A 115,343-nucleotide genomic window follows, 5' to 3' on the forward strand; every position below is an offset into this window, starting at 1 on the left:
ACGCATTGTAGGTAAGCGTATTGCCGCCTCCTTGCAATAAATTGCCGTTCGCATCATAACTGTAAAAGGCCAGGCTGCTATCGGGTTTTACAATGCTACGAACCGCATTGGGCCCCGCATTGGCATCGCTGCGACTGGCATCGCCATAAACATAAAGTGAGGCGAAATCGGATTTACTGGTAAGGTTCCCAACCGCATCATAACTGTAAGTAATAGCGGGCTCACTGTGACTTATTCCATTAAAGCTACGGGTGCTTTGAGTGAGACGATGCAGCGCATCATAGCTGTACGTCTCGATGGATGACTTCGCCCCATTATCATAGGTCACGGTTTGTTGCGCGAGATTACCAAAGTTACCATACGTGTAGGCAATATCATGCACATTCACTCCGGCTTGAGTGACCACCCCAATCATATCCAGCTGACCAGATGTTCCGTCATAGCTTCTCGTTTCCGTCAAAGTGCCATTGTTCTTGAGCGTTGTGACGGCATGACCGAATGCATCCGTTGCGGTGACCTGCTCGTAGATATAGCCGGTGGCCGCATTTTTAATCTGTGTTTGATACCCAAAATCGTCATAGCTGTAAGCAAGGGTAAGTCCATTGGGATAGCTCAACGACTTCAGCCGACTATAGTTACTGTCATAAGCCATATTCAGCGAATAACTTTGACCATCGATAACATGCGTTGACTGAGTGGGACGTCCTAACCCATCATATTGATAGGACTTACTCAAGCCGCCACTCGATTCAAATACGAGCCGCCCATGGCGGTGGCGTCGATAACGAATAAGCAGATGTCGTAAAAAATAAGGCGATAAGCGCAGCGCTTAATACACGTCCATGTCGCATGAAATTCATCCTAGATTGATTTTATGAAAATACGTTAACTTCTTAAATGATATAAATCAACATTTTTTAAATTTTCTGTATGCTTATTCGCATTTTCTTGCCGACAAACAACTCATGCACTTCGCGGTGAGATGTGGCAAAGTAATGGGGTTATTTAAGGAGACGTTATGGCTGCTGCAACAACAATTAAATTTACGGCATTGACGCTTGTTTGTGCGAGTTTTTTGAGTGCCTGTGTTCAGGTCGATGATGAACCCCGCTTTGCGTTTTTTGAACGCTTTCAACCCTATTGCGGTCAGGCTTTTGCAGCCACAGTGGTGGAAGATAACCAACCGAGTGCTGCTTGGCAGCAGCCATTGGTAGTGCATATTCGGGACTGTGAAGCGAATACGATTCGGATGCCACTACATGTCGGTGATGATCGTTCGCGAACTTGGGTATTGAACCAAACGGCTGATTACCTCGATTTCCAACATATCCATTTGCATGAAGATGGCAGCCCTGATGCGGTCTCGCCTTACGGTGGACACACGGTTGCAATGGGGTCAGCTGATATTCAGGCGTTTCCGGTTGATGATGCCAGTAAAGCGCTGTTTAAAGCGAATGGCTTAGATGTCTCTATGCAGAACACGTGGACCTTCGAGTTTGTCGATGCGCAAACCCTCGAATATCAATTGAGTCGACCCAACCGGATTTTCCGTGTGCAGATCGATTTAAGCCAGCCAGTCGATATCCCACCTCCTGCATGGGGCTATCAGCCATGAGCTGGATCGACTTACGCAGTGATACGGTAACTCAACCAACCGCAGCGATGCGCGAGGCGATGGCGGCGGCAGTCGTTGGCGACGATGTTTATGGTGATGATCCAACCGTTAATGCGTTGCAGCAGCGGGTCGCGCAGCTGGCCGGTAAAGAGGCGGCATTAATCGCTGCAAGCGGGACGCAGACCAACTTATTGGCATTACTCAGCCACTGTCAGCGGGGCGAAGAATACTTAGTTGGGCAGGAATATCACACCTACCGCTATGAAGCCGGTGGCGCGGCGGTACTTGGTGGGATCGTTCCGCAACCTTTTGAGATTGAAGCCGATGGCACGCTCGATTTAGCTGCTGTTGCGAAACGTATCAAACCTAATGATCCGCACTTCCCGATAACTCGTCTGTTATCACTGGAAAATACCCATCAAGGCCGGGTGATACCGCAAGCCTATATGCAGCAAGCTCGAGCGTTAGTGGATGCCCATGGGCTCAAGTTGCATTTAGACGGCGCACGAATTTTTAATGCGGTCGTGGCCAGTCAAACATCCCTCGCCGAGCTTGCCGCTCCGTTTGATAGCGTCTCGATTTGTTTTTCAAAAGGCCTTGGCACACCGATTGGTTCGGTGCTGGTTGGCTCGAAAAGCTTTATTGCCAGAGCGCACCGGTGGCGCAAAATGGTGGGGGGCGGTATGCGCCAAGCAGGTATTATTGCAGCTGCTATGGACTACGCACTGGATCATCATGTCGAGCGTTTGACAGACGACCATCAACATGCCCAGCAGTTACAGGCAGGGCTCAGCAAACTCGCAGGAATTCAGGTGGATCCGGCCCAAACCAATATGGTTTATGTGCATTTCGAATCTGCCACTGCGGCTGAGCAGGTTCATCAGCAACTCAAACAGCAAGGCATTTTAGTTGCGAATAGCCCCAAGATGCGTCTCGTCACACACCTTGGGATCACAACTGAAGATGTTCAGCGGGTGCTCGCAGCGTTTCAGCAGGCGCTCGCTTAGTCACTGTCCTTTTTCCGAGTGAGCTTATCGAGGTAGCCCATAGCGAACGCCGAACCGACGAAGGTTAAATGCATAATGACATACCATTTAATCCGACTTTCATCGATATTTTCGGCGTTCATAAACACCTTTAATAAGTGAATCGACGAGATCGCGACAATTGAAGCGGCGACCTTATTTTTAAGCCCACCTGAATCAATTTTACCCAGCCAAGCGAGCTTCTCGGTGCTTTGATTAATATCGAGGGTAGAGACAAAATTCTCATAGCCGCTCAACATCACCATCACCAACAAGCCGCCCACTAGGGCAATATCTATGAGTGCCAAGACCAATAGAATCAAGTCGACTTCTGGGGTGCTAAAAATAACCGGAAAAGCATGAAAGACTTCTTGAAAGAACTTTAATGCCAGCATCAATACCGCCAAGCTCAAGCCCAAGTAAATTGGCGCCAATAACCAGCGCAAATTGTACATTAAGTTTTCAATCCATTTTTCCATCAACTTTTACCCTCGCTGTAAACTAGGCGCTTAGTATAGCAAGTGTTGCGCACGGCACTAGAGCTTTTGTAATTGCTGCAATAAACGGTCGAGGGCACGGTAACTGAGGGCTTCGGCAATGTGCTCGCGCTCGATCTTGGGAGATTCAACTAAATCGGCGATGGTTCGGCTTAAGCGCAAGATGCGGTGATAAGCCCGATGCGATAGACCAAACTTTTCAATTGCGGCAACTAAGAATTGATGTTCATGTGCTGCTAAGTGGCAATGGGTGGATAAACTTGCTCCGCTTAATTCATGATTCAAACAGCCTTGCCGCTCAAGCTGGCGTGTCCGCGATTGCTTGACCCAAGCCCGCCATGTTGGCGTAATTGGCTCCGGGGCTTCAGTCAGCTGCTGTTGCAATAGCTCAGGTTGGCGCGGCACAGTAACTTGCATATCAATCCGATCCAGCAAAGGTCCAGATATTCGATTGAGGTATTTCATGATCTGATCGGGGGTCGCCCGCGCACTTTGCAAATCGCCATCGAAATGGCCGCAGGGGGACGGGTTTAACGCAACCAACAGCTGAAAGCGGGCCGGAAAGGTCAACTGATGCCCGGCTCGGCTAATACTGACCCAGCCCGACTCCAGCGGCTCACGCAAGCTATCGAGGACATGCCGCGAAAACTCTGGCAATTCATCTAAGAATAGTAAGCCATGGTGCGCCAGCGAAATCTCACCGGGGCGCGGCGGATTGCCGCCACCGACTAGCGCTGCTGCCGAGCACGAATGATGCGGTGCGCGCACTTGTCGCTGCCACCAAGTCTCGGTTTGCGTTGCAGTTTGACCATGCCCTATCGCTGCAATTGAGCGAATCGCGGCAACTTCGATTCCTTCTTGCTCTGATAAGGCCGGCAATAAACCGATTAACCGCTGCGCCAACATGGTTTTGCCGGTACCTGGAGGTCCAACGAATAACAAATGATGCCCACCTGCGGCGGCCAGGAGTAAGGCTCGTTTGGCTTGCTCTTGCCCTACCACATCGGCAATATCCAATGGGTTCTCACTCGAACTATCTGCTGGAGTGGTTAAGCTGGGCTCGAGCAAGGGTAATGGATGTGGCCCTGTTAAATGCTCAACCACATCACGCAGGGATACGGCGGCGACTGCTTGTTGCTGTCGTAACAGTCGCGCTTCATGGGCATTTTCAAGTGGGATGACGGCCTCGCGACCATCGCTTCGACAAGCAATTAAGGCGGGCAACACTCCCGCCACTGCCGCGAGTTCGCCAGTTAAGGTCAGCTCGCCATAAAATTCGCGGCTGATCACCTTGCCTTCGCTAACTGTGCCTGCTGCGGCTAAAATACCAATCGCAATGGCGAGATCATAACGGGCACCGTGCTTCGGTAAATCGGCGGGAGCTAAATTGACGGTAATTTTTTTGCCGCGCGGAAAGTCATAGCCGCTGGCGAGTAGGGCCGATCGCACTCGGTCACGCGCCTCGCGCACACCCGCTTGCGGCAAGCCGACCATTGAAAAGGCGGGTAACCCCTTGGCAAGGCACACTTCGACTGTCACTTGCGGGGCATCTACACCATTAATTGCCCGCGTATAAACCCGCGCGATCGCCAAATCCGTTGGCATAAGCTCATCCTTGCTTAGTAAAACTCTTTAGTTAGTCTAAAACGGCCGAACAGGATACTCCATCCGTTAAGCAGGACATATTGCGTAGGCTAAATACCACCCAAACAAAGATATTTAATGTCGAGATAATCATCCAAACCATACTTTGAGCCTTCGCGACCATAGCCGGATTGTTTTACCCCACCGAATGGGGCTGCAGCATTCGAGATCAGCCCCTCATTGATACCCACCATGCCAAACTGCAAGGCTTCGGCGACACGCCAAATGCGACCGATATCACGACTGTAAAAGTACGCGGCCAGGCCATAGTCAGTGTCATTCGCCATGGCAATGGCCTCTGCTTCATCGTTGAAGGTTAAGACCGGCGCAACGGGACCGAAAATTTCCGTTTGTGCCAAAGCCATGGTTGGGGTGACATCAGCCACCACAGTCGGGAGATAGAAACTGTTCTCGGCTTTGCCGCCAGTGACTACTTTAGCGCCAGCAGCAACAGCCCGCTGGACCAACTGTTCAACATCAGCAAGTGCATCCGCCGTAATCATGGGGCCAATCTCAACGCCCGGCTCAAGGCCATTTCCCACTTTGAGCTGTTGCACTGCAGCTGAGAATTTCTCAATGAACGCCGGTGCCATATTTTGCTGAACGAGAATGCGATTACTGCACACACACGTTTGCCCAGTGTTACGGTATTTTGAGGCGACAGCGCCCGCTACAGCGGCATCAAGATCAGCATCATCGAATACAATAAAGGGTGCATTGCCGCCAAGCTCCAAACTCACCCGCTTGACGGTGCTGGCACACTGTTCGGCAAGCTGCTTACCAACAGCTGTCGAGCCGGTAAAAGTAAACTTCGCCACCTGCGGATGCTGAGTAAAAACCTGACCAATCGCTTTTGAATCAGTGCCTACCACCACATTAAAAACGCCCGCTGGGATGCCGGCTTGCTCGGCAAGCTCCGCTAACGCAAGTGCTGATAATGGCGTTTGCGCTGCCGGTTTGACCACAAAGGTGCATCCTGCCGCAAGTGCAGCAGCGGCTTTACGAGCGATCATGGCATTGGGAAAGTTCCACGGGGTAATCGCCGCAACAACCCCAACTGGTTGCTTGATCACTGTGATTCGTTTATCTGCTGTTGGCGCCGGAATGGTGTCGCCATAAACTCGCTTGGCTTCTTCCGCGAACCATTCAATAAAGGATGCGCCATACGCAATTTCGCCTTTCGCTTCGGTTAACGACTTGCCTTGCTCAAGGGTTAACAACTCACCTAGCTCATCCTGCCGCGCCATAATCAAGTCGTACCAACGCCGCAAGATGCTACTGCGCTCGGCGGCTGAATGGTTGGCCCAATCCGGAAAAGCCTGCTGGGCGGCAGTGATGGCTTGCTCAGCTTCAGTAGCACCCGCATCAGCAACACGCGCTAGCACCTCCCCATTGAACGGGTTGGCCACCTCAAAACGGTTTGCAGCAGAGCACCAGGTGCCGTTGATATAAGATTCGGCTCGCAATAACTCTGATTGACTAAAGTCGGTCATAGCGTTGTCCTCCTCGGCAGTGTATGGCTTACCAGTAATGCTCTACCGTCACATTACCTGGCTTACGACGCAGGTTCTTGGGTAGCCCCATATCCGCGAGTAAGGCTCGAGCATCTCGGATCATTTCTGGATTTCCACACAACATGACTTGGGCTGAGGCATCCAGCGGGCAGTCAAGGGCACGTTGCAATTGGCCCTCTGCAATTAAGGCTGGGATTCGGCCTTGCAATGCTCCGGCGCACGGTTCGCGCGAAACAATAGGCTGAAAACGAAACTGCTGAGGGTATTTTTGTTGGAAAGATTGAATCAGTGGTAAGTACGCTAAATCAGCTTCATAGCGCACCGCATACACAAGATTAATACGGGCAAAACGCTGCCATGGTTCTGGGGTCTCGAGCATGGAAAAATACGGCCCAATCCCCGTCCCTGTGGCCATTAACCACAAACTGTCGCCAGCAGGCACTTCGGCAAGAGTGAAAAAACCACTGGCTGGCTGTGAAACCTGAATGACACTGCCAGGTTGCAACGCATGTAGACGTGGTGAAAACTCACCGTCGTGGACTCGGTTGACTAAAAAGTCTAATAATTCTGTATGTGGGGCATTAACTAACGAATAAGCCCGCTGCAAACGGCGGCCATCATGTTCTAATCCCAGTCGGACAAATTGTCCCGCAGTGAATTCGAACGGCTCAGTGCGCACGCGCAAGCTAAACAATTCATTATTCCATGCATGGTTTTCAACAACCTCACCGTGCAACCAGGTCGCCATAGCTCCCCCTCGTTTAATACTAAGATTCGTCGTCTAAGTCACGCTCGAGGCTTGCCACATGCTTTTCGAGCGCTTCGACGCGCTGCCGCAAGCGCAATAACAATTGCTGCTGTACATCCATTTCTTCGCGCGTCACCACATCTAATTTGCCCAGCTGTTGCTGTAGAATTTGTTTGATTCGACTTTCCATTGAACCGGCAAATTCCTTCACCCCAGCAGGAATGCTATCGTTGATTTGGCGGGCAATGTCTTCAATTTTTTTGGCATCCATGAGCTTCTCCTCGTTTCTCATTTAGCTTAACAGGAGTTTACGGTAAAATCCGCCTTCGAGTTTAATTTCAAGGGTGATCATGCAACTTAATCCACGCCAACAAGAGGCTGTGCACGCAATCCAAGGTCCCGTTTTGGTCCTTGCTGGAGCCGGCAGTGGCAAAACTCGAGTGATCACCGAGAAAATTGCACATCTTGTCACCCGCTGCGGTATTCCAGCGCGACACATCGCCGCCGTGACCTTTACCAATAAAGCCGCCCGAGAGATGAAGGAACGGGTGAGCCAGACCCTCTCGCGTGAGCAAACGCGCGGCTTAACCGTCTCAACCTTCCATACCTTAGGGCTGAATCTGATTCGCAAAGAAGTGCGCAACCTGGGATTAAAATCAGGTTTTTCGTTATTTGATGAACAAGATAGTTTTGCCTTATTGAAAGCACTGACAGAAGAAGAACTCGATGGCGATAAAGCGATTTTGAAGATGCTGCAAAGCCAGATCAGTAATTGGAAGAACGCGATGCTGAGTCCAGAGCAAGCAGCGGTGCAAGCTGGTCAACCCGACCAACAAATGTTTGCGGAGTTTTATCGGCGCTACCAACAAAATATGCGGGCCTGCAACGCGCTCGATTTTGATGATCTGATTTTACTTCCCACTCAACTGCTCGCCAGTAACCCTGAAAGTCGCGAACGTTGGCAGAAAAAATTCAAATACTTACTGGTGGATGAGTACCAAGACACCAATACCAGCCAATACCAATTCGTTCGTCTGTTAGTCGGCGATGACCCGCATTTTACTGTGGTCGGAGATGATGACCAGTCGATTTATTCTTGGCGAGGGGCGCAGCCACAAAACTTAGCTTTACTGCAAACGGATTTCCCTCAATTAAAAGTGATTAAACTTGAACAGAACTATCGTTCACACGGACGGATCTTAAAAGCGGCGAATATTCTCATTGAAAATAATCCACACGTATTCGAGAAAAAGCTTTTCTCGGAAATGGAGTATGGCGAGCCGCTGCGAATTATTTACGGTCGCAATGAAGAGCATGAGGCTGAACGCGTGGTCGCCGAAATTGTTCGTCAGCGTTTTTTAGCACGCACCCCTTACCATCATTTTGCAATTTTATATCGCGGTAACCACCAATCACGAGTTTTCGAAAAAGCGCTATTGAACCAGCGAATTCCATACAAAATGACTGGTGGACAGAGCTTTTTCGCCCGCGCAGAAGTGAAAGATATCATGGCCTATTTACGGTTACTGGTGAACCCGACCGATGATACGGCTTTTATTCGCATCATTAACTTACCCAAACGCGGTATCGGTCCACAGACCGTTGAGCGGATCGGCGAGCTGGCACATGCTCTGCACATTAGTCTACTCCAGGCTGCTGAGCACCCTGATCTGCAAACACGGCTCGGTGCCCGTGAATATGCGCAAGTGCAAGAGTTTACCCAATTGATCGCGCATACCGCGCGGCATTGTCAGCATCCACCTGAAATTGTCTCTGCGCTTTATGCACTGCTCAAAACAATCGGCTATGAAGAGTGGCTTTATGAAGCCAGCCCCAGCCTTTCTGCGGCCGAAATGCGCTATAAAAATGTCAGCGAACTGCTACGCTGGGTGAGCGAAATGGTGAAAGGCGATGACGACAATCCACCGCTGGATTTTGAACAAGTTGTAGCCAAACTATGTTTACGCGATATGCTCTCACGCAACGAAGAGGAAGAACTCGCTGACCAAGTGCAACTGATGACGCTGCACGCCTCGAAAGGTTTGGAGTTTCCATTTGTGTTCTTAGTCGGTATGGAAGAGGGCTTGCTTCCTCACCAGTCCAGTATCGATGATAACATGGTGGAAGAAGAGCGGCGCTTGGCCTATGTCGGCATTACCCGTGCGCAACAACGCTTGGTCTTTACCATGGCAAAAGAGCGTCGCCAATACGGCGATGTGATTCGCCCCGAACCCAGCCGTTTCTTATTCGAACTCCCGCAAGATGATTTAGAGTGGGAAGAGCAGCACCAAGCAAATGAGCAAGCGCAAGAACAGCAACGGCAGTCGGGACTGGATTTACTGCGCAAAGCGTTAGAGTAAATCGTTCCGTTTTAGATGACGGGCTTCGCCAAAGTGCGCACCTTGTTGATACATTACGCCCAACTGCGCGAGCTGGTCACTCAATTCTGGGCTTTTTACGCCCGCCGCAATCAAAGCGATCTGCAAGTCGCCGCACAGCTTCACGACATGCTCAATCATTTTTTGACTGCGCTCGGAATCCGTCGCATGTTCGACAAATTGAGGATCCAAAATGACAAAGTCAAATGGATGATTGAGGATAAATTGAAGCGCACCGGCATTGCGACCAAAATGGTTTAGCGCCAATTTCACGCCAAACTCCGAGAGCTTTTTCAACGCGGTCAGTTGACGTTTCGAGTTATAATTTAAATCTGCCTCGCTAAAGGTCATGACAATCCGCTCTGGGGCAACATGTGCCTCGCGTATCATTTGTTCTAACTTATGCACATCAGCGAGCTTGTAGAGGTGCTTACTCGATAACGAAACGAATAGCGCTGGGGTATCCGGTTGCGCATGGGCGATTTCACAAGAGCGCTGCAGTAGCCAATGATCCAATGACACCAGCATCCCAGTCTTCTCGGCCAGTGCAAATAACCGCTCTGCCGAAATTTTAGCGCCATCTCGGTGCCACCGGGTGACTAATTCGGTTCCCACCGGTTGCTGATTTGCATAGTCATGAATGGTTTCGGCCCGAATAGTGAAATCTTGATCAAGCTCAGCGTGACGTAATTCGGTTTCAGAATGGAGTGACGCGACTAGATCGCGATGAATCTGCTCATCGAATACCACATAACGGCCCCGCCCCATGCTTTTCGCTTGATACATGGCTGCGTCGGCATCCCGCAGCAAGCGCTCAGCGGTATCCCCGTCACCGCGACACTCAGCAATACCGACGCTGGCACCAGAAAAATGCGAGCTTTCGCCGTGTTCAAAAGGTTTCTGCATTTGTTGAATAATCCGCGCTGCAACTTCACGCGCGTCATCAATATGCTGCATCATATCGAGTAAAATAACGAATTCATCGCCGCCTAAACGCGCGACCGTGTCGTTTTCACGAACGCAAGAACAAATCCGCTTACTCGCCTCGAGTAAGAAGGTGTCACCTGCCGAGTGACCCAGGCTATCATTAATGTCTTTAAACCGATCCAAGTCGACAAATAGCACCGCGAAGTGGTGATGAGGGAAGCGTTGCTTATGCTTCAATACCCGTTCAAGACGCTCGGTAAATAAGGCTCGGTTAGGAAGCCCAGTCAGCGCATCATGATGCGCATCATAATAAAGCTTCTCTTCGATTTTCTTACGTCGCTCGATTTCATCAACCAGTTCTTCCGTCCGCTCAGCGACTTTACGTTCGAGGTACGCATTCATGCGCTTGACCTCTTCACTATTGCGACGCCGCTCAATGGCAACAGCAACATGCTGAGAAACGAAGTTTAGGAGGTCCAAGTCATCTTGTTTATAACTCACGTCCTTGCGGTAGGTTTGCACCGATAAAACGCCAATAACTTCGTCATCAACAATCAGGGGGGAGCCTAGCCATTGCAATGGTTGCGTTCCATAGTCAGAAGTCGCTTCAATCTCATCTTTCGCGGTGAGTCGTTGGAACGTTTCTTGATTAATAAATACCGGGCGCTGATGGCGAATGACGTATTCGGTCATGCCACGGCCAAGTGGACGGCTTTTCTGCACTTGCGTATCAAATTCATCGACATAATACGGAAAGCTCAGTTCACGGCGTTCTTCGTCTACCAAAGCAACGAAAAAATTGTCGTTATTAATTAACTGTCCAATTTGCTCATGGAGGGCGCGGTAAAAGCTCGACATACTGTCTGAGGTATTGGTCATTTCGGCAATACTGAACAGCACCGACGACACCTGCTCGGCCCTTTTTCGCTCGGCAATTTCAATGGTAAGGTTACGGTTGATATCGCGTAATTCAGCGGTTTGCCGCGCAATCTCGGCTTGCAAGAATTCACGCTGACGCAAGCGGTCGAGGGCATTGACGATATGTTGCGAGACGAATACCAGCAAATCTTGGTCGGCCTGACTATAAGTTTGGTCATCCGTATAACTTTGGATCACCATCGCACCAATGACCCGACCATTCGATTTTAACGGCACGCCTAGCCAGTCGACTGGGGCTGCGCCAAGATCTTTAATTTCACCCGCTGCAACCAACTCTTGGAAATTACCTGTTGCATACCAAAATGGTTGGCCCGTGCGCATGACGTAACCGGTCATACCCCGCCGCAATACTTCCATGGGGAAACTGTCTATGGTCGAAGCATCATCATACTCATCGACGAAATACACAAACTGAACCGTATCATCGACGTCGTCATATAAGCAGATAAAGAAGTTCTTAGCGAACATCAACTCGCCAATAATGCTGTGACAGCTGCTATAGAATTGGTTGATATCTTGGACCGCTGACGCAAGCTCTGAGATACGGAACAGTGCTTTTTGAATCAGTTCCGCTTGTTGATACTTGACCGTCAGTTTTTTCAGGCGCGCGACTACCTTACGCAGACGCGCAATTTCGGAGGCTTCACTCTGTGGCTCAACAACTCGACTCACAGTCTTCCCAATGCGTATAAAGAGGTCGGATAACTATCGCTTAAAGCAATGCGAACGGACTAAATATAACGTGTTGTTAACAGTATACCTAGACACAAAGCGCAAAAAAAGCACAGAGTGCAAATTTTAGGCATAAAAAAACCGCCCGAAGGCGGTTTTCGAATGTTCGCTTGGATAAATTCTTACAGCTCAGCAATCATGTAATCGATAGCCGCTTGAATTTCTTCGTCCGAGCAGTTTGAACACGTACCACGCGCTGGCATTGCATTGAAACCTTCAATCGCATGCTTCAGAACGGTATCCATGCCCTGTGCGAGGCGAGCTTCCCAATCTGCTGCATTATTGATTTTTGGCGCGCCTAATACACCAGAAGTGTGACATGCCATGCAAAACTGGTTGTACACTGCTTCGCCTGAACGCGCAGCAGCAGCGCCACCTGCTTGCGCAGCAGCAGCTGCACCAGCAATTTTAACCTGACCAATCGGAGCGATGCGATCTTTCAGCGCATCATTTGCACTCTGCGGCATCATGGCAGCACTTGCGCCACCGACGAATAATGCCAAAGTTGCCGCGATGACTCGGCTAGATTTAAAAATATTACGTACGTTCACGGTAGACTCCTGTATGCGCTATCGAGCTTGTTGACTGTTGTCATTGATGCGATTATAGCCAGATTCCATCCATTAAGAAACACCTCCATTGCATGTCTGAAAATACGCGCAAAATCGCCCTTTTGGATCTCGACGCTTTCTTTGCAAGTGCCGAAGCCGCTCGCGATCCGAGTCTTAAAGGACGGCCCTTTGCGGTAGGCGGTGGCGGGGCGCGTGGGGTTGTCGCGACCTGTAACTATGCGGCGCGCCAATACGGCGTGCGCAGCGCCATGCCTGGCTCGCACGCGGTACGACTCTGTCCGCAGCTACATTTTGTCGCACCTGACCACGCCTACTACCGTCAAATTTCAAACCAAGTTCTTGATATTATTAAACAATATACAAGCACTATCGAACCGGCTTCGATCGATGAATTTTATCTAGAGCTGACCGCTTGCGCGCTTTTTCAGGGCAGTGCCACGCGCATTATGGAGGCGGTTCGAGCGGATATTCGCTCACTTGGGATAACCGGCTCAGCGGGGATTTCGAATCAAAAAATGGTGGCCAAGATAGCGAGTGACGAGCGCAAACCTGATGGCCAATTTGTGGTGCCACCGGAGCAAGTGTACAGCTACATTGCCAAGTTACCCCTTGCAAGAATTCCTGGGGTGGGTCCCAAAAGCCAAGCTCGACTCAAAGATGCCGGGTTAACTTTCGGCGCAGATATCCAAGCGGTCGAGTTAAGCTACTTACAGCAGATACTCGGTGAGAAGAGCGGCTGGGTTTTGCATCAACGCTGTTTGGGCCACGACCCGCGACCCATCGTGACGGAACGGGTGCGCAAAAGTGTGGGCGTGGAAGAGACCTTGCGTCAAGATTTTTCACATTTACGTCAGGTTGAACAATTTCTTGAGCAAGCGCTCTTTCCGCAGTTGCTGAAACGGCTCAAAGTGCAACGTTGGCAGGATGCACCGATTAAGAGCCAAACCGTCAAGCTGAAATTTTCTGACTTTCAACAAACCACGGCATCACGGGTTAAAGCCAAGGCATCGCCAAGCCTTTTTTATCAGCTAACCCGTGAAGCATGGGATCGACGCCAGGGGCGCTCGGTCCGCTTAATCGGCATAAGCGTTGCCCTGCCCGATCCAGATGATCAACTGCAGCTTGAATTAGAACTTGATTAACGCCGGTCTGGATAACTGCCTAAAGTGACCACTTGGGTGCGAAGTCGAATCAGGGTTAACGCCGCTTGCAAGGCACTATCTTCGAGCCTACCCTCGCACTCGAGATAAAAGTGATACTGACCAAATTGACGCCCTGTTGGACGCGAAACCAAAGCCATCAAATTCACTTTATATGCGGCCAACACTTGTAAGTGTTCCACCAGTAAGCCCGGCTGATCGGCATCATCCAAAATTAAAAACGAGGTCTTGTAACGCGTTACAGCGTCGTAAGGAGAGGCTTTTTGCGCTGCAGAAGTGACCGCAATAAATCGCGTCGCGTTGTCTGGGCTATCACTCGCCTCGTCTTCAACCCAGGCCAGACGCTGGCGCAATTCAGTATCGACCAAGTGGCTTGGAACCAAAGCCGCGGCGGGGGTTTCGCACGCGAGCAGTTGCTTGAGGGATTCACTGTTACTCGCGGTTGTCGTTAAGGGCACGGCCAAGCGCTCCAAAGCATCGCTGCACTGCCCTTGTGCAACAAACTGAGCAAAAACTTGTTGTGGGTTAGGCTGATTGGCAATCAGACTAAAAGCGATGGGTACCGTCACTTCATCGATAATTTGCAAGGGCCGCTTTACAAAGGCATCGATGACTGGTGACACCACCCCCTCAAGAATATTCTCAATCGGCACCACTCCAATTTCAGCAGCCTCACCCACAGCGTTTAGCGTCTTCGTAAGTGTTGGGTAAAAGCTTAACCGCTTCTGTGACGGTAAAGAGCGCATCCGATCAGCTGCAAGCTGCGAGAAGGTTCCGGCTGGGCCTAGAGTGACGATATCGATCATGGTGTACAACTACTTTTTTGACTCTTAAACCTCCAAATTACTGCCTTTTGCTTCATCTTGCTAGTCGCAATTAACATTGAATCAGCGGGCATTGCTTGGCACACTACGCCAATTGTTATTAACGAGGCATACCTATGAGTTGGCTCTCCATTTTGCCGCCACTGGTTGCGATTATTGTGGTGTTTTGGCGCAAAGAAGTCATCGGCGCACTGCTGCTGGCAGTGTTTACCTCAGAATTACTGCTCGTCGCGCAATCACAGCAACCGCTCGCAATGAGCTTTATCGGTACCATTGAAGAGATTGTTGGGGTATTCAGCTCCAGTGGCAACACCCGAATTTTGGTGTTTAGTTTGCTGGTTGGTGCGCTACTTGCCTATATCCGCGAATCTGGTGGTGTTGCCGCCCTCGTCCAAAAGCTGCTGAATTGGGGGCTTGGCAAAACCAAGCGTGGAGCCAGCTTGCTGACGGTATTCACTGGCGTCTTTATTTTCATCGAGTCGAACTTAAGCGTTTTGACCTCGGGCATTTTATCTCGTGGGCTATTTGAAAAACTCAATATGAGTCGGGCCCGTTTGGCTTACTTAATCGATAGTACCAGCGCACCGATTTGTATTTTAATTTTACTCAACGGTTGGGGAGCCTATGTGCTCGGCTTGATTGAGCAACAAGGTCTTCCCGGTGCATCAGTGGTGACACTTTGGAGTACGATTCCTTATAACTTTTACGCGCTATTAACCCTTGTCTTAGTGTTTTACACCGCGTTATCCACTAAAGTGCATGGACCGTTAGCGCGAGTTGAAGCGCAGCCGCAACCCGCGCAAGATATTCCTGAGCAGATCCCGCAAGGTAGTAAAGCCCGCTTTATGGTCGTGCCTTTACTCGTGATGGTGCTGGGGATGATCGGCTTTATGGTATGGACCGGGAATGGCGATTTAACTGCGGGAAGTGGTTCTAAATCGGTGCTTTATGCCACCGCGCTCGCCTGTGTAGTGGCTTATTTTATGCTGCTATTTTCGCGTCGCAACAGCCATCATGAGTTGGTCAAAATTGGCTTTAAGGGGATGGGTGAATTACTGCCTTTGGTAAGCATAGTATTGCTCTCATTAGCGCTTGGTTCATCGCTCAAAGAGCTCGGCACTGGCGCATTTTTGGCAGGTATCGTAGGCGATTATCTGGCCCCGATTTGGATCGCACCTATGCTCTTTATTGCCGGTGCTTTGATCGCGTTCACCACAGGTACGTCGTGGGGCACCTTTGCGATTTTAATCCCGATCGCCGCACCTTTGATTCTTGCGCTCGATTTACCCGCGCCGTTGTTGCTCGCAGCAGTTTTAGGGGGTGGGGTATTCGGTGACCACTGTTCACCCATATCGGATACCACTGCGGTATCGGCCCTAGCATCGGGCTGTGACCTGCTCGAGCACGTTCGAACCCAATTACCGTATGCCCTTGTAGCTGGGGTGGGCAGTATTATCCTGTATCTACTTGCAGGCTTTTTCATGTTATAACCTTTGTTAAATCGTTTAAGGACGCCTACTGAACATGGCCAACGGCATTCATTTTCGTAGTACTCGAGCTGAAATTAATCGCGATGCACTGGTGCACAATGCTCGCGAAATTAAAACTCAGGCGGGTGATCATCGTGTGCTCGGCGTGATCAAAGCTGATGCTTATGGTCATGGCCTCATTACCGCTGCACAAGCGCTTGATAGTGAGCTTGATGCATTTGGTGTTGCCTTTATTGACGAAGCCTTACGGTTGCGTGAAGCCGGTATCATCAAGCCGGTGGTCTTGCTCGAGGGGATTCTTTCGGGCGAGGAATTACCTATTTGTGCGCATTACAACCTGCAACCGGTGATTCATCAGCAGAGCCAATTAGACGCCTTATTAACCGCGCGGTTAGTGCGCCCAGTTGCAGTCTGGCTGAAAGTCGATACCGGATTACATCGACTCGGTTGGCCGCCAGAGCAAGTCAAATCGGTCTACCAGCAATTACGCCAATGCCCGAACGTTGGCGCAATTACCTTAATGTCGCATTACGCCAATTCTGGGGATCATGGTCATCCGCTTACGCAAGCGCAACAAAAGCTTTTTGAAGATATCTGTGCAATGACCGAAATCACGGTGAATGTCAGCATGGCCAATTCTGCTGCCTTGTTAACGACTGCAGTTGAATTGAGCAGCATGAATGGTGAGTGGATGCGCACCGGTATTACCATTTATGGGCTGCCACCGAGCGAAGATTTTGCAAGCCAACTCTCTATACAACCAGTAATGCGGTTGATAGCACCTGTGATCGCTTTAAGAACCATACCTGCCGGTGAAAGTGTTGGTTACGGGAGCACGTGGACAGCGACACGAGAGAGTCGCATTGCCACCATTGCCATCGGCTATGGCGATGGGTACCCACGCCATTGTAAAAATGGCACACCGGTCTTTATCAATGGTCAACGTGCACCACTTGCTGGAACCGTCTCGATGGATATGATTACCGTAGATGTAACCGACCTCGACAAGGTCGAGGAAGGCGATGAAGTTGAATTATGGGGGCCCAACTTAAGCGTGAATGAAATCGCGAAGTGGGCCGACACCATTGGTTATGAGCTTCTCACCCGAGTTTCGCCACGCGTCCCTCGGGTTGCAGTTTAACCCTTACTGATTTTTCAGATAGCGCTTAAACCACGCCACAGTATGCTCGACTTTTGCAATGATTCGCGAAGGTCGGGCAGTGACGCCATGATACGCGTCTGGTACCCGCACCATGGCCGTATCAACCTGTTTCAACTGGAGCGCCTGATAGAACTGTTCCGTTTCAGAAATCGGCGTGCGACGGTCCTTTTCACCAGTGAATAGCAAGGTCGGAGTGGTTACATTTTCTACCACCGAAAGCGGCGAACGATTCCAGTAATGCTCAAGCTGCTGCCACGGCATTCCAGGGAATTGATTACGGATTTGGCCTAAATAGCTGTCTGCAGTTAAGGTTTTGCTGATCCAATTGATGACCGGATTGGTTGCTGCAGCGGCGTTAAAACGATCGGTCAAACCAACCGCAAATGCGGTGGCAATCCCCCCTGCCGAGCCGCCAGCAATAAACAAATTATCTGGATCAGCAATGCCCATTTCGATGAGTTGATCGAGACCACTCATGTGGTCAGCGAAGTCACGCTCAGAAGAATAGAAGCCATCGAGCAACATGGCGAAATCTTTGCCATACGAGGTACTGCCGCGATAGTTGTTATAGAACACCACGAACCCTTCGGCCGCATAGCGCTGATGCTCAGCTGCAAACACTGGGCCATAAGCAAGGTGCGGTCCACCATGGATTTCGACCATGGTTGGGTAGCGCTTATTCGGGTCGTAGTTCGGCGGCAACATGTACCAACCTTCAATTTCGGTGCCATCAAAGCTTGAGCGATAGCGAATTGGATTCACCGAGGCCAACTCTCGGTAGTCCAACACATCCGCATTTAAATCGGTCAAAACGCGCGCTTGTGCATTTGCTTCAGCCGTAATGACCGCAACATCAGCTGGACGATACGCTGTTGCATGAGTGAAGGCGATTTGTCCGCTGGTGGGCGCGACCGAATACATGCCGCTTAAGTAAGGTCGACTGATATAGGTACCACCCAAACTATCAGTGACATCATAAAAATCATCATTGAGGCCGACCACAGCGACTTTAGTGTGAGCACGATCAGTATATTGCACCGTTAACTGGCTCTCATTGAGCCACTTGGGTTGCTCTAAAGAGCGATCGAGCTGAGCCTGCAAAGTGCGCGATTGCGCCGTTCTAAAGTTATGAATTTGCAGTTTGTTGTTGTGGTATGGCTCAGGCTCACTCGAACGCCACAAGTAGGCGAGATTATTGCCATCAAGTGACATCGCCGGAGCAAACTCGGCGCCAGCGCGGTCGGTGAGCTGGGTCAATTCTGCACTTTGCAGCTGCACCTCCCACAAGTCCGACTCACCCGTTTGATATTCCCAATTATCATTGCGATTGGCACTGAAAATAAGCGCTGAGCTATCACGGCGCCACGCTAACGGACCATTGTGATTGTAGGCGCCCGTTGTCAATTGGCGGGCATTACCGCCATCACTCGGCACCACGAAAACTTGCCGATATTGGGAAGGAAGTACACCCTGACCATCGCGCTGGTAGTATGTCCGTTCAACAATGATCGGTGCTGCCGCCCAAGTTGCCCCTTTTGGTTTTTTCGGGGTGTACACACTTTTAGCAAAATCGGTCTTCGGTGCATCTTGATTCATGGTAAACGCGATATAGCGACCATCGGGCGACCAACTGAGCTGCGATGGGCTTGCGTTCACTGCAGTGACTGCTGCCAGAGTCTGAGTGGCCAACCAGTACACATGAATTTGATTTTTCCCACCCCGGTTAGAGGTAAAGGCTAACCGCGTACTATCACCGGACCAGGTTGGATTGCCATAACTGGCGTTATCGGCGAACAGCGGCGTATGTTGGCCACTGGCCACATCAATCAACCAGAGCGAGCGCTTCGTACTATCCGTCATTTCGTCAAACTGCTGACGAACGTAAACAATATGCTTACCGTTTGGAGCAATGCTGACGTCGTTGGCATATTCCAACGCAAACACGTCCTCAGCGCTAAACTTACTTTTGCTTGATTCGGCTTGTGCGAAAGCTGGGGGTGCTGAGAGCAGCAAGGCTGTGGCAACCATAGTTGCAGTTAATGTTCGTAGCATACTTCACTCCTTAACGAGAAATCATCGAAACTGCTATCAAGCAAACCAAAGGCGGGCGCGTTGCGCAAGCCTATTTGGGATTGATGCGCACAAATCACCGACCAATGGTATGATGCAAATAGGTCTTGTTGAGGAAATTCGCCATGTTCAATTTAACTTCATCGAAATTATTCTCTGCTGTCGCGGCTCTTAGCTTGCTTGGGTTAAGCGCCTGCTCACCGGAGCCGGTTACACCACCTGAGGGTGTCACGGTCGACTACACCGTCGAAAATGTTCATATCGTTGATTTTGTCGATGGCCAGCCTGTGCTGCTGGAAAACCAAACCATTGCTGTTAATGGTGGCGTCATCAGTGCTATTTACGATGCAGATTCAACTCATATTCCGGCCGCCACCGAAGTGATTGCAGGCAACAATGGTTATGTGCTTGCCGGCTTTACTGAAATGCATGGGCATGTTCCCCCTGCTACAGGATTCGGTCGCTTTCCTGATCGCTATGTCGATGACATGCTCTTTCTTTATGTGGCCAACGGCGTAACAACGGTACGCGGGATGCTTGGTTATCCACATCAACTGGATTTGAAGAAAGCTATCGCGAGTGGCGAGAAAATTGGGCCAACTTTGTATCTGGCCGGGCCAAGCTTTAATGGCAATAGTATCGAATCTCCTGAACAGGCAACCCAGCGGGTCATTGATCAACGTGATGAAGGTTGGGACTTATTGAAAATCCACCCAGGGCTTACCCTAGCCGAGTACCAAGCACTGGCCGCCACTGCCAATCAAAATAAGATGGAATTCGCTGGGCATGTGCCAGCCGATGTCGGGTTGGAAAACGCCCTTAAAGCAGGCCAAGTGACCATCGATCATCTGGATGGTTATCTCGAGGCAGTGGACGCACTCGATCGCCCGATTACGGCCGATGAACTAACGTATTTGGTTGAGTTGAGCTTGCAATATCAAGTCGCCGTGGTGCCAACGCAAGCACTCTGGGCCACCTTGATCGGTGCTGGCGATAACGATTATTTACGCAGCTTTCCTGAACTTGGTCTGGTTCCCGAAGTCGTGCGCCAAGGCTGGCTCGACTACATCGCCTCACCGGCCTCAGCATACTTTGCGGGCGACTCTGCCGCAGTACAGCAAGCCAACCGGCAGGCGCTTTTAAAGGCTCTTTATCTAGGTGGAGTGCCGATTATTTTTGGCACTGACGCGCCGCAATTATTCAGTGTCCCGGGCTTTTCAATTCATCGAGAAATCCCTTATCTGCAAGCAGCAGGAATGACCAATGCCGATATTATTTATAGTGCGACGGTCGCGGCCGGGGACTATTTTGCAGAAGAGAGTGTGACGCCGTTTGGACGCATAGCTCCGGGACAGCGGGCCGACTTTTTACTGGTGCCCGAGAATCCACTCATGCAGTTAGAGACACTCACAAGCCACCAAGGAGTTATGGTTCGTGGGAGTTGGTTAAGTCGCGCCGCCATCGAGGCAAAAATCGCCGACATACGAGCAGCCTACCAGATCAATAATTAATTTAGACGAGCGTCCTGCAGCCTGTGCCACGCCGATGAATGACGGTATCCATAATCATCACGATATCGCGATGGCGGGCATCTTGTTTTATTTTTTCATAAAGGGGGTAGATGACCTCACTTCCCCCCTCCAAAACTTGGAAAAATGCTTCGCCGTTACTGTGTCTTTTCGGCGTAGCGCTTCGCCCATTCAGCCAACAACCGCACCCCGTAACCATTCCCGCCAGCTGGGTGAATACCTTTAGCGCTGGTGGCGTAGGCGTTACCTGCAATATCAAGGTGAATCCATGGTGTATCTTTGGCGAAATGCTGCAGTAACCGCGCACCAGCTTGAGCACCCGGTGAACCCACGTTTTGAATATCCGCAAGCCAACTGTCAATGATGCCTTTGTACGGTCCAAGCGGCAGCTGCCAGACTAACTCGCCGGTCTCATCTCCGGCCGCTTTCATGGCCTCGAGCAACTCCGGATGATCACTAAATACCGCCGCGTAGTCGGTGCCAAGGGCACGAACTTTTGAGCCAGTTAAGGTAGCGATATCGGCAATCGCACGCGCATTTAATTTATCGCGCGCATACCAAATGCCATCAGCCAAAATCAAACGCCCCTCGGCATCTGTGTTGACCACTTCAATCCGCGTGCCATCACCGGCAACAAGCACATCACCTGGCAGGGTTGCTGTACCTGAAATCAAGTTGTGCGATAACGGCACCACACCGACCACGTTAAAATCAACTTGCTCGCCCGCCAAGGCCATCATGGCGCCAATCACTGCACCCCCACCAGCTTTATCGGTTTGCATGCGAACAATCGAGTCACCACTGGTTTTCAGGTTATAGCCACCGGTATCAAAGGTGTTGCCTTTACCGACAAAAGCAATGGGCTGCTCACCTTTATCCCCGCCATGCCACTCAAGCACCAGTAAATGTGCCTTGTGTTGGCTACCTTGGCTCACTCCATAAAGTGCGCCCATTCCCATCGCCTTAACTTGCTCTGGACCATAGACCCTAGCCTTGATGCCATAGGGTGCAACAGCTCGCTCGGCAAGCTCAGCAATGGCCGCTGGATAGCCGTCACTGCCTGGAAGGTTGATAATGTCACGCGCAACAAAGACACCATGCGCGAGAGGTTTAGTGGCAAGATAAGCGGCTTCTGCTGCTTCACCATCTTGGCCATGCCAATGGGTGACATAACTTGGCCGCGCCTTTGGTGTTTGCTTGTAGCGATCAAAACGGTAATTGCGCAAATCCATACCGTGGGCCATCGCCGCGATTTGAGACGGACTCAAAGCACGCGCATGAACCACGACTGTGCTCATTTTATCGGTTACTTTAGCGGCGATGGTTGCACCAAGCTGCTCGGCGTCGAAGCGGTTAAGTTCGCTGCCCATACCAACGACCCATAAGCGTTTAGCATAGAACCCCGGCGGTGCGAGTAGCTCAACCATCTGACCTTGCTTGCCGCTAAATTCAGCAACTTCGAGGGCTGCACTCACAGCGTTTTTGGTTTCGTCTTGCCACATCTTCGGGAGCATGATGGCACCGCTGGTTTCAGGGACAACCATGACAATTACATCTGCGCCATCAATATGGCGATGTTCAAACCGATGTTCAGTGTTTAAGTAATCACTCCACTGGCTCACTGCCTGAGCGCTTTGCGCCCAAATCAGGGCAAGCATTAACATGCCTAAAGTGGCCATTTCCATAATCCATGCAGACCCGTTCTGTGCCTGTACTTTCATCCTGCTTTCCTCTATTAATTGGATGGTTACAACGATTCTAAAGCGGTGCAGCGATAATCAGTGCGGAGCCGTTGATTTAATTCTACACAACGGTTTAAAGCGCCATCCCGATCACCGGTGCGGTATAAAACTCGAACTAAACCTATGGTTGCTTGCTCGTGCAACGGAGCAATACTCAGCACCTCGCGATACCAACTTTCTGCTTCACTTAACTGCTCGGCGTGGTAATAACTGTCGCCAATGCGCAGCCCTACACTTGCCAGCCAGGGCCGGATTTGTACTGGCTGCTTTGCATACTCTTGTTGCATCACTTGGTAGCCTTGCTGATAGGCCTCGCGCGCTTGAGTAAGGTCACCCGATGCGCCAAAAAGTTCCGCTAAATTGAGCCAAATCGGCCACACTGATGCATCGTGTTCTAAAGCCTGTTGATAGAGTCGAATCGCCGCCGCATAATCGCCCTGCGCCGAGCGCACGAACCCTTTCGCCTTCAGCGCAATCGTACTATTGGGTTGCAACGCCAGCGCCTTATCTGCCATAACCGCTGCGCGCTGCAATAACGCTCGATTCGCATCCGTCGCCAACGCCCCGCTGGCAACCTGCTCAGTGATACTGGCTTGACTCGGATCGCCCGGTGACGACTCAGAATAGCGCAATGCTTTTTGCACCAGCGCATTGGCAAGCCCTGCATAAGCCGCAACGGTATCGGGTTTTAATTCAAGTTGCTGCTGATATAAGCTGATCGCCCGTTCATTGTCGGCAAGCCGCATTTGATGGTAATAGTCATCCGCTTGGCTCAACAAATCCGAACGCTGACGGCCATCTTCAACAGTTAGCATCAGTACGACTAAAGCAGTGACTGCAACGGCAAACATAGCGCCAATAAAAATAAGCGGTTTAGGAACTTTACGCACTGAAAACGAGGCGGCGTTAAACTCTTCAGGTGTGATTAAAAGGCGATAACCGCGCTTCGGAACGGTCTCGATATAGCGCGGTGCGCGAGCACTATCTCCAAGCGCTGAACGCAAGCGCGAGACGGTGCGCAACAGCGTATCCTCGCTTGGGCACGTTTCAGGCCAAACCCGCTCAAGCAAGTCTTTTTTACTCACTAGTTGCTCTGGGGTTTCGAGTAAACAAGTTAAAAGCGCGGCACTCTTCGGCTCGAGCCGCACTTGCTCGTCTGCTGCGTTGGTCAACACGCCAGTGCTGGACTCAAAGCGCCAGTCACCAAGTTGTATGGGTGCGCTCATGGCACTCTCCCTTACCTGATATTGCGGTATGTCCGATAAATGTCCGACTAAATTCGGGTTAATGTCAGGACTCTGTTCGCATTCTACCCTAACCTGCGCCAGCCTACCTTAAGTTATGCCCAGCAAAGCAGTGGCGAGGCTCCCAAAGCCGTTGAGCTACCGCGCGACTATCGCATCGCGGCCGGCGCGATTGGTTATCTGAAACCGGGTCCGTTTAGTAATATTTATGCCGAAGACAGCAGCCAAACGTGGAATACCGAAGAGTTTTTTGGTTTGATTGACGAGGCCTTTAGCGCCTTTAAAGCGGCACAAATCGAAAAGCTCGTGATTGATTTGCGCAATAATCCCGGTGGCACGAATAGTTTTAGCGACTACATGCTGGGCTATTTCGTCGACCAACCGTTTCGCTTTGCCGCCGACTTTAGAGTCAAAGTGTCATCCTTTGCTGAGGCGGCGAACCAAGCTCGACTCGCAGCTGATGAGCCAGCGGATTCAATCAACGCGCAACTTGCCGCGATTTATACGAGCCACGATGAGGGGGAGATCGTCTCATTCCCATTACAGGATAGCCAGCCGTTACCGTTAGCACAGCGCTTAGCCATCGACCCTGCGAAGGTTTTTGTCATCGTCGATCGTTATTCCTATAGCAATGCCGTAAGTGTGGCGGCGATTGTGCAAGATTATGGTTTTGGAATGATCATAGGCGAGCCGACCGCTGATCTGGCAACGACCTACGCCTCGATGGAGAGTTTTACTTTGTCGCGAACTGGAATTGAAGTTGGCTTCCCCAAGGCGCACATTATTCGTCCAAACGGTGATGAAGAGGCTGCAGGAGTAACCCCTGATCATGTCCTCGGTTGTTTTGCTGAGACCAGCAACGCCGCTCAACGCCTCGCCTGTGCGCTCGAGTTTGTCGCGAAGCAACCTTGAGTTAACCCTGTAATCAAGTGGATTTGAACTGGACAAGGCCTACGCTTTTCTCTAGAATTCGCCTCGTCGTTAAACGACGCCTTCCAATCCACGCACCCGTAGCTCAGCTGGATAGAGCGCTGCCCTCCGGAGGCAGAGGCCACAGGTTCGACTCCTGTCGGGTGCGCCATATCTGCAGGAGCTTCACGGTTTGTGAACACTAACACAAAAATTTTTGTGCCAAATCTGTGCCAAATTTATTCCTGCTTATAATATTGTCGCCCTTCAGCGCCGCTGATGCAGGCGATTTCCAGCCACTTTTTACTTTTGTTGAGACCAGTATTTAAGTGTAATAAGTCCAACACACCTTTCTAAGACGGTTGAATTCGATAAAAGAGAAAAAGCCGGTGATTGAGCCCATGAGATACATGTGGTAGCCTATTTCTTATTTTGAAATGGTTTTTTCATCTGCAGGTTGTTCGTTTGCCAAAAATTATTTGGTCGTTGATCGTAGTCATTTTACTTCACAGTTTTTTTACCTGTGCGGTTGCCGCTGGGCATGTGGAGGATAGTAATCACACTTTCGATTATGCCTATCAACATCATACGCACAATGATCACGAGACGAAGTCACCCGACAACCTCGATCCAAACCACGAACATCAATTTCACGCACACATAAGCTGTATCACTGGTTATTCAATCTGTGCTGCGGCAACACCATGTCCGAATCTTGCAATCCCACATCGATTACTTCCTTTCGATAGTAACGACCATCAACCACCAACCCCACCACCAAATGCCTAAACTTCACGTCTAAAATTTGTGCATTAGCACGCCATTTTACTGTGGAGATAATCATGAAATTACTTTATTTCGTGATTGCTGTACTTGTGGGGTTACTTGCAACCTCATATTCAGCAATCGCAAATGAGTTATCATTGCGAGAGGCATTTGAGAACGTCTTGCGAGATAACCCAATCTTAAAGAAGTACCCGTATCAGCAACGTATGGCTGAAGCTGAAAAACTGCAGGCATCGCTGCGTCCAAATCCAGTTATCGGGTTCGAACTGGAGAATTTTGCTGGTAATGGTGAAAGCCAAGGATTCGACAGCGCTCAAGCAACATTGTCGTTCAGTCAGCTTATTGAGCTTGGTGGAAAACGCGAGCAACGAGTTGAGTATGCGAACGCGCGACAACGTCAGCGGGCCGCTGAGTTTAATTACGAAAAGATCGAAATCCTAGCGGAGACGGCTTATCGTTTTTACGAAGTTGTTCGGTTGCAGCAGTTGGCCGAGTGGAATAGCCATCAGCAGCAACGGCTCGATAGTGCAATGCAAATAGTCAAGGAGCGGGTCCGGTCCGGAGCTGTGCCACCATCGGAAGCAACTAAAGTTTCATTGCAACAACGCCAAGTAAGTGTCCAATCCGAAGAGATTGTTGGAAAGCTTGACCAAGCACGAGCGAACTTAAGTGCAATGTGGGCCGCAGAGCCAAGCTTTACTGGTGTGACCGGGGACTTTTATCAATCTTTCGATATTCCTTCACAAGCTGATATTGAACAAGCGGTTAATCAAGCGCCAGAGTTTCTTCGTTTACTCGATTCAGAACGACTACTTGCGGCAAAAGTTGATGCTGTGAAGGCAGATGCTTCTGTCGATCTCAATATTGGAGTGGGTGTTCGTTACAACAATCAGCTAAATGACACTGGTCTTGTTCTCCAGGCGTCGATGCCTCTTCAACTTTCGAACCCAAATCAGGGAACTCTTGAGGCTACTAAAGCTGAGCGTACGTTAGTTTTTGAACAGCAGCGTTTAATTCGAGACCAGTTGCGCGTTCGCGCAAGATCTCTATTAGGACGCATACAAACAAATTATCGCTACTTAGAGAGCATTCAAACAGATTTATTACCCCTCGCCAAGCGACTAGAGAATGAAACGACCGATGGCTATCGCCGAGGTATTCATAGTCTTTTAGTTGTTCTTGATGCGCAAGATGAGCTAGCACAGCTTGAACACCAAGCCCTTGAGCGTCGCAGTGCTATTCACAAAGACATTCTCGAACTAGAGCGAATGACGGGTCAATCATTTTTAGGATCGAAATCATGAATTTTATGAAAACAGTTTTTACATTGCTCGCTCTATGCTTAGGGCTAAGCTTATCTGCATTAAGTCATGCTTCAACGGAGCATGGCCATACGGAGACTGAGGCGAAGGGGCCAAATGGTGGAATATTATTAAGCGACGGCGATTTGTCAGTCGAGATCACGATCTACGAGTCAGGAATCCCTCCAGAAATGAGAGTCTACACCTATCTAAATGGAGAGCTGATGTCCCCCAAAAAGGTTGAAGTTTCGGTAACCCTACATCGGCTTGGTAACGTCAATGATAACTTGAGTTTCACTCCAGAGAATAATTACCAAGTCAGTAATGAGATCGTCACCGAGCCACACTCGTATGAGGTCTCGGTTTCAGTGAATACAAAAACACAGCGTGCTGAATGGCACTATGAAAGCTATGAGGGAAGAGCAACATTGTCTGACCGAATTATTGAAAAGGCAGATATTGTGGTTGAACCTGCAGGTCCTCAGACACTTAATTTTAGTGAAACTTTGTTTGGTGTCGTTGCGCCCATAACTGAAAAAATCATCTCAATTACTCCAATTTATAAAGGTAAGGTAACTGGCGTTAAGGTTTCAATTGGTGATCAAGTTTTCGCGGGTCAAACGCTTGCGAAAGTTACCAATGCTGCAAGTGGAGTCAGTTACGATGTTGTTAGCCCTATAGATGGTGAGGTTACTGAACGATTTGTCTCCGTCGGTGAGGTCGTCAACGACGAAACAATGTTCGAAATTGCCGACTTATCCTCGGTCTGGGTCGAGCTCTCGGCGTTCCCTGAAAACATTGAGAAGCTTCAAGTTGGGCAAACAGCAGAGGTTTATGATTTACATCAACATGAGCGCACTCGTGGTGAAGTGATTTACATTGCACCAGTAATGACCGGTGGACACATAGCTCGAGCCCGAGTGCTTATTGATAACTCTGAAGGTCATTGGCGGCCGGGAATGCACGTAAAATCTGACGTGAAAACGCGTGAACGCGCTGTGCCTCTGGCTGTGCAAGTTGATGCAATTCAGTCTTTTCGGGACATGCCGGTGGTGTTTGCTAAGTACGGAAACACTTTTGAAGTTCGCATGATAGAACTTGGCGAGAGTGATGGAGAATATGCCGAAGTTACTGGCGGTCTAGCTCTAGATACTCCTTATGTGATCGGAAACAGCTACATACTCAAAGCCGATGTTCTCAAAGACGGCGCGAGCCATGACCACTAGGAGGGCGAACTTATGATTGATTTACTGATTCGTTTCGCCGTTCAACGTCGATGGTTGATCATGGCGGCAACTATATTGATAGCAGGTGTTGGCGTATTTAGTGCGCTTAAACTGCCCATTGATGCGGTACCGGATATTACCAATGTGCAGGTGCAAATCAACACAGAAGCCTCCGGCTATTCTCCGCTAGAAACAGAGCAGCGTATTACTTATCTGGTTGAGAATGCGATGGCGGGTATACCAGACCTTGACTACACACGATCAATTTCTCGGTACGGTTTATCGCAAGTAACCGTGGTGTTTGAGGAGGGAACTGATATTTATTGGGCTCGCCAACAAATCAGCGAACGTTTGCAGATGGTCAGAGGTGAACTGCCTGTCGATGTTGAGCCAGCGCTTGGACCAATAGCGAGCGGTTTAGGTGAGATCTTTACATACATCGTCAGCGCCGATGCTGATGCGCGAGATGAGAATGGTCAACCCTACACAGCAGAATCGCTTCGTACCTTGCAAGACTGGGTAATCCGTCCTCAATTGGTCAAAGTTCCGGGTGTGACCGAAATCAATACTGTTGGTGGCTATGAGCGCGAGTACCAAGTCTCTCCGCACCCCGGAAAGTTGCTCGCTTATAAAATCTCGGTAGACGATGTTTTTCGAGCATTGCAGCTCAACAATACCAACGCTGGTGCGGGCTATATTGAGCGTAACGGCGAACAATGGCTAGTTCGCTCTCCCGGTCAACTACAATCCTTAGTGGATATTCGTAATGTGGTTGTTACCAAACGTGATGACGCACCAGTGAGGGTGAAAGATGTTGCGGATGTGTCGTTTGGTGAAGAGCTACGAACAGGAGCTGCTACGGCTGACGGTGAGGAGGTGGTGCTTGGGACCGCAATGATGTTGATTGGCGAGAACAGTCGTATTGTGTCTGAAGCGGTTGCTAAGCGTCTGGAGGAGGTGCAGCTCAGCTTACCCGATGGTGTAACGGTCGAGTCCGTTTATAATCGTACAACTCTGGTTGAGAAAACCATTGCGACCGTCGAAAAGAACCTGTTCGAAGGAGCAGTTCTTGTTATTGTGGTGCTGTTTCTTTTGCTTGGAAATGTCAAAGCTGCACTCATTACGGCACTGGTTATTCCATTGAGCATGTTATTCGCTATCACGGGTATGGCGGCTAATCGTGTGTCCGGTAACTTAATGAGTCTAGGTGCAATAGATTTCGGCATTATCGTCGATGGCGCCGTCATTGTTGTCGAAAATGCCTTACGTCGGCTCGGATCAGCACAACAAAGGCTAGGGCGTTTATTGACGACCAAAGAGCGCTTACAGGAAGTGTTTGAGAGCACACGTGAAGTGTTTAATCCTGCGGTATTTGGTGTGTTGATCATTATGTTGGTTTACTTACCAATATTTGCACTTAGTGGCGTTGAGGGAAAAATGTTTCATCCTATGGCATTCACCGTTGTGTTTGCATTGCTGGGTGCGCTTATTTTTTCTATGACGTTTGTACCAGCCGCGCTTGCGATTTTCGTGAAAGGCAAAGTTTCACATGGTGAAAATCGTCTTATGCGCGGGGCTAGACGACTTTATGAGCCGCTTTTGAATACGTCTCTGAAACGACCCATTGTGATTGTCTTGGTCGGTTTGAGTCTGTTTATGGGATCAATCTATCAAGCCTCGAAAATGGGAACAGAATTCCTGCCACAATTGGATGAAGGCGACTTAGCGCTGCACGCATTGCGTATTCCCGGTACGGGCCTCCAACAATCGGTCGATATGCAATTGCAACTTGAGGAAGTGATTGCTGAATTCGACGAAGTAAAACGGGTATTTTCAAAAATCGGAACCCCCGATGTTGCGACTGATCCCATGCCCCCGAGTGTTGCAGATACGTTTGTTATTCTGAAGCCAAAGAGTGAATGGGCGGATGCAGAAAAAACAAAAGATGAGTTTGTTGCTGAGTTGAGGGAAGCTGTCGAGCAAATACCCGGTAACAAATATGAGTTCACGCAACCCATCGAGATGCGGTTTAATGAGCTGATCGCGGGTGTTCGTGCAGATGTCGCTGTGCGTATCTACGGTGACGACCTCGACCAGTTGAAAGCGCTCGGTGATGAGGCTGTAGAGATCATTGCTGGCGTTGACGGTGCGGCAGATGTTCGAGCAGAACAAATGACCGGCTTACCAACATTGTCAGTGACACCGCAACGTGATCATCTCGCGCTACTTGGATTATCCGTTCAGGACGTTCAACGTGCAGTTCAAAGCGCTGTCGGCGGTTTAGTTGCCGGAACAATTTATGAAGGAGATAAACGGTTTCGGTTGATGGTTCGTCTGGATGAATCTTGGCGCACAGATATCGAAGCGTTAAGGCAGCTGCCTGTTACCGTGCCCCAAGCGAGCAACCCGGAGCTTCAGTACGTCCCATTGGGGGAAATCGCAGACGTTGAACTGACGGTTGGGCCCAATCAGATCAACCGGGAAAGTGGTAAACGCAATGTCATTGTAAGCGCCAATGTTGTCGATCGTGATTTGGGGTCATTTGTTGAGGACATTCGGCAACAGTTACAAAGCGATATATCACTACCAACTGGATATTGGATCGATTATGGCGGCACGTTTGAGCAACTTCAATCAGCGTCTCAGCGTTTAGCAATCGTGGTACCGTTGACGTTATTACTTATCTTTGGACTGTTGTACAGCGCATTCAACTCACTGACAAATGCCTTAATTATATTCACCGGTGTGCCGCTCGCGCTCACAGGCGGTATTTTGGCTCTCTCATTACGCGGTATGCCTCTGTCAATCTCTGCGGCTGTTGGATTTATTGCGTTGTCTGGAGTTGCCGTGTTAAACGGTGTGGTGATGTTATCGTTCATTCAACAGTTACGAGATGAGGGCAAAGCTATCATTGAGGCTGTGTACGAGGGTGCTCGTCAACGATTGAGGCCTGTGCTTATGACGGCACTAGTGGCGAGCTTTGGGTTCATCCCAATGGCGTTTAACACAGGCACGGGCGCTGAGGTTCAACGGCCTTTAGCAACGGTTGTCATTGGCGGAATTGTTTCGTCGACATTGTTGACGCTGGTTGTTCTGCCGGCGCTTTACCTGCTGATAAGCAGACTCAGAATAAGATCGTCTCATTCGTAATCTTGCTGTTTTGGAAGTTGGGTCGAAAGATCCAACTTCCATTCAAATACCCCCGAGCCATCATTACTAATGGCGAAGATACACCTATCGTTTTCAATCGTTTATTTTGGTCATGTCGCGAGCGAGAAGTTTAGCGACAATAGGTGAAGTAATCATTTGAATGACGGCAAAAAATGCAGCGGGAATTGCAATTTCAGGGGGAAGCCCAGATGCAGCAACAAAAGCAGCGGCAATGCTAAACTCCTTTTTACTGACTGTAAAAAGATAAGTGATCATTTTGTAATCCCCCCGAAAAATCGGAGTAATTATAAATAGAATGCTCAACTCTTTAACAAGGCGGCAAGCTGTTCTAACTGCAGTTGATAGGCCTCAGCGCTCTCCTTTTTAAACTTCGCCAAATTCATCAACTTCCATTTTACCGATGGAAATTGATGATAATTATAAACAGACCAGTCCGGTTCTAAGCCGTTAAAACTAAGCAGAAATTGCTTATCCGCCTCGTTCAAACTCCGACGTACAGTCTCTATCAGCTTGAGTCGTGTTGTTTCAAAATCAGTATAACTAAATACAACATTACTCATGCCTTCAAACTGGTTCTCGAAAGCTGCCCTTTGGTCAAATAAGTTAGGGGCAAGCATTTCATGTGTTGGTCGATTGCTACTAATCAGTGCGAACATGAAGCCCCGTTTGATTTCATCGATAAACCCTATGTTTTCCAACAATAGTTTTGTGTCGAAAAGGTCTCGCGGATGCTGTCTATCCAGCGCGGCGCAGATTTTCCCACCGTAAAGCTGACCCAATGGCACCACCGGCATCGCACAGAACACGTTGTATTGCTCTTGTGCAGCTGAACAAAGTGGTAGCTTTTTTGCAGGGCCAAGTAAGCCACACCCAACCATGTTCACTTCGACTTTTATTTGAATGCCGTGCTCACTCATTTGAAGCTTACACACATTCGGCTTGTGCTGAACCCTTATCGTTGCTCGCAACTTATCAACTCGATCTTTTATTCGCAGTAGCGCAGCATTGATTACTGCGAGTGCTTCCGCGCGCACTTCTAACCCAACATATGTTAAGTCAATATCTACAGAAAGCCTTGGCATGTCCTGCAAGAATAAATTGATAGCGGTACCGCCATGCATTGCAAAGCAATCCTCTTTCGCGATTTCCGGCAACACATCGAGTAGCAGCTTTACCTGTCTTTTATAAGCTTCGTTCATTCCATTGATTCCAGTTCCTTTGGTACAGTGATTTGGTATTTCGGGATGTAAACACCGTTGGCTACTATCGCACGCTTACCCGAGCCTAGGTTTACACTGCTTAAATCAAGATATTGCATCCAGTCGTGATTTGCTTTCTCGGCCAGATAAAGAAATAAGCGTTTCACTTTTATTGAGTTACAGGCTTCTAACAACTTTTGCACGGAGGTGGGCCGCAAGTTATTGAGGCCCTCCATGAGCTCATAAGCTTCCAGTAACGATTGTGACTTGGGTGCAAGATACAGACACTCCATGATGGCTCGCGCTGGCTCTGATACTTTAACCGTGAACTGTTTATGCGGTATTTCGGTTATACCGATTTCGGGCGGCAGAAAGTTGGATAACGTGTACTTGACGTTAACGCTCCAGTCTTGTTTTTTAAACCACAAAGGCACATGCTCGCCATGAGCGCCAAATAGCTGCACGTGCTTTGGGGAAAGCTCTAAATAATGCGCCTTGCCTTGCAACCCTAGGGCAGTCTTTCCGCCAGGATGTAACGATAAGCCGAGCTGAGTTTGCATGGCGTACACCCCGCCGAGGTAATCCACGTGGTCGCCATAGCGTATTAATGCACCAGCCCCGATGCTCTCAAACCACTGGCTTTTTTTATAGCGCTGCTGCAAGTCGAGGCTGTAGCCATTTTCAACAAGCCAAGAAGAGCAGAGCACGACGCCCGATGGCTGGGAGCTCAGCAGCCGGTTTAATTTTGATGATATATCCGTACTCATGGTACTAACCTGTTAATCATTTCAAACTACAGATTAGTTTATATTTTCAATCATGTCAGTACTAATGGTGCTAATTTTTATGAAATTTCAAACCCAAAAGCCTACCGGGGATTCAAGAAAACTGTCACCCTACTAAATATTTCCTGTTCCTTCTGGCCTAAAACAAAATCAAAATGGTGGAATTTTTTCCACCTAAAAACTCAGGTTTTTCCCGAGGTTCAGAATTTTTTGTCGCGAGGCAAAGGTCAAAAATTGAAATTTCTACTTCGGTTTCCTGTGACCAATTTTGTCATTAAACGGTCTCAAAAGTGTCGATTTCGACGCCCAACAAAAAGTCACAACACCGTTTAAGCCCTCACCACGCCTAGCTTTAACGATTTACCACCGAACCCATGACTGCCCTCCGGAGGCAGAGGCCGCAGGTTCGACTCCTGCCGGGTGCGCCATTTTTACTGACTTGCAGCGCACCCTCTTGTCCTTATAGTGCCGATAAATCAAAAGTCCCAATGTAATCCCCCCGAAAAGTCGGAGTAGTTATGAGTAGAATTTTCAATTCGCGAGTAATATAGCAAGATTATCCAACTGTCGCTGATAATCGGCCGGGCTCTCCTTTTTAAAGTTAGCCAAATTCAACAATTTCCATTTAACCGACGGGAAGTGTTGATAATCATAAACCGACCAATCTGGCTCTAATTTATTGAAATTCAGCAGAAATTGCTTATCCGCCTCGGTCAAACTGCGACGTATGATGTCGATAAGCGTGTCTCGTGTTGCCGCAAAATCAGCATAACTAAATGCGATATTACTCATGCCTTCAAACTGGCTTTCAAAAGCAGCTCTCTGATCGAGCAAATTCGGGGCAAGCATTTCATGTGTAGGCCGATTACCACTCATGAGAGCAAATAGAAAACCATGCTTTATTTCGTCAATAAAACCGATCTTTTCTAACAACAATTTTGTGTCAAAAAGATCGCGAGGATGCTGTCTATCCAAAGCTGCGCAGATCTTCCCACCGTATAGTTGCCCCACCGGCACTACCGGCATCGCACAAAACACGTTGTATTTTTCTTGTGCTGCAGAACAAAGCGGTAACTTTTTCGCTGGGGCAAGCAAGCCGCGCCCAACCATGTTTACTTCAACTTTAATTTGAACGCCCTGTTCACTTATTTGAAGCTTGCACACATTCGGCTTGTGCTGAACTCTAATCGTTGCTCGCAACTTATCAACACGATCTTTTATTCTCAGTAACGCAGCATTTATCTCGGCAAGCGCTTGTGCGCGCGCTTCTAACCCTGCGTAAGTTAAATCAATATCCACAGACAGTCTTGGCATATTCTGCAGAAACAAATTTATAGCTGTACCACCATGCATAGCAAAGCATTCTTCTTTAGCGATTTCGGGTAACACATCGAGAAGCAGCTTCACCTGCTTTTTATAGGATTCATTCATTCCATTGACTCCAGTTCCTTTGGTACGGTTATTTGATATTTCGTGATGTAAACACCGTTGGATACTATCGCACGCTTGCCCGAGCCTAGGTTTACTCTGTTTAAATCAAGATATTGCACCCAGTCGTGATTCGCTTTATCGGCCATATAAAGAAATAAGCGTTTCACTTTTATTGAGCTGCAGACCTCTAAGAGCTGTTGCACGGAAGCAGGTCGCAAGTTATTCAGGCCCTCCATGAGCTCATACACTTCCAGTAGCGATTGTGATTTTGGCGCTAGATACAAGCACTCCATGATAGCGCGCGCAGGGTTCGATACTTTGACCGTAAACTGCTTGTACGATAGTTCGGTTAAACCAACTTCGGGTGGCAAAAAGTTAGAAAGCGTACACTTGACGTTAACGCTCCAATCTTGTTTTTTAAACCACAGCGGCACGTGTTCGCCTTGGGCGCCAAATAGCTGCGCGTGCTTTGGGGAAAGCTCTAAATAATGCGCCTTCCCTTGCAACCCCAGTGCGGTTTTTCCTCCAGGATGAAGCGATAGCTCGAGCTGGGTTTGCATGGCGTATACACCACCTAGATAATCGACTTGGTCGCCATAGCGTATTAATGCACCTGCACCTATACTTTCAAACCACTGGCTCTTTTTATAGCGTTGCTGCAAGTCGAGGCTATAGCCATGTTCAACAAGCCAAGATGAGCAGAGCACCACGCCCGATGGTTGGCTGCTAAGTAGGCGGTTTAATTTTGATGATTTATTCGCACTCATGGTACTAACCTATTAACCATTTCAAACTATAGGTTAGTTTATATTTTTATTCATGTCATTACTAATAGTACATAAATTTATATTTTTTTAAACCTGCGGGTCTATCGGGGATTTTCGAAAATTGTGATTCCACCAGATTTTCTGTAACTACCCCGTAAAATAATACAGCTCACTCGTAGAATTTCTTTTAAACTAAAACAAAGGAGTTTTACAATTCGACTTGTTACGCTACGCCGAAAATTTGCGTATTTTACGATATAGCGTATACTATTTAAATATACTCTCTGGCGTAAATTTAGGTTTGTTGCAGCATGAATATCACACGACCCCAACAGCTCAGTACGTTCATAAAAGAACACCGCAAAAAGCATGGCATCACTCAAGCCGAGATTGCTAAACTTGTGGGTATTCGTGTCGCAACCATTTCCGATTTTGAAAACAAACCGGAGTCATGCAAGTTAGAAACTTTCTTTAAAATTCTAGCAGCGCTTAATTTACAAATAGGCGTTACTACTCGCGATCACGCGTCGAATGACCAGCAAAACCAATGGACTGAAGAGTGGTAATACATGGATACGCTTGATGTTTACATGAACGGCATAAAAACGGGCGAATACACTCGCACACGCAGCGGTGCCAGCACATTTATCTACGACAAGGATTGGCTCGAGTCGCCGGGGCGACGCAGTCTATCACTTTCATTGCCTCTTAGCACCACGAAATACAAAGGCCTTGAAGTCTATAACTACTTTGACAATCTCATCCCTGACTCTCGCGAAATTCGTGAGCGTATTGTAGCTCGCTTTAATGCTAACTCTACCGATCCATTCGATATTTTGTCGCAAATTGGTCGAGATTGCGTCGGCGCTATTCAGCTTGTTCCACACGGTTCTAAAACACCAAATGTGCACACTATCGATGCAACGCCACTAAGCGAAGACAATGTAGCAAAAATTTTAAAGGGCTATCAGTCGAATACACCACTGGGCATGTTAGACGCTGAAGCCGACTTTCGTATTTCGCTTGCCGGTGCCCAAGAAAAAACGGCCTTACTGTTTCATAATGGGCAGTGGTGTTTGCCGCACGGAGCAACCCCTACCACGCATATTATTAAGCTACCTATTGGCGAAATACGTTCACATGATCGCGTCATCGATATGACACATAGTGTTGAAAATGAGTATTTATGTCTGAAAATTGCGAAGGCTTATGGGTTTGATACTGCAGAGTGCGACATCATTACACCCGATGGCGTCAAAGCGCTCTCTGTAGAGCGTTTTGACAGGAAATTTGCATCTGACAGATCATGGATTATGCGCCTACCCCAAGAAGACTTTTGTCAAGTGACAGGCGCATCTCCCGCAAGAAAATACGAGGTAGATGGAGGGCCTGCAATATCGCGGATCATGAAAGAACTAGTTGGTGCACAATATCCTATTCATGATCGGGAAATTTTGATGCGCACACAAGTCTTGTTTTGGATTCTAGGCGCTACGGACGGTCACGCAAAAAACTTTTCCATTTTTATTGATAAAGGAGACCAGTATCGGCTCACTCCTCTCTACGATATTTTATCAGCGTTCCCCACAGTTAATAAGAAAAGCTTACACGAAAAGGATTTGAAGCTGGCAATGTCACTGAAAGGGAGTAGGGGCAGAAAATATGAATGCCGAATGATCAGCCGCCGGCATTTTTTGGCAACTGCGAACGAAGTTGGCTTTAGTGGTGAAACGATGAACAAGATACTGGATGACATGGCGGCCCGAACTGAGCAGGTTATTGAGGAAGTTGCGGCCAAGTTACCGCATTCATTTCCTACATTTATTTCAGAGCCAATTTTTGAAGGTATGCGTAAGCATAGCCAGCGCCTAGTTAGGTGAATCAAGCCCTAATTTATAAATCACGCTAGCGATGGCTTTACATTATTTTATATTTCGGTGCTATTAGTACGTAACAAAATCAAATTTTAAACTGTGGTGCTGGTTGTGCCCACTTTAGTGGTCAACAAACCCCAGACACCTTGTTAGTTAAATTCTCGTCTTATGAGACCGATTCCGCAGTCCAACGATCCAACCTTAACGCCTCCCCAATCCGCCCTGCTTAGCACGCGGCTGGTTGGCTGGAGGCCCCTTTTTACGGCGACTGCGATGCCCCTCTGGGGCGAGACCGCTCGAGTGTTCGATAGACTTCATTAAGGTTTGGAGCTCTTCCTTATTAAGATTACGCCATTGACCAAGTTGTAGCGCCCCCAACCGGACATGCATAATGCGTGTCCGTTCAAGCTTACGCACCCTGTAGCCAAAGTATTCGCACATTCGGCGGATTTGGCGGTTCATCCCTTCAACTAAGATAATTTTAAAGGCATGGCTACCGAACGCATGAACCTTACAGCGCTTGGACCGCGTGCCAAGAATCGGTACACCACTCGCCATGCCTTGAATGAAGTCTGGTGTCACTGGCCGGTCGACGGTGACGACATATTCCTTTTCGTGCTTATTTCCAGCACGCAGGATTTTGTTGACCAAATCGCCATTGCTAGTAAGAAAAATCAGACCTTGGGAGTCTTTATCGAGTCGACCGATGGGAAAGATCCGTTGCTTATGACCGACGAAATCAGTGATGTTGTTGCGCTCAGCAGGGTCGGTCGTGCAAACCACGCCGACGGGCTTATTCAAGACGATAAACACAAACTCTTCTTTATTTTGTGGCGCAATAAGACGCCCTTGCAAACGCACCTCATCGCCCGCCACAACTTGCGCGCCGACCTCTGCCCGCCTGCCATTGATGGTGACTTGCCCTTGCTCTATAAATCGATCGGCTTGGCGGCGCGAACAGGCCCCGCTCTCGCTGATGAATTTATTTAATCGAACTGATGTGCGCTCTTCCATATCACCTCAGAGTGAGTCTTTGCTGCGCATTATACGCAATATTCGCCAGTTTACAGAAACTATCCGCCGTAAAGTGAGTAAATTTCATATTGCTTATTGCAATTAAGAATGATTCGCATTAACATCACCGCCACTCATAAAGTAATGACGTCTTTTTGATTAATTTAATTGGAGATCTGCACGTGAAATTTCGACTTTCATTGATTGCCTCGGCCATTTTAATGAGCCAAACCGCACTAGCGCAGGACACTGAAGAAGTTGAGCGCATCGAAGTGAAAGGCAAATATTTGTCGGTCAGTGAGTCGAATTCAATCAAGACTCCAACGCCAATTATTGATGTGCCGCAAAGCTTAACCATTATGACGGCAGAAGAGATTTCTGAGCGCGGCATTCGCAGTGTCGGCGAGATTATTAATTACACCCCAGGGGTGAACACCAGTCAGGGTGAAGGTCATCGTGACTCAATCGTGTTCCGTGGCATCCGCTCTACCGCTGACTTTTATCTTGATGGCAATCGCGATGACGTGCAGTACTACCGCCCCCTGTATAACGTTGAGCAGGTTGAAATTTTGCGTGGCCCGAACGCCCTCCTGTTTGGACGCGGCGGCACCGGTGGTATTTTGAATCGAGTTTCGAAGAAGGCCGACATCGGTGGTGAGTTCACCGACTACACCGTATCGTTTAACTCTTTTGGTGGTTTATATACCGCGATTGATACCAATGTCACCACGGACTACGACTCAGCAGTGCGGATCAACTTGATGTACGAAAGCTTGGATAATCACCGCGACTTTTTCGACGGTGAGCGCTACGGTTTCAACCCAACGGCACGGTTTGAGTTAAGCGACAACACCACGCTTGATCTGTCGTATGAGTACGTCAATCACCACCGCTTTATCGATCGTGGAATTCCGACCGGAGCCGACGGTCGACCAGTTGAAGCGTTCGAAGATATCGTCTTTGCCGATCCACAAGACAATTACAGCGATCTTGAAGCGCACCTCTTTCGTGCAGCTGCAACCCACCAGTTTAGCGACAATCTAAAAGGTAACTTTAGCGCCTTTTATGGTGACTATGACAAAGTCTACGCGAACCTTTATGCCAGTGGTTATGATCCTGAAACTCAGATTGTCGAACTCGATGGTTATATCGATTACACGGTTCGCGATAACTTGATTCTCTCAGGTAATCTCGTCGGACAATTTGAAACCGGTTCGATTGGTCACACCTTAATTATCGGTACAGAATTTATTTCAACTGACTCAGACCAAAGTCGTTTTAACCCAGTATTTAGCACCAACGGCTCGGACCGTGAGACCTTCACTGTGCAGCGTCCGATTAGTGTCAATGGCTATGCCGGTGTGAATGCAAATGGTCAGAACTTCACCTATAGCTATAGTGACTTTAATGATGATACCCGGGTTAACTTAGAAGTCTTCTCGCTATATGTGCAAGATGAAATTGCGTTGTCAGAGCACCTCGACCTTGTTCTAGGTGCACGTTTTGATCAGTTTGATATCGAAGTGTTTAACGCCGATCCGGCAGTATTAGAAACGCGCAGTCGGACTGATAATGAGGTATCGCCACGGGCGGGTATCATCTACAAGCCAATGGAAAACATCTCGCTTTATGCAAGTTACAGCCGTTCATTTTTACCGCGCAGCGGCGAGCAGTACGCTGACATCAATGGCAACAATGACCAACTCGATCCAGATACTTACAGCAATCGTGAGATTGGTATTAAGTGGGACTTTGCACCACGGGTAAGCTTTACTGCCGCAATTTTCGAGAATGAGCAAAGCTCACCGCAAGTTGCCGATAACGACCCAGCAACATTGGATGTTATCGATTCGGATATCAGTGGTTTCGAACTGCAATTTAAAGGCGAAGTAACCCGTGACTGGCACCTGACAGTAAACTATAGCAATCTCGATGGTGAAATCATGAGCCGCACCGGCCCAACCGGTCGGGTACCGCGTGAAGTGCCAGAGCAAACCTTCTCGATCTGGAACACCTATCAGTTTAGCCATGACTTTGGCGTGGCATTGGGTGCAACCTATCAAGATGAGAGCTTTATCGATAACGGTAATACCGCAGTGTTACCAAGTTACACCCGTATCGATGCATCAGCGTTTTATCAGATTTCTGACACCCTGCGCCTGCAGTTGAACATTGAGAACCTGACCGATGAGCTTTATTTCCCGAACGCTCACGCGACGCATCAGGCGACTGTTGGTGCTCCGCTCAATGCAACGGTTTCGTTGGTTGGGACTTTTTAAGGCTGTTATATCCCCTTACACTTTATCTTCGCATAAAGATAAAGTGTAAGGTACACTCCCTGTCATCTTTGCACAAACGATTAATGTAGGATGAAAGATGACTCGGATGATGATTATGGCGCTGCTGTTACTGGCGCCTCTCACTTCGACTGTGAAAGCAGATGAGCAGTCAACAAACTATCAGCAACGACTGGACACCCTCGCCCAAGCTTATGCTGAGGTGTATGGTTTTTCGGGGACAATTAAAGTAGTCAAAGGCGGGCAACCACTGCTCGAAAAAAGTTATGGTCTCGCTGATCGTAGCTTCGCGATCCCTAACCAAGTCGATTATCGCTTTTCGATTAATTCGATTTCTAAGGTGTTTACTGCAGCAGCGGTGTTACAGCTTGTGGATGCCGGAAAGATTAACCTTGAGCAAAGTATTGGCAGCTACCTTCCTGAGCTTAGTGCGAGCTGGAAAGATGAGGTGACTATTCATCACTTACTGACGCACTCAAGCGGCTTACCACGCGAGTCTGGGGTGCAGTGGCATGATGAGCTTACACTTGAGCAACAAGTCACGCAGCTCATCAATCAACAGGAATTATTATTTACCCCAGGTGCTCGTTATGAGTACTCAAATGCGGGGATTACCCTACTCGGCCGCTTAATCGAGGTCGCCTCTGGGCAGTCCTATGCAAGTTATATTCAGCATCATATTATTGCGCCATTAAACCTAGCGAATACTGGAGTCTATGAAGGGCTCAAGGTCGTAAAAAATCAGGCCACACCTTATCGCATGACCACCAATGGTATAGCCAGCGCCCAACGGGCCAAACATCTAGGTGAGAACGCCGGCGGTGGTCTTTATTCGACGGTAGGGGATCTATATCGCTTCGTACTTGCACTCGAAAATAACGAGCTGTTAGCGAAAGACACCCTGCAATTGATGCTGGAACCTCAATTTGATATCGAAGGCGGGGATGCCGCAAGTTATGGCTGGACCCTAAAGCCATTCGGAGCGCAAACTCTTATGTTCGCCTCTGGGAGCGGTTACGGCACCAAAAGCGTGTTAATTCGAGCTCCAGAATCTGATGATTTTATCGCGATTACTTCGAACTGGGGCAATACCCCTATTCTGCCGATGATGGCCGGTATTTTTATGTTGATTAACGATTTAGATTACGCCATCCCTGACCATGGCATACTGGCGAAACCAGAACAATATCAAGCCTTTCTAGGAAGTTATCTATTTGACCCCGAGCAACTCAAACAACACATGATGACGGATGCACACAAGATGGTGTTGCAGGAAGTAGATGGCCGCTTGTTTATGAACGAAGAGCTGCTCGCAGAAAAAGGTGAAGGAATACTGGGGCTGACCTATACCGATGAAGTCACTCTTGAATTTGAGGGGGAGCACATGATCATCACGATTAATGGCAACCGGATAATCGGTACCAAACAATAGTTTTCAGACGGCCTCTCGCAAGTATTTAAAGCGTGGCACGCTTTGCCCTGCCACGCTCACCTTTTCTATAAACATAGCTAACGGACGTACCCAGAGTTTCCCCTCACCATATAGTGGGCGATATAGTACCAACTGCTCTTCTGTTTCCGAGTGTGTCACGATATCCAGTACTTGATACTCAGGACCTTTGTAGTGTTGATAAATGCCGGGCTTAACGATGTGATGCATCGAATTTCTCTCCGTTCACGTAGTGGATCTGATAAAAGTCTTGGTAGAATCATATAATGAATAGTGAAACACCCGAACAAGCTGCACAAATTCTCGCTAAATTATTGACCGCTAGCACTCCAATAACCGTGTTGACGGGCGCCGGCATCAGCACTGATTCAGGCATTCCGGCTTATCGTGATCATAATGGGGTGTGGCAAAACCCGCCACCGGTCCAACATCAACAGTTTATGCAAAGCCACAAAACGCGCCAGCGCTATTGGGCACGGAGTCTGCATGGCTGGCCTCGGCTTTATCATGCCAAGCCCAATCTCAGCCACCAAGTTTTAGCGCAACTGCAACAGCGCGGGTTGATTGGAACGATTATCACCCAAAATGTTGATCAACTGCATCAGCGCGCGGGTGCTATTGACGTCATTGACTTACATGGGGATGCCAATACCATGCGCTGCATGTCATGTGACACGCTTTCGCCTCGGTTAGAAATGCATCAACAATGCCTTGCTTTGAATCCTCACTATGCCGCCCTCAACCCTGAAGTAGGCCCAGATGGCGATGCCAGATTAGAGGGAGATTTTAGTGATTTTGAGGTGCCCAGTTGCCAGCACTGCGATGGGATTCTCAAGCCAGACGTCGTTTACTTTGGCGACAATGTGCCGCGAGCACGTGTTGAGCGGGCCCAAACACTTATCGCCGAAAGTGCTGGGTTGTTGGTGATCGGCTCGTCATTAACGGTTTTTTCCGGGTTCCGTTTTGCTCGGCAGGCGTATCAATTAAATAAACCTCTGATACTTCTTAACTTAGGTGTGACCCGAGCTGATGATATCGCGACTCATAAACTAAGTGTTGATATCAAAGAAACGCTAGAAAGAGTTCTCTCACAACTGTGAGAGAACTCTTATTTGTCAGCCCATAAATTAACGTGCTTTCACAGCAGCGATATATTCATCGATAAACTGCTCGAGAATATTCAACGGTACGGGGCCATTGGCAAGCACGACATCGTGGAACTCGCGAATATCGAAGCTCTCACCGAGCGCTTGCTTAGCTTTCTCGCGCAACTCGAGAATCTTAATCATACCAATCTTGTAAGCGGTCGCTTGGCTTGGCATAACGATATGGCGCTCAACCATTTTCACTGCGTCTGCGCGTGCATTCGGAGTATTCTCAACATAATACTCAATGCCTTCTTCACGGGTCCATTTCATCGCATGAATCCCAGTATCAACGACCAAACGACAGGCGCGCCAAAGTTCCATCGCTAAGCGACCAAAATCTGAGTATGGGTCTTGATACAAGCCAATCTCTTTTGGCACAAGCTCACTGTAAAGTCCCCAACCTTCGGTATACGCCGTATAGCGACCAAATTTACGGAAGGTTGGAATTCCTTCCAGCTCTTGTGAGATCGCGATCTGCATATGGTGCCCTGGAATACCTTCATGATACGCCAAAGCTTCCATTTGGTAAGTCGGCATTGAGGCCATATCGTATAAGTTGGCGTAGTAGGTTCCTGGGCGCGTGCCATCCATCGAAGGTTGTTGATAGAAGGCCTTACCTGCTGACTTTTCGCGGAAAGGTTCAACCCGCTTCACCACCAAGTCTGCTTTTGGTTTGGTAATAAAGAGCTCGTCTAAACGCTCACGCATGTTATCGATTAATGCGGTCGCTTCATCCATATAACGCTGACGCCCCACATCCGTAGCCGGATAAATGAAGTCTTCGTTATTACGCATATAGACGAAGAATTCTTGCAAGGTCCCGTCAAAGCCGACTTTGTTCATGATTTCGCGCATTTCATCATGGATTCGAGCGACTTCATCTAGCCCAATCTGATGAATTTCAGCCGCGGTAAGATCGGTCGTGGTGGTGCGTTTCAGCGCATTATTATAAAAGGCTTCACCATCAGGGAATTTCCACGCACCGTCATCGGTATTAGCAAGCGCCGCAATTTCTTCAACGGTGCCAATGAGGTCTTCATAAGCCGGTTTAACTGACTCTAGCATCGCCGTCTCAGCTGCGGTTAAGAGCGCCTCTGACTGGCTATCATCGATATCAAGGTTGCTTACTTTGCCAGTAAAATCCGCCCACAAAGTACTGGGTTCACCGTCATCAAATGGCGCACCCGAGATAATATTGCGGCTATCGCTGATGACATATGGATACACGAACTGCGGTGCAATGATGCCCTTCTCGGCCCGCAGTTTAAGGTTTTCATTCAGCTGCTCAAATAACTCAGGCAGGCCATTCAAACGAGCGATATAGGCCTCTGCATCAGCGACATCGTTAATCCGGTGCTGATTGATCAAAAGTGACGCGACGCTCGAATGCATGCCGAACATCTGGTTCACTGGGTAGTTATAATGACGCCACTTGAAGTCTTCGATATTTTCTTCAAGGCCCTGCTTCATCAAGGTCCAACTCAGCTTAGTCTGGTCATCGAGTAGCTCTGGATTAATCGCCATAACGCGCGCTAACTGCTCTTTTTGTAAGGCGAGTTCTTCTTGTGCTGCAGCCTCAGACATGTCATCCCATTTATCCTGGTCTTGCTTGATGCCAAGGTAGGATTGGTACATTGGGCTGCGCATGACATTTTCCATGAAAATGTCTTCGAAAAGTTGATTCGCCTTTTCTGATTCAGTTTGCTGAGTTGCGCTATCGACGGTTGCAGTGACGCTTTCAGTCGCGGAATTTGTAGGGGTAGCTTGTTGTGCTTGCTCTGAGCAGGCGCTCGCAAAAAGTGCGAGCGAAACCGCTAAGGCAACGCGTTTTAATTCGATCATGGGAAGCTCCTTTGATGTTGTTCTGCTTTGTATTGTTCCCCTAATCAGCTGCGATCGCAAGTCACCGCAACGCTACGATGCAGCAGAGTTTTAACGACTGCCTCAGGACCAAGTGAGGGAAGTTAGGATACTTTACACGTATTGACGCCAATCAATTTGTACAAGCCACAGAAGCGAAACACTCCTGTTGCTAAGATCACTGCCCCTAAAATCCACCACAAATTATTGTCGCCAACGTACAAGCTGGCGGCAATTACCGCAATGCCAATAATGATTCGTAAAACGCGATCAACACCACCTACATTTGCCATGGTTCATCTCCTTGCGTGAATGTCTTCTTAAGTATGGCATAGCAATTTGTAAAAACAAAAAAGCCGAGCTTTTGCGGTCTGCCAACATCCACGATAAACTTGGCTACCTTTTCAGCAAGCGATAAGGATAGTTAGATGGCGGCATTTGGGACTGAATTCATGCCTACTATGGCACAGAGTCATTACCAAAATGGACTGTGGACGCGACCGACTATAGTGCCTCTAAATACACTTCAACTGCATCCTGGTGCCCATGTATTGCACTATGCCAGCACTTGTTTTGAAGGGTTAAAAGCGTTTCGCCACCAAGATGGAAGTGTCCATATTTTTCGGCTGCCCGCCAATATTGCGCGCATGCAACAAAGTAGTCGTTTACTTGGCATGCCTGAGCCTGACGCGCAGTTGCTCGAACAGATGATAATCGATTTGCTGAAACAGTATCTAGATAAGGTGCCTGAACCGCCTGGCTCTATGTATATCCGCCCCACCCATATCGGTACCGAGGCGACGATCGGTAAAGCGGCTGCACCGACCAGTGAGTCACTCTTGTATGTCTTACTGTCGCCGGTTGGAGATTATTTTGCAGGCGGTGCAAAACCACTGCGGCTCTTACTCGAGACTGAAAATATGCGCTGCGCTGCACATATGGGAATTATCAAAGGCGGCGGTAATTATGCCAGTGCCCTACCCCATATTTTACAAGCTCAACGCGAGCATAAGGCAGACCAAGTACTGTTTTGCCCCGGTGGTGATGTACAAGAAACCGGTGCCGCCAATTTTTTACTCATCGATGGCAACGAGGTGATTACTCGGTCACTCGACAGCAGTTTTCTGCATGGGATCACGCGCGATTCGATTCTGACGCTTGCTGCTGATTTAGGCATGAGCGTGAGTGAACGGGAATTAAGCGTCGAAGAACTCATCGAAAGAGCAGCTAAACCACACTGTGAAGCGGCCCTATCTGGGACCGCCGCAGTACTTACTCCAGTTGGTACCTTGCTCTATAAAGGCTGCGAGATTCAGGTGGGTACGGGACAATTAGGACCAACCACCGAGCGCTTACGCTCCGCACTCAATGCCGTGCAGTGGGGTCAAAGCCCCGACCGGCACGGCTGGCTCACCAAAGTTTAACGCTAACGAATGCGATACCACATGGCATAGAGCGCAGGGACGAAGAGCAAGGTAATCACGGTTCCGACGCCGACCCCGCCGATTAACACATATGCAAGTGGCCCCCAAAAGCTGTCTTGGGTTAATGGTACAAACGCCAGCATGGCAGCGATGGCGGTCAAAATAACCGGCCGCGCACGCTGCACCGCAGCCTCAACGACCGCAGTAAAGGCGGCCATTCCAGTCTCGAAGTTATCGCTTACCTGCTGCGTCAGAATCAAGGTGTTCCGCATCAAGATGCCAGCCAAGCCAGTCAGGCCAAGCAAGGCGACAAACCCAAACGGCTGGTTAAATACCAGTAGCGCCAGCACCGCCCCGATTAACCCCAACGGCGCGGTAGCAAAAACCATAAAGGTACCGCTGAACGAACGCATTTGTAGCATGATAAAAATAAGCATCAGAGCAACCATAACCGGCTGCAGCTTCTGCAGTGAGCCTTCACCTTTGGTCGACTGTTCAACTGAGCCGCCGATTTCTAAGTGATAGCCCGCTGGCAATTCAGCCCGAATCGCTTCGAACTGCTGCCATAGCTCTGCGGTTACTGTATTAGGTTGAGCCCCTTTGATGTCGGCAAATAAGTTAACGTAATTCTCGCGGTTATAGCGTCGAATCACCGCCTCTTCATATGCCACTTCCAAGCTTCCGAGCTGTGCTAATGGCACCTTCTCGCCGCGGTTATTTAACACTTCAAGGCTGGCGAAGCGCTCCGGCGTCAACGCAACGCCACCTTCGCGGCTACGCACCGTAACTGTCGGAGTACGAATCCCTTCATACAGCCCGCTCACGGGCGCGCCTTCAAGTAACAGTTGCAGCTGCTGTGCTAACTGGCTTGGATTGAGACCTTGTAAGCTCAACGCTTGCGGGTCAATTTGCAACCGATAAACAGGAGTTCGTTCATCCCACTCCAAATGACTATTTTGCGTATTCGGATGGGCTTCCATAATCGCCCGCAATTGATGTCCGATAGCGCGAAGCTGGTCCTGCTCTGGCCCCAACACGCGGAAGGTAATGGGCCAATTCACAGGTGGACCATAGAGTAGCCGGGAGACGCGCACCCGCGCTTCTGGATAGGCGCCATCGTCGACTTGCTGCTGAATTGCCTGCATCAGTTCATCACGCGCAGCTTGAGTCTCAGCAACCGCAACGATTTTCGCAAACGCAGGGTCGAGTGGCTCTGGGCTCGAGCTGATGAAAAAGCGCGGGGGTCCGCCACCAATGTAACTCGAGAGGGATGCGACATTATCTTGCTTCTGGATAAACTGCTCTAGGCGCGTTGCCACCGCATCGGTGGTCTGAATTGCAGTCCCCTGTGGCAGATACACACTGACAATCACTTCGGTGCGATCAGAGCTTGGGAAAAACTGTTTTTGCACTACAGTAGCCATGCCGACGCCACTGAGTACGAGCAAACCTACCGTGCCAAATACCACTCGCTTGCGATGTTTGACACACCATTCGATAGTGCTGCGTAAACGGCGATACATTGGGCTTTGATAGGCCTCATCGCCATCTCCATGACTACCACGGCTGGGTTTATCATCACCAATCATCCGCACCCCTAGATATGGCACAAAAATAACTGCAACCAACCAAGAGACAATCAGGGCGATACCCGTGACCCAGAAAATATTACCGGCGTATTCCCCCACTCCAGATTTAGCAAAACCAATCGGGAAAAAGCCCGCGACGGTCACTAGCGTCCCGAACAGCATCGGCGCCGCAGTGACGGTCCAAGCGTGAGATGCAGCCCGGACGCTACTCCAGCCTTGGTGGATTTTCACCAACATCATTTCGACCGCAATAATGGCATCGTCGACCAATAGTCCAAGTGACAGAATCAGCGCGCCAAGCGTGATTCGGTCGAGGTTGATATCCATCAACAGCATCACCAAGAAGGTGATACCTAGCGTGAGCGGCACTGCTAAACCAACAATAAAGCCAGCCCGGAAACCAATCGCTATCACGCTGACCAACATAACGACCGCAACCGCCATCAAGAATTTGACTTGAAACAAGCCAACCGCTTTATTAATCGCGTCACTTTGATTGGTTAAAACCTCGAGGTTAACCCCCAGTGGCAAAGCTTGCTTTTCTGCCGCAAGAAAATTCGCTAAGTTCTCGCCTAAAACTTGGCCATTGAAACCTTTTTGCATCACCACGCCAAGTAATAGCGCATCTTCTCCGCGTGAGCGGACTTGATAGCTCGGTGGATCTTCATAACCTCGCTTGATAATTGCAATATCGCCCAGACGAACCACGCCATTCGCAGTCGGAACGGCAACTTCCGCAAGTTCTTGCGGTGACTTTAAACGACTATCGAAACGAATATAAACACGCGGTCCTTGGGTTTCGATGCGACCACTGGGGAGGACTTGATTTTGCTGCTGAATTGCCGCAAAGACTTGGCCGGGATCAAGGCCCAAGTTGACCAGTCCGGCAGGGTCAAACTCGACGTAAACTTGTTCCTCGCGCTCGCCTAGAATCAGTGCTTTATGGACTCCCTCGACACGTTGCAAGCGGTCCCGAATCAACTCAGTTTCGCGCGTTAGGGCACGCATAGGCATTGCTGCGCCGGGTGCACCAGGCGTCGCTTTACCCGTGACGGCGATTAAACTGAAATACACATCACTGAAGTCATCAATAACAATCGGGCCAATCACTCCCTCTGGGAGCAATCGCTCTTCGTCACGCATGCGTTTGCGCACTTCGTAAAATAACTCATTAACTTTATCCGCCGGAGAATACTCTTGAAATTCAACCAATATCGAGGCGAAACCCGGCCGAATAGTGGTATCCATACGATAAAAGTATTCAACTTCTTGAATGCGTTTTTCTAGGCGATCGACGACATGATGTTGAAGCTCTTCGGTGGTTGCACCTGGCCAAATAGCCTGTACTGTCATCGCTCGCACAGTGAATGCTGGATCTTCTGCACGCCCCATAGATGAGAACGCGTAAATCCCGGCCAACACCGACAAGATCAAGAAGAATAGGGTAATAGAGCGCTCTCTTACCGCTAGCGCTGAAAGATTTGGAAAACTCATTGTGGCAGCACCCGCACCGCTTGAGAGCGTGTCAGCAGATGCGTTCCTGCAGCAATAATCTGCATCTCAGCAGATAAAGCACCCCTCACTAACGCATATTCGCCGGTTATTTGTTCGACCGAAATGGCCAGCGGCTCGGCACGATTGTCAACCACCTGCCAAACTTGCATCTGCTCGCAGGCTTGCGCTTGTTGCTCACTACAACGGCCATCGATGGCTGATAGGGGTAATTGCCATAAGGCTTCCGCTGCGTCGGCAAACTCTATTTTAACGACACTGCGGAGCGGCATAGAAAGGTTTTGATCTAAGGCATAGCGCGCTCTGAGCGTTCGTGCGGATGCCGAAACTGCGCCATCGAGTTCGCGCAATCGAGCGCCAACTCGAGACCCATCGGCAAGCATGACCTGCCCTTGTTGAAACACCGCTTGCCCTTGTTGTTGCAAGGTTAGGGGTGGGAGTAATACCTCAATCTCTGTTTGCTCTGCATAGGCAAACAGCAATACGGGTTGGCCACTGGCCACGACTTGATTTTGTTCCGCTCGTAGTTCTAAAACGGTCCCAGCAGCGGGCGCCCTTAAAACACCATCTGCTAGTGCTTTTTCTGCAAGTTGTAGTTGGGCTCGGTTGGCATCAACTTGGCGTGCAGCTTGTTGCTGTTGCAGTTGCGCTTGGTCGAGTAAACTCTCACTCACCAGACTGTCGGCACGCAGCTGTTGTACCCTTTGCAATTCTTGCTCAGCTGTTGCCAACGCCGCCTCGGCGGCAGCGAGATTAGCCTGCTGAGCGGTTAAGCGCTGTTGCAAATCGCGCAAATCTAAACGGTAAAGTGCCTGCCCCTCGCTGACTAATGCACCTGCTTGTACCTCGCGCTGAGTGATTCGACCGGGCACTTCAAAAGCAAGCTCGACTTCGGTCCGCGCGCGCACAATACCTGATAGCGTGAGCTGTTGGGTTTGGCTAACAACGGGCATGACCACTCGCACCGGCTGTGCCACTGCCTGTGAATTAGTTGATTTTGTTTGCGGACTACAACCGAGTACGCTTACGACAAAACTCAGCACTAACGCGATGCGCCAAACCATACTACTACTCCATTTTTAGGTGGTTCAAAGAATTCTAAAGTATACCTGAAAAATAGGTCAAAAGCGTCGATTTAGATCAGTTCTGCGCGAGTTTAAGCAAATAATCTGCAATGGCGCCCATACCCGTTTGCGAGACTTGTGCGCGCTGTTCAGCTGCTTGGTTGTAATTAGTGTTGGTGTTGACGTCATAAACACACAACTCACCGTCTGCGAGTTCGATAAATTCAATCCCCGCCACGTCGACGCCACTCATCGCCATAAATTGCTCTAATTTGGCAATCGTGGGATGCTGGTCATAAGCCTCTGTTATCGTGAATTTCTCCGGCTTTTGTGCTTGTTCACCGGTTGGGCAGAAGGCATCTTCGATGCTGCATACATCTGCAGGACACAGCTCAAAGCCATCGTCGGTGTTCACATTAACGGCGTAAATAAACTGCTGGCCGACAAATTCACTGCGCGTGATGTGGTTCTGCATTGGTTGGATATATTCTTGCAACAGCCAAATACCATCGAGTGGCTCAGCGATATCGTTTTCGCTAAAGTGGCTGCGCAGTTGCTCGAGTGAATCAAAACGTTGCACGCCAAGCCCCTTACCTCCGCGGTTAGGTTTGACGATCAGCGGCCACTGGGCGAAAGCTATTGCCGCTTCAATTAGCTTACTCTGACCAACGACAGCATGTGTTTTCGGCGTTCGAATACCGGCGCGTTGCAACGCCGCATATTGAGATAACTTGCAGACTTCAAGCGCCAGCGCACGGGTTCCATTCACGACCGTCCGCTGGTGCGACTCGAGCCAGGTCAATACCATACGCGTCAACTCCGGCGCGAAACGGTGCCCACGGGTGTGCGATGACGCACTCATGCGGTTGTAATACACCGCATCTGCCGGAATTTCAGAAAATGGCACAATGCCCTCATCCAAAAACCACTCCTGCGCCTGAGCACCGCGAGCGGCAAATGCTTCATGTAACGGGACCACCCATTCTGAATTTTCGTGTAGAACAATAATGTCACGCGCTGCCATTCGAATACTCCAGCAATAAAAAAGGCGTATAGAATACGCCTTTTTTATCGAGTCAGATAGATACTGTTGATCTAACTTATAGCGATTGATTTCAAGTTAGGATGCTCGCAATTGGCGAATGTACTCTAACTCATTTTGAGCGGCTTCATCGTCGGGATTAATCTCGAGTACCTCAAGATAAATTTGTTCTGCTTCACTCAGGTTATTCATTTCGATCAAGCTGTAGCCAATCCCGCGCTTAGCACGCAAAAATTCGTCCATTTGCTCTTTGATGGTTCGAGCAGTGCGATAGGTAACGCCCTCTTCGGCAAAAGTCTTGGCGCAATAGTCGCTTAATTCGGCAAAACTATGGTAGGCCACTTTTAAATTACGTTGCTCGAGCGCCTGCCGTCCCTGCTGGTAGGTTTGGGTAACAAAGTCATCAGCATTCGTTTCAGCAGGTTGGGCGGTTTGTTCCGATTTAGTTGCACATCCAGAGAGGATGAGGCCAGCAGCCATTAAAATAATAAGAGATGAAATACGTTGAGGCATGACTTTCCCTATATCGTTCCTTGGATTAAAAGTCCCTGAGATTATCGCTTAGCTGTTTGGCTGAGCCACCAGCCGCTAAGTCCAACAAACGCATTGACTTGGTATATAAGTGTTTGGACTGCAAATATAACATTATTGTTGGCAATGTTAACAGTTAACCACACAAAATTTACAATAATCCATAACCACCAACTGAACGCATAGCGCAAGATCATCATAGTTTGCGCCGTCACCCCCAACACAAACGCCAGCACATTAATCTGATACCAGGTTAGCTCAATGCCAAAACCACTGAATGCAATCGCGTCATCACTGGCGATAAAACTGTAGTGTTGTAACTGCGCATTAAGCCACGGGAAAAGAGCTAACCCTATAGCAATAAAACCAAGCGTTATCACCCAAACCAGCAGGCTTGCTGAGCGCGGCAACATTTGCCCATTACTATCCGTGTGTTTCGCCCAGTAGCGTAACCCGTAAAGATGCGTCATCAGATAAAATAGCGGCGCCAGCATCAGCCCTGTTGCACCACTACGGCCTTGGACAAAAACTTCACCAATGTTGGCGATGACACCAAGCCCATTACCACTCAAGTTATGTCGGAACGCGAGCGCAACGACGCAGACCAAACCCACAATCGCCACCGCTAGCATCGCTTGATCAAGCCCAGTTTGTGACGTCGTGGAATAACCCCATACGAGTGCGCTGACCCCTGCCGCAAACCAAAGCAGGATCCAACGCTGTTGCCAACGGCCGTGTAGGTTTTCAATGAAACGGAGAACGAACTTGGGCATTAGCGGAAACTCGATCGATCCGCGAAGGATTTTTTCGGCTTATCTTTTTGTAAACCATTCGCCATGGCGCGCTTTTGGTTTTTCCGACCAAGCAGCCGCAGCTGGGTCCAGCGCTCAAATAACAGCGCCATTCGGGTATCTTTTTTCCAGCTTTTCTTGAGCAGGTACTTCACTCCAGCCACCGCATCCGGACTCTGTGCGACAATTATCGCCGCCATCGCTTTTGCCGCTTCGAGTGGGGTATCACTTAGCTGGGTAACCAAGCCATACTCAGCCGCTTGCTGAGCAGAAAACCGCCGTCCCGTCATGGCTAAGTCACTGGCGATATCCACCCGGGTTAAGCGGGATAACGTCACCATCCCACTCATATCTGGGACCAGACCCCACTTCATTTCCATCAGCGCCATTTCGGTCTCTGGATGGGCGATCCGAAAATCACAAGCGAGCGCTATTTGAGCTCCGCCACCAAAACAGCTGCCGTGTAGCACCGCAATCACAGGCATCGGGAGATCCCGCCAAATATGCGCAACGCGCTGAAAGCGATTATCTTTTTGCCAAGGCCACTTTAAAAAGAAGCGGGCGATAGTGCTGGGCTTTCGAGTCATTGCGGCGAAATCAAGACCCGCGCAAAAAGATGCCCCCTCTCCTTTTAAGATAACGCAACGAATGGAACGGTCGCGACGAATGAGTTTCGCCGCAGCAATTAGCTCTTCGAGCATTTTTGCATCAATACCGTTGTGCTTTTCGGGGCGATTTAAGGTGACATAGGCAATATGGTCGGCACGACTCACTAAAACGCGCTGGCTCATGGCGAAAAATCTCAACTTTAAGATCAAACGGATAGTGCCAAGCTACCGCAATTTCAGCGTAATTGCGAGGGCTATTAGCGGCCCTTAGCAACCTCACGCACCACCCGAGCAAGCTCTGCAAAAATCGCTGTCATGACCTCATCAGTAACCCACTCTGGAGCAAAAAATTCGGCTAACACCGTGGCTAAAACAGGACGCAAGGGCTGCTCCTCACCCCATCGTGCTAATACTTCAAGGGCCACGCCATCATATTCATCGAAACAATCGTTTTCACGGCAACCGGTCGCCATAGGGTCGGCAAAGAACAGCGCCTCACTCAATAGCGCCGCATCAAATTGAATGGATTCCAAATTGGGCACACTGACAAACTGTTCCGTGGCAAGCGCTTGCGCATGGTCACGATAAGCCACCAACTGACCGTTATTTTGGGCGGTTACTGACCAATCCAAACAAGCGACCTGCTGATGGACCAAGCTCGGCTCTCCTCGCATCCAATAATGACCAATAAAGAGTGGTTTATTCGCGTCATAATGAGGAATCTCAGCAGCTTCAAGTTCCATATCAGGAAGCGTATGCGGCTTGGGCACCCCGAGTGCGAGTTCACGGTAATGATAACTCTCAGCACCCCACCACTTCACGCGCATCGCGGTTCGCTCATGTTGACCATAATCTAGAAATGAATGCCCGTCTGGTAACGAAACTTCCCAGCCTTTTAACAACACCTCAATCGCTTGGTAAAGCTCGTGCCCTTTATGGGTTGCGGGCTCCCATGCCTCGGCGCGTAACGCACCGTAGTCATCGAGGTATGCTTGTAGGGTAGCGATGGAATCGTCATGCCAGCAGGCATGAACTGCTCGAAAGTGCTCAGTTTCAAGGTATAACGGCAGTTGTGAGAACCACTCGATGGTCTGCTTATACCAATTCGGATCGGCTTCAGCCACATTCAGAAATTTTTCGTGCTGGTCGCGATTTTTTAATGTATGGGGGCGCAAATAATCGCCGGACGATGACAGGGTCGCATAAGCAACCGCATTAAATTCATGGTTGCCCATAATCACCTTGGCCTTGCCTTCCTCCCACATGGAACGAACGACATCGATGCTGTGCCGTTGCTGAGGGCCGCGATCAACTAAGTCACCGACCGAGAGCAAGATTCGGTTTGGGTGCTGCCAAACTCCCTGTTTGAGTTGATAGCCCATACCAGCGAGAAGAATTTCAAGCTCGTCAGCATGACCATGGATATCACCAATAACGTCATAGCCGACATGATCATTTCGTTTGTTCATAAGGGTTGTTCTCTTGCTTTGAATAGTTTTTAATTCGAAAAGTTGTTTGTTGTTCAGAGAGAGCGCCGAACGGCTTACGATATAAGCATAATTGCTGGCCGCGACATTTTGTGTCGCATGGAGTGCAGAATGACTCAATCCCCCTATTTCTGGGCCTTACTAGCGGTTGGTTTATGGTCAACGGTCGCCACTGCGTTCAAGATCGCGCTCGATTTTGTTGGCCCTGTCGAGCTTTTGCTATACAGCACTACAGCATCCGCACTGACCTTATTTTTAGTCGCTTTGGTTCGCGGCAAATTGGGCGAGTGTAAGCAGCAATTATTCAAAGCGCCTCTTTATTATCTGGCGGTTGGCTTACTCAACCCAATCATCTATTACCTGACCTTGTTTGCCGCTTACGATCGCTTGCCCGGCTCGCAGGCGCAGCCCATTAACTATACTTGGGCCATCTCATTGACCATAATGTCCGCGTTATTTTTAAAGCAAAAAATTCGCAAAATTGACTGGCTCGCTGGGGCACTGGGTTATTTTGGCGTACTGCTTATCGCCACCCGCGGCGACTTAATTCATTTCGAATTCACCAGCACCAATGGGGTTTTGCTCGCACTTCTTTCCACATTTTTGTGGGCGGGCTACTGGATTCTCAATGCCCGTAACAAAGCTGAACCCACGGTCGCATTAACCTTGAGTTTTGGCTGGGCGACGCTGCTGCTTTGGGCGGTCGTTCCTTGGTTTGTTGAACTCACGCCGATGCGCACCGAAATTCTTTTAGCTGTGTCTTATATTGGCTTATTTGAGATGGGGATTACGTTTCTATTCTGGGCGACTGCGATGCGCCTTGCGACCAACACCGCCTTAGTGGCGAATCTTATTTTCCTCTCGCCATTTCTATCGCTTATTTTGTTGTATTACGTCCGCGGGGAAACGATTTACCCCGCGACCATTATTGGACTTATCGTGATCGTTGCGGCGCTGCTGTTACAACGCCGCAAAGCTTCTTAATTGGCTTCGGTTTCTACACCTTTCAAGTGTAAGTCAAGCCAACGAGTTTGCTCCCACAGCATATGCAACACTGACTCGCGCGCACGATAGCCGTGTGATTCAAATGGCAGCATAACTAAGCGCGCCGTGCCACCTAAGCCTTTAATGGCTTGGTAAAGGCGTTCAGACTGCATCGGGAAAGTCCCTGAGTTGTTATCGTTAGCTCCATGGATCATCAACAGTGGCTCATTGATTTTATCGGCATGGAAGAAAGGTGACATACGAATATACAAATCCGTGTCATCCCAAACCGTGCGCTCTTCGCGCTGGAAGCCAAACGGTGTGAGACTGCGGTTATAAGCGCCACTGCGAGCAATACCTGTTGCAAACAAATCGCTATGAGCAAGAATGTTTGCGGTCATAAACGCACCGTAAGAATGTCCACCTAACGCGACTTTATCAGGGTCGGTAACACCCAGATCTACCCCTGCTTTGATCGCTGCTTTACCATTCATGATGAGCTGCTCGATAAAGGTATCGTTTGGTTGTTTATCCCCTTCACCAACGATTGGCATGGTCGCTCGATCCAGTACTGCATAGCCTTGCGTCGCAAGATACTGCGGCGCCCAATAGCTGATTCGAACAAACTCATAAGGTGAGCCAGATACTTGTGCGGCCGCGGCCGAGCTCTTGTATTCACGCGGATAAGCCCACACCACAGTTGGCAATGGCCCATCGCGTTCTTTGTCGTAACCGGCTGGCAAATACAATTCGGCTGACATCGCCAAGCCATCTTCACGCTCATAAGTGATCAGTTCACGGGTGATGCCCAAGGTCTGTGGCATGGGGTGAGCCGTGTCGGTTAAGGCAACTAAGTTGTCATCGTCTAAATCGCGAACGTAAAAATCGGCTGGATCATTGACGCCTTCGCGCTGGGTCAAAAATTGCATTTGCTCCGCGTCAATCAAACTAAGCGGACGCTCAAAATATGGTGCCTGGCTCCGCCATAGCCGCTCACTTTCTCCGCTTTCAAGGTTGTAACGGTCGATAAATGGACGATCACCTTCAGCTGAAGCGCCGGTGCCTGTTAACAGCATATTGCCATCATCTAAATACAACAGGTCGCGACCGTCGCGCGTTACGGTTAACGGCATGCCAGGGTCGTTATAACGATCTTCCCATGAGCGCTCCCAAACTAATTTTGGCTCGGTAGCCCCAGATGCATCGACTAACCAGAGCTTCTCATCTCGATCAGCCCACCAACGCTCCCATACCAATACATGCGCCTCATCAGCGGCAATCGCACGGGCGTAACGCTTGCTCAAATCAAGCAGTTTGGTTGGCGTCCCGGTGAAGGGTGCCGGTAGTTGCATGACCTGATCACGAACGTCAGTTGCCACTCGCGGGTCGCCGCCATCTGCTGCTTCGGCCCAAATCAGAGTAGCATCGGCATCGTTGCGCCAGCTAATGCTGCGCGGACCGGTTACCACCGCATCAAAGGCGATCGGTAAGTTATCCGCAAGGGGCTGTTCTGCCACGGTATAGACGCGCTCGCCTTGACGATTCCAAACTTCGGTAGTTTGTGGAAAGCGCCAATGTGGAACGGCATATGAATATGGGCGAGTGATATAACGTGCCAACAAATATTGGTCATTTGGCGCCACTTCAAGATCGTTATAAATTGCGGCTGGCCCCACTTCTTGCACTTCGCCGTTTAAACCAAAGAAGCGTACTTGGCTGGTAAAATAGTAATCAAAAAGACTTTCATCATACTTGTCTTGCAACAAATCTTGATACGTCCGCGCTGGTGCAGTGCGCCCCGCGCTCTCAGTGATCACTGGTCCGGCTGGCAAGGCTTTCGGACCTGGCTGCTGGAGCCCCTCCACACGGGTTAAACTATAGACACCGCTACTGTCATGACGCCACGCAAGTGTTGCTCCCCAAACCGCATTTAATGGAATATTCGACCAAACTTTCGCGGACTTTTTCCGAATATCGACCAACCAAAGTAAAACCTGAGTATCTTGCATCTCAGCAACAGCAATATAGCGGCTGTTCGGTGCCCAACTGGCGCCAATCACTTTTAATTCAGACGGCAAACCAGAAATTTTCAGCGCTTCACCTGAATCAACATCAAGTAATTCAACACCACTAATATAGCGGGTTTGACTGACCGTAAAATTCACTGGATTGATACGTCGACCTGCAAGTTTCAGTTGCTCAGCTGCAACAACACTTAAATCAGGCAGAGCTGGATAACGGGTGACCAGTAATAATTCACCATTTGGGCTTAAGCTTGCTCCAGGTGACGGCTCTGCATCGACGATATCGGTAATCGCCTGCACTGGCTCTTGGTAATTGATCTTCACAGGATTGGCAAAGCTCATACTGGCCATGCCAAGGGCAATAAATCCAAACACCGCAACTTGCGTGAGCGTCGCGAGTTTACAAGGTGACAGCAAACGTTTCATAGGATGATCCTTCCATAATCTATGGTACTGCTCTAACCATACCACGGAATGGTCATGATCTTATGCGAACGAATTGACGCACAACGCAGCTATTGGGGAGTTCAACGCAGCTTGTGATACCCCTGCGAAACCGCTACTCTTTGAAGCAAATATATGCTCTTAGTGAGGATGCTATGGACTATTTAAGCGCGCGCCAAATCGCCAACGATATTGCTTCAGGGAAACTCGACTCAGCTGCAATTACGGCCCATTACTTGGCCCAAATCGAGCGCTTCAACCCGCAACTGAATGCGTTTGTTGATGTTTATGCTGAGCGCGCTACCGCCGCGGCTGCCGCCCATGACCGCATTCGCGATCGCGACCCGGATCAGTGCGGTCCGTTGCATGGGGTGCCTATTTCAATTAAAGAATGTTTTTTGCTGGCTGGCACGGGTACCACGTTGAATTATCCTCCGCTTAAACAATTTAAAGCCGAGCAGACCTCACTTTTAGTTAAACGGCTACTTGATGCTGGGGCCATTATCCTTGGCAAAACCAATGTTCCGACGCTGCTGTCGGATGCACAAACATTTGGCCCCATCTACCCACGCTGTAACAATCCCCATGATCTCAGCCGGACGCCAGGCGGGAGCACGGGTGGCGGCGCAGCAGCGCTCGCCGCGGATATGTGCGCATTAGAGCTTGGCAGTGATATCGGTGGCTCGATTCGCAATCCATCTAATTTTTGTGGCTTATTCGGACTAAAACCCACTGAAAATGGACACCCTCTTGATGGCCACGTGCCGCCTATGCCAAATAGTCAACTTGGTTTCAGTGCAATGAATAGCACAGGTCCCTTAGCGCGCACTGCGACCGATCTCAAACTCGCTTATGAAGTATTGTATCAACCGGATTATCAGCATCGCCTGTATCTCCCGCAAGCCACCCAAAAAGCAGTTCCAAACACGTTACAAGAAATGCATTTTGGTGTGCTTGAGAGCTTGTATGGATTACAACCCGGCACCGAAGTGCAAGCCGCCATGACGCAAATGAAAGCAGGGCTAGAGGCTGCTGGAGCAAAGGTCACCCCGATTCAAATTGACCCTCAACTGACCGAGCGCTTGCTATTGCTATGGGTGAAACTTTTTGGCTTTGTCATGGGCCAAAATCTGTCATGGTTTATCCGTAAAGTGTTTTATATGAGCTTCCGCCAAGCACTGAGTGACTCAAGTTTGAATGCTCGCAAGGCCTTTAAAACCGGGCTGAGCCTAGATTTTGTCGAGTTTAGCCGCTGCTTGGCAGAGCGTGATGAAATGATTGCCGAAATCAATCAGCTCTACGCCCCGTTTGATGCCGTATTGAGCCCTACCTCGCTTGGGCCAGCCTTCGAGCACAACCCTAAACATGGCAAAATTTTGCTCGACGGTGAGCAGGTCCCTTACGTAGATTACTGTTTTCTTTTTGTCGCTTTGTATAACTTAACCGGACAACCGGTACTCTCAGTACCGACCGGACCTCAGCAAAGCGGTTTACCGATCGGTTTAAGCTTTGCCACCGAACACCATAACGAAGCCTTATTACTCAAGCTCGGCGAGTTACTTGAACAGCAAGGTCTCGCGCAAACTCTCTCGACTTTACCGGCAGGACTTTCTCAATCATGATGTCATTTCGCTTAACTCTTATCTCTTTGTTTTTATGCTTGAGTCTGTTCGTACCTAGCGAGGCGGCGACTAATGAGGCCGCGCGTAACCCTGATTATACCTTTACCGTTAAAGCCACTGATCTGGCTCTTTTACAAACTCAACTCGATACCGCAGTTGCAGAAGATAAGTTGCTCCTCGTTGTCCTCGGTGGCGAGTGGTGCCATGACAGTGTTGCCCTTGGCGAGCAATTTTCAAAACCTGAACTGCACCAGCAACTGCAGCATGAGTTTGTAGTAGGCTTCTTCGATGTCGGCTATCTCGAGTATGGGTTCGAGCTGGTTCAACATTTTAATGAACCCGCTTATTGGGGAACGCCAACGGTGATGGTGATTGATCCACAAACTAAACACATCTTAAATCGCGCTGACCTGTTTGAGTGGAGCAATGCCGCAAGTAAAACAGAAGCAGATTATTTCGCCTACTTCACGGCACAGAAATTTACCGCACCTGAGAGTATCGCCACCGAGCATCAACAACAAATCGAACAATTTGTCCAAACTCAAGCAGATCGAGTGATTGCTGGGTATGCAGTGGTTGGCCCGCTACTTCGAGACTATAAAGAATCTGGGGGGAAGCCCAGTGCCGAATTCATTGCTAAATGGACCGAGTTAAGAGGGCTTCGGAGTCAAATCCCAGCCCTTCGCACCGAGCTCTATCAACAAGCTTTCGCGCAAAAAAAGAGCGGTATAAACGTACCACTCATACTACCCCAACTGGAACAACTCAGTTGGGAATCCGGTTGTTGTTAACAACAAGGGTATCAAGATCGCGTGGGGATTGTGGACCAAAGCCCTTGCATGCAGTGTTTTCCGCTAAGGCAGCACGTTGCTTGGCGATCACTTCATCGGCCACATGTTTACCGTGATTATGAGCGAGACCACTCGCACTTGTTGCGACAGCAGCGACGACAGCTGCGATTTGCGTTAATTTCATTGCTGTACACCTTCTCTGAGTAATTAACGCTTAATGACAATCATAACTCGTTTGATCGGTTTATTGTTCAGCAATCTGCTCGTCATAATGCGACAACAGTAGGGTAAAGGCAAAAGTTAATGGTTGCTCTGCACCGGTAATATCTTCGCGTTGGGCGCTCAACATCCGCATCATCACTTCGTTATCTTCTTCACCCTGCCAGATTTTAATATACGTGCCCTGCTTATAACCTCGCTCTTGACGTAGCTTATTCAAGGCATTTTTACCAACATAAGTGAGGTAAACGGTATCGGCGTCGCCATACGCTTTGACTAACATCCCTGCTAAAGCTGCGAAAAATGCTTCGCCACAAACAAGCTTGTGCGCACCTGCGCCATCAAGCGCCATAGCGACCACCAAGTCTTTTCCATCTTCAACTTGGTCAGGACTTTCGAAGCTGTAGTAAATCAGCTGCGCGACTTGGGCTAAAGCAGTCTCAACATCCGTTTCGTACTGGCAAGCCTGCTCAACTGCATCAGAGATACCGAAATGCAAAATATCGATCAATTCCATATTGGCTTGATCCCAATCCGCATCTTGCTTTTTCCACCATTTATAGGCGGTATGCTCAAAATACTCGCCAAGTTCGACTAAAATCGCTTTAACATCATCACGCTTCACTTTTGGGTTGGCTGGATAATCAGGGTCAATCACCTGATTGAAAGCCACCTGCATATCAACCAACTGACGCGCTTGTTGTGGGGTCATGGGATTTCCTTTTTGCTCATTCACGACAACGGAAGATGTTCACAATACCACAAAAAAGGCCCGCATAAAGCGGGCCTGTGTTGAACCGAAGACTGAGTCTTCCTGTATCAACCTTACTCACCTACATCAGTAAGACGCAAGTAAGGCTTCAACGCTTTCCAACCTTGTGGGAACTTCTCTTTTGCCTGCTCGTCAGTCACACTCGGTGGGATAATAACTTGGTTGCCTTTAGTCCAGTCAGCTGGGCACGCAACGCCGTATTTATCGCTGGTTTGCAGTGCATCGATAACACGTAAAATTTCATCGAAGTTACGGCCTACGCTCATTGGGTAAGTCATAACTAAGCGAATTTTATGGTTCGGATCGATGATGAATACTGAACGAACTGCTGCAGTCTCGCTCTCACCTGGGTGAATCATTTCGTACAACTCAGCAATTTTCTTGTCTGGGTCAGCCACGATTGGGAACGTCAGAGTGGTGTTCTGAGTTTCGTTAACGTCGTTGATCCAACCTAAATGCTCTTCAACGGTATCCGTTGAGAGACCAAGTGGCTTCACGTTGCGCTTATCGAACTCACCGTTCAATTGCGCAGTACGGCCCATTTCAGTGGTACATACTGGAGTGTAATCAGCTGGGTGGCTGAAGAAAAATACCCATGAACCTTTAGCCCAATCGTGGAAATTGATTTTGCCGTTAGTTGTGTCGACTTCAAAGTTTGGTGCGATATCGCCTAAACGTAATCCCATTTTTCTATCCTCTTTTCAATGTGAAAGTGTGTTATGAACTATAGACAAAGTATAGACAAAGATTTTCTTGCTTTGTCTTATTTCGTTTTCATCTAATTTATATCATTCTGAAATAAGTGCAAGTTGAGCCAGCCGATTAAGCTCATCGATTTTTCTGAAGCACCGCCCCAAGTCCTTTAAAATAGGCGAGCCAAAGACTTTCAAGTTGCTTGCAATGAGTATCATCCGGATACAAACCTGCTTGTGCCATATCACTTTTTAACGTCCCAGCGACTAAAAAATGGTTCTTTAACCGCTGCCTTTGCACCACTTTCTCAAATGCTCGCGCCACTAATTCTTCGGGCTGGGCAAAGTAATGACACCCCAGCGCGACATCTTGACGCGCGCTTCGACGCATATAGTCGCTCATATCTTGACCCGACTCATCGAGTAAAACTGACCGCATCACCTGATGTAAATATTGATTCAACGGATGAGAATTCAAGGGGGCTTTGGTTAGCCAGTGACGACTGGCAAAGCGGTCACTGGGCGGCGGATTCAGAAACAGCTTACCTGCAATGTAATGATCAAAAGCATGATACCACTCGTGCGCCAAACTTCCGCCACCGGCTCGTTTTGCCAGTGCGAGCACCCGTCCATTTGGCAGATAATGGGCACTGGCTCCGGGCCGTCCACCAATACCGTAATGCAAAGCGAGTGTGCCCCGCAGAGAAATGACCGGAGCCGGAACTTGCAAAATATCTTGTAAATCGCACAAGGCATCAAAAAATAGATTGGCCGCTTGCTGTTGCTCAGTTGCAGTCACCCAACGTCCAATTCTTATCGAATAAAACCCAAAGACCTGACGGATGTCGGCAAAGCTGACATCAGCGCCGGCGCGATGTTCAGGACCATTACGGTAATAACTGCGCATTAGGATGAGGGACCTTCGCGGAGGGCGATGCGGCCGGTATACACTTGTTGACGCTTAATACTCGGTTGCGGAGCAATTCGAAATAGGTCGCCATTGCAACCGACCAACGCAAAAGGCACACCTTGCTGACGAGCTAACTTAGCGTGCGCTTCGAGATGTTCAGGTTCACCATGTGTTGGGATTGCAATGCGCGGCTTGACCCAGTCGTAGAGTTTTTTAAGCTCGTCTTTGCAAGGATGTCCCGAGGCATGAATTGGCTTGCTACTCTGATGCGCCTGAAGCGTCTTTATCCCGCGCTGATGAAAGCGTTGCACTAAAGCTGCTATCTCATCTTCATTGCCGGGAATAATCATCGAACTAAAAACAATTAAGTCATCTGTATCAAGCGCCAGCAAAGGATGAGAATCTTCTGCTAAACGGTGCAATGCAGCACGAGGCTCGCCTTGACTGCCAGTGGCGACCACCAACACCTCGTTAGCAGGCAAATAGCCGATGTGCTCTGGTCGAGTGAGCTGAATTGCTTCCGGCCAGAGTCCTACACTACGGGCCGCATTCACCATATTTTGCAGGCTGCGACCGAACAGCGCCAAATGCCGACCGGTTGCTTCAGCAACTTTGGCAAGCGTAATTAAACGGGCAACATTGCTACTAAAACAGCCGACCACGACGCGCTTAGGAGCAGCTTTAACCGCCTCATACAAGCCCTCATAAACCGATTGTTCGGAAACCGAATGGCCCGCCTTCAGCGCGTTAGTGGAGTCACCCACCAGCGCATCTATGGATAAGTCCGCAAGCTGTTGCAGCGGTTTTGGATTAAACGGCCGCCCCAACACTGGGTGCGGATCAATCTTCCAATCGCCAGTATGTAAAACACTCGCTGCGGCGGTTTCAATCAATAACGCATGCGGCTCTGGAATCGAATGGGTGAGCTCAAGCCAAGTAACTTTAAAGGGACCAATAGTGTGGGTTTGGCCCGTTTCGACCTCGATTATCTCAACTTGCTCGGCAAAATCGGTATAGCTTAATTTGCGGCGCAACACCGCAGCAGTAAACCGCGTAGTATAAATCGGACAGCGCAGGCGTGGCCATAAATCCTCAACTGCACCAATGTGGTCTTCATGCGCATGGGTAATAATCAAGCCAGCGAGTTGCTTCCGCTGGCGGGTAATAAACTGCGGGTCGGCGCACACCACATCGTGCTCTACCGCTGCAAATTCTGGTTCAAGAGGCTCGTGAAATGTCACCCCACAGTCGACCATCAGCCACTGATCCGCATGTCCATAAAGGTTCATATTCATGCCGATCTCACCGGTTCCTCCGAGTGGCAAAAACCATAAATCAGTTGGGCTTGGAAACAGACTTGGCGTAAACATCTTAGCTGACAATCTCCCGCTCTCGTTGTAGGGTGTTGAGCATACGTTGTGTCGTACTCAACAGACAAGGAATCTGATCATGAAACTTTATGAAACCGCAACCGCTCCGAATCCTCGCCGCGTCCGCATGTTTTTAGCGGAAAAGGGCTTGCTCGACCAAGTCGAGGTGATTCAAGTCGATATCACCAAAGGCGAAAATCTCAGTCCAGAATTTACGGCGATGAACCCCATGAAAAAGGTTCCGGTTCTAGCCCTTGATGACGGCAATTATATTGCCGAAACCATGGCTATTTGCCGCTACTTTGAAGTCGCTCACCCCGATACACCCAATCTACTTGGCGAATCCGCCCTCGAGCAAGCTAGCATTGAACAATGGCTACGCTGGCTCGAGTTTTATTTTATGATCCCCTGCGGCATGGGCTTTCAGCACAGCACCGGTTACTTTAAAGACCGCATGACGCCGGTTCCAGAATGGGGTGAAGTGTGCATCGATAACGTTAAATCGTTTTTTACCTTTCTCGACCAACACTTGGCCAAGCATGATTATATTTGCTGTGACCGCTTCACCGCAGCGGATATCAATGCCTACACTACCGTCGCCTTTGCCCGCGTCATAAAAGTCCGGATTGGCAGCGATCAACCACACTTACAAGCATGGTTTGATCGGATCAATGCTCGCCCCTCAGCACAAGTTTAAAATTAGGGCCTGGGCACCGGCAGGTGCCCTGTCTTCACATAAATCACCGTTTCTTGCTCAACGTATGGGGTATGTTTACTTAAGTGCGGGCTTCGCAACCAGCTGCCCTGCGGATACCGCCCATGCTCGTCGATAAACTCGCCGCTCAAAACAAATATTTCCTCCCCCCCATAATGACGATGAGGCTTAAATACTTCCCCAGCGGGCCATTTCACCAAGGCAATATGTTCCGTTGCAAAGCTGTGTAACGGCATCACTTGCAAGCCGCCCTGCCCTTGAAGCCATGGTGTGTTGTTGGTATCGATCCGCACCGTTTGCTGGTCCATCGGATCGAACTGATCGAGTTGCACAAATAACTCACAGCCCTGCTCGCTAAACGGCGCATGACTTGAGCCGGGCGGATTGCGCAAATAGGTGCCCGCCGGATAGTCGCCGGTCTCATCAGAAAAGACTCCCGACAGGACAAAAATTTCTTCGCCGTAGGGGTGCTGATGAGTCTTGAAACGCGAACCTGGCTCATATTTCACTACACTGGTAGCGCGGCCATGCTCTGCCGCTTCGCGTTCGAGTGGTTTCCGCCATACGCCGGCAGCAGGGCTTGCGAGCCACTCTTCGGTGGCGGTATGAACCACCTCCTTTTGGTTAAAATCCATTCGCAACATAAGCTTTTTAAGTCATTAAATTTAGTTAAAACTACGCATGGCACTTGAAAATAGCCCACTGCTCTCTCATATTTAAGCAATCACTAAAAAACCGGAGAGCGTGATGTCTTCGTCAATTATCGCGGCATGTCCACACTGCCACAAAAAGAATCGAGTAAGTCTGGATAAGCCGCGTTCTCAAGCGAAATGTGGAGCCTGTGGGAGCGCACTATTTGATGGCCAAGTTATTAGCCCCAATAGCGACCAATTTAGGTTGCATCGAAGTGCGGAGGTGCCGCTGGTCATCGATTTTTGGGCCAGTTGGTGTGGTCCGTGCCAACAATTCGCCCCAGTCTTCAGTGACGTTGCAAAACAGTACGCTGAAAAGGCTCGGTTTATCAAAATTAGTACTGAAACCGAACCTCATCTGGCGCAACATTTTGCCATTCGGAGCATCCCAACCATTATGGTGATCAAGCACGGGCAAGAAGTTGATCGATTGGCCGGAGCGTTACCCCCGCAAGCCTTCCAGCAGTGGCTCCAACAGCGCCTTTAGCGGCGCTTAAGGCGCCGCCACCAGTAACCGCGTTAAGCGGCGCACAATCGGTAACACGATTAACAAGACAGGGAAAGCCACTAACCAACTTAATAACCAAGATTGTGACCAGAGCGCAATAAAGTCGTCGCTCAGGCCGACCGCGCGCAACGTGCTCACTAACGAGACAATGAACGTCATCAAAATCGAAAGTAATAAAGGCATTACTTTGGTTTCGTATTTTGCCGGTAGCTTACGCATGGCGCGGTCTCCTGTTCCGATTACAGCTGATCAATAGGTAACTTCAAGTACACTTTGCCGTTGTCATCTGCTGGCGGCATTTTACCGGCGCGGATGTTCACCTGAATCGAAGGTAAAATCAAGCGTGGCATTTCCAAGGTCGCGTCACGCGTATCACGCATCTCCACGAACTCAGCTTCACTTACGCCATCGTGCACATGAATATTGTGGCGGCGCTCATCGCCGACAGTGGTCATATACTGGTGATCGCGTCCCTCAGTTGGATAATCATGACAGAGATAAATCTCGGTTTGCTCTGGCAATGACAACAGCTTCTTAATCGAGCGGAACAAGGTTGTTGAACTTCCACCCGGGAAGTCACAGCGTGCTGTGCCGACATCAGGTGCGAAAATCGTATCACCGACAAACACTTTTTCACCATTAAAGACATAAGCCAAACAGGCTGGAGTATGTCCTGGTGTGTGCATCACTTCAATGTTCATCTTACCGATGGTAAAGGTCTCACCATCTTTGAATAGGTGGTCAAATTGACCGCCATCTGGAAGAAATTCTTTCTCGAGGTTAAACACCTCTTTAAAGATGCCCTGCACGTCTTTAATGTGCTCACCGATACCGATCTTGCCACCGACATGTGACTGCACAAAAGGTGCTGCAGAAATATGGTCTGCGTGCGCATGGGTTTCGAGAATCCACTCGACATTCAGACCCTTTTGTTTGACAAAATCGACGATCTTTTGAGCACTATCAGTGCGCGTCCGACCCGATTTGTAATCGAAGTCTAAGACAGTGTCGACGATTGCCGCGCTATGGGTTTCAGTTTCATAGACGACATAGCTAAAGGTTTCGCTATCATTATCTAAAAACGCTTCGACGAAAATTTGAGTTGCTTGAGTCATTTTGTTCTCCTTCGCGTAACCGCGTAATGAGTGTATTTCGCATTTGTCTAAAATATATAGAACTGGTGAAATTTTGCAACCCTAGCCACTCTATTGAACCTATCGATAAATCCGAAGCAAAAAAAACGGCTCCGAAGAGCCGTTAAAGTTTCTACCATGTTCTGCACTGTTTAGAAGCGGTAGCGAACACCGGCCATAGCGACGATTGGATCAATTTCCACGTCAACGCTTTGGACAGTGGTGCCGTTCACACGGACATCACCTGTAGTATCGATATCCATGGTGCTGACCATAAAGTGCAAGCCCCAATCTGCATTCAAGTTCACATTGAAACCTGCTTGAAGAGCGTAGCCCCAGCTGTTTGAAAGTTTTAAATCAACTGTATCGGCAGCAGTAATCGCACCTAAGTCAGTTAAAGCTGAAACCAACTGTGGGTCTGCTTGAGTGTCGAAGAACCAAGTATAGTTCAAGCCAACTCCAACAAACGGCTCAATCCCGTTATCGAATTTCCAGTTGTACTGGAACATCAAAGTTGGTGGTAAGTGTTTAGTGTCACCGATTGCTAAGCCAGCAAGTGCGCCGGTCGCAGTAATGTCGTGACTAAACGGAGTTGCTGCAATCAACTGTACTGACCACGCATCATCAATCGCATAATCAAAGGTTAAACCTAACTGAGTGTTGTTGTTCACAGCAACGCCAGTTGAGCCAGGGGTCAAACCTGCAATGCTCTCAACCACGTTCAATGAAGTGCTGCTTTCATCAGGCATAACGCTGATGGCACCAACATTGACACCAATTTTTGCAAATGCAGGGGCAACGCCAAGCGCGGCAACAACTGCGGTAACGAGGGCTAATTTTTTCATGAGTATCACTCCTTGGTTTGTAATACAGAAAGTTTAGCCCGTTATTTATGAAACTCCTTGATCTCGATCAACTGTTTTAATCATTTGTTAATGGGAATTTCAGCAAAAATGCACCGCGCAAGTCACCTATCGCAAATCCTGTCGCTTGGTCGTCCGGATAAAATTCGTCTAACGCTTGCTGAACTGGCTTGCCGATCATTTTGCCATGACAGAGAACACATTGTTGTTGCATCACGATTGCTCGCAGATAGTGGCGCTCTCCCGAGTCGGTTGTCACCCAAGTTTCAGGTACCTGATTTGGGTCATCTGCTAAGCGATCGATAAAGTCCTCTAAGACGTCACGATGAATACTTTCAGGTGCATTATTCGGGTTACGCACACGTAATGCGGTGCGACCAACCTCAATCCCATGCTGTTGCGATAACTCAGCTGCGATTTCCGGCGCTCTCTCCTTGCAAACCTGAATGCCCGCGCGCGGACCACCCGCCTGAATTCCTGCTTTTAACTCTTGTCCAAGGCGTTGTTGTAATTGCATTGCAATCGACCGAGCCTGCTCGGTTTCGGTTGTCACTGATGCCGCAGTTGATGAAGCTGAAAAGATCAGTGTCGTTAATATGAAAAAAGAAATAAAAATACGCATAATTATTGTCCTCCTGCGTCACGATTTAAGGGGTGACCATTTACTTAGCTTGCGTTGTAAAGTGCGTCGATGCATTCCCAAGGCCCTCGCCGTTGCAGAGATGTTGCCATCGTGCTGTTGTAACGTTTTTTGAATCAACTCCCACTCAAGCTGCGCAGGAGTGAGTGGTGATTCGGATGGCTCGGGTATTGTAGCGGACGCCTCTTGCGGGACACCCTCAAGTGCATGTAATAGCTGCGCAAAGCTCACTGGTTTGGCTAGATAATCGGTCGCGCCAGCTTTAATCGCAGCAACCGATGTCGCCAGACTCGCATAGCCGGTGAGCACAATAAGGTGCTGTGGCTGAAACCGCTTCCGGATATTGGGAATCAATTGCAAACCATTCACTTCACCAAACTTCAAATCAACCACAACCGCATCCATGGTGCCGCTAATCTGCTCTAATTCAGCAGCACTTGCGACACAAGTCACTTGCATGCCATGACGCTCGAACCGAGCACGTAAGGTTCTAAGTAATAACTCATCATCATCGATGAGGAGTAACTGTTTCATTTGCCGTCTCTCATTACGATTGTGCGAGGGGTAAAGTCACTTGCGTATGCGTTTGCCCAGCGCGATGGTGCCAGTGTACTTGTCCAGAAAAGCGCTCGATACTGACAAAGCTCAGCATGGCACCAATGCCAAAGCCTCGTGCACTTTTTTGTATGCTTTGCCCTAATTGTTCCGCCGGAATACTCGGCGCATCGGCATCATTAATCATACTCAACTGCCAGTTATTGCGAAAAATCTCGCTCCTCACAATGACTGGATTACCTTGACAAGAATCCGCTGCATTGTGGAGCAAACTGAGTAATGCCGGCACCAGCGTATGGTCCGCAATAATTTGCTCCTGCTGCACGACACCACGCTGCCAAACAAAATCCACATCTGGGCGCACCAACATCATGCTGTCTTGCAGCTGTTGCTCAAGTTCAACGATAGATAAGCGTGTTTGCCTGCCCTCACGCACAGCTTCAGCGACTTCTCTCCAGGCAAGGAGTAACTCGTGTATGCGTTGAGTCTGTTGCTGGATTTCGGTCACGGCAGCAGGGTCTGTGGCAACCTCATCAAGGAGCAATTGAATACTTTGAATCGGCGTTGCAATCTCATGGCTAAACTGTGCCGCTGCGGTACCGATCGCAACCAATTGTTCATCTCGCACCTGCCGTTCATGCAAACGTTTAATCGCGCGCTCCTGATTCACAATAGTCCGTCGGAGCACGTGCAACGTTAGTGCTAACAGCAACATTGCAAACACTTGACCATACACCATCGCTTGATAGTGATGATTCATATCCATCGCATGCTGATTTGGGCTGTGTATATAGAGTTGACCAAGTTGCGCAATGACAGTCAATACAGTAATACTCCAGCCTAATTTAAACGGCAAAATCATCATGGCCGCAGCGACTGGAATCAGCAAGAGAACCGCATAAGGGTTTGCGGCAGCACCATTGCGAGCAATCCAAAAATTAGCCACCAACACCAACGCTGCTAGACCAAAGGCCATGACCCAATACTGCTGCAAGCGTTCTTGTACCGAGGTACGGTGAGCTAACATGCGCACTCCTTAATTCGTTATTAGCTAAAGTATATCAGTCTGCATTGTGCCTTGACTGCGACCGTTTGTCACACGATTAACGCGAATAATTTCATAATAATAGCACCACTATCTCTTTTATATTCGAGGTTAAAATGACTCACGCCACAGCTCAAAAGTTCGCATTAACTCCGATCGCCCTCACTTTGATTGCTGTCTATTCAGCCCCCAACTTTGCCCAAACTACCGAAAGTGAAACAGTGGACCCCATTGAACGACTTGTTGTAGTCGGCTCGACACCGATTTCGGCGACCGAAGTCGTGAAAGATCCGAGAGCTCCGCAACAACCTCTGCCCGCTCAAGACGGTGCCGACTATTTAAAATCAATCAGCGGCTTTTCAATGGCGCGTAAAGGTGGTACTTCCGGTGAGGCAGTCTTTCGTGGCGCGGGCGGTTCACGCTTAACGGTTACCAGTGAGCAACAAATGTTATTGGGTGGGTGTAGCAGCCGAATGGATCCCCCCACAGCCTACATCAACCCAACCACCTTCGATCAAATTCGAGTGATCAAAGGACCGCAATCGGTGCTGTATGGACCGAGTCACGCAACCGTCTTATTTGAACGCAATACCGATAGCCTTGGCAATACTTCGAGCTCGGCTTATCTAAGTTACACTGCCGCACAGTTTGGCCGCCAAGAACTAAACGCTGATCTGCTCTCGGGTAGCGCTGATGGATATCTTCGTTTCACCGGCAACTATAGTGAAAGTGACGATTATAAAACAGGTGCTGGAAATCTTGTTAACAGTGCCTATCAACGCTGGAGCGGACAGTTAACGGCCGCTTACACGCCCAGCCAAAACGAACAATGGTTGGTCAGTATTGGCGCAAGTGATGGCGAAGCTGCTTATGCCGATCGTGCTATGGATGGAGTTGAATTTGCTCGGCAAAACGCTGCGCTAAGCTACCGCCGCCAAGAAATCAATGCGCACATTTCTGAAATATCAGCGCAAATTTACTTTGGTTACATCGACCACTTGATGGATAACTATAGCCTGCGAACCTTTACGCCAACCATGATGATGGCAAACCCAGCGGCAAGTAACCCAGATCGATACACCCGTGGTTTTCGCTTACAAGCAGACCTAACCCCGAGCGAGATGGTAGCGCTTCGGGTCGGCGCTGATGGTCAAAATAATGATCACCGCGATCGCCGCAGCATGAACCAACTCATGATGCCTTACGAATTGATGCCGCGTACGCAAGATGCAAGTTTCTCACAATTTGGCGTATTCGCTGAGGCTGATTACCGACTCGATTCAAGTCGCACTGTTTTTTCTGGGTTGCGACTGGATCAATGGCGTGCCAAAGATTGGCGTGAAACCGTGGGGATGATGAGCATGGCAAGCCCCAATCCTACCGCCAACCTAAGTCGCTCAGAAACGCTAACCAGTGCGTTTGTTCGCTTCGAACAGGAATTTAACCAGCACCTCATTTATGCCGGCTTAGGGAGCGCCGAGCGCTTCCCGGATTATTGGGAACTGGTCGGTAATAGTCGTCGCAGTATGACTTCTGCAAGTGCCTTTTTAACGGCAAGTGAGCGCTTGAACCAGCTAGATTTAGGTTGGCGCTATCAAGAGGGTGGTTTCAAAAGCAACCTCAGCATGTTTGCAAATCGCACCAACGATTACATTCTGATTCAACAAAGTACGATGGGAGAAATAGTACGCAATATTGATACCCAAGCATGGGGGTTCGAAGCAGACCTCGTTTATCAACTATCACCAGCATGGCGTTTTGATTCAAGCCTGGCTTATGTGCATGGCACCAATCGCAGTGATGACCGTGCGCTCGCCCAACAACCGCCATTAGAGTTTAAACTTGCTGGTCAGTATCAGTGGCAAGACTGGACTTTCTCTGGACTATGGCGAGTTGTTGCTAGACAAGATCGAATCGCACCCGAGCAAGGCACAATTGTCGGCTTCGATAGTGATGAGACCCCAGGGTTTTCAACCTTTGCACTCAATTTGCACTATCAACTTGATCAGCAATGGCAGTTGAGTATGGGTATCGATAACTTGTTCGACCGTGACTATAGTGAACATCTTAACCATCAAGGTGGGATGATTCCGGGATATCCACAACTCACTCAGATCCCTGAACCTGGACGCACATGGTGGGTTAAACTGGATTATCAGCTGTAAACAAGTATAAAATTACAGCCCAATTCAGTTTATTCACATGAGAGCATTGTTATGGGTCGTGCCTATCAAAACCGAAAAGAGTCGATTGCTAAAACTGCCGCTGCTAAAAGCAAGGTTTACAGCAAGTATGGGCGGCGTATTTACGTAGTCGCTAAACAAGGTGGCCCCGACCCCGATGCAAACCTCGCATTACGGAGCTTGATCGATAGCGCCAAGCGCGATCAGGTTCCTGCCCATGTGATAGAAAAAGCAATTGAGAAAGCCAAAGGTGTGGGGGGTGAAGATTATTCACCCGCCATGTATGAAGGCTTCGGACCGGGGAATTGTATGGTCATGGTAGAGTGCTTAACCGACAACCCAAACCGGACTATTACTGAAGTCCGTAATTGCTTCACCAAAACCAAATGCAAGATTGGCGCACCAGGTAGTGTCGCTCATATGTTTGACCACTTAGCGATTTTAGTATTTGCCGGTGAAGATGATGAGTCGGTTCTGGAAACCTTGCTGATGGCGGATGTTGAAGTCGCTGACATCGAAGTAAATGATGGTAAAATCACCGTATTTGCACCACATACTGAATCACATAAAGCCAAACAAGCATTGCTTGAAGCGCAACCCGAACTCGAATTCGAAGTCGATGAAATTCAATATGTGCCGCAAATTCAAACAACTCTCAGCGGTGATGATGTCGAGATAATGGAAAAGTTCCTCGACATGCTGAACGATTGTGATGACGTTCAGCATATCTATCACAACGCTGAGTTTTAACCGCTACTATTCGCTCGCAAAACAGACCCGATCGCGCCCACTTAGCTTGGCTTCTTACAGCAGCTTGTCGGCGCGACGCAGCACCGCTGCTGGCGAATCCCCTGCTCCGAGCGGAGTCTCACCAGTGTGTCGCCATTACTTGTTAGTAACCACAGTCTCATCAACTAAGTCGATAATAAATGCATACTCTTCGGCAATTTCTTTCAAGCGCGAGAAGCGCCCAGAAGCACCACCGTGGCCTGCGGTCATATTGGTCCGGAACAGTAATGGATTATCATCTGTCTTCATGTCACGCAATTTGGCCACCCACTTAGCAGGCTCAAAATACTGTACTTGCGAGTCGTGCAAGCCGGTTGTGACCAGCATGGCTGGATAATCTTGGGCACTGACTCGGTCATAGGGCGAGTAAGACAACATATATTCATAGTAGTCTTCCTCGCGCGGGTCGCCCCACTCATCCCACTCGTTAGTCGTCAATGGAATACTGGTATCAAGCATAGTGGTTACCACGTCAACAAATGGGACGTGAGCCACTAATCCACGATATTTCTCTGGCGCCATATTCGCCACTGCACCAATCAATAGACCACCGGCGCTGCCACCCATACCAAAAACTTTATCTTTCGCAGCGTAGCCTTCATCAACGAGATGGTCAGTCACAGCAATAAAGTCAGTGAACGTATTCTTTTTGCTGAGTAGTTTGCCGTTTTCGTACCAACTGCGGCCCATCTCTTGACCACCTCGAATGTGTGCGATGGCGTACACAAAGCCGCGATCAACCAACGAGAACACTGTGGTCCGGAAACTTGGATCAGACGAGCTACCATATGACCCATAAGCATATTGATACAAGGGGGCTGTACCGTCTTGTTGGAAGTCTTTTTTATACAATAACGAGACCGGAATCCGAACCCCATCAGCAGCTGTCGCCCAAGTGCGCTCGGTAGCATACTGGCTCGGGTCATATCCCGGCACTTCTTGCTGCTTCAACACTTCACGTTCACCCGTGGTCATATTGTAAGCATATACCGTGCTTGGGGTCACCAATGACGTATAGGTGTAGCGCAGAATTTCAGTATCCTGCTCGACATTCCGCTCAAAACGGGTCGTATACGCGGCCTCTTCTGAGGCAATCACTTCAGATTCATCGGTATTTGCCCATGGAATAATGCGGATTTGGCGTAACCCATTGCGGCGCTCGTTAATCGCTAAATAATCCTTAAACACCTCGATGTCTTGAATAAAGACACCATGGTCATGTTCAACAAGAGGCTGCCAAGCGTTGCGGTCACCGATTTGATCTGCCGCGACTTGCATGATCTGGAAGTTCGGGGCATTCCAATCAGTGATAATGATCCAGCGTCCATCAATATGGTCCGCGCTGTATTTAAAGTGGCGTTGACGCGGCGCCAGCACCTGAAACTCTGCATCAGGAGTGTCTGCATCGAGGACGCGCACTTCGTCCGATACCGTCTGATCGAGGTTAATTGTGACATATTCACCATCTTTCGTGTTGCTCACCCACATGTAGAAGGTGTTATCAGTTTCCTCGTATACTAATTCGGCCTGATCTGCTGGTTGTCCAATTTTATGCTTGAGAACACGGGTCGAGAGCAGTGTTTGTGGGTCGTTCTCAATCACAAACAAAGTCTGGTTATCCTTTGCCCATGCGATTGAAGCAGATAAGCCTGTTAAGCTATCAGCTAAGTCTTTACCCGTGGTCAAATCGCGGATTTGCAATTCATACTGACGTCGCCCTGTGGTATCAACCATGTAGGCTAACAAATTCTGATTTGGGCTCACTTGTAGGTTCGAAACCGACAAGAATTCATATCCTTCGGCAAGCACGTTGACATCAAGCATCACCGTCGTTTCACCCGTTTCCAGATGAGTCCGACTATAAATCGGATATTCTTTACCTTCTTCATACTTGGTGAAGTAGCGGTAATCACCTTTCACATAGGGAACAGATTGATCATCTTGTTTAATTCGAGCGATGATTTCTTGCTGCAGCGTGTCAGTTAACTCAGCGTAATCAGCCCGATAAGCATCATAGTACGCATTCTCTTCTTCCAGATAACCCAATACTGCTGGGTCCTTGCGTTCATCATCACGCAGCCAATAATAAGGGTCCTGGCGACTCCCATGTTCTGATTCCACCACAAAAGGTACCTTCTCTGCGACAGGCGCATCACTTTGTGAAGACGCTTGCTCCGGAGCGGGCGAACACCCGGCTACCACCAATGCAAACGACAGACCAAGCCAAACTCCTGCAGTTTTTGGCATGTGTTTAAAATTTAATTGACCGGACATAACCGCACCTTTTCATCGCTCGTTCGATAGAACTATCTAAGATAGGTCAGTCTGCTGCTTAAAATCAATCCAAACCGGTGAATTTTGCTGATTTGGCGCATAGCAACAGACGGTAAAGTTATCTTGCCCAAAGTAGCTGGCAGAGTGACTCAGCTCTGCGGCGGACTCACGCAGTGTGGTCAGCAACTTACCCTCTCGCGCTTTGGTCACAGCTTCAGCCAGTAACCAGCGCTTTAACAACTCGGTGGGCCGAGCCTCGGCAAAAATCCCCTGCTGAAACTTGGTCACCACAGAGCGAGGAATTTCGCGGGTGGCCGCTTCGACATCTAAACCGATCGGACCTTGCTTCGCGACAGCAGTACAAATGTAACCCGAGCAATGACTAATCGAGATCGAACACACCTCACCCTCACAACTCAGCACTGGAGCGCCGCTGCTTCTGCGGGTAATCGTCACCGCAGTCCTGTCCACCTTAAAGACCGTCACGGCCAACCAGCGACTCAGCGCACGACCCGCTAAAAATTGCAGCGCCCGCTCTTGCTGATAAGCCTGAGCTTGGCTCCGTTCGGCCGCCGTATTCCACTGTGCGAGCCAAACCTGATCAAGCGCCTCAAGCGGTGCGCCAGTGATAGCAATCATCTTAATCCTCGGTCGGCGAGCTACGCATCACATACACCGCAAAGGGCTCCCCTTCGGCTGGCGATTGCATGACCACTGAAAAGCGCTGATTATCCCAATTTTGGTGGAAAACCGCCTGTGATATGAGTCGGCTCAACTCTTGCACCGACTGCCCTGTATTTAATATGTCGAGCCGACAGACGCTTTCATCACGACAGTCAATTCCAGCAATTTGCAGAGACCTTAATGGTTCATCGGTGAGCAGCGCATCATATAAACGTTGCTCGTGTAGCAAGGCCCAGTCGGTATGATCGGGTAATTGTTCAAATTGACCATTGAGCAAGCCGTACATTTGACCTGGGTCAGGACGCTCATCATTTACGCCTGTTTGCTGCTGTAAGCGCTCAAGATTCGAAACTGGCTCGGGTTGCACAGTGCTTGGCTCGACACTTGTGACTGGCGCATTCACTATTGGCATTGGATTAGCTGGGGCCTCTGCAGCAACCATAGGGGCGTCAGTCAGCTGTTGCGATGATGATTGGGGTAGTGCTTGCTCGGCACTCTTTAACCACCATACAGTCGTCGCTAACACCACAATGATGATCCAATAAATGATATGGGTTGCTGGTTTCATTCCGTTTCCTTAGGTCATGGATTACGCCGCTCTATGCTTTACAGCCTAATAAGCTTAACGGTATAGTCCGAATGCTAACAACAATAATGATAATAATTTAGTGGAGAGTAAATGACTATGTTGTCAGTTTCGCACCGATCGCCACGGCTGCGCATGCCCAAGTGGCTAGCGATCGCAGGGATCTGTGTGCTCGTACTGCTGCATCATCTCTCCATAACTTCGGCCCATGCGGTCCAGGTGACAAGTGCTCCAGTGCTTGATGAGCGCCTTGAGCAAGAGATGGATGCTATTCTTGAAATCACCGACAATAAGCAACGCTTGCAGCGCTTGTTAGCCCTTGAGCAAAGCCTTCCTGCTACGACCCCAGTCGCGACGAAAGTTCGAAACCTTAGTTACATCGCATTAGAACGAGCTCTGTTACAGGACTATTCAGCAGCGGAGCAAAAGTTAGCCGAAGCAGAGCAGCTCGCTAATCGCGCCCCTTTCTCTGATTCATTAGCCGAAGTTTATGCGACTCAGATGGCAATTCTGCTTTTGCAAGAACGTCGAGTTGATGCGGTGTCCTTGCTCGATGATATCGAAATTGCATTGGTGCAAACCAGTATTCCACGCATCCGTTATTACGCAAATAACCTTCTTGCCAGTTTTTACGGGCAGCGCAGTCAATTTCAAAAGTCTCTTCAGCACCTTCTTGCGGCACAGGAAGCAGTAAGTGAAACCGATAATGACCGCTCCCTATTGCGGCGGCTTTATTTAAAGCAAGAAACAGCTGGAGTGTATGCCGAACTGAAAAATTATGACGCCGCACTAAAGCTAGTGAATGAAGCGCTTAAAGAGTCAGAGCAAACCGGGATGAGTGAGTGGTTTTATGGCGATCTAATGCTCTTGAAAGGTTATATCGAAACGTCACAAGAAAAATACGAAGCTGCGTTAGCGAGTTATATCAATGCCGAACAATTTGCCGCCCGCAACTTTGCCCATGGGATTCAAGTGGTTCTGCTCAACAATATCGGTGATATCGATATTCGCCGTGGTGCCTACGATGATGCCCGTGAAGTCCTTAATCGTGCCTACCGTATTGCTGAAGGGATTAATGACACTGCAACCTTAAAGCTAGTTGAATTTAATCTTGGTTTTGTCGATGTTCATCAAGGTAATCAGCAAGCGGGTCTAGAGCAAATGGAAGCGGCAATAGACTATTACCGCGATAATCAACTGCGCCTATCATTGGCAGAAATGCTCGGCGAAATAGCGACCGCTTATGAGATTGCCGGTCGACCGCGCGAACAAGCGCGAGCCTTGCAAGAGCAAATCGAGCTGTTCGAAGAGATCTATGCAGCAGAGCAGCAACAATATATTGCAGATATGCAAAGCATTTATGATACCAAGGATAAAGAGCAACAAATCGAGTTACTTCAGCAGCAGAATCAATTAAAAGCGCAATTACTTGAAAACGAAAAACAAAGTCGCTTGATTCTGGGCTTATTGGTATTGCTTGCAGCATTTGCGACCGTCATTGTCTTTATGCTGTATCGCGCTGCACGTAACGCCAACCGCAAACTCGCTAAGGTGAATACGCGGCTAGCTGACCAAAGTATTCGCGACCCTCTCACGGGACTGTTTAATCGACGCGCGTTGCAACAACAGTTACAAGCAGACCGCCGTCACCGTAAAGTGCTTCGTGATGCGATGATTTTGCTCGATGTGGATCATTTTAAAAAGATTAACGACGACTTTGGCCATAACCTCGGTGACACTGTACTGGTCGAAGTTGCAAGACGACTTAAGCAACTCTGTCGAGAGACTGACCGTATTATCCGCTGGGGTGGTGAGGAGTTCTTGATTTATCTCACCGATATCGACCACGATGTGCTGCCCCAACTCACCCAAAGAATTCTCAATGAGATGGCGGCGGAACCGGTTAAAGCAGGGGATGAATTTATCGAGATCACGGTAACTGCTGGGTTTATTCATTACCCATTTGCTGATTTAAATAACAATCAAATGGATTGGGAACAAACTTTGCAGCTAGCAGATTTAGCGCTCTATGCGGGTAAAGTACATGGTCGCAACCAAGCTTGGGGAATCATGGAATTAAACATCCCCTTTGATGAGGCTCGCGAAGTATTAGAATACGACCTTGCCACGGCTATCGAAAAGAATATCGTCAGCGTATTAACGCTGCATGGACCAAAATCCCAAATACCAAAATAAATACCAAAACTGAATCCTCAAAAAAGAACCGCCAATGCTGGCGGTTCTTTACCTTCAAAGAGAGCTACGGATTATTTCGGTAAGCTCGTCACTCCCATATTCCATAGGGTAAATGCGTAAATATCGGCATACTGCTCGATGGTTTTCGAGACCGGTGTACCCGCGCCATGACCGGCATTGGTTTCAATCCGAATCAACTGCGGGTTTTTGCCGCCATCTTTTGCTTGCAGCTCAGCAGCAAATTTAAACGAATGCGCAGGCACCACCCGATCGTCATGGTCACCGGTGGTGATCATAGTGGCCGGATAATTGACACCCGCTTTAACATTATGAACCGGTGAGTAGCCAAGCAGATATTCGAACATTTCCGGGCTATCTTCTGCGGTTCCGTAGTCATAAGCCCAACCAGCGCCAGCGGTAAAGGTATGATAGCGCAGCATATCGAGAACCCCGACGGCTGGCAGTGCAACTTGCACTAAATCAGGCCGCTGGGTCATTACCGCACCGACCAATAAGCCACCATTTGAACCACCACGAATCGCCAGTTTAGAATTCGACGTGTAATCGTTAGCCACTAAGTATTCGGCTGCGGCAATAAAGTCATCAAAAACATTTTGCTTTTGTTGCTGGGTTCCAGCGCGATGCCATGCTTTCCCGTATTCACCACCACCACGAATGTTGGCAACCGCATAAACACCGCCCATTTCGAGCCACACCGCATTGGCAATGCTAAATGACGGGGTCAAGCTGATATTGAAGCCACCGTAGCCATACAGAATGGTGGGATTCGTACCATCGAGCTCAAGACCTTTTTTGTGGGTAATGATCATCGGCACCTGTGTGCCATCTTTTGAGGTATAGAAGACCTGCTTTGACTCGTAGGCAGAGCTATCAAATTGCGCCTTTGAGGCTTCATAAACTTCTGAAGCACCCGTTTCAGGAGCATAAGCGTAAATCGTGCCCGGCGTGTTGTAATTGGTGAAGGTATAGTAAACCACCTCGGCGTCGTCTTTCGCACTAAAGCCGCCCACACTGCCCACACCTGGAAGATTTACGTCGCGCACTTTATTGCCGTCGTAGTCGTATTGCTCGACTTTAGCAATGGCATCGACCATATACTCAGCATAAATATAACCGGCACCCGTTGATGGGCTGAGCACGTTGTCTCGCTCCGGAATAAAATCGACCCAGTTTTCTGGTTGCGGTGCGCTCGCATCAACCGTCACCACACGCTGGTTCGGCGCGTCTAAGTTGGTGACCAAGTAGAGTTTGGAGTCGCGATTATCGAGCACATAGGTGTCAGACGAAGTATCGCCGATAATGGTCACTAGCTCGCTATCAGGCTGGCTCAGGTCTTTCATAAAGAGTTTATTGCCCGAGGTCGAAACCGCTGCAGAAATGAACAGATAGCGATCATCCTCGCTTACCGAACCAAACACATAACGATGTTTTTCTGCTTCAGTACCGCCAAAGATTACCGGGTCGTCGGCTTGTGCCGTTCCAAGTTTATGGTAGTAGAGTTTGTGCTGATCTGTTTTTGCCGATAACTCGCTACCTTCCGGCTTATCATAACTTGAATAGTAGAAACCTTCGTTACCAACCCAAGCAATCCCGCTGAACTTCACATCAACAAGCTCAGGTTCGAGTTGTTCTTTGGTTTCAGTATCGATGACAATAATCTTCCGCCAATCACTACCACCTTCAGAAATTGCATAGGCAGCCAGCGAGCCATCTTTTGAGAAACTCAAAGACGCCAGGCTTGTGGTGCCATCTTCACTAAAGGTATTCGGATCTAAGAAAACTTCGGTATTGCCCTCAGCGTCGGTACGATACACCACATACTGATTCTGCAACCCGTCATTCTTATAGAAATAGGTGTACTTGCCTTCTTTAAACGGCGCCCCGACTTTTTCATAGTTCCAGAGCGTACTCAGGCGATCCTCGATCTGTTGGCGATACGGAATTTGCTCCAAATAATCGAAGGTCACTTCGTTTTGCGCCTTAACCCATGCTTCGGTTTCGGCGCTGCGATCATCTTCAAGCCAACGATAAGGATCAGCCACTTCCGTGCCGAAATAAGTATCGACCACTTCGCCTTGTCGTGTCTCTGGATAATTTACCGAACTCTGTTGCACATCATTCTCACTCTGTTGCTGTGGCGAACAGCCCGTTGCTATCGCAACCGCTAACGCGCCTAACCAATACTTCATGTTATTCTCCTTGTTGTTTTAACCTAATGCAGGATGGGTATTAGCAAACCAAGGTTGACCATCGAGTTGTGCCAAAAATGCCTGCAAGTTTGGATATGCTGTAATATCGAGTAAGCCCCGAAAAACCGCCCAACTGAGGTAGCATCCGAGCCTTAACGCCGCATCAGAATAAGGCGTGTTTGTTTCTAACTCATGTTGTTCGAACTGCGCTAATAAGGTCTCGATTCGAGTCTGCTGACGCGCTAAATAAGCACTTTGCTGCGGACCAAGGCCATCAATCTGTAACAGGTAAACGTTTACTGTGGTATCCACCAAGGTGTTGACCAAGCAAAATTGCTCATAGTCTGTTACGGTCGGGCAAAACGCCTCGCCATGCTGCTCCCGCAAGTAACGGATGATTGAAGCCGAGTCGTAAAGTTTAACCGAACCATCCTCAAAAAAAGGAACGCGTGCAGTGGGTGAACCAGCAGCAGAGCCAGCACGATCGGTAGGAACAAATTCATAATCCTGCTGATTTAAAGCGAGGACAATGCGACAATGCCGAACAAAGGGCGAGGTATAACTACCATATAGTTTCATCAGCGATCCGCTCAGTTGTACGATTTAGACACATGAGATTAGCACAATGAAAAAAACCATACAGTATTTGCTCAAAGGGCTTGCGATATTATTACCGATTATCGTGACGATCGCCCTCGTCCGTTGGCTATTGGTCACCATCGAGGCCTGGCTCAGCCCTGTTTGGCTGAGCGTCTTGGGCGATCACTATTATCTGCCTGGATTAGCTTTTGTCAGCTTTTTAGTTATCGCGGTCATCATCGGCTTTAGCTCCCGTTGGACCACCCTCAATCGACTCTGGATGCTACCCGGTCGAATTATGGAACGGATGCCGGTGCTGCGCAGTTTATATGCGACGCTGACGGATATTTTCGACCTCATGGCAGGCAAGAATTTCGCCAAAGAATCGGTGGTTTTGGTAAACTTCCCGGGAACCGAAACAAAGCTTATCGGCATCGTTACGCGGCAACATAATCAAGCACGCGATAAACTGTCGCAATGCCTTGGCGATGATGAGGTCGCTGTTTATTTACCGATGAGTTATATGGTTGGCGGCTATATGGTCATGGTTCCACGCCACTGCGTCACCCCACTTGATATGTCACCCGCTGACGCCATGCAATTGGTGATCAGTGGCGGGCTTGGAAAAGGTCACAAGGAAAATTCGTAATGACTCAACTTAATTGTGTAGAAATCGAGCCACAACAAGGTTCTGCAACGCATAGCGTGATTTGGTTGCATGGTTTAGGCGCGGATGGCAATGATTTTGCGCCACTGGTTCCACACTTACAATTTGCTCCGAACGTGCGCGTCCGCTTTATTTTCCCGCACGCACCGCACTTACCGGTGACGGTCAATGGCGGCATGCGGATGCCGGCTTGGTACGATATTTTATCGATGAGTATCGAGCGCGAAGTCGACGGAACTCAGTTGCGCGCGAGTGCTCAAAACGTTATTGAATTAATCGAACGAGAAGTCGCCCGAGGCGTGCCGACCGAAAACATTCTCTTAGCGGGGTTTTCGCAAGGGGGCGCGGTCGCCTACGAGACGGCACTCAGCTATCCCAAACCGTTAGCAGGACTGATGGCGCTATCGACCTATCTCGCCACTCAAGAGTCGTTACAGTTAGCAACAGCAAATGAAACGTTACCCATTCTTATCCAACATGGGCTACAAGACCCGATTGTGCCAGAAGGACTCGGCCAGCGGGCTGCCACTTGGCTCACTCAAGCGGGTTACCCCGTCACTTATCAAACGTTTACCATGCAGCATCAAGTCTGCGCCGAGCAAATCGTCGCAATGAATCAATGGTTACAGCAACTTTGGAATTAAGCTCGGGCCAGTTAATCCGCTAAAGTTTGCAAGCGCGGTGACCACTCGGTCACCCACTGCTCAGCTTCTTCAAGCGAGTCGACTTGGATATTCACATGGCCCACTTTGCGCCCGGGACGCGCGGCTTTATTGTACCAATGACATTGACAACGCGCGTCTTGCCATAAAGCTGAAGGGATTTCAGCCACCCCAATCACATTCAACATCAAAGTTGGTCGGATAGTGGGTTGGCCGAGCGGTATCTGAGTCAAGGCGCGGATGTGCAGGTCAAACTGGCTATGGCTACTACCTTGCATACTCCAGTGCCCGGAATTATGCACCCGAGGAGCAATCTCATTGACCAGCAAACGCTGACTGCCCGCCTCTTCAACGACAAAGAATTCAACCCCCAATACCCCAACATAGTCGAGCGCTGTGGTAATTTTCGCAAAAGCTTGCTCGGCTTGTTGTTGTAGCTGCGTATCAGGTTCAGTCAAACCCGCGAAAGTATGACTCAAAATGCCCTGGCGATGAATGTTTATGACTAATGGGTAGCAGGCGATTTGACCATCTTGTCCACGCGCACCGACGAGCGAGACTTCGCGCTTGAACGGGATCATCGCCTCAACGATACCCGCTTGCTGGCCAGCCGTTTGTGCCAACGGCTCGATTGCATCTCCGGGTTGGAAGCGCCACTGCCCTTTGCCATCATAACCACCGCGAGCAGCTTTGATGACCTGCGCGGCATCGCTATGCGCCAAGATTTCAGTGAGCTCAGCAGGAGTGCTAAAAGCAGACCAAGGCGACGTCGCGACCTGCTGCTCGTCAAACAATTGCTTCTCTGTGCGGCGGTCGGTTAAGCCTTTAATTCGGTTGGTATCGAATAAAAATTTCGCCTGTGCGGCAGTTAGAACTTCTGCCGGAATGTCTTCATGCTCCCAACTGACACAATCCGACCAGCGAATGGCCTCAGCTAGGCTAAGCGGCAGATTCAGTTGGGCACTAAGCGGTTTAATAGTGTGTTCACGGGTGCTGTAAAGCAAAACTTCATGGCCATGTTGAATGGCGCTGCGACCCAGCATTTGACCAAGTTGGCCATCCCCTATGAACAATAGCTTCATTCTGGCAGTTCCAACTCAGGACCATTCATGACTTTCTCGCGCTGCTCAGCGCGAAATGCTTGCACGCGCTCACGTACGGCAGGGTCTTGATTGGCAACAATTTGTGCAGCTAACAAGCCGGCATTGGCTGCCCCAGCAGTGCCAATCGCAAGCGTACCAACGGCCACGCCCTTTGGCATTTGCACAATCGAAAGAAGACTATCCAAGCCTTTAAGTTGCTTACTCGGAACGGGAACCCCAAGCACTGGGATAGCGGTAAATGCGGCTAACATTCCCGGCAAATGTGCGGCTCCGCCGGCACCTGCGATCACCACAGGTACGCCATCTTGTTCCGCTTGCGCCATGGTGGTTTGCAGTAAGTCTGGAGTACGGTGTGCAGAAACAACTTGGGCGCGCCATTCGACGCCGAGGTCTTTCAGCATTTGTGCTGCATTTTGCATAACCGGCCAATCCGATTGCGAACCCATAAGAATAAGAACTGGTGCCATGACACGCTCCTCTACTAATAAGGGGGCGCATTTTAAACAGCGCCGCGCAAAGGTGCAAATTTAATGCGCAAGTTTTGCGCGATTGCGCCCGCCACGCTTGGCAAGATCCATGGCATCTTCTGCAAGTTCGAGCCATTTACCCCAATCATAACCTTTATGCCACTGAGCGACACCGGCACTTGCAGTAACGGTCACAAGCATCGATTTGACTTTAAATGGCTCCGAGCGAATTTCGGCAAGAATCCGCTCGACCGCAGCGGCCGCCTGATTAAGATTGGTATCAGGTAAGATAATAGTAAATGCTGCCCCTTTATCTCGAATAATCATATCTTGACCGCGCAAGACCCGGCGTAATCGATTCGCCGTTTCGCGAATCACTTCTTCTCCGAGCATATAGCCAAACCGATCATTAATATCGCGGAACTTATCGACGTCTAATTTAATCAAGGAGACAGCTTTGCTGTCCCGGCTTGAACGCTCGATTTGTTGCAGCATAAAATCCGTTAAATATTCGCGATGGTAGGCGCCGGTCAACTGATCGGTTTTGGTCAAATGCGATAGACTGGTTTGCATCTTCAGCATCATAATCAAGAACATTGACCCGACACCAATCAGAACCAACATCGAGACGCCTAAGCGCAAGGCATAATCAAACGGCAAGAACGAGTAGCAGACGTAAGCAAATAAAGCATTAATCAGCATAATGACGAGCAAGACAATACTTGCACCAGCGTATATGGTGCGCATTGCGACTAGGCGAAACTCTTGCCACATATTATTAGGGCTCAATTGAGCAGGAGCATTCATAGCTGGTCCTTGTCCTGATTTCCTTACAATGTACTCTGAAAACCAGTATAGACTCAATCCCCAGATACAAAAACAACGTCGCTTCCGCAAATGCTTAAATTGACAGCAGTTAATTAGTGTGTATACTTACCGCGCTAGAAAAATTCGGCTGTCTTGTTGTGGCCTGTTACGAAGTCTAATGTTGTGCCTCGTTTTGGAAGTCATCAGTAATACACGTATTTTTATTAGCAATACCCTAGATTTTCACATGCACTACGAGGAATTCAGCATGTCTACAGTAACTGGTAAAGTTAAATTCTTTAACGAAGCTAAAGGCTTTGGTTTCATCGAGCAAGAGTCAGGCCCTGACGTATTTGTTCATTTCAGCGCAATCCAATCAGACGGTTTCAAAACCTTAGCTGAAGGCCAAGCAGTAACTTTCACTATCGCTCAAGGCCCTAAAGGTCCACAAGCTGAGAACGTTATTCCTGGCTAAGCTGAAACGCTTATCAGAATTCAAAAAGCCGGTCATTCGACCGGCTTTTTTTGTTGGCGCTGCTGCGCGGCTTCTTGCTCCGCGTGAATAAAATCCTCATCATCAATTTTGACTTCAGGGATCTCGTCACACACATTTCCGCCCAATTTATTTACCGCTTGGCATAAATCATGAATCTTTTGGTCTTGCAGATGAATATGGTCTAACAGTCGTCCAATGGTGGTCGCAACTGGGTCTGGGTTATCGGCCGCAACCGCATAAGCATCGAAACCATAGGCTTTGGCTAAAGCCTCTCGGCGTTTACTCTGGGCACTTGTTTGCGCTGATTTGGCAACTCGCGCAGGGATCCCAACCACAGTTGAATCTGCGGGTACATCCCGAACGACCACGGCGTTCGAACCAATTCGTGCGTTTTCGCCAACTTCCAGCGGTCCCAGCACTTTCGCTCCAGCGCCAATCACCACTCCATCACGTAAGGTAGGATGACGTTTCCCTTTATTCCAACTCGTCCCACCTAGGGTAACCCCATGATACAAGGTGACATCGTCACCAATCTGTGCGGTTTCGCCTATGACCACACCCATACCATGATCGATAAAAAAGCGCCGACCAATTTCTGCACCTGGATGAATTTCAACGCCCGTTAGCCAGCGCCCGAACGTCGACAGCCAACGCGCGAGCCAACGCCAATTGCGCCGCCATAGTCGGTGACTTAGCCGATGGAGCCAAATAGCATGCAGGCCTGGATAGGTCGTGAGCACCTCGAACCGCGTACGGGCAGCTGGATCGCGCTTGAAAACGCTATCGATATCTTCGCGGATACGCTCAAACATAATTTCTCATCCTGTTGGCTAAACTGATTGAAGCCGACTACGGCAGGGGCTAAGTATAACAATTTCGGAACGGCTGCGTTAGTTTAGCCTGCCCCTGCGATAATCGACGGTTAAATAGGTTGCTCTTAAAGACATCACAATTTATGGTGTTTTTAGGCTTGTCTAATAGCCCTATTAACGGAGAAAAGATCATGCGTAAACTTCTTGGCCTCTTGGTTGTTGCGGCGTGCAGCACAACAGCGAATGCCGATACTTTAATTTATGCAGGGACGCTTATCGATGGTACTGATGCCAACCCGCAAAAGAATGTAACCGTTGTCATCGACCAAGGACGTATTCAAGCGATTGAGCGCGGCTTCAAACGTCCGACCGCAGATGATACCGTCATCGACCATCGCAATGGAACCGTGATGCCCGGCTTTATCGATATGCACACTCACCTCACCTCGCAATTAGGTGCGGGAAGCTATATGGATCGCTATGTTAAAAGCGGACCTGATGTGACCCTAGATGCGGTTCATTATGCCAAGTTAACACTGGATGCTGGTTTCACCACAGTCCGTGATCTTGGCGATTCATACGATGCAAGTATTGCTCTACGCAACGCTATTAACAGCGGCAAAGTGGTGGGCCCTCGTATTTACACGTCTGGCAAATCACTGGCAACAACTGGGGGGCATGCTGACCCGACCAATGGGGCTAAGCCGGGCTTACTTGACTCACCGACACCGGCTGACGGCGTTTTAAATGGTCCTTATGAGGCCCGCGAAGCGGTTCGTGCGCGCTACCAATCGGGGGCAGACCTGATTAAGTTAACCGTCACCGGCGGTGTTCTCAGTGTAGCTAAGAGTGGGCAAAATCCACAGTTTATGATGGACGAACTCGAAGCCATCGTGGCCACCGCGAAAGACTACGAAATGAAAGTAACTGTACATGCTCATGGTAAGCAAGGCATGCTCCGTGCGATCGCAGCGGGTGTCGATTCAATTGAACACGGCACTTACATGGACGATGAAGTCATGAACGCGATGAAAGCCAATGGCGTATATTACGTGCCGACCATTACTGCAGGCAAGTCAGTTGCTGAACGCGCTAAAATTGACGGCTTCTTTCCAGCAGTGGTGCGCCCTAAAGCTGCAGCCATTGGTCCGCAAATTCAAGGTACCTTTGCTAAAGCCTATGCTGCCGGCGTAAAGATCGCATTCGGTACAGATGCTGGCGTGTTTGATCATGGCGAAAATGCGCGTGAGTTTGTTTACATGGTCGAAGCCGGTATGCCTGCGCTTGAGGCGATTCGCAGTGCAACGCGCGAGGCCGCAACACTGCTCGGCGCTGATGACATCGGTACCATCGAAGTAGGTAAACGGGCAGACATCGTCGCAGTTGATGCTGATCCGTTAGCCGACATCTCGGTGCTCGGCAACATCGATCTGGTGATGAAAGACGGTGTGGTTTATAAGCAATAAAGCTTAATTACGAACACCAAAATCTTTCAACAACTGGCGGACATCTTGCATAATGATGTCCGCCATTTCTTTTTCATAGCCTTCGCGTTCACGGTCCATCTTGCGAATTTCTGCTTTCGGGTATTGTTTGCGTGCCTCATGCGTCGGCATGTGCTTGATCCGTTCATACATCTCGTGCAACGCTGGATATAACTCACTATAAACAGGCTTGTTCGGCTCTGCACGCAAGTCTAATAAGACCACCAAACGAATCGCTCCCTCCGAAAAAGGGCATTGTTCTTGTTCCATCGCTTTGGCGATAGTGACGATACTCTCGTGCAGCCGCTCATTACGCTTATCAAGTGCTTGTTGCTGTTGCTGACGCTGTTGTTTTAACTGGCGTAATAACTGCCCGGCGTAAAATGCCAAACCAATTAATATTGCCAAGCCAACTGCAACCAGTGCCCAGCCCCACCAAGGCAACTCAATAATCATCTTCATCCTCCCAGTCATCGAGCTCATCATCGTCATCATCTAGCTCAAGACCCAGTTCTTCAGCCAATTGATTGAACCGTTCAGTACGGCTGTCGAGATAACTTAGATCGCTCTCACTGAGCTCTTCACCCGCCTCAAGCAAAGCAATCAGGCGCTGCAATTTGGTATCGTTTTGCAACGCCTCGAGTTCTTGCTGTGCAGTCGGTTGAGGCTTGTCGGCGACTTCACTGACGAGCGCTTGCGGGGCAATCAGAGTAACAGGCTTCTTACTGCCAAACCGGGAATCTTTTTCCTCCGGTTTGACCGAATTAGCCTCATTCTTGGCCCGGGTTAAGTTATGGCGCGAACCTGGCTTGTGGCCTTTATTACGCTTTGCTTTGGTTTGGCTGTCACGCTGAAGCTCTTCACGGGGCTTTTTGCTAGGGGCCAGTGGACCTGGCTGTCGAGATTTTTTACGACGTGTCATGCCAACTCTCCAGAATATATGTCAGTCGATAGATGGCTATAGTTTAACTGAAAATGCGGGTAAAGAAGAGGGATTCGCAAGCAATAAAAAAGGCGATGAAATCATCGCCTAATTTATTCTCAATCTGCCACACAGCGCACGTGCGAACTAGAGAACGGTTGTCAAACGCTTCCATGTTGTGAAATTTTATCTTCCGTGAGCGTTTTGTTGTTATTGTTATTTGTTTAGCGCATTAACCGAGCGTTTAGAATTATTATGAATGCTAGGTTAATTAAATGGCCTCCGTGGCCTCATGATTATTCCCTGGATCCTAATTTTGACCTAAATCGACCAGCTGGGAGTGCGTTAAACCCAAGCACACTGTCGGTTTCGATGGCATTCAGACTACTGATCCGAATTTTTTTATCAATGATTTTTATACTATAAAAAAAATATTTTTAATAACTTTTAGGCTTAACCTTTGGTTTTACAGGGGTTCTGCTGTGCTTTTTAACGTTAACTAAAACAAAAAAAGCAGCCATCGGCTGCTTTTTTAAGTCTATCTTAAGCTTATTTTAGTAAAGACCAGCAAGATATTGCGACAAAATTTCGATATCTTCATCAGTCATTTTCTTCGCAATGTCACGCATCATGCCATTCAAATCATTGTTACGCTGACCACTACGGAACATCTCAAGCTGAGCCTTAATATACTCTGGGTGATTACCTGAGATATCTGGGAAACCAGCTAATCCCATGCCATCACCGCGTGGTCCGTGACATGCCACACAAGCAGTCAAGCCACGCTCCTCGTCACCACCAAGGTAGAGTTTGGCACCCGCCGCAACGACATCTTCTGGAGCGCCCACAATTTCAGCCGTCTGCTCTGAGAAGTAAGCGGCCAAATCAGCGATATCTTGGTCACTCAAATTCATTGCCTGACCTTGCATGATCGCATTGGCACGGCCTTGTTCACCATTGGTTTGCGCCGCTAAGCGATATTCAGTTAACTGCTTAGCAAGATAAGACGCATGTTGACCGGCAAGGCTTGGGTACATTCCCGAAGCTGAATTACCATTCGGGCCATGACAGGCCGCACAGACCATTGCTTTGCTTTGACCAGCTTCAGCATCCCCTTCAGCGGCATAAGCAGCCGATGATGCAGCGAATAGACCCGCTACTAGTACTCCAACGGACAAGGCGATATTTTTCATGATCGATATCTCTGTTATGGATGATGATATAGACGCTATTTTACACAAAACTTCTAAGGATTAAACGCTTAATCGTGTTAGCATACGCATTCCCAATATTGAAGATCAGTTTATGAGCGTAAGCATTAACTTCCAACCGACCTCTTTTGTCACCAGTGCCGCGGATATTCGTCAGCTTCCCGCTGACGAAGGTGTTGAAATCGCCTTTGCGGGACGTTCAAATGCGGGTAAATCGAGTGCACTGAATACGCTGACTCGCCAAAAAAGTTTGGCCCGCACCTCGAAGACACCAGGGCGAACCCAGCTTATTAATGTATTTGAAGTTGCACCTGGGCAGCGTTTGATCGATTTGCCCGGTTACGGCTATGCCAAAGTCCCGCTTGCGGTGAAAGAAAAGTGGCAGCGCGCATTAAGCGAATATTTACAAAAACGACAATCACTCAAAGGCTTAGTCGTATTGATGGATATTCGCCATCCGTATCGGGACGTTGACCAGGAGCTCTTACACTGGGCAACCGCCTCCGCAATTCCAGTGCTGATCTTGCTCACTAAAGCCGACAAACTCAAACCTGGCGCACGCAAGAACACCTTACTAAAAGCCCGCGAAGCCGCTCTGGTATTCGGTGGTGATGTTCACGTCGAAGCCTTTTCTTCGTTAACAAAAATTGGCTTAGCGCAAGTTGAGGCGCATCTCTCTCGCTGGCTCAACGATGCGGTGGATGAATCTGACGATGCAGGCGAATGAGTCCGCTCCAGTAAAAGCTTGGGTCTTCCTTATTTCGCTCGCTTGTATTTGGGGTGCCTCATTTTTACTTATGAAGAAAGGCTTACTCGCCTTTCGTCCTGACCAAGTCGCAGCCATCCGCATGGCCTCCGCTGGGTTCGTTTTACTCCCCTTTATTTTGCACCGCCTCCGTCAAGTGCGTCGTCACCACTGGCCCTTACTGTTTTCAGTCGGTGCTATCGGCAGCCTCATCCCAGCGTTTCTATTTGCCTTCGCACAAACCGAGCTCCCTAGTGGCGTGACGGGAGTACTGAATACCTTTACCCCGTTGGCAACCTTAATTATCGGCGTCACCCTTTATCAGCAAGTTGTGCGACCGCAACAATGGCTTGGAATCCTGCTTGGATTAGTGGGAACCATCCTATTGATTACCGCCTCGGCAACGGGTGAGTTCAGTTTTAATAGCTACGGCTTACTGATCATTGTCGCCACGATTTGCTACGGTTTGAATTTAAACGTGATCAAACACAAAATTCATGACCTTGGAGCGCTCACCATTACCGGTGTTTCGCTGGCTCTGATGGCGCCGCCGTCGCTCATTTACTTGTTTGTTGCAACCCCGGTCACGACCCAAGTACAAGACATACAATTCTTTTGGTCGCTCAGCGCCATTTTGACTTTAGGCATTGTCGGCACCGCCGCTGCACTCATTTTGCTCAATACCATTGTTAAGCTAACCGACACTACGTTTACCAGCTCGGTGACCTATTTGATTCCAATCATCGCGCTTATTTTGGGCGTTATTGATGGAGAACCTTTCTTTTTGCAGCATGCGATTGGGTTATGTGCAATTTTGATGGGGGTTTGGATTGCCAACAAACGGGCAAGAAAAAGCCCGACTCAATGAGCCGGGCAAAAGAACTTACAATCCAGGGAGAGAACATCTCGAAAGGTCAAACGTACCAAATCAACTTCTCGTTTAATGCGCCTTTCAATAGTTCAGACTGAGCCTCTTTACAAAAGTTCAGAAATTCTCCAATTTTTTTAAGATCTATACATATCCAACTGATTTTATTGAGGTTTTAGTGCGCTTCATCCCAATTGTCACCAACCCCTGCTTCAGCAATTAACGGCACATCCAGTGCAATGGCTTGCTCCATCACCTTCACTAAGGCTTTGGTCAGCTGCTCCACACAGTCCTCACGCACTTCAAACACTAATTCATCGTGGACCTGCATCAACATCCGTGCTTCACCTGCTTGTGCATGCTTAGCGAGATATTGGGCCACATCAATCATGGCACGCTTAATAATATCTGCAGCTGTGCCTTGCATCGGGGCATTAATCGCAGCTCGCTCGGCAGCCTTGCGACGCGCGCCATTTTGCGCTCGAATTTCAGGTAGCTGTAAACGCCGACCCAGCAAGGTTTCAACGTAACCTTGCCGCTTCGCTTGCGCACGGGTGCGTTCCATATAGTCCAAAACGCCAGGGAAGCGCTCAAAATATTTATCCATATACTGTTGTGCTTCATGCCTTGGAATATCAAGCTGACGAGACAAACCGAAGGCTGACATGCCATAAATCAAACCAAAATTAACCGCCTTTGCGCGCCGCCGTTGTTCGGTTGTCACATCTTCCAAAGCGATACCAAACACTTCAGCGGCCGTCGCCGCATGAATATCTCGTCCTTTAGAAAAGGCATCAAGCAAACTCTTATCTTGCGATAAGTGCGCCATGATCCGCAGCTCGATTTGGCTATAATCGATAGCGACAATTTTGTATCCCTTTGGTGCGGTAAACGCCTGCCGTACACGGCGGCCCTCGGCCGTTCGGATCGGAATGTTCTGTAAATTCGGGTCAGAAGACGATAACCGCCCGGTTGCCGTGACCGCTTGATGATAAGAAGTATGAATGCGATGCGTCGAAGGGTTCATCATCTTCGGTAACTTATCCGTATACGTCGACTTCAGCTTACTCAAGCCGCGGTGTTGCATAATAATGTGCGGCAACGGATAGTCTAAGGCGAGCTCTTGCAGCACATCTTCTGCAGTTGATGGGGCGCCCTTCGGCGTTTTCTTCAACACCGGCAGTTGCAGCTCATCGAATAGAATTTCTTGTAGCTGCTTAGGTGAGCCAAGATTAAACTCGCGCCCCGCAATCGCATAGGCTTCGGCTTCAAGTTTAGCCAAACTCTCGGCAAGCTCCTTACTCTGCTGCTTAAGTAAATCCGCATCGATTTGCACGCCCGCCTGCTCCATATCCACGAGCACTGGAATGAGCGGCAACTCAATTTCGGTTAAGACCCGGTGTAACGGCTCAATTGCGCTCACTTCAGACCATAATCTATGGTGCAACTGCAACGTAATATCAGCATCCTCAGCGGCATAAGGTGCCGCCTGCTCAAGTGCGATCTGGTTAAACGTCAGTTGCTTCGCGCCTTTACCGGCTATGGCTTCAAACGAGATAGGGTTATGCCCCAAATATTTAAGGCTTAAGCTATCCATATCGTGACGACTGCCGACACTGTTAAACACATATGATGCCAACATCGTATCATCTGCAATACCCGCGAGACGGATACCATAACGGCGCAGAATGTGACTATCATATTTCAGGTTCTGGCCGATTTTACCGGGACGCTCTGCCTCTAATAAGGGGCGTAATAGCTCGAGTAAGCGTTCACGCTTAATCTGCTCGGGCGCACCCGGATAATCATGACCCACTGGCACATAGACAGCATGCCCGGGTTCAAGCGCGAATGAGACCCCTACCAGCTCTGCTTCCATGTAATTCAGACTGGTGGTTTCCGTATCAAAAGCAAACTGCTCCGCCTGGCTCAGCTTGTCCAGCCATGGTTGCAACTCAGCCTCGCTGAAGAGCACTTGATAGGCATCGTGCTGAATCGGTTGCTCAAGCAATGAGCCTTGGCTATTGAGTTCACTCTGTTGCGACTCGCCTGGATCCTGTTGATGGCGCACAGAAACCGGTCCGCGTTCGGTTAAATCGGCAAGCCAACGGCGGAATTCACATTTTTGATAGAGTTCTTGCAAACGCTCAGGATCTGGTTCTTTGAGGGCAAGTTCAGCAGGAGCGAAATCCAGTGAAACATCGAGCTTGATGGTCGCCAACTCGCGCGACAGTTGCAAAATATCCTGATGCTCGCGAACTTTCGCAGGCATGGTTTTTGCGCCTCGAAAACTTAATTCCGCAAGTTTATCGGGATCGGCCAGTATGGCATCGATAGAATCCATGCCATGCAGCATTGCCAGCGCAGTTTTCTCGCCCACCTTGGGTAGCCCAGGAATATTATCCGAACTATCCCCCATCAGTGCCAAGTAGTCGATGACTTGATCGGGACGAACACCGTACTTATCAATCACCCCTTGCTCATCAAGCAAGGTATCCGTCATGGTGTTAATCAACATCACATGGTCGTTGACTAACTGCCCCATATCCTTATCGCCGGTGCTGATCAGGGTGAACCGACCCTCCTGGCTGGCTTGCTGGGCTAAAGTACCAATCACATCATCAGCCTCAACCCCTTCAATACAAAGCAACGGCAAACCGAGTGCTTCAATAATCTGATGCAATGGTTCAATTTGCACTCGCAAATCATCCGGCATCGGTGGGCGATGAGCTTTGTATTCAGAATAAATTTCGTTACGAAACGTGGGGCCTTTAGCATCGAATACAACCGCCATATGGCTTGGTTTGTATTTCAACAATAGGCTACGGAGCATATTCACAACACCGTAGATCGCACCGGTCGGCTCGCCCGCCGAATTGGTTAAGTGGGGTGGTGCGTAGAAGGCTCGGAATAAATAGGACGAACCGTCGACCAAAATAAAGGGATTTTCGGGTACTGTAGCGCTCATTTAGGCAAGCTCATGGGTTATCACAATCATGGGGTAAGGATGCCATAGGGTCGCCTGTGGCGCTACCTTCATTACTCGACCAAGGCTGTGAATGAGTTGTGGATAAGTCTGTGCAAAAAGGACTCATCGCACCAGGACAAGATCAAGGATCTCTGGTGTGAATTTTTGGTAACTAATTGAAAAATAAGAACATACAAGAAAACATCAACACTTGAAATAGTTCTTTTTATTATTATTTTGCGATGTGGAAAGTTAATTTCCAAAGACTTTTGGCCGACGCTAAATCAGAAAATAATCTTTCTAACTTGGAGTCAATCGACTGATTTACAATACCACAAAGTTTTTCATTTGCTAGCGATCTCGCAATTTTTTTTAGAACAATTGCGCACAATAATCATCGTCGTTTAGATGGAAAAGTAATCAACACTATAGTTAAAGTAGGTTATACTTTAACTCTTATGAAGTTTAGGTGAATGACCGAATCAGCTCCAGATGGCGAGTAATGATAATGAACATGGACACTGCATCGATGAAGTTAACTCGTAATGAGTTACAGCAACTCGAAGATTTCGAGCGTCGTCGCATTGCGCTAAATCAGTCGCAATGGTGGGAGCGTTTGTCTATGGATCAGAAATTCGGTATCTATCAGCTACAAAAATTTGGCTACGATCTCGCCTTTATTCGCAACACTGAAGACGGACCTTTAGCCATTGCTCGCCGTGGTCATGACTTTGCCACTATTGATGGTGAGGGTGAAGTGAACCTCAATCCAGATATCACGTTCCGCGATTAAGCTCAGCTCTGAGCCGCTCTAACGTCTCGTTTAAATTAAGTTCCGCCCCATCAAGCCAAAGCTTAAAAGCAAACCCTGCTTGTCCGACTAACATTCCCAAGCCATCTGCGGTCATCTGAGTATATTGCCCTGCTTGCTCTAAAAATGGACTCGGTTTGGCACCGTACATCATGTCGTAAACCAATTCGGCGGCGTCCAAAACATCGGCTCCGAGCACAAGCTTATCACCACTCAAGCTGGCACTCGTAGCGTTCACGATCAGGTCATACTCGGGAGTGGCAGCAGGCGCCCATACTAACTGCGGCGATTGCCACAGTTGGACGAGTTGTTGCGCCCTTTCAGGGCTTCGATTGATCACCGTAATGGTCGTTACACCAGCATCCAGTAGCGGTTGAATCACGCCCCGGGCAGCCCCTCCGGCGCCCAGAAGCAGCACTCGCTTACCCGTTAGCTGACTCGCACCCAAAAGGCGTTGCAGATCCCACACCAAACCTAAGCCATCCGTGTTATCGCCCAGTAACTGGCCTGCCCCAAGAGGTACCAGAGTATTGACTGCGCCAGCTCGCTCCGCGCGCGCACTCACATGCGTGACCTGAGCGTAAGCATGCTGTTTGAAGGGGACCGTAACATTTGCCCCTCCGCCACCGGTACGGAAAAATTCAGCAACAGCACGGTTGAATTGAGCAGAAGATGTTAAACTGCGACTATACTGCAGGTTCACCCCTATTTGACGGCCAAAATCAGCGTGAATCAGGGGCGATAGACTATGCTCAATTGGATTTCCAAAAACGATAAATTGCATCATGTTCTCATTTCTCAAGCGCTCAAAGCGTTCCGCTGAACCCCCTACACTGTATCAGCAAATGGGCGGCGAGGCAGGCGTTCGAGCCATGGCTGAACGCTTTTATGACATTATGGAGTCCGACCCCAAGGTCAGCGCATTGTTAGCTCTTCACCCGCAACCACTCGGACCGATTCGCGAAAAGTTTTACGAATTTCTCAGTGGCTGGCTCGGCGGACCGCCCTTGTTTGAGCAGAAGTATGGCCATCCGCGCCTACGAGCTCGGCATCTGCCGTTTAAAATTGATATCAAAATGCGCGACCAATGGCTCTACTGCATGTATCAAGTGCTCGATGAACAAGTCTCAGACCCATTACTCAAAATGCAACTGCGGCAACGCTTTACCGCACTTGCCCATCATATGATCAATAGCGACTAGGCTAATCGAGTTCGGTCAACCAGTCGCGCGGGCGCAAATAATCTTGATAAAGCTTGGCTTCCGGACTATCTGGTTCGGGTTCATAGCCATACTCCCAGCGCACCAACGGTGGCATCGACATCAAAATCGATTCGGTTCGCCCTCCGGTCTGTAAACCAAATAAAGTGCCACGGTCCCAGACTAAGTTAAATTCAACGTAACGGCCGCGACGATAAAGCTGGAACTGGCGCTCTCGCTCGCCATACGGCGTATTTTTACGCCGCTCTATAATCGGTAAATAAGCCTCGAGGTACGCATCACCAACCGCGCGCATAATCGCAAAACTTTCTTCAAAACCACGGGCATTCAAATCATCAAAAAATAAGCCTCCAACGCCGCGGGTTTCGCCTCGATGTTTCAAATAAAAGTACTCGTCACACCAAGCCTTAAATTTTGGATAGAGCTCCTCACCAAAGGGATGCAAGCAATTTTTTGCGACTTGGTGCCAATGCTTAATATCATCATCAAATGGATAAAATGGAGTCAGGTCAAAACCACCGCCAAACCACCACACTGGCTCTGCGTCTGGCTTTTCAGCGATAAAAAAGCGCACGTTTGCATGGCTGGTAGGGATATATGGATTGCGCGGATGAATCACGAGCGAGACCCCGGTGGCATTGAAATTACGCCCAGCAAGTTCAGGCCGGTGAGCCGTTGCTGAAGCCGGCATTTGCTCGCCAAAAACATGCGAAAAACCAACGCCGCCCTGTTCAAGAATGGCACCATCACGCAAAATCCGTGACCGACCGCCACCACCGCCAGGTCGCTCCCAACTATCTTGTTGGAAGGCCTTGCCACCATCCGCTGCGCTTAATCCAGCACAAATCTTGTCTTGTAAATCTTGCAAATAGGTCGTTACGCGACCGAGCATATCGTGGTGCGCTGCACTGCTCATGATTCATCCTTTTCAGTGTGTATCGGATTACTGATAGGCCGATTTGTAAGTACACCCTTCTTGGCTACAGACCAAGCGCTCACCTCGCTGGGTGCGTTTTTTCAGTAAAATCGGAAACTGACATTCTGGGCATGATTGTGCCACAGGAGGCAAGGGAACGGAAAATTTACAGCTCGGATAATGGTCGCAAGCAAAGAAAGAATGGCCATAGCGGCTAGTTTTTTGCACCAACTTGCCTTGCTGACATTGCGGGCAAGTGACTTGCGTTTCGGGATCGAAATCAGCTGCAGTCATATAGTCGCAACGAGGGTAATCACTGCAGCCGACAAACAGACCGTAGCGCCCTTTTTTCAACTGCAAGTCTTTTCCACACTGGGGGCAAGGAACGCCCAGTGACTGTGGTTCAAAGTGCTCTGTGGTCATTTAATGTAGCAGACCCTCAGGCTCCTCGAATAACAAACCTTCCATTTGGTCGTAAGCGTCTTCATGGCCCGGAACATTGAACAGTACCATCAAAATCACCCACTTCAAATCATCGAGATTGAACTCTGGTGTATCAAGCTCCATGACCCGATCAATCACCATCTCGCGAGTGGCGAAATCGAGCACACCGAGTTGCTCCAGATACATCATAAAACCTCGACATTCGGCGTCCAAACGGGCAACTTCTGCTGCCGTGAAAGCTCGTGTCGCACCTTGTGGAGAACGATTAAGATAGGCCTTTGCATCACTGTCTTTTAGATCTGCTAAACCTTCCAACCACGCGAGCGCCTTATGAATCTCTTGCTGATGGAAACCAGCTCGAGTTAACTCATCAGTTAGCTCATCGTGATTCACAACAACTTCCATATCGGAGTGAATGTAGTTCTCAAACAAGTACATGAGGATATCAAACATCGTTAGCGCCTCCCCATTTTTATGTAGCCGCCAGTTACTGAAGTTACCTTCCCCTCAAGTTCAAGCAATACCAACTGCTCTGTTATCGCTGCGACCGGCAATCCACTGCGTTTCACTATGGTATCGATTGAGGTAACTTCATAATCCACATTAGCCAACAAACCTACGTTTGCCAAGCTATCTATGGATTTATTTTTGTCTTCACCACAAGATATGGGGGTTGTTGGGGTTAAGTTCAACTCTGTCAGAATTTCTTTCACACAGGTGACCAAGCTCGCACCTTGTTGTAACAACTGCAAATTACCGGCAATACCCGCGTCCCAAATTGAACCTGGCAGACTAAACACGGTTTTATTCTGCTCCAAGGCAAAACGCGCGGTAATCAAGGAGCCACTGCGCTGCTTCGCCTCGATGACCAGTACCCCAAGCGCCAGCGCACTCAGTAAACGATTGCGGCGAGGGAAATGGTCACGCCGGGCACCAGTCCCTGGAATCCATTCACTGACAATCAGTCCCTGATCAATAATTTGCTCCTGCAGTCCTCGATGCCGCGGTGGATAGAATTGGTCAGGGCCTGTGCCAAGCACGGCTAGGGTTGTGCCAACGTCAAGCGCAGCGCGATGTGCGGCTGCGTCAATCCCTTGCGCCAGGCCACTGCTCACCACCATACCTGCCTGTGCGAGCCCCTCGGCAAAATAGGCGGCATTGTGGCAACCAAGCGCTGACGCATTGCGACTGCCAACTAATGCGAGTTGCGGTTGGGTCAATAATTCCCTGTCACCTTGGATAAAAAGAACTGGGGGTGGTCGATCGATTTGCTGTAATGCAGGGGGGTATTCAGGGTCAAGAAAATCGACAACTTTCGCAGCTGGGTGTCGCAACCACTGCTGCGCCTGATGCAAATGTATGGGCCGGTATGCAGACAGGCGATGACTTTCGGCCAGCGCATGTTCAATCGCTTGATGGCTCGAAAGCTGCAATAAGTGCTGTTGTAATTTTGCCGGAGCAGTCGCCATCCTTAGCTGTAGCTCCAAAGTGGCAGCATCCATGCTGCACCTCCATAAGGTTTACCATTTTACAGGAACGAAATAATCTCCAATGCTAAGCCATTCGCGGGAACGTAACACAACCGCAAAACTGGTATCCTGTTGCACCGCAATGACCATCATTTCAGCGGTTGTTGCAGGCGGTAGCTGCGTGGTTTCGCGCCACAGTCGACTGAGGTCATCAGTGGGATGGTAACGATTCACCGCCCGTGGCTTCGCTTCATCGCGGAAGACTTCAAGTCCTAGCCGCAGCGCACGATACATTTGCCCTTGTTGCACGCCATCACGACTGCCGCGATCAAGCACCACGATATCATACATCCCTTGCTCACGGCGCTCGTTCAGGGCCGCGACAATATAGCCATCTAGGTCCGCGCCAGGGGTTGCCATAAGCATCTCTGGAAGCGGGCTTTGCTGAACCGGCAAGACCACATCGCCGCGCCGAATCTCTCGCTTTGGAGAGCTGACCTCTCCTTCAAATAATTGCTCGCTTTGTTGCAGCGTGACCGCCACATCGCCTACATGACGCAGCAAGGCACCCTGCTCTAACGCAGCAGTTGGCGAGAAAATTTGATAGCGCTCACCGACCTGCACCTTGCCCTCAATAAACACTGGGGTCATGCCATTGATCCGTGGCGCACCGCGGTTATCCCCCAAAATCACTGGAGCTGCCGCAATTGCTTCAGCAGTGAGCGCCACATGATGGGTCAAAAATGGCGCCAAAGCGTCATAAGGAAACATCTTCAGCGGGTCTGGCTTCAACGCCACGGCTCCCTCTGGCAGCAGCGTTCTTTGAGCTTTCCGGGTCAATTGCGGGCGCCCGTCGCGCCAAACCAAGTACAAGCGATCGCCCGGATAAATCAAATGTGGATTAGCAATGGTTTCATTCACCCGCCACAATTCTGGCCACAGCCACGGATCGTTTAAAAATAATGCGGAAATATCCCACAAGGTATCGCCTTTTTTCACAACATATTCGGTCGGGGCGCCTTCTTTAAGACGGATAATATCACCCCGTTGCTGCGCTGCAGTCGTCTCGGTGAAAGCATAAGCTGGCTGCGCCAACGCAGTTGCTGCGAGAAAACCGATCGCGGCAATCGCCGAAAATCGCCAACTGGCCATAGTTCGCTCCATTGTAAAACGATGTTTTCATCCCCAAATTACGTTAAAATCAATCAAGATGAAGCCAACGAATGATAGGTTATGACTAAATTAACAATTTTAAGATACCCTGACGAGCGCTTACGCACAGTTGCCGAGCCAATCGCTGAAGTCGATGATGCAATTAGCGCACAGATCGACGATATGTTCGAAACCATGTACGAATCCAATGGTGTCGGCCTTGCCGCAACGCAGGTGAATTTCCATAAGCGTTTGTTCGTTGCTGACTGTAGCGAGGATCAGAACGAACCGTTGGTGTTTATTAACCCAGAGATTATCGAAACTGACGGTCATTTCACTAATGAAGAGGGGTGTTTGTCCTTCCCTGGTGTTTACGCCAAGGTCGAACGCGCTGGCACGGTCACAGTTAAAGCCCTTGATCGTAACGGTGAGTCTTTTACCAAAACCGCAGATGGCTTATTAGCCATTTGTATTCAGCATGAAATCGATCATTTAAACGGGAAATTGTTCGTTGATTATCTTTCTAAGCTTAAACAGGATCGAATCCGCAAAAAGCTTGAGAAAGAAGCCCGCTTAATGGCTGGCAGCTAATGCTTCGAGTTGTCTTCGCCGGCACTCCCGAGTTCGCAGCAGAGCATCTTAGGGCTCTGCTTGCGCATCCACAAATTGATGTGGTTGCGGCCTACACTCAACCTGACCGACCTGCCGGTCGCGGCAAAAAGCTGCAACCAAGCGCTGTAAAAGTATTGGCTCTTGAGGCCGGCATTCCAGTAGAACAACCGGCGTCTTTGCGCACAGCAGAGGCACAACAGCAGCTCGCCGCATACAATGCTGATGTCATGGTGGTTGTCGCCTATGGTCTGATCTTACCCGAAGCAGTGCTTGATACGCCCCGCTATGGCTGTATCAATGTCCATGGCTCTTTATTGCCACGCTGGCGCGGTGCAGCACCGATTCAACGCGCCATTTGGGCCGGTGATGACTATTCGGGGGTCGCCATTATGCAAATGGAAGCCGGGTTAGATACGGGTCCTATTTTGGCGAGTGAGCGGTTACCGATTGAAGCGACGGATACGTCGGCGTCGCTGTACCACAAACTCGCGGTATTAGGCCCACAAGCGCTGATCACTAGCCTACTCAACTTGCCAGAACTGCAAGCACAAGCGAAGCCACAAGATGATCAAGCGGCAACCTATGCAGAAAAGTTAAGTAAAGCTGAAGCCCAGCTTGATTGGCAGCAGTCTGCCGAAACGCTAGAGCGCTGGATTCGCGCTTTTAACCCGTGGCCGATTTGTTGGTTAGTCGGTGCCGATGGGGCAATGATTAAAGTGTGGCAGGCGGATATCGTTGCAGGTCAAAAGTCCGCCATTGCCGGTCAAATTCTCAGTGTCGACAAACATGGCATCGTCATCCAAACGACTGACGCGGCGCTGCGTTTACTCAGTTTACAGCCGGCCGGGAAGAAGCCTATGGCTGTCGCAGATTTCTTAAATGGCCGCAGCGATGTCTTTCCACTCGGTCAAATACTTAGCAACGAGCGTATTTCATGAGCGGTGTCGCATCACGTTTAACTGCCGTACAAACCTTGCATGACATTTTGCAAAAAGGCCGCTCGTTCAGCCAAACCTTCCCTCATTACAGTCAACACCTTGAGCCGCGCGATCGTGCCTTGGCGCAGCAGATCTGCTTTGGCGTATTGCGTGAACTACCAAGCCTCAATTGGCTCTTGCAACAGTTATTGCAAAAGCCTCTCAAAGGCAACAAGAGTATTTTGCATGAAGTTTTGTTAGTGGGCGCTTACCAACTGGTGAGCATGAATATGGCCGAACACGGCAGTGTGTCTGCGACTGTTGAAGTGAGCAAAAAGCTTGGCCATAAAGCTCTCAGTGGTGTCATCAACGGAGTACTCCGTAATTTACTGCGACAACAAGCGCAATTGCAGCAAAAGCTCGTCCAGGCACAAGCGCAAGATCGCACGCTGCAAAGCAACCATCCGCGTTGGCTAGTCGAACGAATTGAAGCCGCCTACCCGCAGCAAGCTCAACAAATTCTTAGTGCCAATCATCAGCATCCGCCGCTGTGGCTGCGCGTGAACCGACAGCATCCGGCCGCGGCTGATTATCCTCAACGGCTGCACAATTTAGACATTGGCTTTAGTCGCAGTGAACAATTGCCGTCCGCGCTTAAACTCGACAAGCCAATGGATGTTACCCAGTTACCCGATTTCGCAACGGGCGCTGTCTCGGTGCAAGATATTGCCGCCCAACATGCGGCTTTTTTACTGGCTGCGCAGGCACATGAGCAGGTGCTCGATTGTTGCGCCGCACCCGGAGGCAAGACCGCTCACCTCCTTGAGCAAACACCAGGAGTTCAGGTCACAGCCGTCGAAGCTGACCCGAAACGAGCAGAGCGGATTGGAGAAAACCTTGATCGCCTTGGTCTGACAGCAAGGCTCAAAGTTGCCGATGCGCGCGATCTTGAACAATGGTGGGATGGTCAACAATTCGACCGAATTTTACTCGATGCACCCTGCTCGGCCACCGGCGTGATTCGCCGCCACCCGGATATTAAATGGCTCCGTCGTGCCACTGATATTGCTGAGCTGGCCAGCCTTCAGGCAAGTATTCTTGACGCGCTTTGGCCAACCTTAAAGCCTGGTGGACGCCTACTTTATGCAACCTGTTCTATACTGCCTGAAGAAAATTCCGAGCAGATCCAAGCATTTGTTGCACGTCACTCGGATGCAATACGGCTTGCCACAAGCCCCTCTGGAGGCATAGACTGGCAATGGTTACCGGATGATTATGACGGTGACGGCTTCTATTACGCACTATTGGAAAAACAGGCATGAAAATCATCATCCTAGGTGGCGGCCAGGTCGGTCGGACCCTCGCTGAAAACTTAGTCGGCGAAGACAACGACATTACTGTGGTTGATCACGATCCAAACCTGCTAGAACAATTATCATCTAACCATGATATCCGCACCATTTGTGGCCATGCCAGCCACCCGCGGATTCTGCGTGATGCCGGTTGTGCTGATGCCGATATGCTGGTCGCCGTAACGCCAAGTGATGAGACCAATATGCTGGCCTGCCAGATTGCTTACTCGCTTTATAAAACACCCAAGCGTATTGCTCGTATTCGTTCGCAAGAATACGTCGATTTCAAAGATGAATTATTCCATAACGACGATATGCCGGTTGAACATATCATTTCGCCAGAGCAAAAAGTCACCCATTACATCAAGCGCTTAGTGGATTATCCCGGGGCGCTGCAAGTCATGGAGTTTGCCGGTGGCCGAGCCAGTCTGGTTGCAGTGAAAGCCTATTATGGCGGTAAACTCGTTGGCCATGCGATTAGCTCGCTGAAAGACCATATGCCGAATATCGAAACGCGGGTGGCGGCGATTTTCCGTAAAGGGCAAGCCATCAAGCCCATGGGGACCACCATTATTGAAGCGGGCGATGAAGTCTTCTTTATTACCGATACGCGTAATGTGCGCATCGTAATGGAAGAGATGCAAAAACTCGAACATCAATATCGGCGGGTTATGATCGCTGGTGGCGGTAACATTGGCGCGGGTCTTGCCGCCATGTTAGAAGAAAATCATCACGTCAAAATTATCGAGCGCAGTCGCGAGCGCTGCGATTTAATCAGCCAAACCTTGCAGCATACCTATGTGCTCGAAGGGGATATTACCGACGCTCGCTTGCTTAGCGATGAGCACATCGAAGATATCGATGTGTTTATTGCGCTGACGGATGATGATGAAGCCAACATTATGTCTGCAATGTTAGCCAAGCGCATGGGCGCGAAGAAAACCATGGTACTGATTCAGCGCCAGCATTATATTGACCTAGTCGAAGACAGTACCATCAATATTGATATTGCGATCTCACCCCAACGTGCCACTGTATCGGCGTTATTATCCATGGTGCGGCGTGGTGATATTGTTAATGCGTATTCACTCCGGCGCGGCGCCGCCGAAGCGATTGAAGCGATTGCCCATGGCGATGAAAACACCTCAAAAGTGATTGGCAAAGCCATCAACGAAATCAAACTTCCACCCGGAACGACCATTGGCGCTATTGTTCGCGGTCACGAAGTCGTGATCGCCCATGATGACACCATCATTCATGCCGATGACCATGTCATTTTATTCTTAGTGGATAAAAAATATGTGCGCGAAGTCGAGCGCCTGTTCCAGCCAAGCGCCCTATTCTTCTAAAGCCGATCTAAAGCGCTGTTAAGAGCGCCAGAAGGTCGGGGTAAGCAGGACTAAAATAGTAAAGACTTCGAGTCGGCCAAATAACATGGCAATCACCAACAGCCATTTTGCCATATCAGGAATATCAGAATAGTTTGCAGCCACTTCACCTAAGCCCGGACCTAAGTTGTTCAAACAAGCCGCAGTGGCAGAAAATGCGGTGATATTATCGACCCCAGTCGCCAACACTCCCAGCATGATGACAACGAAGACCAGCGCATAAGCAGCGAAAAATCCCCATACCGCATCAACGACCCGGGCCGGCAGCACCCGGTTACCGAGCTTGACCGAAAATACACCAGATGGATGCACCAACCGGTGTAATTCCCGCATCCCTTGGCGATACAGCAACACCACTCGCACAACTTTCAAACCACCCGCGGTTGAACTCGCACAGCCCCCGATAAAACTGGCAAAAATCAGTAAGATCGGTAAAAACAGGGGCCACGAGGCAAAGTCAGTGGTGGCAAAACCGGCTGTGGTGCTTATCGAGACGGCTTGGAACATTGCCTGATTGAAGGCAGTCCCGGTATCGTCAAATAGATCGTTGGTCAGCACCGTGGCAAACACCACCAGAATCAAAACGGCCTGAATTAAAATAAATGCCCGCGCCTCGGGTTCATCTAAATAGCTGCGCAGCGAACGACCGGTAATCGCAGCATAATGTACGGCAAAGTTTAAGGAGCTCAGTAATAAGAACACCACGCAAATCGTGTTAATGGTGCTGCTGTCGAAGTAGCCCAAACTGGCGTCATGGGTACTAAACCCACCCACTGCAATGGTCGAAAAGGCATGGCTAATCGCATCAAAACCGCTCATCCCAGCTAAGTAGTAAGCAATTGCACAAACGGCAGTAAGCATGACATAGATGTACCAGAGATGTTTTGCCGTGTCGGCAATCCGTGGGGTCATCTTGGCATCTTTCAGCGGCCCAGGAATCTCAGCTCGATAGAGCTGCATCCCGCCGATCCCAAGCATCGGTAGAATCGCTACGGCTAGTACGATAATCCCCATCCCACCGAGCCACTGCAATTGCTGCCGATAAAACAAAATACTATGCGGTAGGCTATCGATACCGTGTAAAACCGTCGCGCCCGTGGTGGTCAAGCCAGAGAAGGATTCAAACACCGCATCAGTGACTGACAGAGGTAATTGCTCGGTGAATAAGAAAGGTAGCACCCCGACCGACCCCAATACCGTCCAGAATAGAACCGTCAGCAAAAATCCATCGCGGGCTTTTAAATCTGAGCGATCGTGTCGATTTGGATACCAGACCACGAAGCCGATCACCAAAGACACGGCAAACGCCAGCATAAAGGCCACACCACCGCCATCGGCATAGATCAAGGCGACCAATGCTGGCGGCAGCAAAGTGACACTAAACAAGCAAATTAATAGACCAAGTATTCTTAGAATGCCGCGGAAGCGCACGAGTCGTCCTCATTCTTACAGATGAGTTGCACACGACCTTGGGTCATGTTGTTGATATCAGTGGCTAAACTATGCTGGGTTTTGGCAACAACCTCAAGGGTTTGCTCAATATAGTCAGAAAAATTTTGAGCGGTCACTTTGGCCTCATAGCGCGCTAATAAATGTTCAATCACATTTTGATCGCTGTAAGCATAGCGCAAAACGGCCAAATTGCGCGGTACTTTTAAGCTTTTTTCTATATCTGCAAGGGCACTGCTGAGCGCCTGACTATAGGCTCTTTGCAAGCCTCCAGTACCCAGCTTTACCCCACCAAAATAACGGACCACCACCGCAGAGACTTCGCCTAAATTAGCACCCATTAGAACCTTCAACATAGGCATCCCGGCAGTACCACTTGGTTCACCATCATCACTCATGGCGTAGGCTTGGCTGTCCGATGGCGCTGCCATAATCGCGGCAGTGCAATAATGACTAGCGTTGGGCCACTGCTGTTGGCACCAGTTTAAATGCTGCTGACATGCTGCGGCGCTATCCGCTGGCGAAATGCTGGCAATAAAGCGACTCCCTTTCACCTGTAGTTCGAATGCTTTCTGCGGCTTTGCCAGAATCCAATATTCCCCACTCACGGGTTGGCCTCGCCACGACTGATGCGCATCTGCATGACATCGGCAAAAATAGCACTCGGTGTCTGTCGCACTGCATGATAGATCTGCTGATAAGCGAGCACGTTCTTCACATAATCGCGGGTTTCTCGAAACGGAATGGTTTCAATCCAACGGTCAGCTTCCATTGGCTGTTCTGGAAGCCAGTCAAGAACGCGGTAAATTCCGCCATTATAGGCGGCGGTGGCCAGCACCCAGTTGCCATTCAGGCGACTTTGTAGCTGCCCTAAATAACGCGTGCCCAAGCGCACATTGGTGTCGACATCGAATAACTCATGCCGTTGCAGTCGTCGCCTCTCGATTTGCCGTGCGGTGCTTGGCAGCAGTTGCATCAAACCGTAAGCACCAGCATGTGATGTGGCATCGTGGCGAAAGGCGCTCTCCCGCCGAGAAATGGCCAGAGCCCAGGTCACGTCGATCCCAGCCGCCTCGGCATATTGTTCATGTTCGGGCAAGTAGGCTTGCGGAAAACGCAAGGCTACCGCATCAAATGCGCCAATCGTAGCCAGTGCAAAAATCGCCTGATCATGCCAGCCCCATTGATTCGCCAACACCGCTAATTGTTGCTGCTGACTCGCCGGCAGCCACTCCAGTAAGGAGACCCACTCGCGCCGCGCATCTAAATAACGTTCTAACTTTAAAAATTCGTAGGTTCGCTGTATCGCAGGAATATCCCGCAACTGCTGCAACTCACTCGCACTTGCCTGAACTGGTTCGGCGGCTAATGAAAACTTTTGACCCAGTTGCGCCGCCGCCAGAAAACCATAGTAATTGCGGTCTTGCGCAAGTGCGGCATAGAGCTGCTTGGCCTCATCGCTGCGATTCACGGACGCAAGTGCACGCGCTCGCCAGTAACGCCAGCCGGTATGCTGCAGGGCCAATTGCGATTGGTCCGTAAAAGCAATAATTGCGGGCCAGTCGGCCTCCCGCACACGCTCTGCCAACTTCCATTGCAACGAAGCCGCATCGTGATCTTCAGGACCAATCCGCTCCACCCAAATATGCGCCTCATCGTGGTCTTTAGCGGATAACGCGACCGCAAACTTTTGCTCTAACTCAATGCGTTGTGCTGGGGTTAAGCGAATATGCTCAGGTAATTCGGCATAAGTTCGAATGGCTCGGTCTGGATCGCGCCAGATCAGCCGACCAAGTGCGTACAATGCAATTTCAGCTTCTTGTTGTGGGTAATCGCCGCGTAAATAGTGTAAACGGACAATTTGCGAGGGATCACGTCGGACGCGTCGATAGTGTTCCGCTAAGTAACGCTGCGATTCAGGTAACAACTTGGTCAAATAAGGGATTAAGGTGTGATTCCCACCTTCTGCGGCAAGTTTAACTCGCGCCCATACCAATTCTGGGGTGCGATGCCCGGCCTCAGCCCAGCGCGCCAACAATGGGTCGCATGCCTTTGGCAGCGAACTCCCGGTTTGCCACAATTGATCGACTGCGCGCATGACCGCTGCTGCTGGCATCGTTTCAAGTTGGAGTTGAAAGCGTAAATGGTAGCACTGATGTGTGGTCGTGCCAGGAGCACGGAAATCACGGATAAAACGTGCAGCTTCACCCTGCTCGGCCAGATAATCCAGCCAAGGTCGACGGAGCTGCCAATCCATCGGAGTATGTTGATAGCGCTCTAAGAATTGGAGCACGCGCTCCTCGTTGGCCAGGTAACCGACCTGCTGCAAGCGCTCAAGTTCTAAATAGGGAAGCAGCGGATAACCTTCAAGCTGCGCCAATAATTGTCGGTATTCCGCAAGGCGCCCACGTCCCGCCGCATATTCAGCTTGTTTGAACCATTCACGCTGTTGCTCACGACTTGGTTGGGTCTCAAACACAGAGTCATAAATACGCGGCTCAGCCTCTGCCGAGCTCAACCAGAGTGAACTAATTAGCGCTACACACGTACAAGTTTTGAGCAACCGCTTTGACATAATTTCAAACGCTCGTTTAAATAATCATTGAAAATTAGACCTATTCGAGCCAAACTCTCACAGTCTTTTTTATCAGCTTATCCGAAAGCAAACTGAGAATCAGTAGGAGATCATTATGATTTATCAGGGTGACAGCATTCGGGTCGACTTTATCGAAGACGGTTTTGCGGAACTTCAATTCGCCGCAGCCGGCTCAGTTAATAAGTTCGACCAGAAAACCTTGCAAGAATTCAGTGACGCCTTAACCGCGCTTGCCAACACTGACGGCCTGCGTGGCGTGATCGTGACCAGTAGCAAGCCAACCTTCATTGTCGGTGCCGATATCACCGAATTCACCACATTGTTTGCTGATCTTGAGCAAACCAAAGTTTGGGTTGCCAAAGCATCACGGGTATTTGACCAACTTGAAGATTTACCCGTCCCTACTGCGGCAGCAGTTGCAGGATTCGCTCTAGGCGGTGGTTGTGAAGCGACCCTTGCCTGTGATTATCGCGTGGCCGATACCACGGCAACCATTGGTTTGCCAGAAGTAAAACTTGGCTTGATTCCAGGTTTCGGTGGCACCATGCGTTTACCTCGCATTATTGGACCGGACAACGCCCTCGAGTGGATCACCACAGGTAAAAATAACAGCGCCGTAGATGCGCAGAAGGTCGGCTTAGTCGACGCGGTTGTCGCGCCTGAAAAACTTAAAGATGCGGCACTCGACATCGTCAAACAAGCCGCCGCAGGCGAGCTCGACTGGCGTGCCAAGCGTCAGCCAAAACTTGATCCGCTGCAAGCGAATGATATCGAGTTGACCATGACCTTGGTCACGGCGAAAGGCATGGTCGCAGCCAAAGCAGGTAAACATTACCCTGCTCCTCACGCTGCCATTCAAGCCATTGAAAAAGGTGCACGGCATCACCGTGATGAGGCACTGACAGCAGAAAACGAAGCTTTTGTTGGCTTAACGCAAACCGACGCTTGTGCTGCCCAAGTTGGTATCTTTATGGCGGACCAGTTGGTCAAAGGTAAGGCGAAAAAAGCCGCCAAACAAGCCAGCAAAGAAATTAAACGCGCAGCCGTCTTAGGGGCAGGCATCATGGGCGGTGGTATCGCCTACCAGTCAGCCTACAAAGGTGTCCCTGTGGTGATGAAAGATATTCGCCAGGAAGCCCTTGACCTTGGCATGAGCGAAGCCAGCAAAATTCTTGGTAAGTTGGTTGAGCGGAAGAAAATCGACCATAAGAAAATGGCCAAAGTCCTCTCTGCGATCACTCCAACCCTACTCGATGAAGCCGTCAAAGGCGTTGATATCGTGGTTGAAGCCGTAGTTGAGAACCCGGATGTGAAAGGCAAAGTATTGGCTCATATGGAGTCATTAGTCGATGACGACACCATCATTGTGTCAAATACGTCGACTATCTCGATCGATCGCTTAGCCGCCAACTTGAAAGATCCATCACGCTTCTGTGGTATGCACTTCTTCAATCCAGTGCACAAAATGCCACTGGTCGAAGTCATTCGCGGTAAGGACACGTCAGACGAAACCGTTGCAGCTGTGGTCGCTTATGCCAGCCGCATGGGTAAAACCGCAATTGTGGTTAACGACTGCCCTGGCTTCTTAGTCAACCGCGTATTGTTCCCATACCTCGCGGGCTTCTCGACCTTGTTGGATGAAGGCGTCGATTTTGTCGGTATCGATAAAGTCATGGAGCGCCAATTCGGCTGGCCGATGGGTCCAGCGTACTTGTCTGACGTAGTCGGTATTGATACGGCCGACCATTGTACTGTGGTCATGGCGGATGGCTTCCCAACGCGGATGCCGCGTGACACCAGCTCAGCGATTGCGAAATTAGCGGCTGCCGAGCGGTACGGCCAGAAAAACGGTAAAGGCTTCTATAACTACGGCGTCGATAAGCGTGGCCGTCCAAGTAAAGAGAAAGCACCTGAAGTATATGAAATGCTTGGGATCACCGGGACTGAGAAGAGCGCCGACGAAATCATCGCGCGCTGTATGGTGCCAATGGTGAATGAATGTGTACGCTGCCTTGAAGAGGGTATCGTCGCTTCAGCCGCCGAGTGTGACATGTCATTACTTTATGGACTTGGTTTCCCACCATTCCGTGGTGGCCCATTCCGCTATCTCGAGACCATGGGGCTGCAGAAGTTCGTTGAACTTGCCGACAGCATGGCTGACTTAGGCGAAATGTATCAAGTTACTGATGGCCTTCGCGAAATGGCCAAAGCTGGCAAATCATACTTTGCGAGCTAATGGAGGATTTATGAAAGACGTAGTCATTGTAGATTGTATTCGTACGCCCATGGGGCGTTCTAAAAACGGCGTCTTCCGCAATGTTCGTGCTGAAGATTTGTCGGCTCATTTGATGAAAGGCTTACTCGAGCGCAACCCAAACGTTGACGTGAACGAGTTGGAAGACATTTATTGGGGTTGTGTCCAGCAAACCCTTGAGCAAGGTTTTAACGTGGGTCGTAATGCCGCGTTATTGGCCGGCATCCCGCATTCAGTTGCCGCGGTCACTGTAAACCGCTTGTGTGGTTCCTCAATGCAAGCGATTCATGATGCCGCTCGTGCGATCATGACCGGTGACGGTGAAATCTTCATTGCCGGTGGTGTTGAGCACATGGGCCATGTGCCAATGAATCACGGTATCGACTTTCACCCTGGTTTGAACAAGTCTGTTGCGCGTGCTGCAGGTGCTATGGGGATGACCGCTGAATTACTCGCGCGTAAATTTGAGATCGACCGAGCTGCGCAAGACGCATTCGGCGCACGCTCACATCAACGCGCCCATGCAGCCACTGTCGAAGGTCGCTTTGCCAGTGAAATCTTACCGATTGAAGGTCACGACGCGGACGGCATCTTGCGCGTCATCAAGGATGACGAAGTGATTCGTCCAGAGACGACCGTCGAAACACTCGGTCAATTGCGCCCAGTGTTTGACCCAGCCAATGGCACAGTCACAGCCGGAACCTCGTCTGCGCTGTCTGATGGTGCCGCTGCGGTGCTCATGATGTCTGCCGACAAGGCGAAACAGCTTGGTTTAACCCCACGGGTTAAAATTCGAGCGATGGCGGTTGCTGGTTGCGATCCATCCATCATGGGTTACGGCCCGGTCCCAGCGACCCAAAAAGCTCTACAACGTGCGGGCTTACAGCTCAGTGACATCGACTTATTTGAATTAAACGAAGCCTTTGCTGCGCAATCACTGCCGGTATTAAAAGGCCTCGGTTTACTCGATGTCATGGAAGAGAAAGTAAACTTAAACGGTGGTGCCATCGCACTAGGACATCCATTAGGCTGTTCTGGGGCGCGGATCTCGACCACCTTGATCAACCTGATGGAAGCAAAAGACGCAACCCTTGGCGTCGCGACCATGTGTATTGGTTTAGGTCAAGGAATTGCCACGGTTTACGAGCGAATCAGCTAACCCCGTTCTCGGATCGCTTCAGATTCGTTATACTAGCCGCCTACATTGTTTAGGCGGCTTTTTTATTGATGCAAGTAAACCAAACTCTCGACACCCTCGGCTTACGCTGTCCAGAACCGGTGATGATGATCCGGGTCGCAGTGCGTAAATTAAATGCTGGAGATATACTTGAAGTGATCGCAGATGACCCTGCGACAACGCGAGATATTCCCGCATTTTGCCGCTTTATGGATCACGAGTTGCTGGCCGCAGAAACAGCTACGGCACCTTATCGCTATTTAATTAAGAAAGGGCCCGATTTATAAATACTTTTGCCAGAATTCAGCCAACCCCATCTCCGCATCTAACTGATACGGCTTAAAGCCAAACTTCTGATACGCAATTTTAGCCGGTTCATTGCCTTGCAACACCTCGAGCGTGAGCTTACAACAACCACGGAACTGGGCTAAGGTCTCCACCTCTTGTAATAGGCGCTTGGCAATGCCTTGCCCGCGAAAAGGTGCAATAACCGCGATGTCGTGGATATTCATAACCGGTTTCGCCGCAAAGGTTGAGAAGCCCTCAACACAATTAGCAACACCAACAGGCTCACCATCGACAAACGCAAGAATCGAAAAAACATGATCGCGTTTGGCCATCTCGGCAATCAGGTTTTCTTTGGTTTCATCTGGGAGCGCTTCGCCGCCACCCATTGGGTCCCGCGCATAGTCATCGAGCATGGCAACCACGGCTTGGGCGTGTTCTGGGTTTTGGTAATCGGCTAAGGTAATCTCTAACATAATCGTCTCTCTTGTTACGGCAACCGAAAAGCGCGCATCTGCTCGCTCACCGGGGCGTGACAGTGGCAGCTTACACGGTGGTCATTGACCATCCCCACCGCTTGCATAAACGCATAGCAAATCGTGGTTCCCACGAAGCTAAAGCCCTGTCGTTTCAATTCTTTCGCCATAGTATCAGATATTTCATCACGGGTCGGCACATCACCGCCCTGTCGAGCGAATATCCTTGGCGTTCCATCGCTAAACTGCCACAAGAAGTGGTTAAATGAGATACCCCGCTCAGCCAGTTCAAGATAGGCCCGGGCATTTTTGAAAATCGCTACAATCTTCAAACGATTGCGCACAATACCAGCGTTTGTCATCAATTCAGTTTTATAAGATTCAGGTAAACGAACAATTTGCTCTGGATCAAAGTCCGCAAACGCCGCTTGATAATTTGCTTGTTTTTTTAGAATAGTAATCCAGCTTAAGCCAGCTTGTTGCCCATCTAAGCAAAGCTTTTCAAATAACTCTCGGGAGTCGCTCACAGGGCGACCCCAGACGTGGTCATGGTAGGCGACATAATCCGGGTCTGTACCGCACCAAGGGCAACGCTCTAACGGTTCATTCATTTTGCAGTCGATCCTGTATCCGCGCGTCAGTTAAGGGTATAATTTACGCCAATTTTCGCGAAATTACAGTTTTCACCAACGCATGAGTGGCAACCATGGCAAGTTATGATGTCAAAACCTTTCAAGGACTCATCCTGGCATTACAGGATTATTGGGCACAACAAGGGTGTGCCATCGTTCAACCCTTAGATATGGAAGTCGGCGCTGGCACCTTTCATCCGATGACATTTTTACGCGCAGTCGGGCCAGAGCCAGCCAGCTTTGCATACGTACAGCCCTGTCGGCGCCCAACCGATGGCCGCTATGGCGAAAACCCGAACCGGTTACAGCACTATTATCAGTTTCAGGTCATCCTTAAGCCCTCGCCAAAGGACATCCAAGATCTTTATCTCGGCTCATTGAAGCTGCTTGGCTTCGATCCACTCGTGCATGATATTCGCTTTG

General features: G+C 49.3%; 107 protein-coding genes and 1 tRNA gene (1 of these 108 running past the window's edge). 42 read left to right on the top strand and 66 right to left on the bottom strand.

The annotated features are described in order from the left end of the window. Positions 1-736: RHS repeat domain-containing protein (locus CWI83_RS08040; protein WP_275540767.1), on the bottom strand; the 736-nt coding region annotated here is incomplete at its 3' end. 282 nt (positions 737-1,018) lie between these two features. On the opposite strand from CWI83_RS08040, the gene CWI83_RS08045 reads away from it, so the two are divergent. Beyond that, positions 1,019-1,615, top strand: coding sequence for a hypothetical protein (locus CWI83_RS08045; protein ID WP_126827916.1), 597 nt, complete (start codon positions 1,019-1,021; stop codon positions 1,613-1,615). After that, positions 1,612-2,622: a low-specificity L-threonine aldolase gene (ltaE, locus tag CWI83_RS08050; RefSeq protein ID WP_126827918.1), complete on the top strand. Its 1,011-nt coding sequence runs from the start codon at positions 1,612-1,614 to the stop codon at positions 2,620-2,622. The genes CWI83_RS08045 and ltaE overlap by 4 nt, the downstream gene beginning before the upstream one ends. Here the strand turns inward: ltaE and CWI83_RS08055 are convergent. From CWI83_RS08055 to ubiK, 5 genes are all read right to left on the bottom strand, one after another. After that, positions 2,619-3,119 carry a TIGR00645 family protein gene (locus CWI83_RS08055; RefSeq protein WP_126827920.1) on the bottom strand — a complete coding sequence of 167 codons (501 nt, stop codon included), beginning with the start codon at positions 3,117-3,119 and terminating at the stop codon, positions 2,619-2,621. The two genes, ltaE and CWI83_RS08055, sit on opposite strands and share 4 nt — an antisense overlap. Before the next feature lie 57 nt (positions 3,120-3,176). Further along, complete coding sequence (locus CWI83_RS08060; protein ID WP_126828328.1) at positions 3,177-4,730, bottom strand: YifB family Mg chelatase-like AAA ATPase; 1,554 nt, start codon at positions 4,728-4,730, stop codon at positions 3,177-3,179. A gap of 101 nt (positions 4,731-4,831) precedes the next feature. After that, positions 4,832-6,274: an NAD-dependent succinate-semialdehyde dehydrogenase gene (locus CWI83_RS08065; protein ID WP_126827922.1), complete on the bottom strand. Its 1,443-nt coding sequence runs from the start codon at positions 6,272-6,274 to the stop codon at positions 4,832-4,834. Between the two features lie 28 nt (positions 6,275-6,302). After that, positions 6,303-7,043, bottom strand: coding sequence for a ferredoxin--NADP reductase (locus CWI83_RS08070; protein ID WP_126827924.1), 741 nt, complete (start codon positions 7,041-7,043; stop codon positions 6,303-6,305). A 19-nt stretch (positions 7,044-7,062) separates the two neighbouring features. Further along, a complete protein-coding gene (ubiK, locus tag CWI83_RS08075) occupies positions 7,063-7,314 on the bottom strand; it encodes a ubiquinone biosynthesis accessory factor UbiK (protein ID WP_126827926.1) in 252 nt (83 codons plus the stop codon). Positions 7,315-7,393: 79 nt separating this feature from the next. On the opposite strand from ubiK, the gene rep reads away from it, so the two are divergent. After that, complete coding sequence (gene rep / locus CWI83_RS08080) at positions 7,394-9,403, top strand: DNA helicase Rep (RefSeq protein WP_126827928.1); 2,010 nt, start codon at positions 7,394-7,396, stop codon at positions 9,401-9,403. On the opposite strand, the gene CWI83_RS08085 is transcribed toward rep, so the two are convergent. After that, complete coding sequence (locus tag CWI83_RS08085) at positions 9,395-11,959, bottom strand: bifunctional diguanylate cyclase/phosphodiesterase (protein WP_126827929.1); 2,565 nt, start codon at positions 11,957-11,959, stop codon at positions 9,395-9,397. The two genes, rep and CWI83_RS08085, sit on opposite strands and share 9 nt — an antisense overlap. 182 nt (positions 11,960-12,141) lie before the next feature. Then, positions 12,142-12,489: a c-type cytochrome gene (locus tag CWI83_RS08090; RefSeq protein WP_126828329.1), complete on the bottom strand. Its 348-nt coding sequence runs from the start codon at positions 12,487-12,489 to the stop codon at positions 12,142-12,144. A 173-nt stretch (positions 12,490-12,662) separates the two neighbouring features. Here CWI83_RS08090 and dinB point away from each other — a divergent pair, with 173 nt between their 5' ends. After that, positions 12,663-13,733, top strand: a complete 1,071-nt coding sequence (dinB, locus tag CWI83_RS08095) for a DNA polymerase IV (RefSeq protein WP_126827931.1) — start codon at positions 12,663-12,665, stop codon at positions 13,731-13,733. Here the strand turns inward: dinB and CWI83_RS08100 are convergent. Next, positions 13,730-14,557: a prephenate dehydratase gene (locus CWI83_RS08100; protein ID WP_126827933.1), complete on the bottom strand. Its 828-nt coding sequence runs from the start codon at positions 14,555-14,557 to the stop codon at positions 13,730-13,732. The genes dinB and CWI83_RS08100 overlap by 4 nt on opposite strands. A gap of 134 nt (positions 14,558-14,691) precedes the next feature. On the opposite strand from CWI83_RS08100, the gene CWI83_RS08105 reads away from it, so the two are divergent. Beyond that, positions 14,692-16,065, top strand: a complete 1,374-nt coding sequence (locus CWI83_RS08105) for a Na+/H+ antiporter NhaC family protein (protein WP_126827935.1) — start codon at positions 14,692-14,694, stop codon at positions 16,063-16,065. A gap of 34 nt (positions 16,066-16,099) precedes the next feature. Further along, positions 16,100-17,206: an alanine racemase gene (alr, locus tag CWI83_RS08110; protein WP_126827937.1), complete on the top strand. Its 1,107-nt coding sequence runs from the start codon at positions 16,100-16,102 to the stop codon at positions 17,204-17,206. Between the two features lie 3 nt (positions 17,207-17,209). On the opposite strand, the gene CWI83_RS08115 is transcribed toward alr, so the two are convergent. After that, positions 17,210-19,279 carry a S9 family peptidase gene (locus CWI83_RS08115; protein WP_126827939.1) on the bottom strand — a complete coding sequence of 690 codons (2,070 nt, stop codon included), beginning with the start codon at positions 19,277-19,279 and terminating at the stop codon, positions 17,210-17,212. 143 nt (positions 19,280-19,422) lie between these two features. On the opposite strand from CWI83_RS08115, the gene CWI83_RS08120 reads away from it, so the two are divergent. Continuing rightward, positions 19,423-20,808, top strand: a complete 1,386-nt coding sequence (locus CWI83_RS08120) for an amidohydrolase family protein (protein ID WP_126827941.1) — start codon at positions 19,423-19,425, stop codon at positions 20,806-20,808. A gap of 1 nt (position 20,809) precedes the next feature. Here the strand turns inward: CWI83_RS08120 and CWI83_RS10715 are convergent, their stop codons facing one another. The 3 genes from CWI83_RS10715 to CWI83_RS08135 are packed head-to-tail and all read right to left on the bottom strand — an operon-like array spanning position 20,810 to position 23,794. Continuing rightward, positions 20,810-21,025, bottom strand: coding sequence for a BLUF domain-containing protein (locus CWI83_RS10715; protein WP_126827943.1), 216 nt, complete (start codon positions 21,023-21,025; stop codon positions 20,810-20,812). After that, a complete protein-coding gene (locus CWI83_RS08130; protein WP_126827945.1) occupies positions 20,964-22,547 on the bottom strand; it encodes a leucyl aminopeptidase family protein in 1,584 nt (527 codons plus the stop codon). The genes CWI83_RS10715 and CWI83_RS08130 overlap by 62 nt, the downstream gene beginning before the upstream one ends. A gap of 26 nt (positions 22,548-22,573) precedes the next feature. Then, positions 22,574-23,794, bottom strand: coding sequence for a winged helix-turn-helix domain-containing protein (locus CWI83_RS08135; RefSeq protein WP_126827947.1), 1,221 nt, complete (start codon positions 23,792-23,794; stop codon positions 22,574-22,576). Positions 23,795-24,067: 273 nt separating this feature from the next. Here CWI83_RS08135 and CWI83_RS08140 point away from each other — a divergent pair, with 273 nt between their 5' ends. The 5 genes from CWI83_RS08140 to CWI83_RS08160 all read left to right on the top strand — a co-directional run bounded on the left by CWI83_RS08140 (position 24,068) and on the right by CWI83_RS08160 (position 31,184). Continuing rightward, positions 24,068-24,724, top strand: coding sequence for a S41 family peptidase (locus CWI83_RS08140; RefSeq protein WP_157980385.1), 657 nt, complete (start codon positions 24,068-24,070; stop codon positions 24,722-24,724). Between the two features lie 92 nt (positions 24,725-24,816). After that, positions 24,817-24,893: transfer RNA gene (locus CWI83_RS08145), tRNA-Arg, on the top strand. Positions 24,894-25,563: 670 nt separating this feature from the next. After that, the gene (locus tag CWI83_RS08150) at positions 25,564-26,811 is read left to right on the top strand and encodes a TolC family protein (RefSeq protein ID WP_126827951.1); all 1,248 of its coding nucleotides are present in this window, start codon (positions 25,564-25,566) and stop codon (positions 26,809-26,811) included. Then, positions 26,808-28,034 carry an efflux RND transporter periplasmic adaptor subunit gene (locus CWI83_RS08155; protein WP_126827953.1) on the top strand — a complete coding sequence of 409 codons (1,227 nt, stop codon included), beginning with the start codon at positions 26,808-26,810 and terminating at the stop codon, positions 28,032-28,034. The genes CWI83_RS08150 and CWI83_RS08155 overlap by 4 nt, the downstream gene beginning before the upstream one ends. 12 nt (positions 28,035-28,046) lie before the next feature. After that, positions 28,047-31,184 (top strand): efflux RND transporter permease subunit, encoded by a 3,138-nt coding sequence (locus CWI83_RS08160; protein WP_126827955.1) that lies wholly within the window; start codon positions 28,047-28,049, stop codon positions 31,182-31,184. Positions 31,185-31,277: 93 nt separating this feature from the next. Here CWI83_RS08160 and CWI83_RS08165 read toward each other — a convergent pair whose 3' ends face one another. The 5 genes from CWI83_RS08165 to CWI83_RS08185 all read right to left on the bottom strand — a co-directional run bounded on the left by CWI83_RS08165 (position 31,278) and on the right by CWI83_RS08185 (position 35,387). After that, complete coding sequence (locus CWI83_RS08165; RefSeq protein WP_198677274.1) at positions 31,278-31,460, bottom strand: hypothetical protein; 183 nt, start codon at positions 31,458-31,460, stop codon at positions 31,278-31,280. Positions 31,461-31,504: 44 nt separating this feature from the next. Beyond that, the gene (locus tag CWI83_RS08170; protein WP_126827957.1) at positions 31,505-32,404 is read right to left on the bottom strand and encodes a nucleotidyl transferase AbiEii/AbiGii toxin family protein; all 900 of its coding nucleotides are present in this window, start codon (positions 32,402-32,404) and stop codon (positions 31,505-31,507) included. Continuing rightward, the gene (locus CWI83_RS08175) at positions 32,401-33,171 is read right to left on the bottom strand and encodes a type IV toxin-antitoxin system AbiEi family antitoxin (RefSeq protein ID WP_126827959.1); all 771 of its coding nucleotides are present in this window, start codon (positions 33,169-33,171) and stop codon (positions 32,401-32,403) included. Before CWI83_RS08175 ends, CWI83_RS08170 begins: the two co-directional genes overlap by 4 nt. Positions 33,172-33,720: 549 nt before the next feature. Continuing rightward, on the bottom strand, positions 33,721-34,620 hold the full coding sequence (locus CWI83_RS08180) for a nucleotidyl transferase AbiEii/AbiGii toxin family protein (protein WP_126827961.1): 900 nt from the start codon (positions 34,618-34,620) through the stop codon (positions 33,721-33,723). After that, complete coding sequence (locus tag CWI83_RS08185) at positions 34,617-35,387, bottom strand: type IV toxin-antitoxin system AbiEi family antitoxin (RefSeq protein WP_126827963.1); 771 nt, start codon at positions 35,385-35,387, stop codon at positions 34,617-34,619. The genes CWI83_RS08180 and CWI83_RS08185 overlap by 4 nt, the downstream gene beginning before the upstream one ends. Before the next feature lie 311 nt (positions 35,388-35,698). On the opposite strand from CWI83_RS08185, the gene hipB reads away from it, so the two are divergent. Together hipB and CWI83_RS08195 are read left to right on the top strand one after the other, a co-directional pair. After that, entirely contained in the window at positions 35,699-35,953 is a 255-nt protein-coding gene (hipB, locus tag CWI83_RS08190; RefSeq protein WP_126827965.1) for a type II toxin-antitoxin system antitoxin HipB, read from the top strand. A 3-nt stretch (positions 35,954-35,956) separates the two neighbouring features. Further along, on the top strand, positions 35,957-37,267 hold the full coding sequence (locus tag CWI83_RS08195) for a type II toxin-antitoxin system HipA family toxin (protein ID WP_126827967.1): 1,311 nt from the start codon (positions 35,957-35,959) through the stop codon (positions 37,265-37,267). A gap of 195 nt (positions 37,268-37,462) precedes the next feature. On the opposite strand, the gene rluF is transcribed toward CWI83_RS08195, so the two are convergent. Further along, on the bottom strand, positions 37,463-38,275 hold the full coding sequence (gene rluF, locus CWI83_RS08200) for a 23S rRNA pseudouridine(2604) synthase RluF (RefSeq protein ID WP_126827969.1): 813 nt from the start codon (positions 38,273-38,275) through the stop codon (positions 37,463-37,465). 182 nt (positions 38,276-38,457) lie between these two features. Between rluF and CWI83_RS08205 the strand changes: the two genes are divergently transcribed. Together CWI83_RS08205 and CWI83_RS08210 are read left to right on the top strand one after the other, a co-directional pair. Next, positions 38,458-40,554 (top strand): TonB-dependent receptor, encoded by a 2,097-nt coding sequence (locus CWI83_RS08205; RefSeq protein ID WP_126827971.1) that lies wholly within the window; start codon positions 38,458-38,460, stop codon positions 40,552-40,554. Positions 40,555-40,651: 97 nt separating this feature from the next. Continuing rightward, the gene (locus tag CWI83_RS08210; protein WP_126827972.1) at positions 40,652-42,004 is read left to right on the top strand and encodes a serine hydrolase domain-containing protein; all 1,353 of its coding nucleotides are present in this window, start codon (positions 40,652-40,654) and stop codon (positions 42,002-42,004) included. Positions 42,005-42,007: 3 nt separating this feature from the next. Here the strand turns inward: CWI83_RS08210 and CWI83_RS08215 are convergent, their stop codons facing one another. After that, on the bottom strand, positions 42,008-42,232 hold the full coding sequence (locus tag CWI83_RS08215; protein ID WP_126827974.1) for a DUF1653 domain-containing protein: 225 nt from the start codon (positions 42,230-42,232) through the stop codon (positions 42,008-42,010). A gap of 56 nt (positions 42,233-42,288) precedes the next feature. Here CWI83_RS08215 and CWI83_RS08220 point away from each other — a divergent pair, with 56 nt between their 5' ends. Continuing rightward, positions 42,289-43,122, top strand: a complete 834-nt coding sequence (locus CWI83_RS08220) for an NAD-dependent protein deacetylase (RefSeq protein WP_126827976.1) — start codon at positions 42,289-42,291, stop codon at positions 43,120-43,122. A gap of 27 nt (positions 43,123-43,149) precedes the next feature. Here CWI83_RS08220 and CWI83_RS08225 read toward each other — a convergent pair whose 3' ends face one another. Both CWI83_RS08225 and CWI83_RS08230 read right to left on the bottom strand, forming a co-directional pair. Beyond that, entirely contained in the window at positions 43,150-45,012 is a 1,863-nt protein-coding gene (locus tag CWI83_RS08225) for a DUF885 domain-containing protein (protein ID WP_126827978.1), read from the bottom strand. Positions 45,013-45,134: 122 nt separating this feature from the next. Next, positions 45,135-45,323, bottom strand: a complete 189-nt coding sequence (locus CWI83_RS08230) for a YgaP family membrane protein (protein ID WP_126827980.1) — start codon at positions 45,321-45,323, stop codon at positions 45,135-45,137. 135 nt (positions 45,324-45,458) lie between these two features. Here CWI83_RS08230 and CWI83_RS08235 point away from each other — a divergent pair, with 135 nt between their 5' ends. Then, positions 45,459-46,454: a branched-chain amino acid aminotransferase gene (locus tag CWI83_RS08235; protein ID WP_126827982.1), complete on the top strand. Its 996-nt coding sequence runs from the start codon at positions 45,459-45,461 to the stop codon at positions 46,452-46,454. A gap of 2 nt (positions 46,455-46,456) precedes the next feature. Here the strand turns inward: CWI83_RS08235 and CWI83_RS08240 are convergent, their stop codons facing one another. The 7 genes from CWI83_RS08240 to CWI83_RS08270 form a co-directional block, all read right to left on the bottom strand. Further along, the gene (locus CWI83_RS08240; protein ID WP_126827984.1) at positions 46,457-49,537 is read right to left on the bottom strand and encodes an efflux RND transporter permease subunit; all 3,081 of its coding nucleotides are present in this window, start codon (positions 49,535-49,537) and stop codon (positions 46,457-46,459) included. Continuing rightward, positions 49,534-50,619, bottom strand: coding sequence for an efflux RND transporter periplasmic adaptor subunit (locus CWI83_RS08245; protein WP_126827986.1), 1,086 nt, complete (start codon positions 50,617-50,619; stop codon positions 49,534-49,536). The genes CWI83_RS08240 and CWI83_RS08245 overlap by 4 nt, the downstream gene beginning before the upstream one ends. A gap of 76 nt (positions 50,620-50,695) precedes the next feature. Then, entirely contained in the window at positions 50,696-51,643 is a 948-nt protein-coding gene (locus CWI83_RS08250) for an ATP-grasp domain-containing protein (protein WP_126827988.1), read from the bottom strand. A 96-nt stretch (positions 51,644-51,739) separates the two neighbouring features. Continuing rightward, positions 51,740-52,174: an outer membrane protein assembly factor BamD gene (locus CWI83_RS08255; RefSeq protein ID WP_126827990.1), complete on the bottom strand. Its 435-nt coding sequence runs from the start codon at positions 52,172-52,174 to the stop codon at positions 51,740-51,742. A 41-nt stretch (positions 52,175-52,215) separates the two neighbouring features. Continuing rightward, positions 52,216-52,965 (bottom strand): nicotinamide riboside transporter PnuC, encoded by a 750-nt coding sequence (gene pnuC / locus CWI83_RS08260; protein ID WP_126827992.1) that lies wholly within the window; start codon positions 52,963-52,965, stop codon positions 52,216-52,218. After that, positions 52,965-53,774 carry a crotonase/enoyl-CoA hydratase family protein gene (locus CWI83_RS08265; RefSeq protein WP_126827994.1) on the bottom strand — a complete coding sequence of 270 codons (810 nt, stop codon included), beginning with the start codon at positions 53,772-53,774 and terminating at the stop codon, positions 52,965-52,967. The genes pnuC and CWI83_RS08265 overlap by 1 nt, the downstream gene beginning before the upstream one ends. Positions 53,775-53,848: 74 nt before the next feature. Next, complete coding sequence (locus tag CWI83_RS08270; protein ID WP_126827996.1) at positions 53,849-55,060, bottom strand: metallophosphoesterase; 1,212 nt, start codon at positions 55,058-55,060, stop codon at positions 53,849-53,851. 129 nt (positions 55,061-55,189) lie between these two features. Between CWI83_RS08270 and CWI83_RS08275 the strand changes: the two genes are divergently transcribed. After that, positions 55,190-56,062, top strand: a complete 873-nt coding sequence (locus CWI83_RS08275) for a DMT family transporter (RefSeq protein ID WP_126827998.1) — start codon at positions 55,190-55,192, stop codon at positions 56,060-56,062. On the opposite strand, the gene CWI83_RS08280 is transcribed toward CWI83_RS08275, so the two are convergent. Beyond that, positions 56,059-58,512 (bottom strand): S9 family peptidase, encoded by a 2,454-nt coding sequence (locus CWI83_RS08280; RefSeq protein WP_126828000.1) that lies wholly within the window; start codon positions 58,510-58,512, stop codon positions 56,059-56,061. The genes CWI83_RS08275 and CWI83_RS08280 overlap by 4 nt on opposite strands. Positions 58,513-58,685: 173 nt before the next feature. Here CWI83_RS08280 and CWI83_RS08285 point away from each other — a divergent pair, with 173 nt between their 5' ends. Together CWI83_RS08285 and CWI83_RS08290 are read left to right on the top strand one after the other, a co-directional pair. Then, positions 58,686-60,152, top strand: a complete 1,467-nt coding sequence (locus tag CWI83_RS08285) for an amidase (protein WP_126828001.1) — start codon at positions 58,686-58,688, stop codon at positions 60,150-60,152. Then, positions 60,149-60,943, top strand: coding sequence for a thioredoxin domain-containing protein (locus tag CWI83_RS08290; RefSeq protein ID WP_126828003.1), 795 nt, complete (start codon positions 60,149-60,151; stop codon positions 60,941-60,943). The genes CWI83_RS08285 and CWI83_RS08290 overlap by 4 nt, the downstream gene beginning before the upstream one ends. Here the strand turns inward: CWI83_RS08290 and CWI83_RS08295 are convergent. The 5 genes from CWI83_RS08295 to CWI83_RS08315 all read right to left on the bottom strand — a co-directional run bounded on the left by CWI83_RS08295 (position 60,918) and on the right by CWI83_RS08315 (position 64,906). Next, entirely contained in the window at positions 60,918-61,127 is a 210-nt protein-coding gene (locus CWI83_RS08295; protein WP_126828005.1) for a hypothetical protein, read from the bottom strand. The genes CWI83_RS08290 and CWI83_RS08295 overlap by 26 nt on opposite strands. A gap of 60 nt (positions 61,128-61,187) precedes the next feature. After that, a complete protein-coding gene (locus CWI83_RS08300) occupies positions 61,188-61,874 on the bottom strand; it encodes a dUTP diphosphatase (protein ID WP_126828007.1) in 687 nt (228 codons plus the stop codon). A gap of 113 nt (positions 61,875-61,987) precedes the next feature. Further along, positions 61,988-62,620, bottom strand: a complete 633-nt coding sequence (locus CWI83_RS08305) for a peroxiredoxin (protein ID WP_126828008.1) — start codon at positions 62,618-62,620, stop codon at positions 61,988-61,990. A 142-nt stretch (positions 62,621-62,762) separates the two neighbouring features. Continuing rightward, positions 62,763-63,533, bottom strand: coding sequence for a CLCA_X family protein (locus CWI83_RS08310; RefSeq protein WP_126828010.1), 771 nt, complete (start codon positions 63,531-63,533; stop codon positions 62,763-62,765). Continuing rightward, positions 63,533-64,906, bottom strand: a complete 1,374-nt coding sequence (locus CWI83_RS08315; RefSeq protein WP_241969912.1) for a ribonuclease J — start codon at positions 64,904-64,906, stop codon at positions 63,533-63,535. Before CWI83_RS08315 ends, CWI83_RS08310 begins: the two co-directional genes overlap by 1 nt. Before the next feature lie 79 nt (positions 64,907-64,985). Here CWI83_RS08315 and CWI83_RS08320 point away from each other — a divergent pair, with 79 nt between their 5' ends. Next, positions 64,986-65,603, top strand: coding sequence for a glutathione S-transferase family protein (locus CWI83_RS08320; protein ID WP_126828012.1), 618 nt, complete (start codon positions 64,986-64,988; stop codon positions 65,601-65,603). A gap of 2 nt (positions 65,604-65,605) precedes the next feature. Here CWI83_RS08320 and CWI83_RS08325 read toward each other — a convergent pair whose 3' ends face one another. Then, positions 65,606-66,265 carry a cupin domain-containing protein gene (locus CWI83_RS08325; protein ID WP_126828014.1) on the bottom strand — a complete coding sequence of 220 codons (660 nt, stop codon included), beginning with the start codon at positions 66,263-66,265 and terminating at the stop codon, positions 65,606-65,608. A 103-nt stretch (positions 66,266-66,368) separates the two neighbouring features. Here CWI83_RS08325 and trxC point away from each other — a divergent pair, with 103 nt between their 5' ends. Then, positions 66,369-66,800 carry a thioredoxin TrxC gene (trxC, locus tag CWI83_RS08330; RefSeq protein WP_126828016.1) on the top strand — a complete coding sequence of 144 codons (432 nt, stop codon included), beginning with the start codon at positions 66,369-66,371 and terminating at the stop codon, positions 66,798-66,800. 6 nt (positions 66,801-66,806) lie between these two features. Here the strand turns inward: trxC and CWI83_RS08335 are convergent, their stop codons facing one another. The 6 genes from CWI83_RS08335 to CWI83_RS08360 all read right to left on the bottom strand — a co-directional run bounded on the left by CWI83_RS08335 (position 66,807) and on the right by CWI83_RS08360 (position 71,039). Beyond that, a complete protein-coding gene (locus CWI83_RS08335) occupies positions 66,807-67,040 on the bottom strand; it encodes a DUF2798 domain-containing protein (protein WP_126828017.1) in 234 nt (77 codons plus the stop codon). 20 nt (positions 67,041-67,060) lie between these two features. After that, positions 67,061-67,936, bottom strand: coding sequence for an MBL fold metallo-hydrolase (locus CWI83_RS08340; protein ID WP_126828019.1), 876 nt, complete (start codon positions 67,934-67,936; stop codon positions 67,061-67,063). A 170-nt stretch (positions 67,937-68,106) separates the two neighbouring features. After that, entirely contained in the window at positions 68,107-68,799 is a 693-nt protein-coding gene (locus CWI83_RS08345) for an OmpW/AlkL family protein (RefSeq protein ID WP_126828021.1), read from the bottom strand. 76 nt (positions 68,800-68,875) lie between these two features. Continuing rightward, positions 68,876-69,439: a Tll0287-like domain-containing protein gene (locus CWI83_RS08350; protein WP_126828023.1), complete on the bottom strand. Its 564-nt coding sequence runs from the start codon at positions 69,437-69,439 to the stop codon at positions 68,876-68,878. Between the two features lie 18 nt (positions 69,440-69,457). Continuing rightward, complete coding sequence (locus CWI83_RS08355; protein WP_126828025.1) at positions 69,458-69,991, bottom strand: response regulator transcription factor; 534 nt, start codon at positions 69,989-69,991, stop codon at positions 69,458-69,460. A 13-nt stretch (positions 69,992-70,004) separates the two neighbouring features. Further along, positions 70,005-71,039: a histidine kinase gene (locus CWI83_RS08360; protein ID WP_126828027.1), complete on the bottom strand. Its 1,035-nt coding sequence runs from the start codon at positions 71,037-71,039 to the stop codon at positions 70,005-70,007. Between the two features lie 134 nt (positions 71,040-71,173). On the opposite strand from CWI83_RS08360, the gene CWI83_RS08365 reads away from it, so the two are divergent. Then, positions 71,174-73,222, top strand: coding sequence for a TonB-dependent copper receptor (locus tag CWI83_RS08365; protein ID WP_126828029.1), 2,049 nt, complete (start codon positions 71,174-71,176; stop codon positions 73,220-73,222). Between the two features lie 51 nt (positions 73,223-73,273). Beyond that, positions 73,274-73,990: a YebC/PmpR family DNA-binding transcriptional regulator gene (locus CWI83_RS08370; RefSeq protein ID WP_126828031.1), complete on the top strand. Its 717-nt coding sequence runs from the start codon at positions 73,274-73,276 to the stop codon at positions 73,988-73,990. 135 nt (positions 73,991-74,125) lie between these two features. Here CWI83_RS08370 and CWI83_RS08375 read toward each other — a convergent pair whose 3' ends face one another. The 3 genes from CWI83_RS08375 to CWI83_RS08385 all read right to left on the bottom strand — a co-directional run bounded on the left by CWI83_RS08375 (position 74,126) and on the right by CWI83_RS08385 (position 77,555). After that, positions 74,126-76,276 (bottom strand): S9 family peptidase, encoded by a 2,151-nt coding sequence (locus CWI83_RS08375; protein ID WP_126828333.1) that lies wholly within the window; start codon positions 76,274-76,276, stop codon positions 74,126-74,128. 63 nt (positions 76,277-76,339) lie between these two features. After that, positions 76,340-76,942: a 4'-phosphopantetheinyl transferase family protein gene (locus tag CWI83_RS08380; RefSeq protein WP_126828033.1), complete on the bottom strand. Its 603-nt coding sequence runs from the start codon at positions 76,940-76,942 to the stop codon at positions 76,340-76,342. Between the two features lies 1 nt (position 76,943). Then, complete coding sequence (locus CWI83_RS08385) at positions 76,944-77,555, bottom strand: hypothetical protein (RefSeq protein WP_126828034.1); 612 nt, start codon at positions 77,553-77,555, stop codon at positions 76,944-76,946. A gap of 111 nt (positions 77,556-77,666) precedes the next feature. Between CWI83_RS08385 and CWI83_RS08390 the strand changes: the two genes are divergently transcribed. After that, positions 77,667-79,769, top strand: coding sequence for a GGDEF domain-containing protein (locus CWI83_RS08390; protein WP_126828036.1), 2,103 nt, complete (start codon positions 77,667-77,669; stop codon positions 79,767-79,769). Between the two features lie 71 nt (positions 79,770-79,840). On the opposite strand, the gene CWI83_RS08395 is transcribed toward CWI83_RS08390, so the two are convergent. Both CWI83_RS08395 and CWI83_RS08400 read right to left on the bottom strand, forming a co-directional pair. Then, entirely contained in the window at positions 79,841-81,979 is a 2,139-nt protein-coding gene (locus CWI83_RS08395; protein WP_126828038.1) for a prolyl oligopeptidase family serine peptidase, read from the bottom strand. 18 nt (positions 81,980-81,997) lie between these two features. Further along, the gene (locus CWI83_RS08400) at positions 81,998-82,558 is read right to left on the bottom strand and encodes a glutathione S-transferase family protein (protein WP_126828040.1); all 561 of its coding nucleotides are present in this window, start codon (positions 82,556-82,558) and stop codon (positions 81,998-82,000) included. Positions 82,559-82,604: 46 nt separating this feature from the next. On the opposite strand from CWI83_RS08400, the gene CWI83_RS08405 reads away from it, so the two are divergent. Then, positions 82,605-83,207 (top strand): DUF502 domain-containing protein, encoded by a 603-nt coding sequence (locus CWI83_RS08405; RefSeq protein WP_126828042.1) that lies wholly within the window; start codon positions 82,605-82,607, stop codon positions 83,205-83,207. After that, complete coding sequence (locus CWI83_RS08410) at positions 83,207-83,869, top strand: alpha/beta hydrolase (protein WP_126828044.1); 663 nt, start codon at positions 83,207-83,209, stop codon at positions 83,867-83,869. Before CWI83_RS08405 ends, CWI83_RS08410 begins: the two co-directional genes overlap by 1 nt. 11 nt (positions 83,870-83,880) lie before the next feature. On the opposite strand, the gene CWI83_RS08415 is transcribed toward CWI83_RS08410, so the two are convergent. Genes CWI83_RS08415 through CWI83_RS08425 form a run of 3 tightly spaced genes read right to left on the bottom strand, consistent with a single transcriptional unit; the run spans position 83,881 to position 86,264 of the window. Then, positions 83,881-84,969 carry an ATP-grasp domain-containing protein gene (locus CWI83_RS08415; RefSeq protein ID WP_126828046.1) on the bottom strand — a complete coding sequence of 363 codons (1,089 nt, stop codon included), beginning with the start codon at positions 84,967-84,969 and terminating at the stop codon, positions 83,881-83,883. Further along, positions 84,966-85,457, bottom strand: coding sequence for a 5-(carboxyamino)imidazole ribonucleotide mutase (gene purE, locus CWI83_RS08420; protein WP_126828047.1), 492 nt, complete (start codon positions 85,455-85,457; stop codon positions 84,966-84,968). Before purE ends, CWI83_RS08415 begins: the two co-directional genes overlap by 4 nt. A 60-nt stretch (positions 85,458-85,517) precedes the next feature. Continuing rightward, positions 85,518-86,264 carry a GGDEF domain-containing protein gene (locus CWI83_RS08425; protein ID WP_126828049.1) on the bottom strand — a complete coding sequence of 249 codons (747 nt, stop codon included), beginning with the start codon at positions 86,262-86,264 and terminating at the stop codon, positions 85,518-85,520. Between the two features lie 268 nt (positions 86,265-86,532). Here CWI83_RS08425 and CWI83_RS08430 point away from each other — a divergent pair, with 268 nt between their 5' ends. Next, entirely contained in the window at positions 86,533-86,739 is a 207-nt protein-coding gene (locus CWI83_RS08430; RefSeq protein WP_126828051.1) for a cold-shock protein, read from the top strand. Positions 86,740-86,771: 32 nt separating this feature from the next. Here CWI83_RS08430 and cysE read toward each other — a convergent pair whose 3' ends face one another. Continuing rightward, the gene (cysE, locus tag CWI83_RS08435) at positions 86,772-87,572 is read right to left on the bottom strand and encodes a serine O-acetyltransferase (protein ID WP_126828053.1); all 801 of its coding nucleotides are present in this window, start codon (positions 87,570-87,572) and stop codon (positions 86,772-86,774) included. 191 nt (positions 87,573-87,763) lie between these two features. Here cysE and CWI83_RS08440 point away from each other — a divergent pair, with 191 nt between their 5' ends. Next, on the top strand, positions 87,764-89,038 hold the full coding sequence (locus CWI83_RS08440; protein ID WP_126828055.1) for an amidohydrolase family protein: 1,275 nt from the start codon (positions 87,764-87,766) through the stop codon (positions 89,036-89,038). A 3-nt stretch (positions 89,039-89,041) separates the two neighbouring features. Here CWI83_RS08440 and CWI83_RS08445 read toward each other — a convergent pair whose 3' ends face one another. The 3 genes from CWI83_RS08445 to CWI83_RS08455 form a co-directional block, all read right to left on the bottom strand. Beyond that, positions 89,042-89,512: a DUF2489 domain-containing protein gene (locus CWI83_RS08445; protein ID WP_126828057.1), complete on the bottom strand. Its 471-nt coding sequence runs from the start codon at positions 89,510-89,512 to the stop codon at positions 89,042-89,044. Next, entirely contained in the window at positions 89,502-89,978 is a 477-nt protein-coding gene (gene yihI, locus CWI83_RS08450; protein WP_126828059.1) for a Der GTPase-activating protein YihI, read from the bottom strand. Before yihI ends, CWI83_RS08445 begins: the two co-directional genes overlap by 11 nt. Before the next feature lie 554 nt (positions 89,979-90,532). Further along, entirely contained in the window at positions 90,533-91,171 is a 639-nt protein-coding gene (locus tag CWI83_RS08455; protein WP_126828061.1) for a c-type cytochrome, read from the bottom strand. 112 nt (positions 91,172-91,283) lie between these two features. On the opposite strand from CWI83_RS08455, the gene yihA reads away from it, so the two are divergent. Next, a complete protein-coding gene (gene yihA / locus CWI83_RS08460) occupies positions 91,284-91,916 on the top strand; it encodes a ribosome biogenesis GTP-binding protein YihA/YsxC (RefSeq protein WP_126828063.1) in 633 nt (210 codons plus the stop codon). Continuing rightward, a complete protein-coding gene (locus CWI83_RS08465; protein WP_241969914.1) occupies positions 91,891-92,802 on the top strand; it encodes a DMT family transporter in 912 nt (303 codons plus the stop codon). The genes yihA and CWI83_RS08465 overlap by 26 nt, the downstream gene beginning before the upstream one ends. Positions 92,803-92,977: 175 nt before the next feature. Here CWI83_RS08465 and polA read toward each other — a convergent pair whose 3' ends face one another. After that, on the bottom strand, positions 92,978-95,770 hold the full coding sequence (gene polA, locus CWI83_RS08470) for a DNA polymerase I (RefSeq protein ID WP_126828065.1): 2,793 nt from the start codon (positions 95,768-95,770) through the stop codon (positions 92,978-92,980). A gap of 514 nt (positions 95,771-96,284) precedes the next feature. Here polA and CWI83_RS08475 point away from each other — a divergent pair. Then, positions 96,285-96,563 (top strand): hypothetical protein, encoded by a 279-nt coding sequence (locus CWI83_RS08475; RefSeq protein ID WP_126828067.1) that lies wholly within the window; start codon positions 96,285-96,287, stop codon positions 96,561-96,563. On the opposite strand, the gene aroE is transcribed toward CWI83_RS08475, so the two are convergent. Next, the gene (gene aroE / locus CWI83_RS08480; RefSeq protein ID WP_198677275.1) at positions 96,547-97,365 is read right to left on the bottom strand and encodes a shikimate dehydrogenase; all 819 of its coding nucleotides are present in this window, start codon (positions 97,363-97,365) and stop codon (positions 96,547-96,549) included. The two genes, CWI83_RS08475 and aroE, sit on opposite strands and share 17 nt — an antisense overlap. Before the next feature lies 1 nt (position 97,366). Between aroE and CWI83_RS08485 the strand changes: the two genes are divergently transcribed. After that, the gene (locus CWI83_RS08485; RefSeq protein ID WP_126828071.1) at positions 97,367-97,783 is read left to right on the top strand and encodes a group II truncated hemoglobin; all 417 of its coding nucleotides are present in this window, start codon (positions 97,367-97,369) and stop codon (positions 97,781-97,783) included. A 1-nt stretch (position 97,784) separates the two neighbouring features. Here the strand turns inward: CWI83_RS08485 and hemF are convergent, their stop codons facing one another. Genes hemF through CWI83_RS08510 form a run of 5 tightly spaced genes read right to left on the bottom strand, consistent with a single transcriptional unit; the run spans position 97,785 to position 101,782 of the window. Continuing rightward, a complete protein-coding gene (gene hemF / locus CWI83_RS08490; protein WP_198677276.1) occupies positions 97,785-98,717 on the bottom strand; it encodes an oxygen-dependent coproporphyrinogen oxidase in 933 nt (310 codons plus the stop codon). Positions 98,718-98,744: 27 nt separating this feature from the next. Then, positions 98,745-99,140, bottom strand: a complete 396-nt coding sequence (locus tag CWI83_RS08495) for a DNA topoisomerase family protein (RefSeq protein WP_126828073.1) — start codon at positions 99,138-99,140, stop codon at positions 98,745-98,747. Next, positions 99,141-99,614 carry a DUF494 family protein gene (locus CWI83_RS08500; protein ID WP_126828075.1) on the bottom strand — a complete coding sequence of 158 codons (474 nt, stop codon included), beginning with the start codon at positions 99,612-99,614 and terminating at the stop codon, positions 99,141-99,143. Between the two features lie 2 nt (positions 99,615-99,616). Then, positions 99,617-100,663, bottom strand: a complete 1,047-nt coding sequence (gene dprA / locus CWI83_RS08505) for a DNA-processing protein DprA (protein ID WP_126828077.1) — start codon at positions 100,661-100,663, stop codon at positions 99,617-99,619. Positions 100,664-100,681: 18 nt separating this feature from the next. After that, on the bottom strand, positions 100,682-101,782 hold the full coding sequence (locus CWI83_RS08510; RefSeq protein ID WP_157980386.1) for a LysM peptidoglycan-binding domain-containing protein: 1,101 nt from the start codon (positions 101,780-101,782) through the stop codon (positions 100,682-100,684). 81 nt (positions 101,783-101,863) lie between these two features. On the opposite strand from CWI83_RS08510, the gene def reads away from it, so the two are divergent. Genes def through trkA form a run of 4 tightly spaced genes read left to right on the top strand, consistent with a single transcriptional unit; the run spans position 101,864 to position 106,012 of the window. Beyond that, positions 101,864-102,373 carry a peptide deformylase gene (gene def / locus CWI83_RS08515; protein ID WP_126828080.1) on the top strand — a complete coding sequence of 170 codons (510 nt, stop codon included), beginning with the start codon at positions 101,864-101,866 and terminating at the stop codon, positions 102,371-102,373. Beyond that, entirely contained in the window at positions 102,373-103,332 is a 960-nt protein-coding gene (gene fmt, locus CWI83_RS08520; RefSeq protein WP_126828082.1) for a methionyl-tRNA formyltransferase, read from the top strand. Before def ends, fmt begins: the two co-directional genes overlap by 1 nt. Continuing rightward, positions 103,329-104,633: a 16S rRNA (cytosine(967)-C(5))-methyltransferase RsmB gene (gene rsmB / locus CWI83_RS08525; protein ID WP_126828084.1), complete on the top strand. Its 1,305-nt coding sequence runs from the start codon at positions 103,329-103,331 to the stop codon at positions 104,631-104,633. Before fmt ends, rsmB begins: the two co-directional genes overlap by 4 nt. Continuing rightward, positions 104,630-106,012 carry a Trk system potassium transporter TrkA gene (gene trkA / locus CWI83_RS08530; protein ID WP_126828086.1) on the top strand — a complete coding sequence of 461 codons (1,383 nt, stop codon included), beginning with the start codon at positions 104,630-104,632 and terminating at the stop codon, positions 106,010-106,012. Before rsmB ends, trkA begins: the two co-directional genes overlap by 4 nt. Positions 106,013-106,030: 18 nt before the next feature. Here trkA and CWI83_RS08535 read toward each other — a convergent pair whose 3' ends face one another. Genes CWI83_RS08535 through CWI83_RS08545 form a run of 3 tightly spaced genes read right to left on the bottom strand, consistent with a single transcriptional unit; the run spans position 106,031 to position 110,075 of the window. Further along, positions 106,031-107,482: a TrkH family potassium uptake protein gene (locus CWI83_RS08535; protein ID WP_126828088.1), complete on the bottom strand. Its 1,452-nt coding sequence runs from the start codon at positions 107,480-107,482 to the stop codon at positions 106,031-106,033. Continuing rightward, positions 107,461-108,108 (bottom strand): YigZ family protein, encoded by a 648-nt coding sequence (locus tag CWI83_RS08540; RefSeq protein ID WP_241969916.1) that lies wholly within the window; start codon positions 108,106-108,108, stop codon positions 107,461-107,463. Before CWI83_RS08540 ends, CWI83_RS08535 begins: the two co-directional genes overlap by 22 nt. Then, positions 108,105-110,075, bottom strand: coding sequence for a transglycosylase SLT domain-containing protein (locus CWI83_RS08545; RefSeq protein WP_126828090.1), 1,971 nt, complete (start codon positions 110,073-110,075; stop codon positions 108,105-108,107). Before CWI83_RS08545 ends, CWI83_RS08540 begins: the two co-directional genes overlap by 4 nt. A 115-nt stretch (positions 110,076-110,190) precedes the next feature. Between CWI83_RS08545 and fadB the strand changes: the two genes are divergently transcribed. From fadB to tusA, 3 genes are all read left to right on the top strand, one after another. Beyond that, the gene (gene fadB / locus CWI83_RS08550) at positions 110,191-112,332 is read left to right on the top strand and encodes a fatty acid oxidation complex subunit alpha FadB (RefSeq protein ID WP_126828092.1); all 2,142 of its coding nucleotides are present in this window, start codon (positions 110,191-110,193) and stop codon (positions 112,330-112,332) included. A gap of 10 nt (positions 112,333-112,342) precedes the next feature. Continuing rightward, on the top strand, positions 112,343-113,509 hold the full coding sequence (fadA, locus tag CWI83_RS08555) for an acetyl-CoA C-acyltransferase FadA (protein ID WP_126828094.1): 1,167 nt from the start codon (positions 112,343-112,345) through the stop codon (positions 113,507-113,509). 68 nt (positions 113,510-113,577) lie between these two features. Further along, positions 113,578-113,814 carry a sulfurtransferase TusA gene (tusA, locus tag CWI83_RS08560; protein WP_126828096.1) on the top strand — a complete coding sequence of 79 codons (237 nt, stop codon included), beginning with the start codon at positions 113,578-113,580 and terminating at the stop codon, positions 113,812-113,814. Here the strand turns inward: tusA and CWI83_RS08565 are convergent. Further along, positions 113,809-114,288 (bottom strand): GNAT family N-acetyltransferase, encoded by a 480-nt coding sequence (locus CWI83_RS08565; RefSeq protein ID WP_126828098.1) that lies wholly within the window; start codon positions 114,286-114,288, stop codon positions 113,809-113,811. The genes tusA and CWI83_RS08565 overlap by 6 nt on opposite strands. Before the next feature lie 14 nt (positions 114,289-114,302). Continuing rightward, the gene (locus CWI83_RS08570) at positions 114,303-114,899 is read right to left on the bottom strand and encodes a DNA-3-methyladenine glycosylase I (protein WP_126828100.1); all 597 of its coding nucleotides are present in this window, start codon (positions 114,897-114,899) and stop codon (positions 114,303-114,305) included. A 95-nt stretch (positions 114,900-114,994) separates the two neighbouring features. Here CWI83_RS08570 and glyQ point away from each other — a divergent pair, with 95 nt between their 5' ends. Then, positions 114,995-115,343, top strand: partial view of a glycine--tRNA ligase subunit alpha gene (gene glyQ, locus CWI83_RS08575; RefSeq protein WP_126828102.1) — the beginning only. The gene runs 557 nt beyond the window's last position; the window shows 349 of its 906 coding nt (coding positions 1-349); its start codon is at positions 114,995-114,997; the stop codon falls past the right edge of the window.

Origin of the sequence: Pseudidiomarina taiwanensis, from assembly GCF_003987435.1 — a bacterium.
GTDB classification, from domain to species: domain Bacteria; phylum Pseudomonadota; class Gammaproteobacteria; order Enterobacterales; family Alteromonadaceae; genus Pseudidiomarina; species Pseudidiomarina taiwanensis.

Excerpts from the sequence above, each read along its gene's own strand:
- purE (WP_126828047.1), bottom strand. The coding sequence starts at position 85,457 with ATGGCACCAGTTCTTATTCTTATGGGTTCGCAATCGGATTGGCCGGTT.
- CWI83_RS08300 (WP_126828007.1), bottom strand. The coding sequence starts at position 61,874 with ATGACCCCACAACAAGCGCGTCAGTTGGTTGATATGCAGGTGGCTTTC.
- dprA (WP_126828077.1), bottom strand. The coding sequence starts at position 100,663 with ATGGATGCTGCCACTTTGGAGCTACAGCTAAGGATGGCGACTGCTCCG.
- CWI83_RS08385 (WP_126828034.1), bottom strand. The coding sequence starts at position 77,555 with ATGAAACCAGCAACCCATATCATTTATTGGATCATCATTGTGGTGTTA.
- CWI83_RS08565 (WP_126828098.1), bottom strand. The coding sequence starts at position 114,288 with ATGTTAGAGATTACCTTAGCCGATTACCAAAACCCAGAACACGCCCAA.
- ubiK (WP_126827926.1), bottom strand. The coding sequence starts at position 7,314 with ATGGATGCCAAAAAAATTGAAGACATTGCCCGCCAAATCAACGATAGC.
- rluF (WP_126827969.1), bottom strand. The coding sequence starts at position 38,275 with ATGGAAGAGCGCACATCAGTTCGATTAAATAAATTCATCAGCGAGAGC.
- CWI83_RS08355 (WP_126828025.1), bottom strand. The coding sequence starts at position 69,991 with ATGAAACAGTTACTCCTCATCGATGATGATGAGTTATTACTTAGAACC.
- CWI83_RS08100 (WP_126827933.1), bottom strand. The coding sequence starts at position 14,557 with ATGATCGATATCGTCACTCTAGGCCCAGCCGGAACCTTCTCGCAGCTT.
- CWI83_RS08250 (WP_126827988.1), bottom strand. The coding sequence starts at position 51,643 with ATGGCAGCGCGTGACATTATTGTTCTACACGAAAATTCAGAATGGGTG.
- fadA (WP_126828094.1), top strand. The coding sequence starts at position 112,343 with ATGAAAGACGTAGTCATTGTAGATTGTATTCGTACGCCCATGGGGCGT.
- CWI83_RS08360 (WP_126828027.1), bottom strand. The coding sequence starts at position 71,039 with ATGTTAGCTCACCGTACCTCGGTACAAGAACGCTTGCAGCAGTATTGG.
- hemF (WP_198677276.1), bottom strand. The coding sequence starts at position 98,717 with ATGAGCAGTGCAGCGCACCACGATATGCTCGGTCGCGTAACGACCTAT.
- CWI83_RS08495 (WP_126828073.1), bottom strand. The coding sequence starts at position 99,140 with ATGACCACAGAGCACTTTGAACCACAGTCACTGGGCGTTCCTTGCCCC.
- CWI83_RS08165 (WP_198677274.1), bottom strand. The coding sequence starts at position 31,460 with ATGATCACTTATCTTTTTACAGTCAGTAAAAAGGAGTTTAGCATTGCC.
- yihI (WP_126828059.1), bottom strand. The coding sequence starts at position 89,978 with ATGACACGTCGTAAAAAATCTCGACAGCCAGGTCCACTGGCCCCTAGC.
- CWI83_RS08070 (WP_126827924.1), bottom strand. The coding sequence starts at position 7,043 with ATGGCGACCTGGTTGCACGGTGAGGTTGTTGAAAACCATGCATGGAAT.
- CWI83_RS08325 (WP_126828014.1), bottom strand. The coding sequence starts at position 66,265 with ATGTTGCGAATGGATTTTAACCAAAAGGAGGTGGTTCATACCGCCACC.
- CWI83_RS08425 (WP_126828049.1), bottom strand. The coding sequence starts at position 86,264 with ATGAATGCTCCTGCTCAATTGAGCCCTAATAATATGTGGCAAGAGTTT.
- hipB (WP_126827965.1), top strand. The coding sequence starts at position 35,699 with ATGAATATCACACGACCCCAACAGCTCAGTACGTTCATAAAAGAACAC.
- CWI83_RS08320 (WP_126828012.1), top strand. The coding sequence starts at position 64,986 with ATGAAACTTTATGAAACCGCAACCGCTCCGAATCCTCGCCGCGTCCGC.
- CWI83_RS08175 (WP_126827959.1), bottom strand. The coding sequence starts at position 33,171 with ATGAGTACGGATATATCATCAAAATTAAACCGGCTGCTGAGCTCCCAG.
- CWI83_RS08465 (WP_241969914.1), top strand. The coding sequence starts at position 91,891 with ATGAATCTGACGATGCAGGCGAATGAGTCCGCTCCAGTAAAAGCTTGG.
- CWI83_RS08440 (WP_126828055.1), top strand. The coding sequence starts at position 87,764 with ATGCGTAAACTTCTTGGCCTCTTGGTTGTTGCGGCGTGCAGCACAACA.
- CWI83_RS08195 (WP_126827967.1), top strand. The coding sequence starts at position 35,957 with ATGGATACGCTTGATGTTTACATGAACGGCATAAAAACGGGCGAATAC.
- aroE (WP_198677275.1), bottom strand. The coding sequence starts at position 97,365 with ATGCAATTTATCGTTTTTGGAAATCCAATTGAGCATAGTCTATCGCCC.
- CWI83_RS08115 (WP_126827939.1), bottom strand. The coding sequence starts at position 19,279 with ATGCTACGAACATTAACTGCAACTATGGTTGCCACAGCCTTGCTGCTC.
- CWI83_RS08340 (WP_126828019.1), bottom strand. The coding sequence starts at position 67,936 with ATGACTCAAGCAACTCAAATTTTCGTCGAAGCGTTTTTAGATAATGAT.
- CWI83_RS08290 (WP_126828003.1), top strand. The coding sequence starts at position 60,149 with ATGATGTCATTTCGCTTAACTCTTATCTCTTTGTTTTTATGCTTGAGT.
- CWI83_RS08510 (WP_157980386.1), bottom strand. The coding sequence starts at position 101,782 with ATGGCCAGTTGGCGATTTTCGGCGATTGCCGCGATCGGTTTTCTCGCA.
- CWI83_RS08185 (WP_126827963.1), bottom strand. The coding sequence starts at position 35,387 with ATGAGTGCGAATAAATCATCAAAATTAAACCGCCTACTTAGCAGCCAA.
- rep (WP_126827928.1), top strand. The coding sequence starts at position 7,394 with ATGCAACTTAATCCACGCCAACAAGAGGCTGTGCACGCAATCCAAGGT.
- CWI83_RS08225 (WP_126827978.1), bottom strand. The coding sequence starts at position 45,012 with ATGATCGAATTAAAACGCGTTGCCTTAGCGGTTTCGCTCGCACTTTTT.
- fmt (WP_126828082.1), top strand. The coding sequence starts at position 102,373 with ATGCTTCGAGTTGTCTTCGCCGGCACTCCCGAGTTCGCAGCAGAGCAT.
- CWI83_RS08180 (WP_126827961.1), bottom strand. The coding sequence starts at position 34,620 with ATGAATGAATCCTATAAAAAGCAGGTGAAGCTGCTTCTCGATGTGTTA.
- CWI83_RS08055 (WP_126827920.1), bottom strand. The coding sequence starts at position 3,119 with ATGGAAAAATGGATTGAAAACTTAATGTACAATTTGCGCTGGTTATTG.
- CWI83_RS08155 (WP_126827953.1), top strand. The coding sequence starts at position 26,808 with ATGAATTTTATGAAAACAGTTTTTACATTGCTCGCTCTATGCTTAGGG.
- CWI83_RS08210 (WP_126827972.1), top strand. The coding sequence starts at position 40,652 with ATGACTCGGATGATGATTATGGCGCTGCTGTTACTGGCGCCTCTCACT.
- CWI83_RS08120 (WP_126827941.1), top strand. The coding sequence starts at position 19,423 with ATGTTCAATTTAACTTCATCGAAATTATTCTCTGCTGTCGCGGCTCTT.
- CWI83_RS08475 (WP_126828067.1), top strand. The coding sequence starts at position 96,285 with ATGGACACTGCATCGATGAAGTTAACTCGTAATGAGTTACAGCAACTC.
- CWI83_RS08090 (WP_126828329.1), bottom strand. The coding sequence starts at position 12,489 with ATGATGCCGCAGAGTGCAAATGATGCGCTGAAAGATCGCATCGCTCCG.
- CWI83_RS08500 (WP_126828075.1), bottom strand. The coding sequence starts at position 99,614 with ATGTTTGATATCCTCATGTACTTGTTTGAGAACTACATTCACTCCGAT.
- alr (WP_126827937.1), top strand. The coding sequence starts at position 16,100 with ATGGCCAACGGCATTCATTTTCGTAGTACTCGAGCTGAAATTAATCGC.
- CWI83_RS08380 (WP_126828033.1), bottom strand. The coding sequence starts at position 76,942 with ATGATTGCTATCACTGGCGCACCGCTTGAGGCGCTTGATCAGGTTTGG.
- yihA (WP_126828063.1), top strand. The coding sequence starts at position 91,284 with ATGAGCGTAAGCATTAACTTCCAACCGACCTCTTTTGTCACCAGTGCC.
- CWI83_RS08255 (WP_126827990.1), bottom strand. The coding sequence starts at position 52,174 with ATGCCTCAACGTATTTCATCTCTTATTATTTTAATGGCTGCTGGCCTC.
- CWI83_RS08415 (WP_126828046.1), bottom strand. The coding sequence starts at position 84,969 with ATGAAGCTATTGTTCATAGGGGATGGCCAACTTGGTCAAATGCTGGGT.
- cysE (WP_126828053.1), bottom strand. The coding sequence starts at position 87,572 with ATGTTTGAGCGTATCCGCGAAGATATCGATAGCGTTTTCAAGCGCGAT.
- CWI83_RS08270 (WP_126827996.1), bottom strand. The coding sequence starts at position 55,060 with ATGAACAAACGAAATGATCATGTCGGCTATGACGTTATTGGTGATATC.
- polA (WP_126828065.1), bottom strand. The coding sequence starts at position 95,770 with ATGAGCGCTACAGTACCCGAAAATCCCTTTATTTTGGTCGACGGTTCG.
- CWI83_RS08275 (WP_126827998.1), top strand. The coding sequence starts at position 55,190 with ATGACTCAATCCCCCTATTTCTGGGCCTTACTAGCGGTTGGTTTATGG.
- CWI83_RS08545 (WP_126828090.1), bottom strand. The coding sequence starts at position 110,075 with ATGTCAAAGCGGTTGCTCAAAACTTGTACGTGTGTAGCGCTAATTAGT.
- CWI83_RS08315 (WP_241969912.1), bottom strand. The coding sequence starts at position 64,906 with ATGTTTACGCCAAGTCTGTTTCCAAGCCCAACTGATTTATGGTTTTTG.
- CWI83_RS08405 (WP_126828042.1), top strand. The coding sequence starts at position 82,605 with ATGAAAAAAACCATACAGTATTTGCTCAAAGGGCTTGCGATATTATTA.
- CWI83_RS08305 (WP_126828008.1), bottom strand. The coding sequence starts at position 62,620 with ATGGGATTACGTTTAGGCGATATCGCACCAAACTTTGAAGTCGACACA.
- CWI83_RS08170 (WP_126827957.1), bottom strand. The coding sequence starts at position 32,404 with ATGAACGAAGCTTATAAAAGACAGGTAAAGCTGCTACTCGATGTGTTG.
- CWI83_RS08395 (WP_126828038.1), bottom strand. The coding sequence starts at position 81,979 with ATGAAGTATTGGTTAGGCGCGTTAGCGGTTGCGATAGCAACGGGCTGT.
- tusA (WP_126828096.1), top strand. The coding sequence starts at position 113,578 with ATGCAAGTAAACCAAACTCTCGACACCCTCGGCTTACGCTGTCCAGAA.
- CWI83_RS08045 (WP_126827916.1), top strand. The coding sequence starts at position 1,019 with ATGGCTGCTGCAACAACAATTAAATTTACGGCATTGACGCTTGTTTGT.
- CWI83_RS08065 (WP_126827922.1), bottom strand. The coding sequence starts at position 6,274 with ATGACCGACTTTAGTCAATCAGAGTTATTGCGAGCCGAATCTTATATC.
- CWI83_RS08400 (WP_126828040.1), bottom strand. The coding sequence starts at position 82,558 with ATGAAACTATATGGTAGTTATACCTCGCCCTTTGTTCGGCATTGTCGC.
- CWI83_RS08345 (WP_126828021.1), bottom strand. The coding sequence starts at position 68,799 with ATGAAAAAATTAGCCCTCGTTACCGCAGTTGTTGCCGCGCTTGGCGTT.
- CWI83_RS08455 (WP_126828061.1), bottom strand. The coding sequence starts at position 91,171 with ATGAAAAATATCGCCTTGTCCGTTGGAGTACTAGTAGCGGGTCTATTC.
- CWI83_RS08235 (WP_126827982.1), top strand. The coding sequence starts at position 45,459 with ATGGCGGCATTTGGGACTGAATTCATGCCTACTATGGCACAGAGTCAT.
- CWI83_RS08130 (WP_126827945.1), bottom strand. The coding sequence starts at position 22,547 with ATGAAAGTACAGGCACAGAACGGGTCTGCATGGATTATGGAAATGGCC.
- CWI83_RS08485 (WP_126828071.1), top strand. The coding sequence starts at position 97,367 with ATGTTCTCATTTCTCAAGCGCTCAAAGCGTTCCGCTGAACCCCCTACA.
- trkA (WP_126828086.1), top strand. The coding sequence starts at position 104,630 with ATGAAAATCATCATCCTAGGTGGCGGCCAGGTCGGTCGGACCCTCGCT.
- fadB (WP_126828092.1), top strand. The coding sequence starts at position 110,191 with ATGATTTATCAGGGTGACAGCATTCGGGTCGACTTTATCGAAGACGGT.
- CWI83_RS08220 (WP_126827976.1), top strand. The coding sequence starts at position 42,289 with ATGAATAGTGAAACACCCGAACAAGCTGCACAAATTCTCGCTAAATTA.
- CWI83_RS08280 (WP_126828000.1), bottom strand. The coding sequence starts at position 58,512 with ATGAAACGTTTGCTGTCACCTTGTAAACTCGCGACGCTCACGCAAGTT.
- CWI83_RS08570 (WP_126828100.1), bottom strand. The coding sequence starts at position 114,899 with ATGAATGAACCGTTAGAGCGTTGCCCTTGGTGCGGTACAGACCCGGAT.
- CWI83_RS08350 (WP_126828023.1), bottom strand. The coding sequence starts at position 69,439 with ATGCGTATTTTTATTTCTTTTTTCATATTAACGACACTGATCTTTTCA.
- CWI83_RS08370 (WP_126828031.1), top strand. The coding sequence starts at position 73,274 with ATGGGTCGTGCCTATCAAAACCGAAAAGAGTCGATTGCTAAAACTGCC.
- CWI83_RS08310 (WP_126828010.1), bottom strand. The coding sequence starts at position 63,533 with ATGCGCAGTTATTACCGTAATGGTCCTGAACATCGCGCCGGCGCTGAT.
- CWI83_RS08285 (WP_126828001.1), top strand. The coding sequence starts at position 58,686 with ATGGACTATTTAAGCGCGCGCCAAATCGCCAACGATATTGCTTCAGGG.
- CWI83_RS08410 (WP_126828044.1), top strand. The coding sequence starts at position 83,207 with ATGACTCAACTTAATTGTGTAGAAATCGAGCCACAACAAGGTTCTGCA.
- ltaE (WP_126827918.1), top strand. The coding sequence starts at position 1,612 with ATGAGCTGGATCGACTTACGCAGTGATACGGTAACTCAACCAACCGCA.
- CWI83_RS08230 (WP_126827980.1), bottom strand. The coding sequence starts at position 45,323 with ATGGCAAATGTAGGTGGTGTTGATCGCGTTTTACGAATCATTATTGGC.
- trxC (WP_126828016.1), top strand. The coding sequence starts at position 66,369 with ATGTCTTCGTCAATTATCGCGGCATGTCCACACTGCCACAAAAAGAAT.
- CWI83_RS08245 (WP_126827986.1), bottom strand. The coding sequence starts at position 50,619 with ATGGTTTGGCGCATCGCGTTAGTGCTGAGTTTTGTCGTAAGCGTACTC.
- CWI83_RS08375 (WP_126828333.1), bottom strand. The coding sequence starts at position 76,276 with ATGCCAAAAACTGCAGGAGTTTGGCTTGGTCTGTCGTTTGCATTGGTG.
- CWI83_RS08430 (WP_126828051.1), top strand. The coding sequence starts at position 86,533 with ATGTCTACAGTAACTGGTAAAGTTAAATTCTTTAACGAAGCTAAAGGC.
- pnuC (WP_126827992.1), bottom strand. The coding sequence starts at position 52,965 with ATGCCCAAGTTCGTTCTCCGTTTCATTGAAAACCTACACGGCCGTTGG.
- CWI83_RS08215 (WP_126827974.1), bottom strand. The coding sequence starts at position 42,232 with ATGCATCACATCGTTAAGCCCGGCATTTATCAACACTACAAAGGTCCT.
- CWI83_RS08105 (WP_126827935.1), top strand. The coding sequence starts at position 14,692 with ATGAGTTGGCTCTCCATTTTGCCGCCACTGGTTGCGATTATTGTGGTG.
- CWI83_RS08445 (WP_126828057.1), bottom strand. The coding sequence starts at position 89,512 with ATGATTATTGAGTTGCCTTGGTGGGGCTGGGCACTGGTTGCAGTTGGC.
- CWI83_RS08335 (WP_126828017.1), bottom strand. The coding sequence starts at position 67,040 with ATGCGTAAGCTACCGGCAAAATACGAAACCAAAGTAATGCCTTTATTA.
- CWI83_RS08390 (WP_126828036.1), top strand. The coding sequence starts at position 77,667 with ATGACTATGTTGTCAGTTTCGCACCGATCGCCACGGCTGCGCATGCCC.
- CWI83_RS08295 (WP_126828005.1), bottom strand. The coding sequence starts at position 61,127 with ATGAAATTAACGCAAATCGCAGCTGTCGTCGCTGCTGTCGCAACAAGT.
- CWI83_RS10715 (WP_126827943.1), bottom strand. The coding sequence starts at position 21,025 with ATGGTTACGGGGTGCGGTTGTTGGCTGAATGGGCGAAGCGCTACGCCG.
- CWI83_RS08365 (WP_126828029.1), top strand. The coding sequence starts at position 71,174 with ATGACTCACGCCACAGCTCAAAAGTTCGCATTAACTCCGATCGCCCTC.
- CWI83_RS08265 (WP_126827994.1), bottom strand. The coding sequence starts at position 53,774 with ATGAGCCAGCGCGTTTTAGTGAGTCGTGCCGACCATATTGCCTATGTC.
- CWI83_RS08150 (WP_126827951.1), top strand. The coding sequence starts at position 25,564 with ATGAAATTACTTTATTTCGTGATTGCTGTACTTGTGGGGTTACTTGCA.
- CWI83_RS08240 (WP_126827984.1), bottom strand. The coding sequence starts at position 49,537 with ATGAGTTTTCCAAATCTTTCAGCGCTAGCGGTAAGAGAGCGCTCTATT.
- CWI83_RS08135 (WP_126827947.1), bottom strand. The coding sequence starts at position 23,794 with ATGAGCGCACCCATACAACTTGGTGACTGGCGCTTTGAGTCCAGCACT.
- rsmB (WP_126828084.1), top strand. The coding sequence starts at position 103,329 with ATGAGCGGTGTCGCATCACGTTTAACTGCCGTACAAACCTTGCATGAC.
- dinB (WP_126827931.1), top strand. The coding sequence starts at position 12,663 with ATGTCTGAAAATACGCGCAAAATCGCCCTTTTGGATCTCGACGCTTTC.
- CWI83_RS08160 (WP_126827955.1), top strand. The coding sequence starts at position 28,047 with ATGATTGATTTACTGATTCGTTTCGCCGTTCAACGTCGATGGTTGATC.
- def (WP_126828080.1), top strand. The coding sequence starts at position 101,864 with ATGACTAAATTAACAATTTTAAGATACCCTGACGAGCGCTTACGCACA.